The sequence below is a fragment of the Prevotella sp. oral taxon 317 str. F0108 genome, from assembly GCF_000162415.1.
Lineage (GTDB): Bacteria > Bacteroidota > Bacteroidia > Bacteroidales > Bacteroidaceae > Prevotella > Prevotella conceptionensis.
In genome coordinates this window covers 233,577-348,919 of sequence record NZ_GG740072.1, presented here as the reverse complement: position 1 = coordinate 348,919, position 115,343 = coordinate 233,577, and the positions used below count along the sequence as shown (strand labels likewise).

At 46.9% G+C, this 115,343-nt stretch carries 70 protein-coding genes and 1 other RNA gene (1 of these 71 only partly in view); 26 read left to right on the top strand and 45 right to left on the bottom strand.

Going from position 1 to position 115,343, the window contains the following annotated elements; all coding sequences use genetic code 11:
• From HMPREF0670_RS01210 to HMPREF0670_RS01200, 3 genes are all read left to right on the top strand, one after another.
• Window positions 1-725, top strand: the 3' end of a protein-coding gene (locus HMPREF0670_RS01210) for an outer membrane beta-barrel family protein (protein WP_009229337.1). It extends 1,681 nt beyond the left edge of the window; only the last 725 of its 2,406 coding nucleotides appear in the window; the start codon falls outside the window, past its left edge; it ends in the stop codon at window positions 723-725.
• Window positions 726-739: 14 nt separating this feature from the next.
• Window positions 740-3,133, top strand: a complete 2,394-nt coding sequence (locus tag HMPREF0670_RS01205; protein ID WP_009229336.1) for an outer membrane beta-barrel protein — start codon at window positions 740-742, stop codon at window positions 3,131-3,133.
• An 88-nt stretch (window positions 3,134-3,221) separates the two neighbouring features.
• The gene (locus HMPREF0670_RS01200; protein WP_009229335.1) at window positions 3,222-4,076 is read left to right on the top strand and encodes a DUF4846 domain-containing protein; all 855 of its coding nucleotides are present in this window, start codon (window positions 3,222-3,224) and stop codon (window positions 4,074-4,076) included.
• Between the two features lie 1,617 nt (window positions 4,077-5,693).
• On the opposite strand, the gene HMPREF0670_RS01195 is transcribed toward HMPREF0670_RS01200, so the two are convergent.
• Entirely contained in the window at window positions 5,694-6,473 is a 780-nt protein-coding gene (locus tag HMPREF0670_RS01195; protein ID WP_009229334.1) for an ABC transporter permease, read from the bottom strand.
• A gap of 21 nt (window positions 6,474-6,494) precedes the next feature.
• Window positions 6,495-7,133, bottom strand: coding sequence for an ATP-binding cassette domain-containing protein (locus HMPREF0670_RS01190; protein ID WP_009229333.1), 639 nt, complete (start codon window positions 7,131-7,133; stop codon window positions 6,495-6,497).
• A 222-nt stretch (window positions 7,134-7,355) separates the two neighbouring features.
• Here HMPREF0670_RS01190 and HMPREF0670_RS01185 point away from each other — a divergent pair, with 222 nt between their 5' ends.
• Window positions 7,356-8,441, top strand: coding sequence for an agmatine deiminase family protein (locus HMPREF0670_RS01185; RefSeq protein ID WP_009229331.1), 1,086 nt, complete (start codon window positions 7,356-7,358; stop codon window positions 8,439-8,441).
• An 18-nt stretch (window positions 8,442-8,459) separates the two neighbouring features.
• Window positions 8,460-9,341, top strand: coding sequence for a carbon-nitrogen hydrolase (locus HMPREF0670_RS01180; RefSeq protein WP_009229330.1), 882 nt, complete (start codon window positions 8,460-8,462; stop codon window positions 9,339-9,341).
• Window positions 9,342-9,447: 106 nt separating this feature from the next.
• On the opposite strand, the gene HMPREF0670_RS01175 is transcribed toward HMPREF0670_RS01180, so the two are convergent.
• The 9 genes from HMPREF0670_RS01175 to HMPREF0670_RS01135 form a co-directional block, all read right to left on the bottom strand.
• Complete coding sequence (locus HMPREF0670_RS01175) at window positions 9,448-12,219, bottom strand: DEAD/DEAH box helicase (protein ID WP_044077575.1); 2,772 nt, start codon at window positions 12,217-12,219, stop codon at window positions 9,448-9,450.
• A gap of 1,214 nt (window positions 12,220-13,433) precedes the next feature.
• A complete protein-coding gene (locus tag HMPREF0670_RS01170; protein WP_009229328.1) occupies window positions 13,434-14,549 on the bottom strand; it encodes a hypothetical protein in 1,116 nt (371 codons plus the stop codon).
• A 643-nt stretch (window positions 14,550-15,192) separates the two neighbouring features.
• Window positions 15,193-17,289 (bottom strand): galactose-1-epimerase, encoded by a 2,097-nt coding sequence (locus HMPREF0670_RS01165; RefSeq protein WP_009229327.1) that lies wholly within the window; start codon window positions 17,287-17,289, stop codon window positions 15,193-15,195.
• On the bottom strand, window positions 17,286-21,245 hold the full coding sequence (locus tag HMPREF0670_RS01160; protein ID WP_009229326.1) for a two-component regulator propeller domain-containing protein: 3,960 nt from the start codon (window positions 21,243-21,245) through the stop codon (window positions 17,286-17,288). The genes HMPREF0670_RS01165 and HMPREF0670_RS01160 overlap by 4 nt, the downstream gene beginning before the upstream one ends.
• A gap of 54 nt (window positions 21,246-21,299) precedes the next feature.
• Entirely contained in the window at window positions 21,300-23,294 is a 1,995-nt protein-coding gene (locus HMPREF0670_RS01155; RefSeq protein WP_009229325.1) for a hypothetical protein, read from the bottom strand.
• A 182-nt stretch (window positions 23,295-23,476) separates the two neighbouring features.
• A complete protein-coding gene (locus tag HMPREF0670_RS01150; protein ID WP_009229324.1) occupies window positions 23,477-24,967 on the bottom strand; it encodes an IPT/TIG domain-containing protein in 1,491 nt (496 codons plus the stop codon).
• Between the two features lie 51 nt (window positions 24,968-25,018).
• Window positions 25,019-26,155: an endonuclease/exonuclease/phosphatase family protein gene (locus HMPREF0670_RS01145; RefSeq protein WP_044077574.1), complete on the bottom strand. Its 1,137-nt coding sequence runs from the start codon at window positions 26,153-26,155 to the stop codon at window positions 25,019-25,021.
• Between the two features lie 140 nt (window positions 26,156-26,295).
• Window positions 26,296-27,582: a family 43 glycosylhydrolase gene (locus HMPREF0670_RS01140; RefSeq protein ID WP_009229322.1), complete on the bottom strand. Its 1,287-nt coding sequence runs from the start codon at window positions 27,580-27,582 to the stop codon at window positions 26,296-26,298.
• Window positions 27,583-27,753: 171 nt separating this feature from the next.
• Window positions 27,754-30,465: a glutaminase family protein gene (locus HMPREF0670_RS01135; protein ID WP_044077573.1), complete on the bottom strand. Its 2,712-nt coding sequence runs from the start codon at window positions 30,463-30,465 to the stop codon at window positions 27,754-27,756.
• A gap of 342 nt (window positions 30,466-30,807) precedes the next feature.
• Here HMPREF0670_RS01135 and HMPREF0670_RS01130 point away from each other — a divergent pair, with 342 nt between their 5' ends.
• From HMPREF0670_RS01130 to HMPREF0670_RS01110, 5 genes are all read left to right on the top strand, one after another.
• Window positions 30,808-33,567 (top strand): hypothetical protein, encoded by a 2,760-nt coding sequence (locus HMPREF0670_RS01130; RefSeq protein WP_009229320.1) that lies wholly within the window; start codon window positions 30,808-30,810, stop codon window positions 33,565-33,567.
• A gap of 534 nt (window positions 33,568-34,101) precedes the next feature.
• On the top strand, window positions 34,102-35,586 hold the full coding sequence (locus HMPREF0670_RS01125) for an IPT/TIG domain-containing protein (protein ID WP_009229319.1): 1,485 nt from the start codon (window positions 34,102-34,104) through the stop codon (window positions 35,584-35,586).
• Between the two features lie 24 nt (window positions 35,587-35,610).
• Window positions 35,611-38,700 (top strand): SusC/RagA family TonB-linked outer membrane protein, encoded by a 3,090-nt coding sequence (locus tag HMPREF0670_RS01120; protein ID WP_009229318.1) that lies wholly within the window; start codon window positions 35,611-35,613, stop codon window positions 38,698-38,700.
• Between the two features lie 15 nt (window positions 38,701-38,715).
• Window positions 38,716-40,788 (top strand): RagB/SusD family nutrient uptake outer membrane protein, encoded by a 2,073-nt coding sequence (locus HMPREF0670_RS01115; protein ID WP_009229317.1) that lies wholly within the window; start codon window positions 38,716-38,718, stop codon window positions 40,786-40,788.
• A gap of 23 nt (window positions 40,789-40,811) precedes the next feature.
• On the top strand, window positions 40,812-41,834 hold the full coding sequence (locus tag HMPREF0670_RS01110) for a DUF4973 domain-containing protein (RefSeq protein ID WP_044077827.1): 1,023 nt from the start codon (window positions 40,812-40,814) through the stop codon (window positions 41,832-41,834).
• Between the two features lie 1,780 nt (window positions 41,835-43,614).
• Here HMPREF0670_RS01110 and ssrA read toward each other — a convergent pair.
• Window positions 43,615-44,015: a transfer-messenger RNA gene (gene ssrA, locus HMPREF0670_RS15455) on the bottom strand.
• Window positions 44,016-44,222: 207 nt separating this feature from the next.
• Between ssrA and HMPREF0670_RS01105 the strand changes: the two genes are divergently transcribed.
• Window positions 44,223-44,978, top strand: a complete 756-nt coding sequence (locus tag HMPREF0670_RS01105; RefSeq protein ID WP_009229315.1) for a glycosyltransferase family 2 protein — start codon at window positions 44,223-44,225, stop codon at window positions 44,976-44,978.
• Between the two features lie 48 nt (window positions 44,979-45,026).
• Here HMPREF0670_RS01105 and HMPREF0670_RS01100 read toward each other — a convergent pair whose 3' ends face one another.
• The 15 genes from HMPREF0670_RS01100 to HMPREF0670_RS01030 form a co-directional block, all read right to left on the bottom strand.
• The gene (locus tag HMPREF0670_RS01100; RefSeq protein ID WP_009229314.1) at window positions 45,027-46,238 is read right to left on the bottom strand and encodes a glycosyltransferase; all 1,212 of its coding nucleotides are present in this window, start codon (window positions 46,236-46,238) and stop codon (window positions 45,027-45,029) included.
• Window positions 46,235-47,029, bottom strand: coding sequence for a polysaccharide deacetylase family protein (locus tag HMPREF0670_RS01095; protein WP_044077570.1), 795 nt, complete (start codon window positions 47,027-47,029; stop codon window positions 46,235-46,237). Before HMPREF0670_RS01095 ends, HMPREF0670_RS01100 begins: the two co-directional genes overlap by 4 nt.
• A complete protein-coding gene (locus HMPREF0670_RS01090) occupies window positions 47,019-48,134 on the bottom strand; it encodes a glycosyltransferase family 4 protein (RefSeq protein WP_009229312.1) in 1,116 nt (371 codons plus the stop codon). Before HMPREF0670_RS01090 ends, HMPREF0670_RS01095 begins: the two co-directional genes overlap by 11 nt.
• A 253-nt stretch (window positions 48,135-48,387) precedes the next feature.
• Window positions 48,388-49,695: a hypothetical protein gene (locus HMPREF0670_RS01085; protein WP_232213840.1), complete on the bottom strand. Its 1,308-nt coding sequence runs from the start codon at window positions 49,693-49,695 to the stop codon at window positions 48,388-48,390.
• Window positions 49,696-49,715: 20 nt separating this feature from the next.
• A complete protein-coding gene (locus HMPREF0670_RS01080; RefSeq protein WP_044077567.1) occupies window positions 49,716-51,005 on the bottom strand; it encodes an oligosaccharide flippase family protein in 1,290 nt (429 codons plus the stop codon).
• A 37-nt stretch (window positions 51,006-51,042) separates the two neighbouring features.
• Entirely contained in the window at window positions 51,043-51,882 is an 840-nt protein-coding gene (locus HMPREF0670_RS01075; RefSeq protein ID WP_232213839.1) for an AAC(3) family N-acetyltransferase, read from the bottom strand.
• Between the two features lie 74 nt (window positions 51,883-51,956).
• Window positions 51,957-52,994 (bottom strand): chain-length determining protein, encoded by a 1,038-nt coding sequence (locus HMPREF0670_RS01070; RefSeq protein ID WP_009229308.1) that lies wholly within the window; start codon window positions 52,992-52,994, stop codon window positions 51,957-51,959.
• A 19-nt stretch (window positions 52,995-53,013) separates the two neighbouring features.
• The gene (locus HMPREF0670_RS01065; protein ID WP_044077565.1) at window positions 53,014-55,551 is read right to left on the bottom strand and encodes an SLBB domain-containing protein; all 2,538 of its coding nucleotides are present in this window, start codon (window positions 55,549-55,551) and stop codon (window positions 53,014-53,016) included.
• A gap of 388 nt (window positions 55,552-55,939) precedes the next feature.
• Window positions 55,940-56,431 (bottom strand): lipocalin-like domain-containing protein, encoded by a 492-nt coding sequence (locus HMPREF0670_RS01060; RefSeq protein WP_009229305.1) that lies wholly within the window; start codon window positions 56,429-56,431, stop codon window positions 55,940-55,942.
• The gene (locus HMPREF0670_RS01055; RefSeq protein ID WP_232213838.1) at window positions 56,428-57,993 is read right to left on the bottom strand and encodes a capsule assembly Wzi family protein; all 1,566 of its coding nucleotides are present in this window, start codon (window positions 57,991-57,993) and stop codon (window positions 56,428-56,430) included. Before HMPREF0670_RS01055 ends, HMPREF0670_RS01060 begins: the two co-directional genes overlap by 4 nt.
• 1,648 nt (window positions 57,994-59,641) lie before the next feature.
• The gene (locus HMPREF0670_RS01050; protein ID WP_009229303.1) at window positions 59,642-61,915 is read right to left on the bottom strand and encodes a RelA/SpoT family protein; all 2,274 of its coding nucleotides are present in this window, start codon (window positions 61,913-61,915) and stop codon (window positions 59,642-59,644) included.
• A gap of 302 nt (window positions 61,916-62,217) precedes the next feature.
• The gene (locus HMPREF0670_RS01045) at window positions 62,218-63,579 is read right to left on the bottom strand and encodes a lytic transglycosylase domain-containing protein (protein ID WP_044077825.1); all 1,362 of its coding nucleotides are present in this window, start codon (window positions 63,577-63,579) and stop codon (window positions 62,218-62,220) included.
• 61 nt (window positions 63,580-63,640) lie between these two features.
• Window positions 63,641-64,375, bottom strand: a complete 735-nt coding sequence (locus HMPREF0670_RS01040; protein ID WP_009229301.1) for a DUF5683 domain-containing protein — start codon at window positions 64,373-64,375, stop codon at window positions 63,641-63,643.
• Between the two features lie 16 nt (window positions 64,376-64,391).
• Window positions 64,392-65,285 (bottom strand): ParB/RepB/Spo0J family partition protein, encoded by an 894-nt coding sequence (locus HMPREF0670_RS01035; protein WP_009229300.1) that lies wholly within the window; start codon window positions 65,283-65,285, stop codon window positions 64,392-64,394.
• A 252-nt stretch (window positions 65,286-65,537) separates the two neighbouring features.
• Entirely contained in the window at window positions 65,538-66,302 is a 765-nt protein-coding gene (locus HMPREF0670_RS01030) for a ParA family protein (protein ID WP_019188926.1), read from the bottom strand.
• Between the two features lie 302 nt (window positions 66,303-66,604).
• On the opposite strand from HMPREF0670_RS01030, the gene surE reads away from it, so the two are divergent.
• Window positions 66,605-67,381: a 5'/3'-nucleotidase SurE gene (surE, locus tag HMPREF0670_RS01025; protein WP_009229297.1), complete on the top strand. Its 777-nt coding sequence runs from the start codon at window positions 66,605-66,607 to the stop codon at window positions 67,379-67,381.
• A gap of 340 nt (window positions 67,382-67,721) precedes the next feature.
• Complete coding sequence (gene lpxB / locus HMPREF0670_RS01020; protein WP_009229296.1) at window positions 67,722-68,873, top strand: lipid-A-disaccharide synthase; 1,152 nt, start codon at window positions 67,722-67,724, stop codon at window positions 68,871-68,873.
• 304 nt (window positions 68,874-69,177) lie between these two features.
• Here the strand turns inward: lpxB and HMPREF0670_RS01015 are convergent, their stop codons facing one another.
• The 6 genes from HMPREF0670_RS01015 to HMPREF0670_RS00990 all read right to left on the bottom strand — a co-directional run bounded on the left by HMPREF0670_RS01015 (window position 69,178) and on the right by HMPREF0670_RS00990 (window position 77,535).
• A complete protein-coding gene (locus HMPREF0670_RS01015) occupies window positions 69,178-70,512 on the bottom strand; it encodes a permease (protein WP_044077564.1) in 1,335 nt (444 codons plus the stop codon).
• Window positions 70,513-70,688: 176 nt separating this feature from the next.
• Window positions 70,689-72,017 carry a SpoIID/LytB domain-containing protein gene (locus tag HMPREF0670_RS01010; RefSeq protein WP_009229294.1) on the bottom strand — a complete coding sequence of 443 codons (1,329 nt, stop codon included), beginning with the start codon at window positions 72,015-72,017 and terminating at the stop codon, window positions 70,689-70,691.
• A 285-nt stretch (window positions 72,018-72,302) separates the two neighbouring features.
• On the bottom strand, window positions 72,303-73,289 hold the full coding sequence (locus HMPREF0670_RS01005) for a DUF4922 domain-containing protein (RefSeq protein WP_009229293.1): 987 nt from the start codon (window positions 73,287-73,289) through the stop codon (window positions 72,303-72,305).
• Window positions 73,290-73,450: 161 nt separating this feature from the next.
• Complete coding sequence (locus HMPREF0670_RS01000) at window positions 73,451-75,553, bottom strand: outer membrane beta-barrel family protein (protein ID WP_232213837.1); 2,103 nt, start codon at window positions 75,551-75,553, stop codon at window positions 73,451-73,453.
• A 306-nt stretch (window positions 75,554-75,859) separates the two neighbouring features.
• Window positions 75,860-76,432: a sugar transferase gene (locus HMPREF0670_RS00995; RefSeq protein WP_009229291.1), complete on the bottom strand. Its 573-nt coding sequence runs from the start codon at window positions 76,430-76,432 to the stop codon at window positions 75,860-75,862.
• On the bottom strand, window positions 76,429-77,535 hold the full coding sequence (locus tag HMPREF0670_RS00990; protein WP_083786770.1) for a glycosyltransferase family 4 protein: 1,107 nt from the start codon (window positions 77,533-77,535) through the stop codon (window positions 76,429-76,431). The genes HMPREF0670_RS00995 and HMPREF0670_RS00990 overlap by 4 nt, the downstream gene beginning before the upstream one ends.
• A gap of 1,651 nt (window positions 77,536-79,186) precedes the next feature.
• On the opposite strand from HMPREF0670_RS00990, the gene HMPREF0670_RS00975 reads away from it, so the two are divergent.
• The 3 genes from HMPREF0670_RS00975 (at window position 79,187) to HMPREF0670_RS00965 (ending at window position 81,565) form a co-directional block, all read left to right on the top strand.
• Window positions 79,187-79,942 (top strand): hypothetical protein, encoded by a 756-nt coding sequence (locus HMPREF0670_RS00975; protein ID WP_157579518.1) that lies wholly within the window; start codon window positions 79,187-79,189, stop codon window positions 79,940-79,942.
• A gap of 12 nt (window positions 79,943-79,954) precedes the next feature.
• Window positions 79,955-80,710 (top strand): hypothetical protein, encoded by a 756-nt coding sequence (locus tag HMPREF0670_RS00970; RefSeq protein WP_157579561.1) that lies wholly within the window; start codon window positions 79,955-79,957, stop codon window positions 80,708-80,710.
• A gap of 237 nt (window positions 80,711-80,947) precedes the next feature.
• Window positions 80,948-81,565 (top strand): hypothetical protein, encoded by a 618-nt coding sequence (locus HMPREF0670_RS00965; RefSeq protein WP_232213836.1) that lies wholly within the window; start codon window positions 80,948-80,950, stop codon window positions 81,563-81,565.
• A 655-nt stretch (window positions 81,566-82,220) separates the two neighbouring features.
• Here HMPREF0670_RS00965 and HMPREF0670_RS00960 read toward each other — a convergent pair.
• Window positions 82,221-83,705: a flotillin family protein gene (locus tag HMPREF0670_RS00960; RefSeq protein ID WP_009229285.1), complete on the bottom strand. Its 1,485-nt coding sequence runs from the start codon at window positions 83,703-83,705 to the stop codon at window positions 82,221-82,223.
• Window positions 83,706-87,705: 4,000 nt separating this feature from the next.
• Here HMPREF0670_RS00960 and HMPREF0670_RS16115 point away from each other — a divergent pair.
• Together HMPREF0670_RS16115 and cls are read left to right on the top strand one after the other, a co-directional pair.
• Window positions 87,706-87,930 (top strand): hypothetical protein, encoded by a 225-nt coding sequence (locus HMPREF0670_RS16115; protein ID WP_009229283.1) that lies wholly within the window; start codon window positions 87,706-87,708, stop codon window positions 87,928-87,930.
• Between the two features lie 1,169 nt (window positions 87,931-89,099).
• Complete coding sequence (cls, locus tag HMPREF0670_RS00950) at window positions 89,100-90,524, top strand: cardiolipin synthase (RefSeq protein WP_044077822.1); 1,425 nt, start codon at window positions 89,100-89,102, stop codon at window positions 90,522-90,524.
• A 59-nt stretch (window positions 90,525-90,583) separates the two neighbouring features.
• Here cls and HMPREF0670_RS00945 read toward each other — a convergent pair whose 3' ends face one another.
• Window positions 90,584-91,249: a SprT-like domain-containing protein gene (locus HMPREF0670_RS00945; RefSeq protein WP_009229280.1), complete on the bottom strand. Its 666-nt coding sequence runs from the start codon at window positions 91,247-91,249 to the stop codon at window positions 90,584-90,586.
• Window positions 91,250-91,321: 72 nt separating this feature from the next.
• Window positions 91,322-92,416 carry a metallophosphoesterase gene (locus HMPREF0670_RS00940; protein ID WP_009229279.1) on the bottom strand — a complete coding sequence of 365 codons (1,095 nt, stop codon included), beginning with the start codon at window positions 92,414-92,416 and terminating at the stop codon, window positions 91,322-91,324.
• 139 nt (window positions 92,417-92,555) lie between these two features.
• On the opposite strand from HMPREF0670_RS00940, the gene HMPREF0670_RS16930 reads away from it, so the two are divergent.
• From HMPREF0670_RS16930 to HMPREF0670_RS00930, 3 genes are all read left to right on the top strand, one after another.
• Window positions 92,556-92,738 (top strand): calycin-like domain-containing protein, encoded by a 183-nt coding sequence (locus HMPREF0670_RS16930; protein ID WP_009229278.1) that lies wholly within the window; start codon window positions 92,556-92,558, stop codon window positions 92,736-92,738.
• 95 nt (window positions 92,739-92,833) lie between these two features.
• Window positions 92,834-94,042, top strand: coding sequence for a PCMD domain-containing protein (locus HMPREF0670_RS00935; protein ID WP_009229277.1), 1,209 nt, complete (start codon window positions 92,834-92,836; stop codon window positions 94,040-94,042).
• 306 nt (window positions 94,043-94,348) lie between these two features.
• On the top strand, window positions 94,349-95,443 hold the full coding sequence (locus tag HMPREF0670_RS00930; RefSeq protein ID WP_009229276.1) for an SGNH/GDSL hydrolase family protein: 1,095 nt from the start codon (window positions 94,349-94,351) through the stop codon (window positions 95,441-95,443).
• 354 nt (window positions 95,444-95,797) lie between these two features.
• On the opposite strand, the gene dnaG is transcribed toward HMPREF0670_RS00930, so the two are convergent.
• The 5 genes from dnaG to HMPREF0670_RS00905 all read right to left on the bottom strand — a co-directional run bounded on the left by dnaG (window position 95,798) and on the right by HMPREF0670_RS00905 (window position 101,064).
• Window positions 95,798-97,780, bottom strand: a complete 1,983-nt coding sequence (dnaG, locus tag HMPREF0670_RS00925) for a DNA primase (protein WP_009229275.1) — start codon at window positions 97,778-97,780, stop codon at window positions 95,798-95,800.
• 293 nt (window positions 97,781-98,073) lie between these two features.
• Window positions 98,074-98,499: a hypothetical protein gene (locus tag HMPREF0670_RS00920; protein ID WP_009229274.1), complete on the bottom strand. Its 426-nt coding sequence runs from the start codon at window positions 98,497-98,499 to the stop codon at window positions 98,074-98,076.
• Between the two features lie 214 nt (window positions 98,500-98,713).
• Window positions 98,714-99,337 (bottom strand): uridine kinase, encoded by a 624-nt coding sequence (gene udk / locus HMPREF0670_RS00915; RefSeq protein ID WP_009229273.1) that lies wholly within the window; start codon window positions 99,335-99,337, stop codon window positions 98,714-98,716.
• 70 nt (window positions 99,338-99,407) lie between these two features.
• Window positions 99,408-99,983, bottom strand: coding sequence for a uracil-DNA glycosylase family protein (locus HMPREF0670_RS00910; protein WP_009229272.1), 576 nt, complete (start codon window positions 99,981-99,983; stop codon window positions 99,408-99,410).
• 46 nt (window positions 99,984-100,029) lie between these two features.
• Window positions 100,030-101,064, bottom strand: coding sequence for an endonuclease/exonuclease/phosphatase family protein (locus HMPREF0670_RS00905; RefSeq protein ID WP_009229271.1), 1,035 nt, complete (start codon window positions 101,062-101,064; stop codon window positions 100,030-100,032).
• 1,743 nt (window positions 101,065-102,807) lie between these two features.
• On the opposite strand from HMPREF0670_RS00905, the gene HMPREF0670_RS00895 reads away from it, so the two are divergent.
• On the top strand, window positions 102,808-103,419 hold the full coding sequence (locus tag HMPREF0670_RS00895) for a DUF6088 family protein (RefSeq protein ID WP_009229269.1): 612 nt from the start codon (window positions 102,808-102,810) through the stop codon (window positions 103,417-103,419).
• A gap of 99 nt (window positions 103,420-103,518) precedes the next feature.
• Here HMPREF0670_RS00895 and HMPREF0670_RS00890 read toward each other — a convergent pair whose 3' ends face one another.
• Complete coding sequence (locus HMPREF0670_RS00890; protein WP_009229268.1) at window positions 103,519-105,981, bottom strand: outer membrane beta-barrel protein; 2,463 nt, start codon at window positions 105,979-105,981, stop codon at window positions 103,519-103,521.
• Window positions 105,982-106,284: 303 nt separating this feature from the next.
• Here HMPREF0670_RS00890 and dxs point away from each other — a divergent pair, with 303 nt between their 5' ends.
• The 4 genes from dxs to HMPREF0670_RS00870 all read left to right on the top strand — a co-directional run bounded on the left by dxs (window position 106,285) and on the right by HMPREF0670_RS00870 (window position 112,549).
• Window positions 106,285-108,171, top strand: a complete 1,887-nt coding sequence (gene dxs / locus HMPREF0670_RS00885) for a 1-deoxy-D-xylulose-5-phosphate synthase (RefSeq protein WP_009229267.1) — start codon at window positions 106,285-106,287, stop codon at window positions 108,169-108,171.
• Window positions 108,168-109,511, top strand: a complete 1,344-nt coding sequence (gene trkA / locus HMPREF0670_RS00880; RefSeq protein ID WP_009229266.1) for a Trk system potassium transporter TrkA — start codon at window positions 108,168-108,170, stop codon at window positions 109,509-109,511. The genes dxs and trkA overlap by 4 nt, the downstream gene beginning before the upstream one ends.
• A gap of 205 nt (window positions 109,512-109,716) precedes the next feature.
• Entirely contained in the window at window positions 109,717-111,174 is a 1,458-nt protein-coding gene (locus HMPREF0670_RS00875) for a TrkH family potassium uptake protein (protein ID WP_009229265.1), read from the top strand.
• Window positions 111,175-111,586: 412 nt separating this feature from the next.
• Window positions 111,587-112,549, top strand: a complete 963-nt coding sequence (locus tag HMPREF0670_RS00870; RefSeq protein ID WP_009229264.1) for a type I phosphomannose isomerase catalytic subunit — start codon at window positions 111,587-111,589, stop codon at window positions 112,547-112,549.
• A gap of 439 nt (window positions 112,550-112,988) precedes the next feature.
• Here HMPREF0670_RS00870 and HMPREF0670_RS00865 read toward each other — a convergent pair whose 3' ends face one another.
• From HMPREF0670_RS00865 to HMPREF0670_RS00855, 3 genes are all read right to left on the bottom strand, one after another.
• Window positions 112,989-113,444: a hypothetical protein gene (locus tag HMPREF0670_RS00865; protein ID WP_044077560.1), complete on the bottom strand. Its 456-nt coding sequence runs from the start codon at window positions 113,442-113,444 to the stop codon at window positions 112,989-112,991.
• A 246-nt stretch (window positions 113,445-113,690) separates the two neighbouring features.
• Window positions 113,691-114,071 carry a hypothetical protein gene (locus HMPREF0670_RS00860; RefSeq protein WP_232213835.1) on the bottom strand — a complete coding sequence of 127 codons (381 nt, stop codon included), beginning with the start codon at window positions 114,069-114,071 and terminating at the stop codon, window positions 113,691-113,693.
• 81 nt (window positions 114,072-114,152) lie between these two features.
• Window positions 114,153-114,671 (bottom strand): hypothetical protein, encoded by a 519-nt coding sequence (locus HMPREF0670_RS00855; RefSeq protein WP_232213834.1) that lies wholly within the window; start codon window positions 114,669-114,671, stop codon window positions 114,153-114,155.
• Window positions 114,672-115,343 lie beyond the last annotated feature (672 nt).

Sequence of the window (115,343 nt, the reverse complement as noted above, 5' to 3'; positions counted from 1 at the left end):
CTTTCAAGGCTATTGTGTCGCAATACTTAGCGGCTGAGGGCAACCCACAACTGAAAAACACCTACACGCACACACTGGAAACATCGTATTCGCTTTACTCCAACACGCTTTTCCTCTCTTATAGCCTACATTACAAATGGATAAACCACCCTATCATGGCCTTTCCTCGATACGACACTCACCAAAAACAGGTCATCACCCAATATCAAAATATAGCCTTCGCACGTGATTTTGGGTCGAACCTTTACTTTAATTACCGTCCCATACCGTTGATTTCGCTCACTTTCTCTGGAAATATTGATTGGTATAAAAATCAAGAAAACGAACAACTCTGGGACAAAAGCAACATCGCACACAACCTAACGCTGATGTGCGACGTATTTTTGAAGAAGAACTGGACCATTGGTTTGCAGTACGGCAACTATAAAAACCCAGCCGAGATATGGGCAAAAGCGCACGCCTTCTCCATCTCATCGTTAGCAATCAGCAAGTCGTTCTTTAAGGGTTCGCTCAATACAAGGGTAGTAATGAACTCGCCTTTCCAAAAGTACAACGAGCTGTTGGTCGAACAAAACCTCACCCACTTCTCGCGTTCGCAAACCAACTATCTCACGGCTAGGGCTTTCGGCATAGACATAACCTATACCTTTAAAAGCGGAAACCCCAAAGAGCTGAAACGCGATAGCCGCTTAAAGAGTTCTGATCAGAAGACAGGCGTTGAATAATAGCTGCAACTACAATGACCTACACAAATAAGACAGACAACTGCATGTTGAAGAACGCTATGCGTTCGCAGGCACAAGCTTTTCTCTCGCTCCGCAAAAAGCTATGCCTCGTGTTACTGTGCGCCATACAGATGGTTTGTGCCCAAAGTTTCTCCATTAGCGGAAAGATAAGCGACAACACAACACGAAAACCCATAAAGGCAGCGCAAATAACCTTATTAGCAGCCGATGGAGTAAGCGCAAAAGCCGCTATCGCGAGTAACGAAGACGGTAAATTCGCCTTAAACGGCCTCTCTCCTTCCTCCTATCTTCTACGCATAACCAGCGTGGGCTATAAGCCTATGCTGCTAACTATCGTGGAATTGAACAAAGACACAGACCTAGGCGAACTCCTTTTAAAGCCCGACACCGTGCAACTAGGTGAAGTTATGGTGTCGGCCAACCTACAAAAGAATGCCGATAGGTGGGTTTTCTACCCCTCAGACGCAATAAAGCGACAAAGCACCGATGCCTACGACGTGCTGCAACGCATGGCATTACCCGACCTTCAATTCGACTTGATGAACCGAACGCTATCTTCGCAGAAAGGCGGTACACTGCAAATACGCATCAATGGCGTGCCTTCTAAACAGTCAGACCTTGCTGCCCTGCAACCACAAGACATCGCCAGGGTGGAATACATCGACAACCCAGGCATCGTTTACGGCGATGGCGTGGCCGCAGTGTTATTGGTTCACACCAAACGGGGATACGAAGGGATGCAAGGCGGCGTGCAAATCGCCCATGCCTTAACCACAAAACAAGGCAACGCCTACGCCTATTTGAAGATTGTTGGGCAGAAACACCAACTCGCCATCACCATAGACGGGCTTTATAAAAGCGTGGGTGGCGTGTTCAACAACAGCGACAAAACCTTGCGTTACCCTGCCAACGAATTGACACTTAACACCAAAGGCGACGACAAGGCTTACCGCTATCGCAACGGCAGCGTGAAATTGGAGTATAACAAACTGCTAGACACGCGCAACTCTTTCTTCAACATCGTGGCCAATTACGCCACATCGCGCCAGCCCGAAAATGTTTCGCAAAGCCATGCGCAAAGCAACGGCGCGCCTTTCTTCTCAGAAGCGTTGCTCACTAGGGACAGAACGCACAACGCCTCGCTAGACTTTTACCTCGACAAGCAATTCGCTAGCAAAGCAAACCTGCTGGCCAACCTCACGGCAACCTACATCGGCAGCGACTATCGCAGGGCTTACAGCAAGGCATACCATGCCGCTGCACAGCCTGCATTCTCCAATGCCTACGACGTTGACGGCAAACACAAGTCGGTTATCGGCGAGGTTATCTTCAAGCAACCGTTGTCTAAGCAACTCAACCTTACCATCGGCACGCACAATCGCCTATCCAAAACCAACAACACTTACGTTGCAACCAACACAACGACCCCCACTTCGCTGCTCAACTTCAACAACTACGACTACGTAGAACTAAGCGGTATGCTGGGCAAATTGGCCTATTCGGTAGGTGGGGGCTATTCGTTTTACCGCATGAAGAACGACAGTCTTGTGGCGCAATACCACTTCTTTCGACCTTCCCTCACACTATCCTACCCGCTTTCCAAGGCATTTAGGTTACAATATTACCTAGGCATCAATCCCGTTGAGCCCCAACTGGCCATGCTATCAAGTTTTGTTCAAACGCAATCCGAATACGAATTGCGTAAAGGCAACCCACATCTCAAGCCCTATCAGGCCTATATCAACCAGCTTTCGCTTAGCTTTCAGAAGCAGGAAACCATGCTAGGCTTCGTTACCTACCTGCACTACAGCAACCATCCCTTCACAAACAATCCCCCCGTATATGATGCCGCAACCAACATGTTCGTCTATACATCGGCAAATCAGCACAGCTTCACCCACCTGCAAATGCGCCTCTACGCCAGCCAGAGCCTCTTTTCGCAATCCTTGAGACTGTCGGGGTGGCTCACACTTAACCGCTACATCAACAATGGGTTAAGCTTTTTCACCACCTATACAGACGTGATTGGCAGCCTGTCTGCCAGCTACGACCGCCCCAAATGGGGTTTGCAAGCCAGCTTCCGTTCGGCTATCACCACCATGTTCAACCAAACCAAGACGCGAACAGCACCCAACTTGCAGCTAAGTGCCTATTACAACCTCCACCGCTTACGTTGCACCCTCAGCATAAACAATCCCTTCATGTCGACCGCCACCACGGTTTCGACAATGAATAGCGAACTAATCAGTGCCACCACATACAAGTTTGCCAAATATAAAGATAACCTTGTGCAGCTCTCCCTTAGATATAGCTTCAGGAAAGGAAAAGTGCGCAACCTGCAAAAGCAAATGGATAATGCCGACAATGATGCGGGAGTGGTGAAGTAACAACGCTTGCAGCCAAGGCACCAAACCGTCTAGGCACCTGTATTCACCTATTTATATATGTACAAATTCAACAAATATAGATACCAACATGCAAAAGACAAGAACCATAACACTGCTGATACTTACGGCCATAACCGCACTGACGGCTTGCAATGCACAAACCAACAACAAGCCCGTGCAAGCCAAAACAGGGCAAGAAAAACGGCTAGTGGCCAACAATCTAGCAGCGCGCATTCCTGCTCCGCAAGGCTACAAGCGAGTAGAAGTGTCCGAAGGGAGCTTTGCACACTTTCTGCGTAACCTGCCTTTAAAGCCCGCGGGGAGCGATTTGCACTACTATAACGGACAGGTAAAAGAACGAAAATACGCAGGAGTAGTTGTAGATATGGACTTTGGCAAAAACGCTAACGAGCAATGTGCCGACGCCATTATCTTTCTTAGAGCCTCGTATCTATGGAAAACGCGGCAATACGCCAAAATAAACTTCAACTTTACCAACGGCTTTAAGGCCGAATATGCCAAGTGGGCGCAAGGTTATCGCATACGCAACAACAAAGCTTGGGTAAAAACACAGAAGGCCGACTATGGCTACCAATCGTTTAGAAAGTACCTCAACCTCGTGTTTCAGTATGCAGGCACGGCCTCGTTAAGCCAAGAACTCAAGCCCATTGGTCGCTGTTGGGCAGCAGATATTCAGGCTGGCGACGTGATTATCAAGGGCGGTTTTCCTGGACACGCCGAAATTGTGGTTGATGTGGCCGAGAACGAGAAAGGAGAACGCGTGGTATTATTGGCTCAAAGTTTCATGCCTGCACAAGAAATAGAGATTTTTCCCCAATGGTTCAGCCCCTCTTCCAATGGCACATGCCTTGTAACCCCAGCGTGGACATTTTATTCGTCCACCGACAAAACCCTACTTCTCCGCCGTTTCAAGTCCGAATAAAGCAGAACATTAGCTATTTAACCCCAAGCAGGCATCTAGCCAGCAAGCCCAAATGGGCATCCCCCTAGACCTTATCCGTCTGCCTTTCAACCCCCAATCGGTAATTAAAAACCGGCTTTCAACCATTTTCTAATCACCGATTAGGGGGTTAAATCTAGTATTTATTTTTTACAAAACACCTTCTATCTGCCACTCCATTCTAGCAAAAATAAAGGCCCAAAAGCAGGCTTTTTGGTGCTATTTGCAGCCTTGCGCATTTCTTTTTTAGTCCAATTTTAAGAACAACACCTGCATTTAGCACCACTTTGCCTTTCTAGTTGGCTGCCGACTCGCCATTTTTTCACCCCCAACAACCTGCATTTAGGCACTAGAAACCCCCTTTTTGAAGTGCTTTTTGCCCACTTTGAGCCAAGTTTTTAATGGTTCGAAGAGGTTTTGTCTACCTCTTTGATGTGGATATTTATGCAAATCGCCTCGCATTTAGCAGCATTTAACCTTGCATTTAGCACCAAAATGCCTTGCGTTTAGCACCAAAACGCACTGCATTTAGCACCAAAATGCACTTCGTTTAGCACCAAAATGCACTGCATTTAGCACCAAAACGCACCGCATTTAGCAGAAAATAGCCCAAAATCAGATGCAAATTATGGTTTTATGCAATGCAAATTCATATTGTCTGCATTTACAACCAACCCCCTTTAGCATCAAAACAAACTTCCGCGAGAATCGATTTTTTGCGGCAAGGTGGGTGGTTGGTGAACGGCAAGGGCTCCTTTTGTGTTAAAAATCGTGCTGAAAACGTGACAAAAGTTTGAGCAAACTAGATGATAAGTTTACCAACCAACAAGCATTTGGCGTATTAAGCCGGTACGCTTATCTAGTTCCACAAGTATTTCTAGCTGGGCTAGGCTTCTAGTTGTACTAGATTTACAGGTACGTAGCGATAAACACCGCATCCCATGTAGCTGGGCTAGGCTTCTAGTTATACTAGATTTACAGGGCTTTCTAGCCGTCCTGTTTTTCTAGTTGTGCTAGGTCTTCTGGTTATACTAGATTTACCGAGCTTTCTCGCAATCTGAGCTATTTCTAGTTGTACTAGGCTTTCTGGTTATACTGTTAATGCTAGCTTTTCTAGTCTTTGCTAGCCTTTTAAAACACTACAAATACAGCCAACAAGCCCCCTACCCCTGCTACCAAGCACAAAAAAATGGCCGTTGCACGCCTTTCGACGTTGCAACGACCACTTTCGTTAATATTTAAACCTATGAATTTTCTTTTTATACGGGAACGTTTACACGACCGTAATTGTACATTTTGAGCACGTTTACACAGTATTTGTTAAACTTATCGCTCATTACAATTTTCTTAACCATCTTTCTCATAACTTTATTCCTTTCTAATTTAATTATCCTAATGTTTTTGTTCGATGCATCTTCACATCGCGTTATCCTGAATATGTCCTATTAAAGACTTTAAGCGATATTCGCTAAACGTGATGCAAAGTTACGGCCTAAAACTGTGTGCGCAAACAATTATGTAGAAAAATGGCGTTTTAAGGCCGTTTCTTTGACACACATCAACGCGGTTGACCTAGGTCAACCACCTGGCAGCTGCCAATTAGTCAGCCTTTAAAACATCAAGAAGACGGCCGTGCTTGTCGAACGAGAAACGATGGGCCATGTAAAGCGTAACCATGAGCGAGAGCATGGGTGCACAGAAAGTGATGCACGAAATAAGTATCTGATAACGCACCGCTGTATCGGGTGCCGAGCCACCAAGTATCTGGCCAATCATCGTTCCGGGGAAACTAACTAACCCCATCACTGCCATATTGGCAATACAAGGCATGAAAGATTTCTCTATGGCCTGCCTAATAAAGGGCGTCAAAGCCTCCAAACGCGTTGCGCCATTGCCCAAAAGGTAGAAATACAACTGCCGTTCGCGCTGCAAACCATGATAATACGTACTTAACGAAAGCACGTTCACCCCAAGCATGTTGCCTAGCAGTATGCCCACAACGGGTATAAAATAACGTGCATCGAAGGGATTATACAGGCGCAACACCACGAAAAGGGCATACATGCACACCACAAAAGCTCCCACGCCTAAACCTACGGCAATGGGCATAAGCATCAGTCGCATGCGCATACGGGTGCGGTTTACTGCCGTTACCGAGGCCACCAGCACCATCAGCACAAACCAAAGCACGTTGATTAACCAGCTGTTGTAGCTGAAAAGAAACTCTAAGTAAAGCCCAATAAGCGACATCTGCACCACCATACGCACCGTAGAGATGATGGTAGAGCGAATAAGAGGGACTTTGAAATAATGGAAGAAGTAAAGCGGAACAAGCACCAAGAGCAATGTCAAGAGCATTCCGATGATGGATATATTCATTTTATAAAGCCGTGTTTGGGGTTACTGATTGTTTAGTTTAAGCATCAAGGTTTTATCGCATTGCCCTGCAAAGGCCCTATCGTGGCTCACGGCGATGATAGCCGCCCCTCGTTTGGCCAAGCTTTGCAGATAGCCCGCAACAAGCAATGCACTGTCAACATCTAAGGCCGATGTTGGTTCGTCTACCAGCAACACCTTCTTGTCTAACAATCCGGCCATCGAGAGCATAATGCGCTGCCGTTCGCCTCCGCTTACTTCGGCCATCCGCTTATCGTATAAGGTTTCGTCCAATCGCAGTCGCACCCATTGGTCCATCAGCGCCTCCTTAGAAAATCGTTTGTCGCGATTTACCCGTAGCTGGTAAGGCAAAGCCACAAGCTCGGCCACGGTGTTGCAAGGCAGGTTCACTTCTTGTGGCACATAGGCCATCATACTGCGCATATACTCCGCAGAGAGGGGCGTTAGTTCTGTTCCGCCAATGCTAACCGAACCTTCATCAAGGGGCTGAAACCCCAATATACACCGCAACAGCGTTGTTTTTCCGCATCCCGACTCGCCCATCACGCAAAGCATCTCGCCCCCACTAACCACAAACGAAAGGTTGTGGAACAGACTTTTACTCTCTAACGCAAGACTGGCGTCTTTCATTTCTACCGTCATACTATATTATTATATAATGTGTTATGGTGCGAAGGCTAGGCAAAGTGCGCATACACACACAAGGTTATGCGCCGGTATGGCCAGGCACGGTTCGCGCCAAGTATTCTTTAAGTTCAATAAAGTAATGAATTGTCTACAAAAATACAAAGAAAAGTTCACAAACGTGTCGTTTGTTGGCTTTTTACGCTATCTTTGCAATGAAAACGAAGGAGAAAGATAAATATGGCAACATCCAACAACATCGACATAAAGCTTTACTTACCTGCCGAGTGGCACGAGCAAAGCGGCGTGCAGCTTACTTGGCCGCACGCAAAAACCGACTGGGCACCCATTTTGCCCGACATAACCAAGGTGTTTGTGGAGCTTACACGAGCCATTGCCAAACACGAAAAGGTGCTTATCGTGGCTCCCGACACCGATGACGTGAAAGCCACGCTTATGCGAAACTTAGGCTTGGAACGCCTGCGCAACGTGCTGTTTCACCAATGCGAAACCAATGACACGTGGGCCAGAGACCATGCCGCCATAACGCTTACGGGTAACAACACCAACAATGGATTTAAAGTACAGAACACACTGCTGGACTTTAAGTTTAACGGATGGGGCGAGAAGTTTGCTGCCGACAAAGACAACGCCATTACCCAAAGCCTATACCACGAGGGAATGCTTAACGGAACGCTTGAAAGCCACAACGACTTTGTTCTTGAAGGCGGTGCCATAGAAAGCGACGGAAAGGGAACGGTGTTCACAACATCGCAATGCCTGCTGGCCCCGCATCGCAACCAACCTATGACAAAAGACGACATAGAACAACGGCTGAAAGACGCGTTGAGGGCCGAACGCGTGGTGTGGCTTGACCATGGGAACCTTGTTGGCGACGATACAGACGGACATATCGACACCATTGTGCGCACAGCACCCGAAAATACGCTGTTATATGTGGGATGCGACGACAGCCACGACGAGCAATACGAGGATTTTTTGGCCTTAGAACACCAGCTAATGGGCCTGCGCACATCAACAGGCATGCCCTATCGACTGCTGCGCCTGCCCATGCCCGATGCCATTTACGACGAGGGCGAACGTCTGCCTGCCACCTATGCCAACTTCCTCATCATCAACGGAGCCGTTATTTGCCCTACTTACGCACAACCCGAAAAGGACAAACAGGCACTGCAAACCATTGCCCAAGCTTACCCAGACCGCGAGACCATAGGCATAGACGCATGCACCGTTATCAAACAACACGGGTCGTTGCACTGCCTTACCATGCAATTTCCGCAAGGCGTGATTGCCAATAACCCATAAAACCACGACAAAGAAAAAATGCTTAGAACAGGAATAATACAACAACACAACACGGCCGACATACAAGACAACATGAACCGACTGGCCAACGGCATTGCTCGGCTGGCTAAGGAGGGCGCACAACTCATCGTTCTGCAAGAACTGCACAACTCGTTGTACTTCTGCCAAGAAGAACAAGTAGACGTGTTCGACCTTGCCGAGCCCATTCCTGGTCCGTCAACGCAGTTTTTTGGCCAATTGGCCAAGGAGCATGGTGTAGTGATTGTTACCTCGCTGTTCGAGAAAAGAGCACCAGGGCTTTACCATAACACGGCTGTGGTGATGGAAAAAGACGGCAGCGTGGCAGGCATTTATCGTAAGATGCACATCCCCGACGACCCTGCTTACTACGAAAAGTTTTACTTTACGCCGGGCGACTTGGGCTTTGAACCCATCAACACAAGCGTTGGCCGATTGGGCGTGCTGGTTTGTTGGGACCAATGGTATCCCGAAGCGGCCCGACTGATGGCCATGCGCGGAGCCGACTTGCTTATCTACCCCACCGCCATTGGCTATGCTGCCAGCGACGATGAGGCCGAACAGCAACGCCAACGCGAGGCTTGGACAACCATACAGCGCGCACACGCCGTGGCCAACGGACTGCCTGTGGTGGCAGTTAACCGCGTTGGCTTTGAGCCAGACCCTTCGCAACAAACGCCAGGCATCAACTTTTGGGGCAGTTCGTTCGTGGCTGGTCCGCAAGGCGAACTGCTTTTCCGTGCCAACGACACCGAAGAACAGCGCGCCATTGTAGACGTGGACTTGGCTCATAGCGAGCAAGTACGCCGTTGGTGGCCATTTTTCCGCGATCGCCGCATAGACGAATACGGCGGCCTTACGCAGCGTTTCTTGCAGCCATAGCAGCCTGCATTGCAGCAGTCTCGGCCTTTTAGGCTCGTTGGTTTGCCTCTTTAAGGCGCTCATTAGCCTGTTTCTTCTAGGCCGTTAGTTTGTTTCTTTTAGGGCGTTAGTCTGCCTCTTGCGAGTTATTGGCGGCAAGCAGCGAGCCGAAGAAACCCAGCAAAACCTCCACGCTCTTTTTGTCGGGTATGGCTATCTTGATATGTGTCGCTCCCGTTTCGGGGTCTTCTTCCACCAGTTCTTCCACCAGCTGCCTTGTTGCTTCTGGCGACTTAAGCGTGTCTGCAAGCCCTTGGAAGAACGTACGCCCTGCATGTACCAGCTCTTTGGGCGTGGATGGGTTTGCGCTGCGGCTGCCGTGGGCATGAGAGGGCGTGACATTGGCGTTTCCTTTTGCCGCATTCTTGGGTGTGTCTCCGTGTCCGAAGTCCTTGTTCTCGGCCATTTCGCCTTCGTGCTCAACGGCATTGTCCTCATACTCGGCAGCATCGTCTTCTGTTTCATCATCAGTTGGTGTGCCAAAATCAAAATTAGCGACTGCCGTTGTGTTATCGTACTCGCCTTGCGGTGTTTTGCTTTCCCTTGCACGTTCTGCATTGGTGTTTCCGCCCTCGTTGTTGGCAATGGTGTGCGCGCGTGCTTCGCTTTCTTCGTTATTGCGCGTTTCTTCTTCATTTTCGGCCAAATCGTCATCGTCAAACACTTCCATTTCGTTTGTTGCGGAGGCGTTGTCTTCCATCGTTTCATTGCCCACAACCTGCTCTTGCTCGTCGTTGTCAATGGGGCTTTCGCCAGTGTGGGTGTCTGCCGAGCTGCCCATCGTCTTGTTTAGTTCGGCCATCATCTCGTCAAACTTGCCTTGTTGGGCAAAGATGGTGTCCTCTCCGCCATCCAAAACCCCTTCGAAGAGAGAGGATTTGAACTTTAATTTATCCAGCATGTCTTCTTCGAACGTGCCTGCCGACACGAGGTTTATCACCTGTATGTTTCGTTTCTGCCCCAGACGGTAAACACGTGCGATGCGTTGTTCAAGCACGGCAGGGTTCCAAGGCAGGTCTACGTTCACCACGACGGAGGCTGCTTGCAGGTTCAGCCCAGTGCTTCCCGCATCGGTAGAGAGGAAAACGCGGCAGTGGGGTTCGTCCATAAAGTTGTTTACAAGGTCTTTACGCCGTATCGAGGGGATGCCGCCATGCAGATATTCAAAGCCGATGCCCTCCTTTTCCAATTCTTTAGCCACCAGTCTTGTCATTCGTTCCCACTGGCTAAACACCACCAATTTCTCGTCGCCGCTTTCTATAACATTGCGCACGATGTTTATCACCTCGGTTACTTTTGTGTCGAACCGCGTTTTTTGGTCTAATATGTAGGTGCTGTCGCACAGCATACGCATCTGCGAGAGGTATTTCATCAGCTTATTGCGGTCTGTTTCAGACAAGAAGTGCATGTTCTGCCATTTCTTCAACAGCACCGACACATGCCAGCGCGCCTCATCGTGTTGCACCATCTGTTGCTTAGTCATGGGTACGAACAAAAGTTTGTCTTGTCTTTCGGGCATTTGCAAGTTTACGTCGCGTTTGCGCCTCCGTATCAAGAAACGTTTGATGCGCTCGCCCAATTCGTTCAGGTTGCGATAGCCCGCGGTAGCACCTCTCTCATCGAGCATAATGTACCGGTCTTTGAACTTATAATAAGGACTAAGTGCGAATTGGTCTACCAGTTCGGCCACCGAATAGAGTTCTTCCAAGCGGTTTTCCAAAGGCGTACCCGATAGCACCACGGCATATTGGGCGTTCACCTTGCGGGCCGCTTTGGCGATGTGCGTATTCCAATTCTTAAGTCGCTGCACCTCGTCTATCACCAACATGTCTACCTCTATGCTTTTGAGAAGTTTCAGATCGTTGCTTAATGCGTTGTATGATATGATGCGATAGGGCTCTTGACCTTCATATTGTTTGCATCTGGCCAACAAGTCGCCCTCTATAACGTGCACTGTTTCGCCTGTAAACCGTTCTATTTCGCGTTTCCATTGGTATTTCAGCGATGTGGGACACACGATGAGCACATTTCCCACCAGAGCCTTGCGCCTTAACATCTGCGCTGTGGCGATGGCTTGAATGGTTTTGCCCAGTCCCATCTCGTCGGCGATGATGGATTTGCCAGCCTTTAAGGCAAACTTTATGCCCTCAACCTGATAAGGATAGAGGCGGGTGTGCAGCAGAGAGTCGAAATCTTCCTGCCCCAAAGCGTCAACCCATGCCGCCCTTTCAATGTTTTCTCGGCGTTCAACAACATATTGCAGCGCATCGGGGTAACATCTAAACCCGGCATCGAGTTCTCGGGCCTTGGCCAAGAACTCATGGAAATGGGCATAAGCTGCTGGCTTCAACGCTAAATGCTCGTCAAAGTAATCGTTCGCCAACATCTTGAACGCCTCGCTGTTGTCGCAGCCGATGCGTATGCGCACTTGGCGACCTTGCCTGTAATCGATGTATACGGAGGAATAGGGCGGCAACTCCCTGTGCACTTTTCGTCGCCCGCCAAACGTGAGTTTCAATGCTTCTATGTGCTTGCATGTGCCAAGTTGAGACGTGCGGAAATCAAAACACGAGCAATAATTCCACTGGCTGTTTGCCCCGCGGTACACAACTTTATACTGTTGTTCGGTTTTGGGATTGGTCACCATGTACTCTCCGGGCTGCAGCTTGTCGTCTACGGTAGCAACAAGCAGCCGCTCTTCTCTGGCCACTTGCCTTCTTAATGCCACCTGCCAGTCTTCCAAGTTCATACCTTTGGGCATCACTTGGTGGGATATTCTTTTCCTTACCTTTTGTTTACCCTTCTTTTTCTTCTTTCCCTTGTTGATGTTTTCGCTCATTATCAGTTAAACTTTGCTCGTTTTCGAAGAAGTTATCTTGGCTTTATCACTTCAATGTGCACAGTGTGGGGCTTTGTGCCAGATGGCCAAAGCAAATTGGCAAGGCCAAACAACGCTCCCCCTTTTGGAGTATAAAGCACGTAACAAAGGTACAATAATATTTGATAATCTCGCCGCTTTGTGGCCGTAAAGTTTAGGTATGCAGCAGAAGTGCATGGCAGGAAGATACTCTTTACTAGTTGTTTTCAGCCCAAATGGTTGTGTACGTGGTGTCTTCGATGTCGAAACGCAAACAACAAATCGGGGTTATAGTCGCTGTTATGCCTGTTTGTGATTGGAAGATTTCACCGCACATTCTTCACAAACCGTCCCCACAAGGTCAACAACTACCTTTATTTTACAATACTAAGAAGGCCCTGTTTTACGAAACCGATGTAGCAGATGATGCGCAGCACACTGGTAAAGATGGGCTTACACGTTTGTTGATGTAAAATAAATTCACGTGAAACATCGCCGTAAATTCACATTTTTAAGCCTTTTACCTTTCGAAATCTCTACAACTGGTGGGCAGAGAGAGGCTTTACCTAGGCGTGCAACCTGCTCCCTTTGCCTACAACCAGCCGTAATGGCTTACCCAAAGTCGAACATAAGGCGGAAGGAGTGGCAACGATAAATACTAAGGCATGCCCAGTCTTTTCGCCCTAGCCCACATGGTTGATGGCGTAGGGGTTGCAAATGGTTTTCTCAATCACCCTCTTGTGACATATTATAGTCAAAAGTAAATGGATTTGGGAAATAGAATTTGCAGAACGAAGGAGGAGTTCAGGCGAGCTGTGATGAGCTTTCTTGAAAACATCGCGGAATACAAGGAAGCGGTGGATTTACTTCTAACCATCAATTCCCGATTGGTTGATTCAAACCATTTCTTTTTGACTATAAGCCTTCCACTTACACCAGGAAAATGCAAAAACGGGATGCTTTATCACAAAGCATCCCGTTGTCATTAACAACTCTCTTTTCTTTCTTTGTTTCCTGAATAATCTTTACTTTCTAATGCTATACCTGATTTGAGATTCAATCCTTATTCAATCTTTTGCCTATGTTATGGGATGTAGTTGGAGAACAAACCGACATCTAGTCGACTACTAAACATTCCCCGCATCCCCTTAACATGCTGGGCCTATGGCAAAGCCCGCCTAATACCTAATTGTTTTTTATCTTCGTCCCCCGAAGTGTACACCACCAGAGTTGGTGTTCGAGGAGTTTGTATTGTTATGTTGTGGCGTATATGTTGTGCCGCCATTGCTTGCTCCGCCAAACGAACGTCCCGATGTTGAAGGTGTAGAACCACCTTGCGAACGTGTGGAATTAAATGGTGTTACGCTTTGTTGCGTATTGCTGAAAGACGAACCACCTGTGTTTCCACCGAACGAACGTCCCGATGTTGAAGGCTGTGAGCCTTGCGAACGGCTAGGGCTGAACTTGCTGTTGGGCACTTCGGGCGAGCCACTTGCATCAGAGCCGCTGAAATAACGTGCGCCCCCAAAGTTTCCGCTGCCAAAGTTGTCGTCGTAATCGCGGTTTATGCGTGCCGTACTCCGCGTGCTGCTTTGACGCTCGTAACCGTCATTCCAACTTTCGCCATAACCAAAATCGCGCCCCGAACCATAGCGGCTACCTCCCGAACGCCTGGACTGGCTAGGATAATTGTAATTGTACGTGCCATAGTCGCGACCAGAGTAAGATCTTTGCGGTGCGTCGTAGCCATAGCCGTAATTGTCGTAGCTGTTATCGGTAAAGCCGCCAAACCTAAATCCGCGTCCATAGTCGCCACGTTGGAAACCATCGCGCATGCCATAGCTGCGCCCTCCACCGAATTGCCTTCCGCTGTACCTGCTGCTCCCATTATACCAACCACTGTTACCGCGGTAAGTGTTGTAAAATACGGGGCGACCGAAGTAATAATAGTCGCGATAGGGATAGCGAGCGTATATGCGGAACCGCCAATAACCTGTGTCGTAGTAAAGAGGACGGTAGAAGTAATTGGCCTGGCAGTATGCCCTGTATTGCCAATCGTATAGTATATAACCCAAGTCTTGGTTGCGTCTGCGCCAATAGATGCCGTAGAGGTCGTCGTAATGGTCGATGCTAAGCAAGTAATCGAGGTTTATTTCGTAAGCAGCCTCATACTGGTCGTCGGTGAGGTTCAGCTCGTACGCCATCTTATCGGTGAGGAAGAGGGCTTGTTGCCTCGCTTGTTCGAAACTCATCGCCTTAGCCTGATAAGCAAAAGCCAGCAGAGTAAGCAGGGTTATTAATAGCTTCTTCATAATCGTTCTTTTTAAAGATGTTTATAACTCGATTCTAATTTTTTGGAGGCCAGCTCAGTCTTGGTCCTCTGTCTCTCTCTTTGTCTTTGTGGGGTAGCCTATGGCCGCCTCTTTGGGGATAGCCTTTTGGCCTTTATTCCCTTTTTACATTTGCAAAGTTAGCCCAATTATAAGCCCTGCCAAAAGGTTTTTCCCTAAACACGAAAGGAAATCCCCTACTCCAATGGAATAGTGAGTTAGTTTATGAGACGGTGAGGTGGTGAATTATTAAGGTTATGAGTTCATAAGCTTAGGCGCAATGAATAACCTTTTAATGACCATTATTATTCCTTACTCTCTAACAGTAGGCCGAGAAGAAATGTTTACCAGACAGCAATAAATTAAAAACAGCTTGTGATTGTTTATATATCGGTGAAGTTTCATACACCAATAAACAATCACAAGCTGACAAGGGAACGAGTTAATAAATGGGCAAGTTAGCAAGTGGTCCAGCATTCTTATCTAGCCTTTCTAGCTATACTAGTCCTCCTAGGTCCACTAGGCTTTCTAGTTATACTAGACCAACTCGTCCATCAGCAGGCACAGTCATCTTTTCACCCTTTCACCCTTTCACCCTTTCACCCTTTCACCTTTATAAGCCTTTTCACCGCACATAAAACTTGTACACGCAGTGGCTACTATACTTTTTACCAGGTTCGAGCCATGCGCTAGGCCATTCGGGACGGTTAGGACTATCGGGGTAATGCTGTGTTTCTAGGCACACGGCCGAATGCTTGGGATAGCGATAGCCATGCTTACCAGCAAAAGAGGCATCGAGAAAGTTACCCGTGTAAACCTGTATGCCAGGTTCGTTGGTAAACACTTGCAGCATAATTCCCGTTTGAGGACTGTACAACGAGGCCGCCACAGCATGTTCGTCGGGTTGTCCGTTGTGCCAAGTATTCAAGCACCAGTTATGGTCGAACCCACGTGCATTGCGTGTCATGGCAAAGCGTTGGTTGTTGATGTCTTTACTTAACGGCGTAGGCTTGCGGAAATCCATAGGCGTACCAGCAACTTTCAGCATTTGGCCAGTAGGCATATAAGTAGTGTCCGCAGGCGTATAGCGGTCGGCGTTGATGTAAAGCACTTGGTTCTCGCCATGTTGCGAGGGGTTTCCGTTGAGGTTAAAGTACGAGTGGTTGGTCATGTTGATAACCGTTTTCTTATCTGTTGTGGCCTCGTAACTAATATCAATGGCGTTGTCAGCCGTGAGTGTATAACGCACTGTGGCACGAACAGTGCCAGGAAAACCATTGTCGCCATCGGGCGAGACAAGGCTCATTTCCACCGTTGAGTCGTTAAGTTGTTTGCCATCGTACACTTGATATTGCCAACCCGTAAAGCCTCCGTGCAGGCAATGCCCATAATTGTTGCGGGGCAGCTGCAATGTTTTGCCGTCTACAACGATGCGTCCTTGGTTAATTCGGTTGGCGTAACGTCCGATTGCCGCACCAAAATCCGACCCGAAATGCTGATAGTCGGCATATTGGGCTATGTTGTCGTAACCTAAAACCACATCGCGCAGTGTGCCACGCCTATCGGGAACCATGATGGAAACAATACGCGCACCAAAGTTTGTCAGGCAAACCTCCATGCCTTTATGGTTAACCAACGTGTAAAGGCGTGTGCGCTTGCCATTGACATAGGCCTCGAAATCGTTGGGATATAGCCCAGAACGCGTGGCCACACCACGACTACCCTGTTTCACTGTTGGCGCTGTGCTCGTCTTCGAAGACCCGTTTCCCGCTACCAAGGGCCATCCATCGGCCCACTCTATGCGGTCGAGCCACACCACCCGCCCATCATCGGGGTTGGATGCCTTAAAGCCATGATAAAACATATAGTCGTTGCCAGCATCGTCGGTAATCAGTCCTGCGTTGTGCCCAGGGCCAACAACATTGTCGTTCTTACTCAACAACACATCGTAATGGTTATCGAGCAGACGCTGGCCAGCTTTGTCTAAGTAAGGTCCGAAAAGACTCTTAGAGCGGCCAATGGTTACACGGTATGTGCTGCGAGCTCCCTCGCAACAAGTGCCTGCCGACCCGAAGAGGTAATAATACCCCCCACGCCGTCTGATGTAAGTTGCCTCCATAAACGTTCCTGCAACCTTACGTGGCTTAGCACCCTGCTTTACATGCAAGCCATTGGCACTCAACTCTACACCGTAAATGCCATGAAACGAACCGAAGAAAAGGTATTTCTTACCCCCATCTTCGATATAAAAGGGATCGATACAGTTTTGAATGCCAATCTGCTTGCTTGTAAACATGCAGCCGCGGTCGACAAAGGGGCCGGCAGGACTATTGCTCACAGCAACGCCGATACCAGCATCCCATTCCCCACCCCATACCGATTTAGAATAGTATAGATGGTATTTACCGCCAACGCGCTGAATGTCGGGCGCCCAAATACCGCCTTTCGGTAGCCATTTGGGGCGCGAATTGTCGGTAAAGGCCGTGCCCACCAACTTCCAATCCACAAGGTTGGTAGAGCGGTATATGGGCACGTTGCGCGTATCTTCTGTGGCATAAAGATAGTATGTGCCGTCTTCGGCGCGTATCACCGTAGGGTCGGGCGCACTCTTGTCTATCACAGGGTTACCGTAAGTCGACGTCTGTGCCAACGAAAATTGGGCTGACAGCGACAGCCATGCAAGCAATGTCGCCGTAAGAATGGGTTTTACTGAATGTCTCATTGTTCTTTATTAAATTCTTTGGGCAAAATGCCAAACTGTTCGTAAAAACATTTGGTGAAATAACTTGGACTAGAAAAGCCCACATTATAACACACTTCGTTCACTTTCTTATCGCCTGTTTTAAGCATTTCGGCTGCTGCTTTAAGTCTTTCTATACGTATATAGTTGTTGGGCGACTGGTCTAGCGTGCCGCGCACCTTGCGGTTAAGGCTCGTGCGGCTCATGTTCATCTCAGCCGCCAAGAGGTCTACGTTAAAGTCGCTGTTGCCGATATTGCGCATAACAGCCGCCTTTAACCTTTCCAAGAACTCGGCGTCGGCAGGACTGATAGAAGCAGACGATGCCGAAACAAATGGCGAAGTGGCGTACATCTTCTTTATTTCCTCGCGCTGTCGCAACAGGTTTTGCACGGTTTGAGAAAGGAAGTTCATGGAGAACGGTTTCACGATGTAGGCATCGGCACCGCTTTCCATTCCCTCCATCTTACCTCGTTCGGAGGTGACGGCCGTTAATATGATTACGGGAATGTGCGAAAGGTCGACGTTGTACTTAATGCGACGACACAGTTCCATGCCGTCCATAGGTTCCATCATCACGTCTGTAACCACAAGGTTCACGTTGTTACGCTCCATTTGTAGCAAAGCCTCTTCGCCGTCGGTGGCCGTAACGATGTTGTATTCTTTTTCCAAGCACCGCTTTTCGTACTCCAACATCTGCACATTATCCTCTACAAGCAGCAGCGTGTAGGGTTTGGTCTGCGCCTCTTGCGTGGTTGCGAGTTCGGTTTTCGCAGGCGTTATGTCCCCTATTCCATTGCCTCCCAACCTTACGGGCACTTCTTGCACCAAGGGCAAGGTAAGCACAAACACATTCATATCCGCCTCATCGCCCATGCGCAAATGACCATTGTGCAGTTCGGCCAGCGAACGAGCAAGGGCTAAACCAATGCCCGTGCCCGATGTGGAGTGTTCGGCTGTGTCGATATGGAAGAAAGGCTCGAATATCTTTTCACGCAAATCCAAAGGTATGATGTTGCCATCGTTGGCCACGGTGAGGAAAAGTTGTGCATCGTCGGTCTTCAATGTCACCGAGATATACGACAGACAGTACTTCACAGCGTTGTTAATCAGGTTGCTTACAATCTTGGTAAAGCCCTCGTGGTCTACATAGCCATGCAGGTTGTTGCCTTGCAACGATAACGTGGCATTGATGTTTTTCTCGCGCATTGCCGAACGGAAACGGTTATATATGTCGGTAACCAGTTTCGTAAGGTTGCAATATTCGAAGTTGAGGCGTAGACCGTCTTTCTCTGTCTTGCGAAAATCCAGCAGTTGGTTTATTAGGTCGGTAAGCCTTTGCGTATTCTCGTACATGATGTTGAGGTCGTCTCTCACATCGTTGTCTTTCACCTTCTGCGTGCTGAGAATGTTTTCCAACGGGCCTAAAATCAGCGTAAGCGGTGTGCGTATCTCGTGCGCCACGTTGGTAAAGAAGTGTATCTTGCTTTGATACAGTTCTTGTTCTTTGCGCGTTTCGAAGGCCTCCATAGCGTGTCGGCGACGCGTTTCGGCACGGCGGTTCCAATAACGCATCAACAACCAAACCAAAACGGCGAGCAAAACCACATAAAATAGTTTGGCCCAAATGGAGAATAGGAAGAATGGGCGCACATTGATGTCTAGCTTATACTCGCCAGGATAAGCCTTTCCGTTTTGGTCTTTCATGCGCACAATTAGCTGATAAGAGCCAGCAGGCAGGTTGGCGTAGGTCATAAAGAAGTCTGCGCCCATAGGTTGCCAACTCTTGTCGAACCCTTCGAGCTTGTATTCTAACGCGCCCCAATTTTGCCTTGAATAGCTTAGGGGTACAACATGCAACCTAAATGAATTTTGGTTGTAAGCCAACGATAGCTTACGAGTAAACACAATGTTTTGTTCCAAGGGTGTGCCCTTTGTGAAGTTGTCTACGTGTTCGTTGCCTATATATAAATCGGTGGCCACAAGTTGGGGCATACGCTGTTCTTTTTTCAATGCCGACGGTGAAAAGCGCACAATGCCGCTAAGGCTTCCAAAGTAAATTCGCCCACGCTTATCGATGAGCGACGAGTTATAGTTAAACTGGTTGTCGAGCAGCATCGTGCTGTTGTTATAGGTACGTACGTCGCCGCTATGGGGGTCGTAGCGCACGAAACCAGCATAGCTCGAGAGCCAAAGCACGCCGTCGCCATCTTCTTCCATGCGGAAATACGTAGACGTGCTGTTAAGTACACCTTGCTGTAAAGGTTTGAAACGGCGAGTGGAAAAGTTGAACCTGCACACGCCACCGCCCTGCGTTGTCACCCAAATAGTGCCTTCGCTATCTTCGAATATGCTCAGGGCCTTGTTTGAAGTAAGCCCCGATTGGGTTGCTTTAAAGTTTGTCCAGCGGCCATTGTGGCGCAAAAATACGCCATTGGTTTGTGTGGCTAGCCATAGGTTTCCGTGCGAATCGAAACTTACATCGTTGATGAGCACGGGCGGCACGGCTTTATCGTAGACAAAAGATTGGGTGTTGGCGTCGTAGGTACATAGTCCACGTATGGTGCCAAGGTACATTACGCCCTGGGGCGAACGCGCTATACTAAATATGGTGTTGTCGTGGAGCGACCCCAAACGGCCGTCGGCCTTGAACGATTTCACTACTTGGTGGGTGCGCGTATCAATAACTTTTAGGCCCGAGGCAAAGGTACCCACCCACAATTCGTTGCCGTCCACGCAAAGTCCATGCACGTTTGGGAAGGTGTTGCTAGCTGCAATATGGCTAAATGTTTCGCTGTCGGGTTCCATGCAGTTCAGTCCGCCGTCTTCTGTTCCTATCCATATTTTCCCTTGCTTGTCCATAACCATCTCGCGCACGCGCCGCCCATGCAGTCCGTTTCCGCTACCTTGTGGCACAAAACGTTCGAAAACGGGGTGTATGGCAGGCAAGTAATTCAGTCCGCCAAAATAAGAACCAGCCCACAAACCACCCTCGCGGTCTTTGTAGAGGCAATAAAGCGGATTATCGGATATGGAGAAAGGGTCTGTGGGATTATAGGTAAAGTGTTGTATGGCATGGGTATCTAGGTTGTAAACCAGCATGCCTTGCTCGGTTGCCGCCCATATCTCACGATGACTTAGTATGAGGTTACGCACGAAAAGGTCCTTTCCCTCGACACTCGTTACTAGGGGTTCGAAACTGTGGCGTGCAGCATCTATAAGCGAAAGTCCTTGTCGGTCGGTGCCAATGGCGTAGCGCCCGTTGCCCAAGGGCAGTATGGCCGAAACAATGTTTCCTGCAAAGGGCGTTTGCCCATCTTGTGTGCGAAAGGGCGTGAGCGTGCGAAAGGCGTGGTCGGTGGTGTATAGTCCGCCTCCGAAAAGTCCAAGCCACACTGCCCCGTTGTCGCCAATGGCCATGCCTGCAACGTTGGGATACCCCTTCAAGCGGAAGTGTGAAAGGTGGTTGCGACGTAAGTCGTAGCAGAAAACTCCCTGTTCGTTAGCCGTGATGTATATCTTGTCGCCATGACCCTTTATCACGTTCACCATGTTGGTGATGCTCACGCCGTCGGCACTTCGTTTGTCGAAACGGCTGAAAGAGTCGGTCAATGGGCTGTAAATCCACACGCCACAATCTGTTCCCACCCATATTCGGCCGTTCGAGTCTTCGAAAAGCGCGTTGATATAGCTACTGCCTAGACTATGTCCGTCGGGATAACTGTAATACCATTTAAATAAGATGCCATCGTAACGGTTTAGTCCTGATTTCGTACCTATCCACATCAGGCCTGTTCGGTCTTGCAAGATGGCGAGCACGGTACTTTGCGACAGTCCCGACTCCACGCCGATGTGTCTGAACAGGATGTTGCTCCTGCCTGTCATTCCGACAAGCAGAAGCAACGCTACTATCATCAATCTTATTCTCTTCATCTGCATTAGTTTGTTGCGTAAAGGTACGAAATTATTCAAACAAACCGAAAAACGGCTGTATTATTTCAAGAAATCTGTTGTACGATTAGGCGAATATAGTTCCCAAAGGGAGGCAATTGTCCAGCCTGGCGCAAAGATGTCGTTATAAAATCCTTTGCCATTGTGTCCGTAATCCCACGTGGTATGCTGCACCACTTCGGGGTAGAAGCCCTGCTTACCCACGCCGCAAAGGTTGTTAGCAACAGGCAACAGCTGACTAAGCGAAGATGTAATAACATCGTACATGCCCTTAAAACGCTGCTCGCCCGTTTGCTGAGCCAGCCAGCTAAGGATGTGGGGAAGTTCGAAAACAAACACGTCTATATGGTTATTTTCTACCGAAACATTACCCCATCCGCGTGTTTTCAGTCCCAGTTCTCCCGTCATCTGCCCAGGCGCAAAAGGCACATCCCACGTGTAATACCACGAGATGGCGAAGTATGCGGCTTGCTTACACAGCTCGATATAATGCTTTCTCTCCTCGCCCTTGGTAACCATGGCCAGATAATAGGTGGCTGTTACGGCGGCAATGGCGGCCTCCTTGTCTTCGCAATTAGCGTCGAGCGTAGACGAGAAATAGTCGCTTTGCGAGATAATGTTCTTCTCCACATAGCTTACCGTTCGACGAGCGGCTTGCAAATAGTTCTTGTTGCCGAAGTATTTCCAACCCATCACCAATGCAGAGGTAGCCGAAGGAGTGCTACCTCCCGATGCGTCGACGTCCGTTCCATCAGACTTAAACTTGCGAGCGAAGTGACCATCACCTTTTATTAAGGCAACGAAGTTGTCGAGAATGGTACGAATGTGCCGCTCCCACTCTACGTGGCGACGACCGCGCCTTTTCTCGTATTTTAAATAATGCAGTACAGCATACACGGCCTCGCTTTGCTGACGAATGGAATGGATGCTTTCTTTTGGGAAACCATCGCGGAAGTTTACGAAGTCGTGCAGGTAGCCACCTTCCCCAAATCCGTTGCTCAGAAAACTGTCGAAGATGGCTTGTCCCTTGTTAACTAGCTCTTCGTCTTTTGTTTCGACACCGTATTCTATCTCGTTGAAGGCATTAAGCAACACACGTCCGCAAAAGCCTATCTGCATTTCTGTTTCCGGCAGGCAGTCGTTAACCCGAAGTGAGAGCCCCGAATTGTATTTCAATGGGTAGCGGTCTACGAACGAATGGCGGAAGTAATCGCTGAGGGCAGCTTTCACTTCTGCACCCGTGTAGGCACTTTTCAGGGGTTGTGGCTGCATGCGGTCGTAGCAATATTGCCACACTTGCGTAACAAAGCTGCCGAAATCATTAGCTTTATAGCGGTGTATGCGCCAACGCAAGGTTTGCTGTTCACCCTTTTCTAGCTTGGAAAAAGCCGTTACGGGGTCTATGAGCGTTAGTTTGCGGATATATCGTTTGGGAGTTTCCTTATAAGGATAGCCAAACTTTAAGGCCACGGTGTTTGCCTCGCCGTCGAAACCTGCATAACCCACGGATGTGCGCCCAGGAAGTATTATCTCGCCCGTAGTTAGCTGAACTTGTACGTCGCAAGGTGTGTCTAACACGCGCAATACGGATATGCCTTGCCCATCGTGTGGGTTAAAAGCACTAGTTAACGGTGTAGACATACGGTCTTCTCTAAAACACCAATGCTTACTCGTTTTGAAAGAAGGAGCCTCTTGGGGTGAGCGCATGTTGCGATGATACCAGAAACCAGGCATGTAAAACTCTGTCTCGCTAGACGACAAGCCTGTGTTGAGGCTGAGTTCGAGGTGGAAATACACCTTTTCGCGCGCCGAGAGGGTGACAGTCAGCAGTTCGTCGTCGCCGTCTTTCGTAGTAGAAGACACAACGCTTAATGGTCCATCGGTCGTCCAACACTGCCCTTGTTGTTGCAATTGGCGCGTTTCAGACGGATTGCCTGGCGTTTTTAGGCTAAGCGACATCGACAAGCCTTGCGCTTGTAACGGACTAATGTTCGCTACAAACGCCCAACCTAGCAGAATGACTTTTATTCGTTTCATCGTTTTCTCTGTTGTTTTTATGCTGTGAATATCGTCAATAACAGTTGACGTTATCTATCTTCAGGCCATACCGTCTCTCTATGCGAAAGACGCCAAACAAGTAACCTACCGTGGCATCGCCAACCATTTGGCCATGCAACCTAAAAGGCTTGGCGACGCCACGTATGGTTAAAGGTGTGTTTTCAACGGCTTATTGTTCTCACACTCTTATAATAGGTGTCGAAAACATAGAATGTTTCTGTGCGCTCATCATAGGCAATGCCCGTAGGACTTCCAAAGCGTGCCGTCTCTCGTAAGTCGCCATCATCAGGCCCCCAAGTGTTGCCATCGCCCATGGCCGATGTTGCTCCACGCCCTGCAAAGGTGCGAACACGACCTTCGGGTGTGAGGTAACGCACGCAATAGTTATCGTAATCGCAGAAGTAGAAGTCGTAAACGTCTTCCTTGCCCTGTGCCGCGTAGTCTGCATTCTTCACAAATATGCCTTGATAGGGGAAGTTCATTAACGTACCGTCGCCCTTGCCATCGGCCCATCCCTTCACACCTTGCTGCCCCGAAACGAGGTAAGGCTGCTTGAAACGCTTGGTAGCCTCGTCGTAATCCATACGATAGATGCAGTGTTGGTTCAGTGCTATTACGTAAGCGTACTTGCCTGTGGGGTGCATGGTGATGTTAAAGTTCCACCGACTAGCACCAAGGGTGAGCATTTGTTCATAGTTGTTACCCGTGAGATATGGGTCCCAAGGAGTTGTTTCCGAGGCATTGGCATAATATTTGGCCACGTCAAGGCGATAAATCGCATTGTTGCCGTAGCTGTTGAAGTATAGTTCTCCGTTGACAGGGTGCACGGCAACGGTGTTACATTGCTTGTAAGCGGCCAGCACCTCGCACTTAGACTCGTCGGTAAAGCTGCCATCGGCGTTGCGTTTAACAATCCACACACTAGTAGAGCGGTCACCGCTGTCGTCGCGGTCGGTGGCAACCACCATGTCGCCCTTCGCCGTAAAGTCTATTGCACGTAAGCGCTTACCTTCGAAACACTTACTGCCGTGCATCACGGTGGTAACAGTCTTCGCCTTCAAGTCGAAGAGTTGCACACCATAGCCACTATAATCGAAATCTTCGTATGCAACATATAGGTGGTCGTGGTTCTGCGGGTCGAACTTCATAAAGGCGGCTTGCTTGCCGAAAGTGGCCGAACCATCGTCCTTGCCTGTGCCAAACTTGCCGTCTTTCCATCCTGGGTCGCCGTCGCTTATACGGTAGCCTATCAGTGTGCGCACCACCAACGGACTGGCGTATGCAAACTTTGTAGTGGCCTTGGCTGATTGTTGAGCCACCTTCACCTCCACTTCAAACCGTCCCGACTCGGTCCAATAGGGCACAATACAGCCAATACTGTCGGCCTTTACGTACGTTAGCTTAGCTGTCTTTCCGCCAATCGTTACGTTTACCTGTTTAGAGTCGAGTCCGAAGTTTGTGCCATAGATAACCATTTCTTGGCCTTCGCTGCCCTCGGCAGGCGTAAAACGGCTGATGGTTACAGGCACATTGGGGTTGTAATTCGGAGTGTTGTCCTCGTCTTTATCGCCGCAAGCAGCAATATTGCCACACAAAGCGGCTATGAAGAGTGCGTATTTCCAACGCCTCATTGTGGGTTTATTCCTTTTCATATTGTGGTTTCGTCTTAATGTTAACTATGTATTTACAATCTTATGCCGCGCCTATTTCTTCACGCGAACTTTAAGTGTGGTAAGGTTTCCCTTATGATCAGTGGGCCAAGTTCCTGTTGGTTCGATAAAGGTATCTTTCGAATCGTTGGGTCCGCGCTTGCCAAAATAGATGGAACCAGACGGCCCAACGAGTTCGGCTTTCAGCAATTCAACAGGTTGCGACTTGTTATAATACACAAAGTCGATACGGTCGCGCTCGTCGTATTCGGGACAGAAAGACAGCTGACCTATACTGGCATCCTTGTTATCGGCAGGGAATGTGAAACCCGGATGTGTTACGGGGTTGGGGAATTTCTCGCGATAGGTGTCTACGAAACCGGCTTTTCTCAACATTACAGAGCAATCCCAGTTGGCCACTACGCCGTTATGACTGTACAAATCTTTGGTGTTAGCCTGCCAATCAAGGTCGGACGGTTCGTTAAAGTCGCCTCCTAAGACAACGATACGCCCCCTATCCATCTCGCCTTGGGCATCATCCAGAAACATTTCCATCGCCTCGTCGCGCGTGCTCAGTCGGTTGTCTTTCATTATCCGTTCGCTATCGGTAATGGGATTGGGCAGTTTCGACCAATCGGGACCACTGTTATAGCCTCTCGGCAGATAGCAAGCATAGTGCTTATAGTCGAGGTGTGCAGAATAGAAGGTCATCTCTTGACCACGAACTTCCACCGTTACCTTTATCATATAGTTGTCGGTGGGCGTGGGAAGAACCTTGAAACTCTTTATCTCGTACTTCGACAGCACGCCAACAAACGTGCCGTGATTCTTGCCATAATAATTTTTTTGGTGCTTTGTCTTTAACGATTGGCACAGACGATGCGTGTACTCGCCGTCGCCATCAGGGATTTTCTTCAACAAGAGGTCGTTACGCAACTCGCACAACAACACGATATCTGGGTCCACTTGGTTAATAACGTCTACCAATCCATTATAGGCGTTGTTCACTTGCGTTGCTCCAAACCATGTGTTTAGTTGGAAAATTTTCAGGTCTTGATACACTTCCACGGGCTTTGGAGGCTCAGGAGTGGGATTGTTGTCCTCTTTGCTGCACGCTATGGAGCAACAGCCAAACAGCATCATCAATGCTGCATTCAGACAACTGCGTTTAAAAAGATGTTCTCTTTTCATTGTTCTTGGTTTTAATAAATACTATTCTAGGTTTCTAGTTACTCTTAGTCCACACCTTAAATATGATGTTTGGGGTGTGGCATTAGGTTGGTTCTGCTGCACGTCTGGCGTAAGACGTGTGCCTCAATACAGAGACATTTCTACTGAACCTTTACGATTTTCTGATTAACACTGCCGCTATTTCCCCGCACCTTTACCACATATATGCCCACGGGCACATCGTTCAGCCACAAGTCTTGTGCGTTTATGGCTCTGCCTGCTTTTACCTTTTCGCCGCTTATGGCGTAGAGTTCCCAAGTGAAGGCAGAGTTATCGGGGCTTGAAATCTGATAATAATTGTCGCCGCCGCGGGCAATGGTGTAGGTATCTTGTGTGGCATCCACATCAGCAATGCCGCTAAGTTCGCCATCTTTAAAGAAGGGAACCGCCCCTCCTTTCGACGGATGCTTGCCCGCTATATAGGGCCAGCCATCAGCATCCCATAACACCTTATCCACAAAAAGTTTCCTACCTGCATCTATATCCGTCTTATCAAACCCGTGATAAAGCATCCAATAATCGCCGTTATCGTCGATAATCAGTTGCGAGCAATGACCAGGACCAGCCACAAGTTCGTTGCCCGACAGTACACTTTCGTACGAACCGCCCACATCCATTATCTTCTTACCGCGCTTATTGACGTATGGACCACGCAAGTCTTTACTTCTCGACACCACAACTCGGTAGGTGCTGTTGGCTCCTTCGCAACAATTGCCCAGCGAACCTAGGAAGTAATAATAGCCTTTGCGTTTAACAATCATCGTGGCCTCTGTGCCATGATGCATCCAATTGTGGTTCGGACCAATCTGAAACTTCTCTGCCCCAGGCTTTAAAGCCAGTCCATCGGCAGACAGTTCTATGCCCCACACACCGCGAAAGCTACCCCAGAAGAGGTATTTCTTGCCGTCGTCGTCTTGAAAGAAACAAGGGTCGATGCTGTTTTGCACGCCTATTTCGGTGCTGGTAAAGAGTTTTCCCTTGTCAACAAATCCTCCACGAGGCGAAGAAGACGTGGCTACACCGATGCCGCAGTTCCATTCTTTCCCCCATTCGGCCATCGAATAGTAAAGAACGAATTGCCCATTGATATAATTAATGTCGGGTGCCCAAATGTTTCCACCTTTTATAAAGGTGGGACGAGTTGAGCTATTGAAGGCCGAGCCCGCAAATCGCCATCGCGTGGCGAGGTCGCGCGACTTATAAATAGGTACACACAGCCCACCTCCCTCTGTGGCATAAACATAGAATTGGCCATCGGGTGCGCGTACAACGCTTGGGTCGGGCATGTCTTTGTTTAAGACCGGGTTGGTATATTGCCCACGAACAACTGCAGCCAACATCAGCAGATTGACTACAAGGGCTATTCTTTTTATCGCGTCCTTTTTCATAAATAGGGTTTATCAACTTTTAGTTACATTGAAATCTTCGTGAGTTTGTAAGTTCACGGGTTGTCGAGTTTATAAACTCATAAGCTTGTGGATTTGTGAGTTATAGTTATGGGGGTTGAGAACTTAAGCACTCAAAAACTCATCAACTTAAAAACTTAAAGGCTCAGCGGCTCACCTCACCACCACCTTCTTCACCGTCTTGTCCTTGTACCGAACAACGTTTATTCCACGTTTCGGAGTAGATAGTCGCCGTCCGTCTACATCGTATCGTCCCACTTCTTTCTTCGAGGCATCGGGTGTTTGAGGTTCATTCTCAATGTTTGTCGAAAACTTCTTATTCTTCAAGAAGTTGTCCATCAACACCTTCATCCAATGTCCGCCAAGTACAGAGCGACCTTGGAATATCTGATAGTCGCCACTGTTCACCCAATACCAGTCGCTAAACGGCACTCGGTTCTTTGTTTTGTTGGCAAACTCCCACACTAGGTCGGCAATGCGTGCAAAGCCCTCTTGGTTCTCTGCCAAACATGCTGTCCACATCTCCCAGTCTGATTTCGTATATCTTTCGCGATTATCCAAAGGTATGCCGTATGGTTCTGCCTTTGTAAGATAATAGCTATACTCCTTCTGTTTCATTTGTTTGGAGAAGAGGTTAAGTCCCCACATCTTATCCCACACCATATTATACTTCATGCTCCACGTGCCACTGCGGTCGTAAGCCAATCGGTAATGGTCGCCATCGTTAGCCGTTCGTTCCAACGTCGCAGCCATTTGGCGCGCCTTGTCCATATAAGTGCGGTATGTGGCGTTCTCTCCTTGCATCTGTGCCATCAGTGCATATCCGGCAATTCCCATAATGGCCTTTACAGAAAGGTTTACGTTGTGGGCCAGATGTCCTGCAAAGTCATCTGTGCAAAGTTGGTTGGCCGGGTCTTGCCCGTTAGCTACCAAATAGTTTGTCCACATCGTAAGCAAGTCCCAATACTTCTTGGCAAAGTCGGCTTTACCCTCTCTTAGACAGGTCATTGCCGTGAGTATAACCATGTTTCCAGCTTCTTCCACAGGCATGTTCTTGCCAAAATCGCCATTGGCCCCAGGGAAACATGAGGCATATGTCTGCTTGTCGGCAATGGGATAGAAACCCAAATCGTGTGCAGGGAAATGAAATCCCCAGCGCGAGCTGTCGGCGCAATACTTGAAGACGCCCTCTAATGCACCTTTCTCCAACTGCGTGTTATAGGTAAAGAGCAGCGGTGCGGCAGGGTAAGTAACGTCTACCGTGTTGATAAATCCACCCGAACTGTTCTCTTTCGAGAAGTACATCAGGTCGCCATCCTTATCCATAAACAGCTTATGGGCGGCCAACGTTTGTCGATAAGATGCTGCTAAGGTCTCGGCATACTTCTTGTTTCCTGCCGCTAAGGCATCGTCGTATATAATCTTGTCCCATCGGCGCGCACGTTGCATGTACGACTTATAATTATCGCGGAAGTTTTCGAAGGCATCAGTAAGCTGCTGCCCATCTTTCGCCCAATAGGCTTTGTAGCGCGTTCCAAGGAATTGCACGTCTTGAACTTCATCGTAACCTATCATCATATAACTAGAATCGCGCTCCGTCAACCCGAAGTTATGCAAGTAGCCCAACATGGGCATCTCGCTTTCGTTATTGCTCTTGATACGCAGTGCATCACGTTGGGCCAGCGTCCCCTTACTAACGAATTGGCTTTCCACAACATTCTGGTCGGCCATCGTAACGTTTCCGTTCACGTTGGGTATCATCAGATAACCCCAATCAATACAAATGATATCGCCCGTTTTGCCCAACACGTTCTGTTCTACACTTCCCGTTCGCACATAGTCAATGCTGTTCACGTTTTGTATGCGCGAAATGGTGGGTTGAGTGTTCTTCATCACCGCTAGTTCGGGTGTCGTTCCGAAGAATATCTGCACATCATGCTTTCGCTTATCGTTGGCGCGAACCTGATAAGAGATGTAGTTAATGGGTGTAGAAAGCAAGTTCAGGTCGTCGAGAAACATAGGTGCGGTGAAAACCAAACGCAGATCTACGCTGCCGCAACGAAACGTGTAGTAAGTGTTGGTGGCCATAACGTCGCAGTTGGTTTGTACGGCATTACGTATGTTGTTGTGTTTCTCTTTCACGTTGGCAAATAGTCCGATGTCGGCATTGGCTCCTCCTGTGGTGTTATGCACGTGGTATGCGATAACATTGTCGCCAACACGCAAACTTTGTTTTACATTAGCAGGCAACATCAACTCTTCGTTCTGCACCCACGTTTCACCCGTCTCAATTGCCAACACGCCATTTACGTACACCTCACACTTATCGTCGTGCGAGTAAATCAGCCACAAGTCGCGCGCCAAGTCTTCTTTGGTCAGCGTCACATGCCTACGTATATAGATGTCCGAATTGGTGTCCGTCCAAACCGTACGTATGTTAGGATATTCTTTGGGCGTGCCAAACGCCGCCTGTTGTGTTTGCCATTTGCTGTCGTTAAAATCGCGTTGCATCCAGTTCGCAGCTGGTTTTGCATAGCTAACCTTTGCCTTCCACGCGCCCATGTCGGCCATTGGTGCCACGGGTTTCAGTAGTCGGCCCTTCTCCTTTCCCATAAATCGGTAGGTCGTTCCGTCAACGCGCAACAAGCCGTCAATGGCTTTCTGCTGTCCCGTCCAATGGCGTGTGGTGCCGTCGTATAGGTTATCGTAAGGCGACCAAATGGAGAAATAGGGGTCGTTCACTATCAGTGGGACAGACGGCAAGCGAAGGCTAGTGCGCCGATAAGGTTCGAAAAACGAACCGCCCTGCGCCTCTGCCGCCAGCATATTTGCCACACCAACCAAACAAAGTAATAGCTTTTTCATATTGAACAAAATACTATGGTATTGTTTTAAACATTATTTCTGATTGCATTGCAAAATTACTCGTCCCTTTCAGATAAGGGTACGACAATCACCCCAAATAATAACAAAATCGGACCAACAAGCCCCATTGGTTCTTTTTTGCTATACTCTGAACGGATTTTACGCATCGGTACTTAAAATAAAGTCTATCTTTGCAGCGTAAACAATCGGCAACAAATAGTTCAAGTTTCTATATATTATAATATGGTGTAAGCACCCAACCCCATGCAGGGTTGTATCTATATTTGATATATGCCGAAACCTTAACGAACATAGAGTAATTATTTTAACTAAAAACAACTTATGAAAAAGCAAGTACTATCATTAGGTCTAGGATTGTTGAGCGCAACCCTGCTCAACGCCCAAACCACGCCTTGGCCAGGACATGCTGTCGGCAATGGAGGGGAATATTATCTCTATAATGTCGCCACGGGCTTGTGGCTTCAAAACAACAACACCGTGAAAGACGGATGGGCAACGGCCGTTAACGTGGGTACGCGCGGCCTACCCATCACCTTTGAAAAAGCAGGAGCAAAGACGTTTAGGTTGAGTTCCATCTTTTACAAAGGCAACTGCGTATCGAAAAAAATTGGAGATGCAGGCTTGCTTTATTGGGACATGCCCGCCGATAACATTGGGGATTGGGAGCTATCGCCTGCCGACAACATGCAATCCATACACGGATACTGGCTAGAATGCGATGCCTTGGTGCTAGGGGCAGACAATAACCTGCTCACAGTAGATAAGGAGAAGAACAGCGTTTGGCAGCTTGTTACACGAGAAGAACGTATTGCCGATGCAAAGGCGAAGGCCTCTGCCGACCATCCCGTGGACGTAACGTGGCTTATCGGCGCATCCGACCTCGTGACGAAGAACAACCTTTTCAAAATGGATTGTACGGCTGCGCCTAACACCGAGCATTCTACTTATCGCGGCGGATGGGACATTGTGAGGGCAAACACCATCCAAGAGTTCTGGAACACGCAAACATTCGATTTCTATCAAACAATCAGCGGGTTGCCCAACGGCACCTATAAGTTCAGCGTACGCGGATATTACCGAGACGGTTCAAGCGAAACGCGCAACTATGCAATGTACGGATATGGTGCCGACAAGTTTATCAATGGCACCGAACAACTTCGCGCCACCTATTATGCCAACGGCACTTCTGCCCCCATCATGTCTCTTTACGCAGGTGCGAAAAAAGCTCCCGAAGAGGGATTTAATTTCCAAGCCGAACGCGAGAACAAGCAAAATAGCGGGTTATACGTACCCAATACAACCCACGAGGCCAACTGCGCCTTATGGAAAGGCAATTACCAAAACCCCGAAATAACCGTTACCGTTACAGACGGAACACTGAAATTGGGCGTTAAAAAGGAGGCTGGCGTTGTCGACGATTGGTGCGTAATCTCCAACTTCTCTTTAAAATACCTTGGTTCGAAAGTTCTTCAAACCGCAGAAGAGGCACTGAAAGACCTTAAAGCGATACTTGCCACAACAAAAGCGTTTAAAGGTGCCGTTGCCCCTGCATTGAGCAAGCAATACACAGATGCCATTGCAGCAGCCAACAAGACCCTCACCTCTACCGACCCTGTGGCCATTATCGCCGTAACCTCTAACTTACAAAAGGCTTACGATGCCGTTGCTGCCTGCTCAGAGAACTATTCTGCCTTGGTAAAAACGACTGAAATTTGCAAAAACATCAATAAGAACAACGATGCACAGCTTAATGCCGCCACGGTAAAGGCCGAGAAGGTGGCCAAAACCGCCACGACCAATGCCGACATGAAGGCGGCTCTTGTAGACCTGCGCGTGGCTCGTAAGATTGTTGCTGCCGACAAGATGCCCGACATTTACAAGGGTGCCAAAGCCGGTGCAGGCGAATTCTATTTCTACAATGTGGCCTCTCAGAAGTTCCTTATGGGCGGTTCCGATTGGAATACGCATGCTGCCGTAGACGTTCCCGGTTTGCTCTTTACCGTTGCAGCCGAAGGAAACGGTTTCACCATCAATCGCTTTGGTGGTAAAGCAGGCAATTACCTGGGTTATAATGGCTATACCGACATTCCAGACAAAGCTGTTTGGGCGTTCGTTCCCGTCGCAGGCAAGGCCAACGTCTACAACATCGTGAAGGGCGACAACCATGCCCAAGGATTGGCTTTTGCGCCACAATCCAACACCGATGCCGACGAGGCTATGGATAAGGAGTTTTGGAATACCGTTTCTGTTGAGGCTGCCGTGGCCAAGAATGCCAACGCCGAATGGAAACTCGTCACCAAGGCCGAACGTGATGCGCTGCTCGCAACGGCCACCGAGAAACGTCCTGTCGATGCAACTTACCTGCTTACCAACCCTGGTTTTAACCGCCCCGACCTCTTTGAAAAATGGAATAGCGACAAAAAAGGCGACTTTAAGGATGCCAACCTTGGCGTTATCGACCGCGGCAGGCGCACCAACCCCGTGTGCGAAGCATACTACCTAAACTCGTTCGAGGTAAACCAAACTGTAAGCAACTTGCCCGAAGGTTATTATCAGGTAAACATGACAGGCTATTATCGCGATGGCAGCCGAGAGGCCTTGCAACAAAAGGTTGCCAAAGGAACGGCTCCTGCACGCCATGCCATGCTCTATATCGAATATAAAGGCAAGGGCGACGAGGTTGCACTGCCCTCTATCGCAGCGGGAATGAACCAATGCCCAGGCATCGGATGGACCGGTACTGCCGGCGAACAACCCGACGATGTGATGGATGCAGCCGAATATTTTGAATGCGGACTATATAAAGTGTACACCCACATCATTAAGGTTGGTCCCGAAGGCGAACTTACCTTCGGCGTAACCAAAGACAAACAAGTGGACGGCGATTGGGCCGTGTTCGACAACTTCCGCCTTACCTACTTCGGTAAGAAGGTTTCTCAAGACATTATCAACGGCATCGAGAACGTTAAAAACAATGTCGTTGAAGATGGAAAGATTTACAACCTGCAAGGTATGGAAGTGAAACGCCCACTTAAAAGAGGCATTTACATCAGTAATGGAAAGAAATTCATCGTTAAGTAAGATTTAGGTTTAATTGTTTTTAGTGGCCAAGGTTCAAACGCATTTGTGTTTAACCTTGGCCTTTTTCATGCCATCTTACCTGTTGACAACCATAAAGGCCGTTTCTACAAGCCTTTTGTAATGACGCTACCCTTACCCGCAGTCACACTACAACTTGTTGGTAGTCGTGCTAAAGCCACTTTGTAATCACACTACAAAGGCTTAAAAGCACAATCAACGGCTATTTGTTCCTTATAACAATAGATGTCATGCGAGGCTATTTCAAATTGATGTTTTAATCTCGACAAACAAGTACTTGCCACATGCATTGTCTATCAAGCCACATTTACAATTGCACTTCATTTTCTACATCTTTCAATAGAAAAAACAAGCAAATGCCCTGTTTTTTTTATCTTTTGAATGGTTTGTTTTATCTCAACAATTCAATTCTCACTAATTTTGCTGATGGAATTACCACATTAAACATCGGGAAAGTGCCCTTTGGGAGGGCGTAATACCGGGAACTAGAAATAAAAGTTTAAATACAATATATTTATGAAGAAAAATAATCTAAACATCTATGGCCAAAGGTTCGCATGGGGAGCCTTGCTGTTTTTCGTTGCTTGCATGTCGGCATGCCGAAGCGACAATGGAGACGTTTCTTCTGCAGAATACGACCCATCTCGACCTGTCACCGTGACAGACTTCATCCCCAAAGAGGGCGGAGTGGACCAAAAGTTGGTTGTTTACGGCAGCAACTTCGGCAACGACACCGGCAATGTCAAAGTCACCATTGGCGGACAGCGCGCCGTTCTCATCAGTGTTAAGGGCGATTGCCTTTACTGTTTGGTGCCAGCCAAAGCCTATTCGGGCGAGGTGGTGGTCTCTGTTGGCGGAAAAACGGACAACGAACAGAGCGCAACGGCCAGCAGCAAGTTTAACTATGAACGAAAAATGGTTGTGGGAACGCTCAGTGGCGTACGTAACCAATTTGACGACCAAGGTTGGCACGACGGCCCTTTCAACACGGCAACAGGCTATGCCGGCGAAGGATGCCTTACCTTCGACCCCTTAAACCACAACATTCTGTATGCCGTTTACGATGAAAATGCACACGGCATACAAGCGCTTGACATGGAAAAGAAGGAGGTAAAGACCATACTCTCTATGTCTAAGTTCGACAACCACCGACTACGCTCCATCGATTTTTCGAACGACGGGCAATATATGCTCATCTCCACCGACCGCGACGATCGCCAGTTGCAAAGTCCTAGCGTGTGGATTGTTAAACGCAACGCCGATGGGACCTTCACAGACGCATCAAAATCGCAAATCTTAGCTGCCTACAAGCAGTGCAACGGAGCCGCCGTGCATCCCAAAAACGGCGAGCTTTACTTCAACAGTTACGAGCGCGGACAGGTTTTCCGCCTAGACATGAACAACTACTTCAACACCGTTGCAAGCGGCGGAACATGGTATCCCAACTGGACCGACGGCAACTTTAAGGAGCTGTTTACCATTCAAGATGTGAGTTGGGAGTTTAAAATCTTCATCCACCCCACAGGCAAGTACTGCTATATCGTGGTTATAAACAAGCATTACATTCTGCGTTCCGACTATAACGAAACCACCAAGAGCTTTGCCCCACCATACGTTGTGGCCGGACAAGCGCGAAACGACGGATGGGTAGACGGTGTTGGCACCGGTGCACGAGTAAACAGACCCTACCAAGGCTGTTTCGTGAAGAACAAGAAATACGTTGCCGAGAACCGCGACGATGTGTACGATTTCTACTTCTGCGACAACCGTAACCACTGTATACGTTATCTCACTCCCGACGGCATCGTCCGCACATACGCAGGACGCGGTACTTCGTCGCAAGCTGGCGATGGAAACACATGGGGAACGGAAGACGGAGACCTGCGAGAAGTGGCTCGTTTTAACAGTCCTACGGGAATTGCCTACGACGAGAACTCTAACACTTTCTACATCCTAGATACCCAAGGACGAAAGATACGCACCATTTCAATGGAAAAATAGAACTCCAAATAGAGCCATAAGACAATGAAAAAGATATTTATATTATTCTGGATGTTGTGCGGCATTACGCTTAACGCCTTAGCACAAGAACAGCTGGAAATATCGGGAACAGTAACCGACGCCACAGGAGAAGCCCTTATTGGCGTTAGCGTCACCGTGAAAGATGCCAAGGGACTGGGTACCATCACCAACATCGACGGTAAATACACCATCAAGATGCAGCAATACCAAACGCTGGTGTTCTCTTACCTGGGCTACAAACCCGTAAGCGTGCTGGTTAAAGGCGACAGAAGGGTTATCGACGTACAGATGGCCGAGGAGAAACTCAACACCATCGACGAGGTTGTCATCACGGGTCTTGGCGCGCAAAAGAAACTCACCGTTACGGGAGCCATCACCAATGTCGACCTCGGACAAATGAAACAATTCCCCTCATCCAACTTCACCAACGCCTTGGCAGGTAATGTTCCAGGCATCATCGCCATGCAATCGTCGGGTCAGCCGGGTAAAAGCACATCGCGCTTTTGGGTTCGCGGCATCTCAACCTTCGGCGCCAGTTCCGATGCGATGATACTAGTAGACGGTTTCGAACGGTCGAACATCAACGACTTGAACATTGAAGACATCGAGAGTTTCTCGGTTTTGAAAGACGCTTCGGCAACGGCCATCTATGGCTCGAAGGGTGCCAACGGCGTTATTCTCATCACCACCAAACACGGTAAGGAAGGAAAGATAAACATCAACGCCAAAGGCGAGGTAGCGTATAACACCCGTACCATCACCCCGAAGTTTGTTGATGCGCCCACGTATGCCACTCTGCTCAACGAGGCACGTATAACGCGCAACCTCCCTCCGCAGTATCAACCCGAAGAGCTGGCACTAATCAGGTCGGGACTGGACCCCGACTTCTACCCCAACGTAGACTGGTCGAAACTTCTTCTTAAAGATGGTGCAATGAGCTATCGTGCCGACTTGAGTTTGAGTGGCGGTGGAAACACAGCCCGCTACTTCGCATCCCTATCGTATGTAGAAGACCAAGGCATGTACAACACCGACGAGACATTGCGCAACAGGTACAACACCAACGCCAATTTCAAACGCTGGAACTATCGTATGAATGTGGACATAGACGTTACGCCCACAACGGTTATCAAGCTGGGCGTATCGGGCAACCTCAACAAGCGCAACAGTCCAGGTCTTGGCGACCAATATGTATGGGGCGAACTCTTTGGTTTCAACGCCCTAAGTTCTCCCGTCCTCTATTCCAATGGCTATGTTCCGGCCTACGGTCGCCAAAAATATCAAATGAACCCTTGGGTTTCTGCCACACGCACAGGTTACAACCAAGAATGGGACAACAACATACAGACAAACGTAACGGTAGACCAAAAGCTGGATTTCATTACCCGTGGCCTCTCGTTTACAGGTAGGTTCGGATACGACACCTATAATAGCAACCACATATACCATCGCCTTTGGCCAGCCATGTATCGCGCCAACAGCCGCGATTCGCAAGGCAACATCATTTGGGATAAGCTTTTCGAAGAGTCGCCCATGGCCCAAACATCAGGTGGAGAAGGTTCGCGGCGCGAGTTTTTGGAAGCTTTACTACGTTGGAACCGCACCTTCAACAAGCAACACAACTTTGGTGCTACTGCCCGTTTTACGCAAGACGAGCGGATACAGACACAAAATATCGGCACAGACATTAAAAACTCTGTCAGCCAAAAGAACCAAGGCGTTGCAGGGCAGATAACCTATAACTACGCCCTACGCTATTTTGCCGACTTCAACTTCGGCTATAACGGTTCCGAAAACTTTGCCGACCACCATCGCTTTGGTTTCTTCCCTGCCTTCTCCCTAGCATGGAACGTAGCCGAAGAACCTCTCGTAAAGAAGGCATTACCGTGGCTCAACATGTTCAAGCTACGCTACTCGTGGGGTATGGTGGGCAACGACAATGCAGGAAGAAGCCATCGTTTCCCCTACCTTTACACTATCGACTTTACTAAAGAAGGCTACAATTGGGGGTCGAACCTTACCACAGCCACCACCACAGGCATGCACTACACGCAGGTGGCATCGCCAAACGTTACATGGGAGATTGCGCGCAAAACCGATGTTGGCTTTGACTTCGTGGCGTTCGACAACAAGTTCTCGCTCACGATGGACTACTTCTACGAGAAGAGAACGGGCATCTTCATGCAACGCAACTTCTTACCCGACATCACAGGACTTGAAAGTCGCCCTTGGGCAAACGTTGGCGCCGTAAAATCTAGCGGTTTCGATGGCAACTTCCAATACAAGGACCACATCGGTGAGATAAACTGGACGGTGCGCGGAAACATCACTTACAGTAAAAACACCATCCTAGAACGCGACGACGAAAACAACGTTTACGCCTATCAGTACGAAAAAGGCTACCGCATTGGCCAACAAAGGGGGCTTATTGCACAAGGCCTCTTCCGCGATTACGACGACATTCGCAATTCGCCCAAGCAAAGTTGGGGAACCGTACAACCTGGCGACATCAAATATAAAGACGTTAACGGCGACGGCGTTGTGAACGATGGCGACCGCGTGGCCATAGGTGCAACCAGCACCCCTAGCCTCATCTACGGGCTTGGAGCCTCTATTAGCTGGCGCGGTTTCGACTTTAACTTCCACTTCCAAGGAGCTGGCAAATACACGTTCCTCATCAACGGCGGTACGGTTAACGCCTTCAGCAATGGCCGCTGGGGAAATATCCTTAAAGGAATAACCGACAACCGATGGATTTCAGCCGACATTTCGGGCACCAAGGAAACAGAAAATCCCAATGCCCCCTACCCCCGTTTGAGTTACGGCAGCAATAGTAACAACGAGCAGGCATCTACCTTCTGGTTACGCAACGGCCGTTTCTTGCGCCTCAAAAACCTCGACATTGGCTACACAATGCCCAAACCCTGGGTCAACGCCATACACTTGGAGAGCGCACGAATCTACATTTCGGGGCAAAACCTCATCACGTGGTCGGCCTTCGACCTTTGGGATCCCGAACTCGACAGCAGCAGGCGAGGCGAAGAATACCCCATCACTCGTTCGTTTACGGCAGGCATACAAATTAGTTTATAATCACAGACATACAACATGAAACGTAAAAATATTGCCCTGATAACGTTGGCGTTGGGCATCGGAACACTCTTTTCCGCTTGCAACGACTATCTGGACTCCGACAAATACTTTGAAGACCGTACCACGATTGAAAAGGTCTTCACCAGCAGAATACGCTCCCAACAATGGCTTGCCTACGCCTATTCGTTCTTGAAAGACGAGAACGCCGACGTTGTTGGCAAGGAGAAAGAAACCAATTCGTTTACCTTTGCCGACGACATGTACTATGGCGACCGCGACGTTAACTACGACTCTAAGGAGGCTGACGAGCTTTCGTACAACACGTTCATGCAAGGCGAATACGACGAAAACGACTTTAACCAAGGCTGGACAATGTGTTACAAGGGCATTTATCAGGCCTCAGTGTTCATCGCCAACATTTACAGGAACACCGAAATGACCGAAAAAGAACGGCTCGACTTTAAAGGGCAGGCACGTTTTGTGCGCGCTTACTTCTATTGGCTGTTGCTCCGCCGTTACGGTCCTGTGCCAATCATGCCCGACGAAGGCGTTGATTACACCCTTAGTTACGAACAGATAGCCACGCCGCGCAGCTCGTACGAAGAAGTGGCCAACTATATTAGCAGCGAAATGGTGCAAGCTGCCAAGGAAATACAATACACCAGGCGCGACGGCGAAAACATCGCACGCCCCACAAAGGGCGCTTGCCTGGCTACACGTGCCCTGGCATTGGCTTTCGCTGCCAGTCCGTTGGCCAACGGTAACACCGATGCCTACGCCAAGCAGCTGGTAGACGACAAAGGCCGGACATTGCTCAACACCGACTATCAAGAAGAGAAATGGGCGCGCGCCGCCGCTGCCTGCAAAGACGTTATGCAGCTTGGTGTGTACGACCTCTATCACGCCTCGTTCAGCACAACAGATGCAGCTGGCGACCCGGCCACCATCGTACCTGCCGACTCCACTTGCCAATTTGCCCAAAACGACTGGCCAACGGGCTGGAAAAACATTGACCCCTTCAAGTCTTACCGTGTTTTGTTCAACGGAGACGTTGCTCCAGAAGACAATCCCGAACTGATATTCTCGCGTATAGACCAAAATGCCACACGCATAAACCACAGCATGATGTCGTTTGCACGTCATTCCATGCCTCGCGACTTTGGCGGATGGAACACACATGGCCTTACCCAGAAGATGGTAGATGCCTATTATATGAACGACGGAACCGACTGTCCTGGCAAAGACAGCGAGCTGAACGGCGGGAACGGTGCTGAACGTCTCAAAGGATTTACCACCGCACGCGACTATCGCCGCGGAAAATACAAGCCATTGGCCGCCAACGTGTCGTTGCAATATGCCAACCGCGAACCGCGTTTCTACGCCTCGGTGGGCTATAACGGCTCTGTTTGGGAGTATTTGGGCGACCCTGAAAACACCCACCACAACCGCCAAACCTTCTATTATCGCGGTAGTGGCAACGGCTACAACAACTCGCAGTTCTACCTCCGCACGGGTATCAGCGTGAAAAAGTACGTCAATCCCACCGACGTTCCCGACCGCGAAGACTATAAGAACATCAAGAACAGGGCCGAACCCGCCATTCGCTATGCCGACATACTATTGCTCTACGCCGAGGCACTCAACGAGCTTGATGGCACATACACCATCCCATCGTGGGACGAAAGCACCACTTACAACGTTCGCCGCGACATTGCCGAGATACAAAAAGGCATACATCCCATACGCATACGCGGCGGAGTGCCCGACTATTCGACAGACGTCTATGCCAACAAAGACCTCTTGCGCGCCAAAATTAAACGCGAACGCATGATTGAATTCATGGGCGAGGGCAAGCGTTACTTCGACCTGCGCCGCTGGAAAGACGCGCCACGAGAACTGAACCAACGCATTTATGGCTGCAACGTAATGATGGATGCCAACCACGCAGCAGAGTTCCAACAGGTTATCCCCATCAACAACCTGCGCAGCACATTCTCAGACAAGATGTACTTTTGGCCCATCCGCCACAGCGAACTGAAACATAACTCGCGCCTGACACAGAACCCAGGATGGACCTACAACGATTAACCTACCCTTTAAGTGACAAGAAAATGAAAGTAATACATCTTCCGATATATGCGGCGATGCTCGCAAGCGCACTCGCCACGCTTACCGCCTGTAACGACGAATGGAAAGAAGAGCAATACACGCAGTACGTTAGTTTCCGCGCGCCGCTTGGCAAATTGGGCGTTACCAACGTTTATGTGCCTTACAGCAGGCGCAATGCCGACAAAACTTTTGTCGAGGGTAGCGGTCTCTCATCGTATAAGCTACCCGTAATCGTTAGCGGTTCGCTGCAAAACGAAAACAACATCACGGTGCATGTTGCACACGATGGCGACACGCTTAACGTGCTAAACCAAGCCCGTTTCTTAAATCGCACCGAACTGTGGTACACCGACATGAAAGATTATGCCACTGTTCCTGAGACGACGACCATCCCATCGGGCGAGAACGTGGGGCTGCTTAACATAAAATTCAACTTCAACGGCATAGACATGAGCAACAAATGGGTATTGCCGCTTACCATCGTAAACGGCGAAAACTATGGCTACACAGCCCATCCACGTAAGAACTACGCCAAGGCGCTGCTCCGCATCTTCCCCTTTAACGACTATTCGGGCGACTATTCGGGCAGTACGATGAAGATTTTCGTTACAGGCGACGAGGCTAACGCCACCGCTAAATCTATCATTCGCGGATATGTGGTGGACGATAAGACCATCTTTTTCTACGCAGGCGACATAGACGAGAGCCGCACCGACCGTGCCAAGTACAAGGTTTTTGCTCGTTTCAACGGCGAAAAGGAAGGCACGGTAGACTTCTATACCACCAACAACGACCTGAAATTAAAGGTGAACAAGCAGGCCTCGTTTCACATTATCGAGCAAAAAGACGATGTGAAGCCTTATCTCGTGCACCGCTACGTTATCATCAACAACATTAGCTACGATTACGTAGACTACACCTCGGCCCCTGGAACAGAGTTTAATTGGTCTGTTAGCGGCACGCTCACACTAGAACGACAGATAAATACACAAATACCCGACGAGGACCAAGCCATCGAATGGTAACGTTCCTAGTTGCCTAAACACATTAAGGCGTGTCTGATCAACCGCACGCCTCAACACAGGCCCACTCTGTTAAGGCAGGTTCTAAAAATTACCTCCACTGGATTTTTAGGCTTTATCTGTGCAGATTTCTATTACCCATTGATGGAACATAGTGAACTATGCGACTGAAAGGGTAAGAGGAAGATGCCAGATAAAGGCAAAAAGACCGTGAAGAGCGAACTAAAAAAGGAGAAAAGACGTAAGCGTGGAATTTTTAGAACAGGCCGTAAATCTTTCTTAACCTCCCAACTCTCTTAAAAAATAAAATGGTTGATTGTTGTTATAGTAGTAGTCAGAAAGCCATGCTTTATCTCTCAATGGGATGTAAGCATGGCTTTCCCTTTCTCCCCTCCCCTCTCCCCTATTGCCTATAAGCAATGTCTTGCAAGATATATTAGTGGTGGACGAGTGGACAAGTTAACTTGTTAACTGGTCAACCGGTCAACTTTATACTATGTAATATTTTCAGCAAGATTTTTAACATTATGAGTGCCATCTTTGTCCACCAAACGCCTACCTTGTCTCAAAAAATCGATTCTCGCGACGGTTGGTTATGATGTAAAAAGGGGCAGCGAGTGAATGCTGACAAAATGAATGTTTATTACAAAAAGCTGACTTTTGCGCCAGATTTTGGGCTATTTGATGCTAAATGCCGTGCAATATGCCGCTAAACGCAGTGCGTTTTGGTGCTAAATGCAGTGCGTTTTGGTGCTAAATGCAAGGCGTTTTGGTGCTAAATGCAGTGCAATATGCCGCTAAATGCGAGATGAAAAGCATAAAAATGCACTGCTATTGTATAAATAAAACCCTTTAGAGCCATTAAAAACATGGCTGAAAGGGGCAATACAACCGTCAAAAAGTGGGTTTTTAGGGGCTAAAAGTGGGTAATTGGGCTTGGAAAATTTCGAATTGGCAACCAAACTAGAGAGGCAAAATGGTGCAAAATGCAGGTTCTATTCTTAAAAACAGACAAAACAAAAGGCATGAAAGGCTAGAAATAGCGGCTAATTGCTGGTTTGGAAACCATCATTTTCGCTAGAATGGGATGATAACCAGGAGGCGTTTTGTAAAATATGAATACCAATTTTAACAAAAACCAATCACCCAAAAAAAGATTGAACCCAAATGGGTTGTTAGGGCTTGTGCAGATTTTGTGTATTGCGGAGCATATTGTCTGACTTATTCTTGAAGGCATAGCGGGCTACGTTAAGAGAATAAGACAGGCAAAATGCCGACAAGCAAACGAAAGATGAGCAGGAAACGATGCAAACAACCTGAAATAATTGGTAAGCGGCCCAACGAGCGATTGGGATTGAAAAATAGTTGCTAATGCCCAATTAAGGTTTCATCCAAGAAAACTTAGCGGCTAATCAATGGAATTCAGCCATGTGGCCAAGGTTAAAAACATTTAGCGCAACAATAGCTGAACGGCGATAGCGTTTAGGATAACAATGCTCATGCCCACCAACTATCGGCAGAACCATTATTTGCCACCGCTAATTTTCAACAGAGCGGTTTTTAGTAGAATAATATAGTAAATAAAGGCATTACATGAGATTTCAGATCTATATTTGCATATAAGCCTAATTTGAAATTTCTTAGCACCCACCTTAAACGAGCAAACGCCCACCCCATTATGGAGTGAGCGTTTGTTTGACTTTTGTTTTGCTGGGCTGCAATGGGCAAATATGCCGTTTTCACCCAAGCGTTACTTGCGTTTTCCCCCTAAGAAAGGGAAAAGTTGTGGAGCTGGTGGGATTCGAACCCACGTCCAAACAGGGAAACCATACGCTTTCTACACGCTTATTCCAGCCTTCGGTTTTCGTGCATTGGCAAGACCTGGACCACCAACCAATGCCTTATCCCCTAAAATTTCATTCGGCGAGCGGGGCCACGCCAAACTATTTCCGATTTCTCTGCACCGCTATATCAGCTGGCTTCGGAACAACAGCCTCTGAGCGATGTCTCGTTCCATCACCTAGTGACGGAATAAAGCCCAAAACCTACTATACTTCGGTTAGGCAGCGAGAGCGTAATTTCTTTCGCCAATTAAATTGTCGATAACTGGGATTATGGAGCCAGCCACCTACGCTCCACGTGCTTACATACCATTTCATCCCGCTGTCAAATCCAGTCAACCCCGATTTTGTTTGCCCATAATTAGTTTGCATATTTTTGTATACAGCTACTTGTTGGGGCGTGGCGAAATGCCATAAATTAGTTTGCAAATTTACACATTATTATTTATACGTGCAAGTTTTGGGGCTTTTTTCACAACTTTTGTGCATTCACCGTAGCATAATGCAATAAGATGGCTTGTTCTTCGTTTATGCAAATGATTATAAGACTATGAAAGTAACGGTAATTACAGTGGCCTTTAACAGTGCTACAACTATTGCAGACTGTATGCAATCGGTGTTAGACCAAACCCATCCTGACATCGAATACATCGTTGTTGACGGGCAATCGAACGACAACACCATCGACATTATCCGCGAGTTTGAACCAAAGTTTACGAACAGGCTGCGCTGGGTGAGTGAGAAAGACAATGGGATATACGATGCCATGAACAAAGGTCTGCGCATGGCCACGGGCGAGGTGGTGGGTGTTTTGAACTCGGACGATTTCTTTACGACGACAGATGTGGTGGAGCAAGTGGCGCAAGCGTTTTCCGACTCTATGCTAGATGCCGTTTATGGCGACGTGCATTTCGTTCGGGAACCCGACTTAACGCATAGCGTGCGGCATTATTCATCGGCAGGTTTTCGCCCCTGGTGGCTGCGTTTTGGCCTTATGCCCGCCCATCCCTCATTCTATGCGCGTAAGGAGGTGTTTCAGAAAGCAGGCCTATATAAAACCGATTATAAGATTGGTGGCGACTTTGAGATGATGGTTAGGCTTTTTAAACGGTTCAACATTAAGGCAAAATACCTGAACATAGACTTTGTTACGATGCGCACAGGTGGTGCTAGCACCAAGAATATGGGTAGCCGACTGACCCTATTGCGCGAGGACACGCGGGCATGTAGGGAGAACGGTATATACACCCACCCCCTTTTAATTAGCTTGAAGTATTTTTATAAGGTGTTGGAATATAGGTTTTAACGCCTCTCCTTGGTCAATGGGGCAATTATTGTTGCCTTGTTCCACCTATTAGAGTTTGGAATATAGTTCGAGGTATTCGGAAAAGCGTTCTTCCTTATTGAAATGCCGAACAATTCGTTGCCGACAAACATCCTCGAAAGTTGTGGCAGGCTGTTGGCATAGGCGCCCTATCTCGATGGCAGCAGTTTGTATGTCACCTTTTTCTACTGCTAAGCCTGTGCCTGTTGTAATTGTTTCGGGACTTCCACCTGTTTTGTAAGTAACGACTGGTGTTCCACATGCCATTGCCTCAAGGTTGGTTGTGGGGAAGGTGTCTTCCCAAGTTGGGTTGAAATAAACGTTGGCAACAGAATAGAGTGAACAGAGTTCGTGTAGGTTATCAGTGCGGCTAATGCCTACAATGCCTGCTCGGGCCGCTAATTTTTGCTCTTGTTTGTTTAGACCAACAAGAACGATACGGATGGATGGGGGCAAGAGTGATGCGAGTTGAAGAAAGTCGGGCAAACCTTTTCGGTACCAATTGGAGGCAATTCCCAAAACGATGGCGCAATGTTCAGGGATGCCATACTTCTTTTTAATCCAGTTTACTTCCGTCTGCTTGCTAAAAACATTCGTATCAATACCATTATATATAAGGCGAGTGGGCGTATGCTTGAAAAACGACAGCTGTAACTGGCGTTGTAGCCACTGACTTACGGGAACGAGTGTAAGGCGGTTGAGGGAAAGAAAGGCCTCCTTTTTCTGCTCGAAGTTGCGATACGAGCGGTCTAACAGCAAGCTCTTAGGGTATGCGCCTTTTTGGGGGCATACCGCACAATGCGTCTTCCATTTCTCGCATCCAATAAACTCGTAGTGGGCACAATGGCCAGTGAAACTCCAACAGTCGTGTAGAGTCCACACCACGGGGACGTCGTGTAGGCGTAGGTATTGAAAAAGTAGCGGATAATTGAGGTAATAGCCATGTATGTTGTGCAAGTGTACGATGTCGGGGTTGACGTTTCTGACAAATTGCAGTAACGACTTTGTAGCCTTCTGGGACATTAAGCCGTGGTTGTCAAATAGTCGTGAGGCTATCCCATGACGCATTTCATCCCATCTGTTTCCGATATGGAAGAGATTGGATGCGCTGGGATTGGCCCATCTTCCGTATGCGATGTAGCTTTGCCAGCCTTGCTTGATAGCCGCTTGACCTATGCCCTCGGCTATTTTCCCATGCGACCCCCAGTTGGCGGTGATATTAATTTGCAACAGCTTTTTCATTCGTAGGTCTTATTACAACTGACGAAATAGTTAAGATGCTTAATTGGCCAAAAAGGCTCGAAGTGCCTGCGATTGATAACTTTCCCATTAAAAGAGAAGTAATGTTTGTAATCGGATTGTGAGAAGACGTACTTATAAGCATTGCAGGCGATGTCTATCGACCGCTGATTGGCATGCGTAAGCCTTCCATAAGGAAAGGCAAAGTAGTTGCAGGGGTGTAGCAGTTGTTGTTCTATCACTGTTTTGCAGGCTACGATTTGGTGACGGAGCGTGTCTTCATCGTCGGTGTTAATCATATAATGGTCCAAGGTGTGTGCCCCTATAATATGTCCGCGGTTAGCCAATTCCCTTAGATGCGACCAACGCATAGGCTGTTTTCCCTCGGTAAGCACCGTGTGGTTGTTGAAATGCTCAATGTAAGCGTCGTCTCCCTCCACATAATTTGGATTGACAAAGAAGAGAGCATTTACGCCAAACTCTTCCAAAAGAGGAGCGAAAATGTCGTAACACTCCATAAAACCATCGTCGAACGTGAAAGCCACCAGTGGTTTGTCGGGATGTTCTCTGCGCATAATTCTCTCAACGGCATCTTCTATTCGAATGAAAGTTACATTACGCGACAAGTTTTCCAGTAAGTTCCGAAAAGTGTCAGGTTCTTTTTCGGTCGCTATTCTGTGGCCGTTTAAGATGTGGATACCTGGGGCGGGAGTTGCCCAGGCACCAAGAACGTTAAGTATTTCTTCTCGGACAACGCCACGCAGACGTTGGTATAGGGTGGGGTTATGTTTCATTTAGCACTTTTCTAATTACTTCCGTTTGATAATGAATGTTCCATTTACGGTCGATTTCGTCAAAAGCCTTCCGCCTAGTTTGCTCGCGCTTGTCTGCATCTACACATATCCAACATTCTATTTCCTGTTTCAGGCTCTTGGCATTGCCTTGTTCGAAGAATGTTCCCGTTTCGCCTTGACGTATGGCCTCGAACTCCGGCATTTGGTAAGCGAAGTTGTTATGGGTAACAACAGGGCATCCAAACGAAAGCGCATGAATGGCTGTAAGGCCTACATTACCAGGAGAGACGCAGACATGGGCATTGTAGAACAATTGTCCAAGCACCTCGTCGTCATAACAAGGGCCATACATCCAAACGCTATCAGCCACGTTCTTATCTTTGGCATACTGGTCGATATTAACTTGTTCAACATCTTTACCAACGAAAACAATGTTGACTGGGCGGCCTTCTTCCTTAAATGCCGCAGCGCAATCTACAAGCAATTCCAGTCTTTTTAATTTTTGTATTCTTCCACAATAGATAATGGTGGGATTGTCGTTTAGAAAATGTTGGCGGTAGATGTCGCTACAAGTAAGTTGTTCTCGTATGGCACGTTCTTTGTCCGAATCCATCGAATTGGCGATGCAATACATCTTACGCCTTGGTATTCCCTCTTTCTGCATCAGGGCAATGGCGTATTCGCTATAAACCATCAATGCGGAATGCAAGGAGAAAAAGAGCTTTTTTACCTGTCTTTTTATTTTTCCCTCCCTGCCATACCATCCATGCGTCCATGCAATGGTTTTCTTTCGGGTAAGCTTGGCTAACAACAATATTGCCCACGAGGAAAGACAGAAGGGCTCGCCATCAATGATGTAATAACGGTAGGGCTTAAAAAGCAACCTTACCGAACCACGTTGCCAATAGAAGGGACCGAAATAAACGTTTTTCAATGTTTGGCGATAGCCTTCCAGCTTGGTATAATCGAACTTCTTTATTGGTGTTGCTACTTTGTTGCCCAAGTAAAAATGACATGCAAAATTTTTCGCCATCTCACTGAAGATGGGGAAACGGTAGTGTGAACCTATGTTTGTAATAAGACAAAGCGATTTGGAAGTATCCATCTGTTAACTTGTTGTATGCAGAACTTGTTATACGTATAAAGTCACTGTTATCGGTGATTTCATTTAGAGGTTTGTCGGCTGCTCATACTTTGGGGCAATTTCTATAAGGGAGTCTTTCTTAATTGACCCAAGTAGAGAGCTTTTCCTAGACACACTATTGGTAATCAAGCAAATTAACAATATGATGTTGTGGCTAAAACCAACGTTATGTCCAACAGGATAATAAAGAGCATTCGTCATTGTATGGGGTGGATTAAGTGGGTGTTTTGTTCTTGACAAGTGGACTTTCCACCATCAGCAGGATAATGAGCAGAATGAACATTCCACTAGACAACAAGGTTGTGAATATTGACGTGTTAAGCAGAAAGGACAACGTCGGGAGAAAAACAACGAAGAGGTCTTTCAGTTCATACCTAAACGCTATTGCGTTGATAAATTGTAATAACACGAAGAAGAAGACACCTATAATAACAACACCCGACAATCCCCAAGCCGCTATACCATCTGTTAAAAAGAAGTTGGCATTGGCGTTTTGCGTTCCATGTGCAACAACAACACCCAACGGAACGTCATAAGGATAGGCGTTGGTTATGGCGTTTACAATGTTGATGTGTGAATAGTGCGTATAAGGATGCTCACTGAAGAAATGCAAATAGAACTGAGACAGCCAACCCGCCACACAGACAGTTCTTAAAAGCACAATTGCACCAACAACAAAAAGAATCTCGTTATCTTGGGCAAAATAAAGCGCAAATGATATTATTACCGTGGTGACAATTATAAGCGAATGCAGTCTTTGGGATATGGTTTCGTGCTTTAATTGCACGACAAAATAGAGCGCAACCAAAACAAAGGGCATAACGAAGGTTATCTTTTGCATGTCTACCATGAACAAGAGAATGTAGCCGAACAGTATGGCAAGCGCCTTAAGCCATTTTTTCTCTCGCAGATAACAAACCAATAAGAATGGATAGAATGCGCCCGAAAGCCATCCTTGAAGATAAGCGATGAAACCTCCGCCACCGTTTATGGCCTCTGAATTTTGGCTGCGTAAGTCGTATAAGACATCAGATTGCGTGAATATGTTGACAAAATGCATCGACTTCATCCTCGACAATACGAAAATAGCTGTTATAATCAAGGTGATGATTTCAATCCATCGAAAAGATAATGCAGGCCGTAGTTCAAGTGGTTTGAAAAGATTTCGCCAACTATCCATCCCAAAGTAAACAATGAAGAACAAACACATTACGCAAGCGTAAGAATAAAGGCTATAAGCATCTATGCCGTTGGTGACGAATAAAGCGTGTATAAATGGGATGTAAACCAACAGATACAAGAAAATGCAAAAATAAGAAGACATGCTCTTTATGCCCTTATACAGGGTAAAGGGAAGGATTGAGAATGTTATCCACAACGTCTTTGGGAGCGGTTCCATTTCAATATAGTCTAAGCCCATGTAATAAAACAGCTTGAAGACAAAATGCTCGAACATGAAATCATAGGTCAGGATGTATGCCGTTATACATAGCATACGTCCCAACAAACTGTTCGCATTCATTATGTACCCTATCGCCTTTCTCATAACTCCCATGTGCGAAATATGAAAAACAGAAGTGCAAGGATACAAAGAGGAAGACTCTTAATGAAGTCTGACAAACTAAGATGTACAAGTCCTAACACCTTCCTAAACAGGAGCGTCTTTACCGTTGCGCATCCTACGGAATAAGAAATCAGTATGGTTGCAAAACCATATCTGTAATTGCAGGCAAACAGGATACAGCCAATACCGACAATGAAATACAACAGTTCGTAGCGTAAAAGTATGTGCTGCTTATTTATTCTCCTAAAAAGGGGTATGAGCGGTTGCGTAAGGATTGTAGACATGGCCCAAAGCGAAAGGCATATCGACATGCTACCTGCCTCGTGCCACTTGTCACCTAAGAACCACACAATGAGTTTGTCGCCACCTAGACAGATAAAAAGGGTAGGAATGACAGACAACATGAGCGTGGCATTAACTACCTTCTTAGTAACTTGTTTTATTTTGTCCTCGTCTTCAGTGTCACAAATCTCTTGATAATACACTTTGCCTACTGCCGACCCGACAAACGACATTGGTAAGAGTAACAGTTGAAGTATGATGGAATAGCATCCGATGACGCTTTGGCTGAAAAAGGCGGATAGGATTAACAATGGTAAGTTGAATGCAGCAAACGACAATGCGCTTGCTGGGGCATCATACAAAGGGAAACTTTTGTTCTCGAGAGCGCACCTACTCATCGAAGAAAACGAAATGGGCCTTGCTCCAGACATCTTAATTTTCATCAGGACAAAAGCGACGAGGAATAAGGCTGTTATTGCCTGGGCAAGAACCGTACCTAACAGCAGTCCGTTGGCAACAGTTAGGCCGACAGCTCCAAACACAATACGGAAAAGCCCTTGTGAACCACCCTGGATAATGTGGTTAACGGACAATATGGTGTACTGTTCGTGTCGGTTAATTACATTATAGCATACTGTATATAGAATAAAAAAGAACAAGTATACCATTAACAACGTGAACGAGGGAAAACTATTGAAAAAGGAAATGTCTAACGACTTCCCTAATACAAACGTTGCACCAATCAATAACGTGGTTGAACAGCCAAGCAAAAGACATAGGGCAACAATGTTCTTTTCTTCTCGACGGTCTATCTTAACTATGGCATTCTCATATCCTAAGAATATAAGAACGGTTACAATCGATATGAACGAAGAAAACACTCCCCACTCACCGAAATCTTCTTTCTCGTATAAACGCGAAAGAATAGGCGTCACCAAGAATGGTAATATGTACATGATGATATTACCAAACGAGAGCTTTAGCATGTTGCCAAAAGCTTTGTTCTTCCGTATGTCGTTTAACTTACTGTTCAAAATTGTACTTTGAAGGTGATGGCACATAATATATGGTGACGCCTCTACGTCCCAATTCAAGCATTTTCTGCAAGCAGGGTGCTGAATGGAACACCTTAATACTCAAGTTAGAGAGCCTTGTGTGCTGATAACAGTCAGCGGAAAATCTCTTAATTATTCTTCCTTCCCTAGACCTCCGCTCCAAATTTCCCTCTAAGCAGGTGTATTCTTTCACTTCTCCAGAGGACGTAAGGTAGCGGTAAGTTTTCTCTTCGGTGAAAAACTGCGCCCAATAAGGATGTTCTTTATACAGTATGGCCTCAACACAGTGTACGAATGTACCAATATAAAACTTTGGAAGACCGATGGAGAACACTAGTGCGTTGAGCTTTGTCATTCTATACCACGGCGAAAGCTCATCCCAACAGTTAGTGCTCTTATGGTGGTCTTTAGTGAGCCATTCAGCATATTGTCCCCATGCACATACCGAATGCTGCACATTGATGCTGCGAACGACGCCAGGGAATGTTCTAAATGTTTCTGCCAAATAACCAGCCTTAGTTGGAGCTGTCGCTTTGTCGAAGATATAATTGGCATCTTTCTGAAGAAGAGGGTCGGGAAATGCAGGCATGAGGAGTGTGCCTTCTTGAGTTAGCACTTTCATAACGGCAGTTATCAGTTCTTCAGCTGTGCCCTTATAGTTATAAAACTCCATCATTGAGGCGTGTATGCAAACAACACTCCCTTTCTTCATTCCTAACCGTTGCATCTCTCTTACGATGTCATTAGCCGTGTAGGTTTTGTGGTATACCAGCTTCCCTATTTCCTTATGCGTCTTCTTTTTCAGCAAAGAGAAGTCCTTGATGCCAGTTATACCCTTAACAAATAAGCCTAATCGAGTTATTATGGAAACCCCCATACTAATCAATTAAATAGTTTGCCAAGTTCTTTTCGCAATAACCAAAGCGATTGCACTACGAAAACCAACAGCATTATTGTCAGGACAAAGAACATACGCTTGGGACCTGCTGGTTTAAGAGGAACTGTAGCACCTTTTAATATGGTGAAAGCAGGTGTCTTCTCTTGAACTTTTGCTTTTGCCGATTGGAGCTGCGTAGCTAGCGTAGTATATGTGTTAAACTTAAGTTGCATGTCGTTCTCCAAGTCTTCTCGCTTTGCCCGGAAACTCTCCAATATCAAATCTGTGTTTGCGTCCGAATAGCTAGTATATAGCTTACGCGACTTTTCATAAGCCTGTTTAGCCTCCTGCACCAATTTTTTGTAGTACTCCATGTCATTGCGCGCCTTAGTTGTTCGATACTCTGTGATGAATGCTTGAAGTTTATTCCTAACAGAATCTGCAAGGGTTTTACAGATTAGGGGGTCTTGCGCTTGTGTCGTTATCGTAATAACCCCATTCTTCGAGTCCACACTTAGTTTTACAGCATGGCGTATTTGTTCCATTACAACACTTTGTTCTTTTGTTAAGTTGTAAGGGTTAACAGCTGTTTTCGGCAACACCTCTTCTTTCTTTTTCAAGAAAAAAAGAGCATCTTCCCACCATGTTTGCTTTTGCCTATTAGCGAGATAGTCGTAATAGGAGGTGTAGATAGACTTGTCTGACGTTTGAACAGGAATAGTGAATAGGTTCGAAACAAACTTGTTGTCTTCCAACAACGAAGGGTAAAGCAATGGGGTGATGGCGTCTTTTGACTGTATATCCGAAAGGTCTATTCCCAACGATGACGCAATGCTTCCCAATGCTCCCCCTTTGCCAGGCGTTTCTATTTCAGGTGCAAGCTTTGTATCCGTTTCGTAATAGCGAGGATAGCCGATAATATACAGGCAAGAAAGGATAAAGGTTATTGACAAGACTTTTGTGTAGCTTATCCTTTTAATCCATATCTTTCTGAACAACGAACGTAGGTCCACTACGTTCTTGTCGTTTTCCACGTTTTCCATATCGTCTATATGTGTATTGTTACTTCATCAAATTCGCAATCGTGGCTATCAGCGTGGCAAGGCCGGCCATCGTTGTTCCTACCGAGAGCCATTGGGTAAGTGCCTTGCCATTGTTTTCGGGCTTGGTGGGCACCACAATCTCGCAACCAGGAAGTATTTTCGCGTTATGCCCAACGCGCGCCACGGTTCCATTCATATATATAATATAGGTGTTGCTCTTCTTAGAACGGTTTCCAAAGCCACCTGCTTGATTGATGTACCATGCTGGGCGCCGGCCTTTCTCGTAAGCCACCGTATTGGGATACATCACGTTACCACTAATCTTCACCGTTCCGTTGTATTCGGGCACGATAAGCTTATCGCCTTCGCGCAACACGAGGTCGGCGTCGCCACCTGGTTCGGCCAATGCCTTTTCTAGTTCGATACCCACATAATAGGTGTCGCCAAGGTCTAAGCGTTTCTTTTCCACCGAGTCTTTCTTGCCACTTTGCATCTCGGCCAAGCGCAAAACGGTTTCCATGCGTAGCCGTTCATCGGGCGTGATGCGGCGTTCTAGTCGCGCACCGCGAACATAAGCCAAGTCGGTTACGCCGCCAGCCCGCTTAATGGCATCGCTAAGACGTTCGTTCTTGCTCGTAAGCGTATAGGTTCCTGCGAACATCACCTGGCCTTGCACGGCGATATTCTTCTGTACATTGTAGCCGGGGCTCTTTCGTACATACACCTCGTCGAAGGGTTGCAGCGTAAATCCTGTTTCTCCGTCTACCACAAACCCGTCTTTAAGGGCAAAGGTATAGGTACGCGAGATGACCGAGTCGGTACTCAGAGCCTTAGGGTTGACGATGCGCCGAGCCACATCCACCTTAGTAGTAGATGCCGACTCTCTCAGTCCGCCCGCTTGCAGCACCAAGTCTTCTAGTGTTTCGTTGGCGGCATACTTGTATATGCCAGGATACATCACCTCGCCATGTATGGTTACGGTTTGTTGTTGCATCATCTCGCCCTTTGTGGGAACGAACAGCACGTCGTTCTTTTGCAGGGGAATGTCGGCCACCTTGCCGCTCATAATTCCTTCAATGTCAACGGGTATCACCTCCAAAGTGCGGTCGGGACGCATGCGATGCATCACGGCGCGTGCCGTAAAAGCCTCTTCGGTAATGCCTTCGGCGTGTTCTATCAGCGTGCGAACGCTGTTGATGGAACCGCCAACCTGGTACATACCAGGGCGGAACACTGCCCCTTTCACTTCGGCCATATTTGAAAAGCGCGGCAAAATGGAATCAACGCTAACCGAATCTTCATCGGCTAAGTGGAAAGTGTTGAGGTCGAACTCGTCTATGTTAAACACCGAATACTCGCGTCCTGTCTTTCTCACCAGCCTAACCGTCTTGGTGTAGGCATCGCCCGTAAAGCCGCCAGCGTATTTCAGCAACGTACCCACACTCTCATTACGTTTCATTTCATAATACATGGGGCGTTTCACCTTACCCGTAATGTTCACCAAGCAGTCGTATGCGCCAACCACAACCACGTCGTTGTCGGCCAATCGCACGTTACCCGTTAGCTTGCCATTCAATATATAGTCGTAGATGTCTACCACCGTAACAAGCTTGTTTTGCCGATACACCTTGATGTTACGCAGCGTTCCTAAGTCGTTTATGCCGCCAGCCATGTATAAGGCATGAAAAACCGACGCGAAAGCTGATAGCGTATAGGTGCCAGGCTGTTTCACTTCGCCCATCACGTTCACCATAATGGTGCGCGTTTGACCCACAGTTAAGCGAACACGCGAACTGCTATAACGCGAACCTAGCGTAGAACGCAGGCGTGCGTTGGCTTCGGCCACGGTAAGTCCGCTCACCTGTACAGGCCCGAAACCTTCGATAATCACGTCGCCATCGGGCGAGATAGTTGTCTGTTCCGACTTCTGCGATGCGCCATAGATGTCAATATTAACTGCATCGCCAGGCCCCAGCCGATAATTTTGGGGTGTGGCGATATTCATGTTGGGTTCAAACGACAGGTCTTTGCGGTTAAAGATGTCACGTCCGAACACTTTTTTAGGCATCTTGCCCACGTATATTTTCAGTTTCTCTCGTTCCCGTTGTGTGGCCGAGTCGGGCAAAAAATCGTCCAACTCTTGTTGCATCAGCCTATGGTCAGCAGTGTTCCGTTGTTTTGTTGGCAAGTCGCCTTCTTCTTGCTGTGCACCCCTCACCATCATGTTGTTCTTCACGTTCTTCTCGTCTTTCTTGTTTTCGCCGTTGTTCTTCCGCATACGGCCGTCTTCAAGCTTGCTTTCCTTGTCGGTGCTGTTGCTCACTTGCCCTAGGCCCTTATCTTTGGCCACACGTTCGTATGCTTTTTTAACGCGCCTTATTTGCTGAATGTCTACGCCACGCTGCATCAGCTTGGTTACTATTTGGGTCTGCGAGGTACCTGCCTCGTGCTCTTTAAGTACAAACTGCATCACTTGCGAGTCGGTCATAGACGATTGTGCCCTTAGCCCAAGCGAGCAAAGGGTCATCAGCAGCACAAGTAAAAGACTTCTTTTCATTTCCCGTTTTTATATTTACTTCATAAGCAAGTGGTCGTGCCTTTTCGTCACACATATATAATGTGTGCCCCTATTTTCGGCTGCCACTGCAACGTATTTTTTGTTTGTCCTAATTGTAAAAGCCCTTTGGCTTGTTTCTCTTATGTCGGCCTGCCATTATTATTAATGATGCAAAGCCTTTATTTAAACTCCTTGTGGGGTGTTTTATTGCATGCCCCACCTATAAAAAATGTTTGCTTGGCGTTCCTTACTCCTTTCAGATAACCGTCAAGGCACTTGCCTTCTACTTTTCGCAGACCATGCAAAGATACAAATAAAAAGTTGCTTTCCTACTCCTTAACCTGCATTTTTGCATTTGCCCCAGCACCAATGTGCATAGGCCATGAGCCTAAAACTTAACGAAATGCAACCTACATTTGCGCGAACTTAAAACTATCCGCGAACTGGTTAGGTCATCAATCTTGAAATGTTCGTTAAGGCTGTTTACGCCATAATGCAGCAGAATTTCCGTGTTCTCCAATGGTTTGTCACCATTCTCGCGGTCGTAAAGATAGGGTTGCGAAAGCATTAAGCTGTCGCCCTGCCTTTCAAAGCGCAGCAAACATTTACTTATTTTCCCGTCTACGTCTCTCAGTTCAAGCAATTTATGTTGAAAGGCCCAAAACAGGCGCTTACCCTGCATCGTATTTACGCCGCCCGTACCAATGCTGTCTATCTGTTGCAAACGCCAATAGCCGTCTAATTTCTTGTTGCGCGAAGTCTCTAGCTCGCAACTGCCAAGCAGGGCCAGCACCATCAATGCCATACCAACAAATTGCAACAAGCCCATAGGCCTGCGTATCTTCGCATTCTGTGTCATGTTGTTTGTCTTACCTTTCATTTAAACAGCCCTTTCTTAGCCACTGTAAGTTGTACGCCCCACTTATTACCCAATATCCGCCCCATGTCTGCACCCACTGCGGCAGCCACATTCCAGTCGTTGCGCAGTTCGTACTTGCCTTCCAGCATCAAGCTAACGTTATGCTCTTTCTTCTCGAAGGGGTCGGAGTAAGTGCCAAGCCCATTTTGATAAGTGGCAAGGAAACGATAGCTCAGTTCGTCGGTGGGTTTTCCGCCGATGCCAAGATGCCAAGCTACAAAACGGTTGTTGGCCACATTGATGTTGCCATTGGTGTTATAAATGGGCGAACGATAAAGCGGATTACCCATTACCTGCCCCCAATGCTGCCAGCCCGTATAGATATAGTGGTTGTAATAGTTGTCTTGCCCGCCCAAGTGGTCGGCAATGGTGTTGGTGTGGTCGTGGTAGATAGGGCCGCTTTGGTATTTGGTGTAAAGGTATTCAAGCACCACATCTGTAATCCATCGTCCGTATTTAAAGTTCAGTTCCGCCCCAAGCATCCAATCTTTAAGGTCGTAAACAAAAAAGCGGCGTTTCTTTTTCTGCAACCATTCATCGCCCGTACCATATCCGTCGTAGTCTAGTTGCAACATCGACGAATGGTCTTCGAAATACTTGTCGGCATAAACAGAAAACCGCCAGGTGTCTGCATCGTAGTTCACACGCGCCAACCATGCGCCTAGTTGGTTGCCTTCGGCGTTTTGGTAAGTTGTTTCACCAACATCGGCACCACCTGGCAAGAAAGCCTTTACAAACGATTTAAGATTCGTCCTACCACGAATAACCTTCATCGTTCCATCGTCTAGCGGTTCATAAGACGTGCCACCAAAGGTGGATGCCATTTCCAAACCCAACTCTAACGACAGAGGCGTGAACCGTTCGGGGTTGCCAATCATAATATAGCCTGCCTTACTGTGGTAAAGCACATTCTCGGTATATAGGTGCTGTTGACCTGTAAAACGTTTCTGCCAATTGTCGTCGGTTGTCTTTCCGTATGCCGCGTGGCCTTTAAGGTGCAACCATCCATTGCCAAAAGGCAGTGTCCAATAATCGGGTAAAGCCAAACGCACCTGCGGAACGGGGCGCGCATTGATGCCAAGCAACTGCGAACCACTGCTTAAAGCATTGTTTTTCAATTCCATGTTGTGGCGTTTGCTGCCGATGGTGAGCGTGGCATGCAGCCAACGGGCCTGCACAAAGGCTTGGTCTACCACTATTCTGCTAGTGAAACCTTGCGTTAGTGCCACATTCAGCCCATAACCTACCCCCCATCTGCGAACAGAGTCGGTGGTTAGCGGGCGTTCGATACCAGCCAGCAAATATCCGTTAGTCTTTTCCAGCGAACTTAGTCCGTGTTTGTTGGCGTTTAGCCAAAGGGGTGTTTGTCCACTCGATTGCGTGGCTTGCACCTCAACGCTATACCCCAACCCCTTGCCAAGCTTTATCTTTCCGTGTTCGTTTGCTTCGCGCCATGTCTGTGCCTGTGCAGTGAATGCAGGCACCATACATGCCCAAAGTAAAGCGGTAAAATAATGTTTCATACTCTCTAAACAACGCAAGACGTTTAATATTATTTTATATCTCTTGCATTTTCTTACTTTATTTGTTTTTTTAGATGCCGTAGTCGCCTTGATTTTTAACCCAAATCGGTTGTTGGCCTGTGCAGACCTTGTTTGATTGTTGAGCGTATTGCCTGTTTTATTCTTGAAGGCGTAGCGGGCTACGTCGAGAGAATAAGGCAGGCAAGATGCCTACAAACAAACGAAAGATGAACAGGAAACGTTGGAAACAACCTAAAATAATTGCTGAGCGTCCTGACGGCCGATTGGCGTACAATCAAAAATAGATTTTAGAAAAGATTGAAAGGCTGTATGCTATTGCCGAAGTCGTCTTGACGTTTACTACTTCTACAACTTGAGAGGAGTTTGTTTTCTTTGTGCTTTAAAACTGAAACAAACTCCCCATTCATGTACGAAGTACCTGGATAAAGGTACGATAAAACCTGAAATACTGCCCCATTTGTCTGTGGCAAAACATGGTTATATTTCAGAAGGTAACCTGACGGAAGTTGTTCCATACACTCTCTACAAGTTGAAAACCGCTTGTCGAAAGCAGGTTACTTCTGCGTTTACATGATGCTGTATGTAAGTGGCATGCCCTGCAACCGCTCGCGCTAGCCGTCGCAAGCGTACATGTTTTCGGTGCCGTTGCTCACTCGCACGAGTTTACGGCATAATGAATTTTGTCTAGTTTCGACAACAAATTTAACACTGTGAGTACCCTTTTTGTTCACCAATCGCTCGCCTTGCCGCAAAAAATCGATTCTCGCGAAGGTTGATTTTGACGCAAAAAGGGGGTAGCCTATGAATGCTGCAAAATGAATTTTTATTTAAAAAGACGGCCATTTGCACCAGATTTTGGACTATTTGCCGCTAAATGCACTGCATTTTGGTGCTAAACACACTGCGTTTTGGTGCTAAATGCACTGCATTTTGGTGCAAAATGCACTGCAAAACGGTGCTAAATGCAAGGTAAAATGGTGCTAAACGCAAGGTAAAATGGGTCTAAACACAAGACGAAAAGCATAAATATCCACAGCAATGGTATAAACAAAACCTTTTAGAACCACTAGAAACATGGCCGAAAAGGGCAAAATGTTCATTAAAAAGTGGGATTTTAGGAGCTAAATGCCTGTAATTGGGTGCAAAAAACAATGAGCTGGCAGCCAATCTAGAAAGGCCAAATGGTGCAAAATGCAGGTTTTTGCCTAAAAATAGACAAAACAAAAGGGGTGAAAAACTAGAAATAGGGGCAATTTACCTACTTTTGGGACTATATTTTCGCTAGAACGGAGCGAAAACTAGGGCGACGTTGTAAAATAAAAGATAATAATTTAAGCTTTTGAGTTAATGAGTTTTTGAGTTTTTTGAGTGTTTGAGTTGATTAGTGGTTGGGTTGATTAGTTTGGCATCACAGAGCGAACAAAATCCTCTTGATTTATAGAAACATTAAAAGTCAAGACGACTTCATTGATTAGCGTGTACGCTTGAATAGATACAAACAAAAAATCGCCAACCGCTGAGATATTGTGCAGTAGTTGGCGAGATGTCTGTCGTCAGACTTATGTTGCTTTAATCTGACTTAAATCTGAAATATCAATGGGAACACTTATGTATGAAGTGTTTTTGTTTATAGAATACGTTGCACTTCGTGAATGCCGTCAATGTCTTTCAGCTTGTCTATAATCTGTTGTGTTTCGTTCCTGTCGTGAACACGCAGCTCGATGGTTCCGTCGAACACGCCTTCGTCGCCCGAAATAACAAGCTTGCGCATGTCGATGTTCAGTTGGCTGGAAATAACTTCGGCCACATCGCGCAGCAAGCCATGACGGTCGATACCGCGAATTTCTATTGTCGCCTCGAAGAACATCTTGCCGTGCATGTCCCATTTGGCATCGAGAATGCGGTTGCCATAGCTTGATTTGAGACGATTGGCAACGGGGCAAGCGCGCTTATGAATTTCGATGCGACCCTTATTATCGATGTAACCCAAGATGTCGTCGCCAGGAATGGGGTGGCAACAGGAGGGAAAGATGTAACGCTCTACCGATGTTTCGGTGATGATGCAGGGCAGTTTCTTGTTGAAGTCCTTGCCAACCACAAGCAGGTCTTGCTCGTCTTTCTCCGTTTTATTGCGCCGTTTCTCGCGTCCCATGAAGGGCATACGTTTCAACCAGCTAAAACTAACGTTGCTTTTCTTCTTACCAAGAATTTCATCTAGGTCTTTTTCGCCCAAGATAACTGTTCTGTCGCCCAAGTGTTGCAGCAGTTCCTCTGGCTTTTGCAGTTCGTGCAGTTCGCAAAGTTTGTCTAGTATAGGCGTTGTTTGCTCTAAGTTATGCTTGGCAAGCCATTCTTTCAGGATGTTTTCTCCCTGCTTTTGCAGTTCGCGGTTGGCCCGTCTAAGTATGGCTTGTATCTTTCCGCGCGCCTTGGCAGTAGAAACGAAGTTAATCCACGATGGGTCCACGTGTTGCGATTTGGATGTTAATATTTCCACCTGGTCGCCACTTTGCAGGCGATGACTAAGCGGAACGAGCCGATGGTTAACCTTTGCACCGATGCAATGGCTGCCAAGGAAAGTGTGCAACTGAAAGGCGAAGTCGAGTGCGGTGCATCCCGCGGGCAACATCTTTATTTCTCCTTTCGGCGTAAACACGAAAATCTCGGATGCAAAGAGGTTCAGTTTTATGGCATCGAGAAAGTCCATAGCGTCGGGTTGCGGGTCGTCTAATATCTCCTTGATGGTTCGCAGCCAGTCGTTCAGTTCGCCTTCGTCTTCTGTTATCTCTTCTCCCTCCTTATATTTCCAGTGTGCAGCAAAGCCTTGTTCGGCTATTTCGTCCATGCGGTTGCTCCTTATCTGCACCTCAATCCAACGTCCTTGCTTGCTCATCAGTGTTACGTGCAGGGCTTGGTAGCCGTTTGCCTTGGGGTGGTTGAGCCAATCGCGCAGTCTGTCGGGGTGAGATTTGTATAGCTGACTTATCTTTACGTAGATGTTGAAACTCTCGTTTATTTCCTCGTCCTTGTTTTTGGGTGTGAAGATGATGCGTACAGCCAGTATGTCGTAAATCTCTTCGAAGGCCACATGCTTGCTTTGCATCTTGTTCCAAATGGAGTAAGGACTTTTGATGCGCGCTTTTATCTCATATTGTATGCCCATTTGGTCGAGAGCTTGCCGTATGGGGTCGGTAAACTGCTGGAAAAGAATTTCGCGTTGCTCTTGTGTCGATGCTAGTTTAGCCTCGATAGAGGCGTATTCTTCGGGATGTTCGAACTTGAAACTGAGGTTTTCCAGTTCGGTTTTTATCTTGTTCAGGCCGAGTCTGTTGGCCAAGGGGGCATAGATATAAAGGGTTTCGCCCGCTATCTTGTATTGTTTGTTGGGTGCTTGGCTTTCCAAAGTGCGCATGTTGTGCAGGCGGTCGCATATCTTGATGAGTATCACGCGTATGTCGTCGCTCATGGTTAACAGCAACTTCTTGAAGTTTTCGGCTTGTGCCGAGGCTCTATCACCGAATATTCCACCTGAGATTTTAGTCAGCCCGTCAACGATTTGGGCAATCTTCGAGCCGAAAATGTTCTCAATGTCTTCAACTGTATAGTCGGTGTCTTCTACCACATCGTGCAGCAGTGCGGCACAGATACTGGTAGAACCAAGTCCCATTTCCTCGCAGGCTATTTGTGCCACAGCTATTGGGTGCATGATGTAAGGCTCGCCCGAGAGCCTTCGCACACCCTTGTGGGCCTCTCTTGCGAAGTTGAAAGCTTTGGTGATAATCTCCTCTTTCTTGCGGTGCGGCGAGGCCATGTAGGTTTCGAGCAAGTGCTTGAAAGCATTGTTCACCAACTGTTCTTCTGCTTGTTCTCTTTCTTTGTCTCTCGTAATTTGGTCGGTCATATCGCTGCAAGTTATGAAAATGAGCCAGTATGTGTTGTGCGTTTGTGTTGAAAATTGGGTGGATGGGCTTAACGCAGATGTTAGGAGTTGTGGTTTGCCCACTTTGTTGTTATCCCAAATTTTCGTGCGCTTTGTTGTTGGGGTGTTCCCATTGTCGTTTTGTTACCTTCTTAGGAGAAAGTCGAAAGGAGTTCAGTCAGACCTGTTGCATAGCGAAGCCATGTTTTCCAGGCATCGGTTGTTTATCTGACAGAACTCCTTCCTTTATATAAATATTGTGTAGCTAATGCGTTGTTACGCTATTACTTCACTCTGAGTTTCTTTCCAGCTCTGATGTTCGTGCCGCTGATTTTGTTCAGTTTCTTCAGCTGTTTTACGGTGGTGTTGTTGCGTTTGGCAATTTCAGAGAGTGTGTCTCCGTCTTTAATCATGATGCTCTTGCCGCCGCCATCACCGCGTTCGCGTTTCTCGCGTTTCTCGCGTTTACGTCTTTCCTTTTTCGATTCGTGGTTTCTGCTACTGCTTTTGCTGCTGCGCGGGGGCGAATAGGATGCAGGAGCCTCGGCCACTTCCACTTCACGCCTTCTAGTTAGCAAGTCGTCGCTGTTGTAGGCAAATATATCTTCTTGCTTGTCGATAAACTTGTTAACCATACTAGCAGGCAAACGGAGCGTGGCAGGCGCAGAAGCACCGCAAACGATGTCTTTGCGATATTGGGGATTAAGGGTTTTGAGCTCTGCCAAGTCGATACCCAGTACACCCGCCAGTTGGTTAAAGTGTATGTCGCGATGAACAACTACCGTATCTGTCTTTACAGGCAAGGTTGCCGTCATGGGGCAGATGTTGTGTTCGCAGTAGTAGTTCATGATGTAGTTGGCAGCGATGAAGGCCGGCACATATCCCCTCGTCTCTCGTGGCAGGTAAGGATAGATTTTCCAATAATCCTTTTCGCCTTTGGCGCGGTGTATGGCTTTGTTGATGTTTTCGGGGCCTGCGTTGTATGCGGCGATAACAAGGTTCCAGTCGCCGAAGATGCGGTATAGGTCGCTAAGGTAGTGTGCGGCGGCGTACGACGACTTGGCGATGTCGCTGCGCTCGTCGATAAGCGAGTTAACTGTTAGTCCGTAATGCTTTCCCGTGTTCAGCATAAATTGCCACAGGCCCGTGGCACCAACCCTAGAAACGGCCTTGGGGTTAAGCGCAGATTCGATAACGGGTAGGTATTTCAGTTCGAGCGGCAGGCCGTAAGCTTCGAGTGCCTCTTCGAAAATGGGCATGTAGAAGTTGCTTGCGCCCACAACGTAGCTTACCGAACGGCGCAACTTTCCGCTATAACGGTCGATGAACTTCTGTACCACGTCGTTATAGGGCATCTCAATGATGGAAGGTATTCGGCTAAGTCTTTCAATGAACACCTCTTTTGGGAAACTGGGATTAACGTTAGGCATGTTGCAATCGGTAGCAGGCCTAAGGTATTTCTCCGCATTGTATTGTTTGAGCAGACTGTCTAGTTCGTAGGTCATGCCCTCTGGCAAGTCTATTACTTCGTTTTTGCCATTCGCTGTTGTCACCGTGATTTCCTTATCATCGTTGTTGTGCTGTGCCAATGCGGGCATCGCGCAGCTCAACATCATGGTGGCTAACAGAAAATTAAATCTTTTCATGCTGTATTTCATTGTTCTTATTATTCAATCTGTACGCACGTGCGTTACTCTATAGCTTATGTTAGAATGTTAGACTGCAATGCAGACCGATGGCCGATGGTTTGAAAGACGTGCCAGCCAAAGGAGTGTTCATTACGGCAGGCTCGACGCGGAGGGTGAGATCGTCGGATATGTCGAACTCAGACAGCGACGCGTCTACGTATGCATCGACGATGGAAAGGGCGTAAACGCCCAGTAGGCAGAAGAAACTAAGGTCGCGCCAACGGCGGTAGCGGTCTTTACGACTTTTGAAGATGCTTTGATATTGCTCCTTGTTTTGGTCGGTTATTCTTGTACCTAAGTGCAAAAACTGGTTGTAGCTTTGCGTGGTAGGGTCGGTGTCCATAATGTCTTGGTAGGCTTTTGAGTAGTCGCGAAACATCATGTTGTTCCATTGCATGGCGTAAATGCAACCCACGAAACCGCCATACACCAATGGTAGTTTCCAGTATTTGCGGTTATATATTTGTCCTGCGCCTGGCAGAACGATGGCCAACCACATCGCGCGTTTGGGATTAGGCCGCCATGTATCCCAGTCACGTTTCTCCTTTTTCTTTTGTAGTGTCGGCGTAAGGGCTGTTCTCAGGCTGTCTTTTTCTTGCGTCAACACCTCATCAGTAATAGTTGTTGCGAGCGTGTCGCCCAGTGATTGGGTTTTCTTCGAGTTGTCGAAATGTCCTTGTGCAATGGATGCAACGCTGCCAAAGGGCGACAGCAAAGCCATCGTCATTAACAGTTTGGAAATCTTCGCACTCATTTTTATCACCTTTTGCTTATTGTTCTTTTAGCTTATCAAACGCTGCCATGATGCGCGCCAGCTCTTCTTCGTTGGCGAAAGGGATGCTAATTTTCCCTTTGCCTTTGGGCGAACAGGTCATCTGAACCTTGGTGTCGAGGAAGTCGGAGAGCCTTTGTCTTATCCTGGTAACCTCTTCGGGCATCGCTGCTTTGGTGGCAATGGTTTTCTTTCCGCTTTGGATGTCTTCGCCATTCTTTAGCTTTTGGGCCAACTCTTCCACCTTTCTAACCGAGTAGCCGTGCTTTTGTATCTCGCGAAAGAGTTTTATTTGTAGCGACGGACTGTCTATGGCCAGCAATGCGCGGGCATGTCCCATGTCTATTTCTTTCTTTTGCAGGGCCATTTGCACCTGTGCGGGGAGTTTAAGCAGGCGTAGATAGTTGGTGATTGCCGTGCGACTTTTGCCCACGCGCTCTGAAACTCGCTCCTGTGTCATACCTTCTGCCGAAAGCAAGTGCTCGTAGGCCAATGCAATTTCGATAGCGTTAAGGTCTTCGCGTTGGATGTTTTCAACCAACGCCAGCTCCATAATGCTCTCGTCCTTGATGGTACGGATATAGGCAGGTATGGCTTGCAAACCTGCCAGTTGCGATGCACGCCAACGCCTTTCGCCTGCGATGATTTGGAATTTGTTGTCCTCAACCTGTCGTAGCGTGATGGGTTGGATGATGCCAATCTCGTTAATGCTGTTGGCGAGTTCTTGCAAAGCATCCTCGTCAAACTCTCGTCGGGGCTGATTGGGGTTGGGTTCAATCTGCTCTAACGGAATTTCGTTGATGGTGGAGCTGCCTTGCGGACGCACGCTCTCTGTGGAGATAAGCGCATCGAGTCCTCTGCCTAAGGCGTTAAATTTCTTATGTACTGCCATTTAGAAATGTTCGTTTATGAGTTACACGTTGACAGGCCGACGAGTTTCAGCAGGATGTAAACTGCTTGTCATAGCCCGTCAGGCTCTCAGCTGTGTTCTGATAGTTGTTGGCGGCATGTTTGCCTTTTGCATAAGCCCTTTGGGGCAGCTAGCGTGGGCATGCCACGTCCCAATGTCTTTTTGCGCAGCATTTGGTGTGTCGGCCGCGCCAAGTTGTTGCCTTTGCAGCATGGATAAGGGACTTGTGGCGGTTTAGTTTCCCTTTTCCATAATCTCCTTGGCCAGTGCCAAGTGGTTTTTGCTGCCTGTCGACTCAGCGTCGTAGAGAATAACGGGCAAGCCGTGACTTGGACTTTCGCTCAGTTTCACATTGCGTTGTATCACCGTTTTGAACACCAATTCTTGGAAATGTCGCTTTACCTCATCGTAGATTTGGTTGGCCAAGCGCAAGCGGCTGTCGTACATCGTGAGCAAGAAACCCTCAATTTCCAACTTCGGATTCAGCTTGCTCTTGATGATTTTGATGGTGTTGAGCAACTTGCTGATACCTTCTAGCGCGAAGTATTCGCACTGAACGGGGATGATAACCGAGTCGGCCGCGGTGAGGGCGTTCACGGTAATGAGACCTAACGATGGCGAACAGTCGATGAGAATGTAGTCATAATCCCCCTTGATGCCGTCGAGCAGTGTTTTAAATACGCGTTCACGGTTTTCGATGTTGAGCAGTTCTATCTCTGCACCTACAAGGTTGATATGGCTAGGGATGATGTCAAGACCGTCGATGTCGGTGGTGTAGATTGCATCGCGTATGTCAGCATGGTCTATAATGCATTCGTAGAGCGAGCATTCCACGTCGTTTAGGTCCACTCCAAGTCCGCTTGAAGAGTTAGCCTGCGGGTCGGCATCTACCACCAGCACGCTTTTTTCTAGTGTAGCCAACGAGGCAGCGAGATTAATTGTTGTGGTTGTCTTCCCCACGCCACCCTTTTGATTGGCTAATGCAATAATTTTTCCCATAACCTTTTTTTTCCTGGTTGTTTTTAATAGAATGCAAAGATACATATTTTACATGAAAAAGCACTATATTAAAGCTTTTTTCGTACTTTTGCATGTAAATATTCAAGCTTACTTGCCATTATAAGCGTAAGTAAATGCATTTGCATGTAATGGTCAAGGGATGGTTGTTTGCTTTTCTAAAAAGGCAAACGGCCGCTCGTAAAACTGATGTTGAGCTTGACAAATGGGCGTGCCATTGCGCATTCGAAACGGGCTTTGGCAGATGCTTGGATAACAGACAGGTAACGAAAATAAGGAGAAAGATGGAAGTAAAGAAACCGCTTATATTAGTATCTAACGACGATGGCTATCATGCCAAGGGCTTACGTTCGTTGGTGGCCATGCTTACCGACTTTGCCGACGTGGTTGTTTGTGCTCCCGATGCTGGTCGTTCGGGGTTTGCAGGTGCCTTCTCGGTGGCCAAACCCTTACTGCTTAAAAGGCGAAAGGATGTGGCGGGAGCGCCAGTGTGGTCGAGTAATGGAACGCCTGTCGACTGTGTGAAACTTGCTTTCAGTGAGTTATTTGCCGAACGGCAACCCGATCTCATTCTGTCGGGCATCAATCATGGCGACAATGCCGCCGTGAATGTTCACTATTCGGGAACGATGGGTGTAGTTATTGAGGGATGCTTAAAGGGTTTTCCTTCGGTAGGTTTTTCGCTTGCCGACCCTGATGAGGATGCCAACTTTGAGCCTTTGCGCCCCTATGTGCGTGATATTGTGAGCCGTGTGCTTGCCGAAGGCTTGCCCAAAGAGGTGTGCCTGAACGTGAATTTCCCACGCGCGCAGACGTTTAAAGGGGTGAAGGTGTGTCGAATGAACAGGGGTACGTGGGTGAACGAGTGCGAGAAACGAACTCACCCTCATGGTTACGACTACTTTTGGATGGCTGGACATTTCCAAAGCGATGAGCCTGAGGCGCAAGATACCGACCATTGGGCTTTGAAAAATGGCTATGTGGCCATCGTTCCCACGCGTATTGACGTTACTTGCTACGACTCGTTACAGCGGATGAAGGCATGGGAAGAGGTGTTGTAAGTAGTAAGTTGTAAGTGATAAGTAGTAAGTGGTGAGTAGTAAGGAGTAAGTAGTAAGGAGTAAGTAGTAAGGAGTAAGTAGTAAAGTAGTAAGGAGTAAAAGAGTTAACAAGTGGGTAAGCATTTGGTTTAGTAAGCTGGTTAGGCTAGCCTTCTTATCAATTCTTTCTAGTTTTCCTAGATTTCTTCGGTTCACTAAGCTTTCTTGTACTCCTAGAAACACAACTCTTTCTAGTTATACTAGCCCAACTCGTTCATCAGAAGGCGCAGCCATTTTTTCACCTTTTCACTTTTTCATTTTTTCACCTTTTCACCCTTTCACTCTTTCACCTTTCTAAGTTATGCGTTATTATTTAATTGTAGGCGAGGCCTCTGGCGACCTTCATGCCTCGCACCTTATGCGTTCGTTACAAGCGGTAGACTCTGCAGCCGAGTTCCGTTTCTTTGGCGGCGACCTCATGACTGCCGTTGGTGGAACGCGTGTAAAGCATTTTAAAGAATTGGCATACATGGGCTTTATCCCCGTGTTGCTTCATCTGCGCACCATCTTCCGCAACATGGCATTCTGCAAAAAGGACATTGTGGAGTGGGCACCTGATGTGGTTATACTTGTGGATTACCCTGGTTTTAACCTCAATATCGCCACGTTTGTGAAGTCGAAAACACGCATACCCGTGTATTATTACATTTCGCCTAAGATTTGGGCGTGGAAAGAATACCGCATAAAAAACATTAAACGAGATGTGGACGAGCTTTTCTCCATCTTGCCTTTCGAGGTAGATTTCTTTGAGAAAAAGCACCATTACCCCATCCATTACGTGGGAAACCCAACGGCCGATGAGGTTCGCAGTTTTCTTTCCACTTATAACGAAGGTTTCGAACAGTTTTGTAAGGCAAACGCATTGCAGGCCGATAAGCCCATATTGGCACTTTTGGCAGGGAGCAGGCGGCAGGAGATAAAAGACAATTTACCGGCTATGATGCAGGTGGCGGCACGTTTTCCGCAATATCAAGCTGTGTTGGCTGGTGCGCCTTCCATTGCGGATGAGTATTACGAAGGTTTCATTCGTGGGTCGCAAGTGCGATTGGTGAAGAACCAAACCTATCCGCTGCTGGCGCATTCAACAGCCGCTTTGGTAACAAGCGGTACGGCAACGCTCGAAACAGCCTTATTTAATGTGCCGCAGGTGGTGTGTTATAAAACGCCTGTGCCACGCCTCATCCGTTTTGCTTTCAACCATATTATCAAGGTGGAATACATTTCGCTGGTAAATCTTATTATGAATAAGGAGGTGGTTAGCGAACTGTTTGCCGACCGCTTTACCATTGACAACATTGCCCATTGCCTGCAAACGCTATTGCCTGGCGGTGAGGCCCGACAAGAAATGCTTAACAACTATGTCCTTTTGCAAAAGGTGTTGGGCGATGATGTGGCACCCGACAACGCTGCCAAGCTTATGTATGGTATGTTGAAAGGTGTTGGTGCGAAATAGGAATTGGTGTTGTTGGGTGGCTCGTAAGTGTTTTATGGTGAGGATTATACGCTGTTAGTGCTTTTGAAAAAAGCCCTAACCAATATATTTAAGGCTTACTTATGGAGCGGGCTTAGTCTGTGTCCGCTTTGCTACAAGCCCTTTGTAGTGACACTACAAAGGGCTTGTAGCACGACTACAAAAGGCTTGTAGCACGACTACAAAAGGCTTGTAGCACGACTACAAAAGGCTTGTAGTGCGACTACAAAAGCCTTGTAGCGACAGTACAAAAGCCTTTGTACAGGCTCTAACTACCGATTTGAGTTTAAGAGAAGTCTATGTTTTTGTTGTTTTCTACGTCATCATTGCCTTTGTTTAGCAGCATGGGCCTTATCCAAACGCATCCCGCTAGCGAGATAACGCCGCAGGCGAGTGCTATTAAGAAGAGGTTGTTGTAGCCAAGCCACTCTTGCAACGCACCCGAAAACATGCTGGGAACCATTTGGGCCAGTGCCATAACGGATGTAAGGAAGATGTAAACGGTATGGTTTCCCAAAGCTTTGCTGATGGACTTCAAAGTCGTCCAATAGGTAACTAAGGCCAAACCTAAGCCCGTTTGTCCGATAAAGATGCAAAGGTTAATAACGCCTAGGCTCGTAGGCTGTGTTTCGCTAAGCAAAACATATAGTGCATTGGGCAGTAAGATGACCGCAGATAAGGGCAAAACGATGGTTCGTAAGCCTTTTGTGGCAATGATAGCCTTGCCCAACAAGCTGCCGACGATAAGTCCTACAACGCCCACTGTGCCGTAAGTAAGGCCAAATTCTTGTGGCGACAATCCCAATCCGCCATTGTGGTTGGAGTCGACAAGAAAGAGCATTGCTACTTTCGATGTGAGCGTTTCGGGCAATAAAAAACAGAACGTGAAACAAAAAACGGCTGCAAGTTGTTGCCGGGGGTGTTGGGCGAAGAACGAAAAGATGTCTTTCTTCACCTCTCGCCAACGTTCTGCAAATTGTTCGCGCCGCTGTTGCCGCCTTAAAAGGTGGAGGCACTCGTTGTAAGGACTAGGCAACGCCGTGCGGTGCCATAGCCATGAAAGAATGAAAAGGCCTGCAACGGAATAGAAAATAAGGCTCCACGATAGGCTGATGCTATTGCGATAGAGCAGTTGTAGGTTGCCTGCCACCATCACCAAGAAACCTTGAACGAAGATAAAGGCCAGCAAACGGAATGTGTTTGGCATGCTAGAAAGGCCCGAACGCGTGCTGCCCATAACCGTGTCGTGGTAAAACACGTCGGCTTCTGTCTCGTGAACGGCTAAGGCGAAGGCCAATAGCCCTAGAAAAGCGAACGTGCCTTGCAGCCAATGGGCGGTGGGAATGGTGAAGGCAACACCACCCAAGGCAACGCCAAGCATCAGTTGCATGGCCACAATCCACCAACGAGGGGTGCGAATGAGACCTAAGAACGGCGACCACAGCGGGCGTAACAGCCACGGCAGAAACAACAACCCCGTGTAGAGGGTTATCTCTGCGTTGCTCAATCCCAATTGCTTGTAGAGCAAAAGCGCAAGTGTGGCGATGGCGGCTTGTGCCGTTCCTGTGCCGAAGTATATTGACGGCACCCATCTCCACGGTGTTTCTTTGCTAGTGGTCATGTTAGTTTATGAGTTTATAAGCTCGTGAGGTTATGAGTTCGTGAGTTGTTGAGTTTATAAGTTGTTTAGTCTGCGAGTTTTATTGTGAACAACATTGAGCTCTACAACTCAATACTTCACGAACTCAACAACTCAGCAACGCACAACCTCAACAACTCATAGCCTTAAACAACTATCTACTTATAGAGGCGTTTATGTTCGGCTCCTGGATAGTAATGCGCCAAAATCTCATGGTAGGCGTACCCTTTTTCGCCCATCACGGCCGCCCCAATTTGGCACAAGCCCACGCCATGTCCCCATCCTGCGCCCGTAAAGACGAAACGAAGTGGAACTCCTTCGGCATCACGTTCGGCCACGTCTACCACGAATGCCGAACTATAAAGGTGGCTTTCGCTAAGTGCGCGACGTATTTCCAGTTCCTTGCCAAGCGTTAGTGTGCGCTTTGTTCCAACGATTTTCAAGCGCGACAAACGCCCACTCTTACCCCTTTCGATGGGTTCGAAGGCCGTAATCAGGCCAAAATCAATGCCCAACTTCTTTTTTAGCAGTTCGCCAACCTGCGCTTGTGTATATTCCAAACGCCAGCGATAGAAGTCCTTTGTGGTTTGGTCGAAGTCGTTAAGCACCTGCGAGAGTATGCGTGTGTCGTGCGTATTGCAGAAGGCATCGGGGGTAGAGCGTATCCAAGCCTCGCTGTTGGTTTCGTTGGTTAGGTCTAAGTCTACGGCGGGATTAGGCAAGTCGCGCACCACTTTAAGGTAAGGCTTGTCTTCGTCTTCCCAGCAATAGCGGTATTCTTCTACCATTCCGCCGCAGCATTTGCTAAAACGAGCATCGCAAATTCCCTCTTCTGACAGCAACACTTGTCCGCGTGTGGCCTGTACAGCCTCTGCAACATGCTTGCTTGTAGCCTTAGTTATGCCTTGGTAGCGTTGGCAATGGTCGTCGGCACACACGTCGAAGAGGGTGTGATCTTCGCGGTCGTACCATTTCACAATCTCGTTTTCGTTCATTACAAAGGCTGCTGGACCTGTTGTTGCAGTTTTCTTATCTCGGTTTTGTATCTGTGCCAATAGCCAACTGCGCGATATAACGGCGTGGGCTTTCAGTAATTCGGGGCTTGATGTGGCACTCATCTCACTAGAAATTACGCTTTCTAGGTAGTCTTCTACCGACAATTGGTTGATGGCTACAATCTTGTTGCCGTCTATCACAAAGCGCAGTGCGCCCTTAAAGGTTTGCGTTTGTTGCTGCTCCCAATGAAAATTAACACCGATGGTGACGTTGTGGAGCGAGAAATTGGCCTCGGCAGAGATTGGTTCGAAGGTAAGCTGGTCGTATTCTTGTCCGTTCCAAACAATGCGACCTTTGTTCAGGCAAACCGTTTGCTGGCCTTGTGCTTCGCTGTTGTTAACCTGATATGGCGTGTTTAGCACGAAAACGATTTCCGTACCATTCATAATGCCCACCGATACTTGGGGCGTTGCGTTGTATTCTGGGTTCATAAGTTGTTATTTAAAGGTGAAAGGTTTTTTAAAGGTGAAAGAGTGAAAAAGTGAAAAGGTGAAAAGATGGCTGCGCCTATTAACTTGTTGTCTCGTTAACTTGTCAACTAGTAATAGTAAAAAGAACTATCAGCTTGTTATCTCGTTCTCTTATCAATTCGTCAACTTGTTAGCTTGTTCACTTGTTAGCTCGTTCACTTGTTAACTAGTCCACTTGTTAACTCGTTAATTTACGAACAAATAAGCTTAAAGCCTCACAGACATTTGGCTTAACTCCATAACTCCTTAACTCCTCATTATTTTCCGTTTCACGTCTTCGAAAGTTGTCGTTGGCATGCCCACCTCTTTATATAGAGATTCAAGTAGGGGCGTGTTTAGGCGTTCGAAGTCTTCCTTTCGGGGCGTAATAACCAGTCCTGCCATGTCTAACGCCCCCGGACTGATGAGCATTTGCGCATCTCCTTCGGCCGAATAGCAGGCAGGGCGGTGCTTGTCTCGTGGTATCACCACAGTGATATACGTTTCGCCTTCGCGCCATTTCAAGATGTTAAACATCGGTTCGGTTTCGTCTTCGCGTTGCGGTAAAGCCTTATAAAGGGTTTCAAAGAGCGTAACGTCGGCCTTGGCATCGCGCCCCACGATGGTAAATGCAGGGCAAGCATAGTTGTTGATAGCCGCTAGTTCAGAGCCGTCGGGTGTGGATAGCAGTGTTTGGCGATTATTGTAAAGCTGTTCCCAGTTGTCGCGCAAGGGCAAATGGGTGCCTGTTCCTGCTTGCAGGTGCATGTGGTCGGGTGCAGATGCGCCGCATTTCGGCCCATTATAAAACACGATAAGGTGTTCGAAACATTCAAGTATTCGGCGCATTTTGCCATAGTGTTCGCAAATAAGTTGCGGTTGGTGAACTTTTGCGGGTATGGTGAAATGCAATGGCAGGATGGGGAAAGGGTTAACCAACAACTCGAAGTCGTTGTCGATGGGTATTTGCGTTTGAACCGCTGGCCTATTTTTTTCGCATAGAAAGCAGGGACGTTGTGCCAGCGCGGCTTTATCAATCTTTGCGCCCGTGGAAACAAGGCGCGCAGGGTTGCATTGCACGTAAAATGGCATGCCTGCGCATGTTACGGCTTTGAGCAATACGCCTTTCAAGTCGTTGAAACGCTGTTGAGCGTCGGGCCACACTTGCAATTGTTCTTCAAAAAAGCGATTCAATATGTCTTGGCCTTGCACTTCTGTGGCTTTGGTTGTGCCTTGGCCGTCTTTAATTTCCATATCGCAAATAGAGGTTTAGTTATTATTGATGCAAACTTACAAAAAATATACGTAATAAAAGCAAGTTGATGGAAGATTAATGGTTTTGAGAAACAGAGACAATGAAAAGAAATGGAGAGGCTGGCAATGGATGTCTTTCTTTCGTTTCACTCAAAAACGGCCTAATAACTTCTGTTAGACTCTGTCTCTTTGTTATCCTTATATACGTCTCTCACGCTCTTTCCGCCGAATAGGTAAGTTATTTTGAGCGATACGTTGCGTACATGCGCGTTGGTTTCCATATATTCCTCGTAAGCGGAATAATGTTTTGTGGCTCGAGTAATGTTTTGTAAGAAGGGGTCGCTTGCAGAGAGGTTTAATTGGAGACGGCCGTTAATAAGTTGCCAACGCAGGCTTGCGTTGAGTAAGCTAAGGGCTTTATACCTAACTAAATCTTCGTCGTGGGGAAACATGTGGAGATATTGTATGGTGAAAAGCAACGTGTGTTGACTGTTGAAAGCGACGTCGCTAGTTCCTTCTAGTTTTCCACTCCAACTCGTGGAGTTGGAAGGGTGACTGTCGTCAATGCTAGATTGAGACTTGGCATAAAACAATTCACCACCCACTTTCACGTTCCACCATGCAGTAAAGTTCTTTTGATAGCTGGCATATACACCATATTTTCGATAGTCGATGTAGTTTTGGGGAGTTGTGTATTGTGAGTTGTCTGGGGTAAATCGTGTCACATAGCCTACGCCGTCTTTCAACTGGTAGGCATAAGCAACGGCATACAGTCCTTTATGGCTAAAAGAAAGTTCGGCATTGTGAGTGATACTTGCCGACAAATAGGCGTTACCCGATACGTAATCGGTAGTTGTGGTGTAATATCTAAATGGGTTAAGGTCGCTAAATCGTGGTCGGTTAATCCCCATGGAATAAGCAGCGGATAGGGAATAGCCTGTTTCCGCCCTATAACTTAGGTTGAGTGTGGGGAAAAGACGGTTGTAAGATTGCTTGTTATGCTCGGCTACATTCCTTCCCGTAAGGTGGGTGTGCTCAAATCTAAGACCAGCTTGAACATACCATTTGGGACTAAGATCTTTCGAAAGGCTTACGTAAGCGGCGTTTGTTTTCTCTGTATAACGGAAGTTATTGTTTTGTCCTAGTAGCTTAGTCCACACACCACCTGTAAGGGTTTCTGTGCTTATGGCAGATGTGTTGCTAATAGACGTATAGGCTGCACCTATTTCCATGTTGACGGCATTGAAAGGGAGTGTAGCGTCTAGCTTGACAGCGTGTATCTTGTAGTTGTTGTTTCCTGAATTGTTCATCATCGATGACGATGTGCCTTCGGTGGTGCTAATGTGCGAGGTGGACTTGGTTGCCTTGTTAAAGTAGTTGTATGTTAGGCTCAACAGTTTGCCTTTGTTGTCTAAATTCCAATCGGCATACCCTGTTAGGGTCGTGGCATTAATGGGGTTGGATGGTGAATGGGCATGCGAACGAAAGTTAAGTCCGCGGTCGATTGTTAGGTCTTGTAATTCGTTTTTCAGTCGTTCTGTGCCAAGGTTAAGCATAAGGCCTGTTTCAATTGTAGCGGTTGGCTTGTATTTCAGCAAGGCGTTAAGGTTAAAAAGCTTGTTGGTGAAATCGTTTCTACGTTGCGACAGCTTAATGTGGTCGGCAAAAGTGTACTCTCTAATGATGTCGTTGATACCCTTGTTTCGGTTGGAATTAAGGTCTATGGAGTAGTCCACGCGTTTTGTTGCTTGCCTAATGCCGCCTCCAAAATAGCTATTGAGGCTTTCTTTGACGATGAGATTGGCGTCCACGTTGCCACTTACACCAAGTGTTTCATCACGTTTTGTCTTGATGGCGATATAACACACGTTGTCGGCAGCAGGATATTTGGCAGGAGCTAGGGTGAAAAGTTCTATTCGTTCGATGTTGTCTGCACGCAGGGATTTTAGTTTCATCAAGGTTTCGCTTTCGGAAGTTTCCAGCAATCGCCCGTCAATGATGTATCGAACGTTGGCTTTACCTGCAACGTTTACTGCTTCGTTTACGACAGACACACGCGGAAGACGACGCATTACTTCCACTCCGTTTAGCCCTTTTGCATATGGGTCGTTCTTAGTATAATAAACTATGCGGTCGGGCTTATGGTCAATCACTGTTTTTTCAGCAATGACTATAACCTCGTTCAGGTCGAGTCTTCTCCAGTAGTCAGAACTGTCTATGGCTGTTGTGTCATTTTTTGAGGGTAACGAACTTTGTTGTTCCACCTGAGCATAAGATGAAAGACATGAAAGTGTTATCAATGTTAAGGATATGAACTTTTGCATATGCCATGTTAGAATGTTATGTAATTGCAAAGTTACGATTTTTCTTATTTGTTGGCAAAATAAAGTGGAGTTTTGCCGCGAGAAGTTCTTTTAACAAAGAAGACGGGGTGGGGAATGTGTTGGTTACGAACTGGCGCGCTACTTGTTTGAAATAAGTTTGTGGCTACAAGGCCGACGAAGGCTGGTAGACGAAACCAAGAATTGCTGATAGATAGAACTGATGAGGGCTCGTAAGAGAGAGGGAAACTAAAACTTCTTGCCGCCTGCAATCTTAAAGAACGTGCAGGCTAAAATGCGCGTGTCCATCCACCAAGAGCGGTTTTGCAGATAGTACAGGTCGAGTTCCAGGCGTTTAAGCATCTTTTCGATGCTGTCGGCATAACCGTTATATAGCGTAGCATACGACGTTACACCTGGGCGTAAGGCGTAAAGTTGTTCGTAGCGAGCATCTTTTGCCATAATCTGTTCGATGTAAAAGCTGCGTTCGGGACGTGGCCCAATGAAAGACATATCGCCCTTAAACACGTTCCAAAGCTGTGGCAACTCGTCAAGGTGATGCTCGCGAAGAAACTTACCCACACGTGTAAGTCGGTCGTCGCCGTCTACTTCCAGTACCATAGGGCCGTTTTCTTCGGCATCCATGCGCATCGTTCTGAACTTATAAATAAAGAAAGGCATTCCTTTACGCCCGATACGCTCTTGCGTATAGATAACAGGTAGGCCATCATCTAGTCTTATAGCGATGGCACAAAGCAAGATAAGCGGTGAGAAAATCACGAGGCAAAGAGCCGAAACGATGAGGTCGAACAGTCTTTTCATGCTGCAATCTTCAATTCTTTTCGTTCTACCTTACGAGTAAGCAAAAGCTGAAAGAGGGTGAAAGTGGCCACATCTATCAGTACGATGCCCGTTATCGAGACTAGGGGGAAGAGCAACATGTTCATAGCGACATAAGCAATGGCAAGCCCAAGAATAAAAATTAGGGCTTGATGCTGGGTCATTCCCAAGCGCATTAGCTTATGGTGAATGTGGTTTTTGTCGGCAGAGAACAAGGGTTGACGGGTGCGGAGCCTATGCAAAACAACCCGTACCACATCGAAAACCGGCACAACAAGCAGGCTGTAAGCCAGTACAAAGCGTTCGGGAGATGCTGCCATGAGCGGTGGATTGTGCATGGCCGACTTCACAAACAGGAAACCGAGGATGAAACCTAGCGTAAGACTGCCCGAATCGCCCATGAAAATCTTACGGTTTTGTTCGGCTTTACCCCAGATGTTAAAGCGCAGGTAGGGTATCAGGATGCCGATAGCCGAGGCCACAATGACGGCGTATGGAATGAGTTGCGCATTGCCGAAGACAAACAGAAAGCCCAAAAGGGCCAGAATAGACAAGCCGGCTGCCAACCCATCGATACCATCAATAAGGTTCATGGCGTTGTCTATAAACACGATGATGAATACGGTGAGGGGAAATCCCAGCCAATAAGGCACTTCGTGTATGCCCATAAAGCCATAAAGGTTGTTTACGTAAAGACCACAAAGGGGCAGTGCGCAAGCCGTAATCACTTGCACAGTAAACTTCACGTGTGCGTTAAGCCCAATGAGATCGTCTACAACGCCAGTGGCATAAACCAGCAACAAGCTGGCCAAGAAGGCCATGCTCCATAGGCTTACTTGTATCTTTGGTTCGGTAAAGCCAACGCTCATCACGCCAACAGCTACTATTATCGACAAGGTTATGGCAGGAACGAATGCCAAACCGCCTAGTCGGGGCACCAATGTCTTGTGCACTTTTCGTTGGTTAGGTATGTCGTAGATGTTCTTCTCCTTGCAGAAATTCAGTATTCCAGGGATGAAAACGAACCCAAAACACACGCTTAGTAGAAAAGCAATGATTATTGGCAATGCCTCATTCATCATCATAGTTGTTAGTCTTTTATATAGTAACAAACTCTGTTTGTGCGATTATATTGCATGTGAAAGCAAATTTAAAGCGTTAATTTTATATTATTTTACAGGATTGGGGCGCGTGCCCATGCGGTGGTACATAGTGGATTATGATGTAGTAGACTTGTTGGGAAGGTGGCCACATGATGTAGGTTTGGCTTAATTGTAATTATTGCTGTCCGCTAAACTTAAAATCGGCTCGGTTTCTCTATCCGCAATGCCCATCAACAAGCGTTGCGGAATTCATTTTCGAAAGGTAAGCTCCCTTTTCAGACTATCATTCATCCCAAAAGCTCTTCCGTGTAAGTGCTCTTTTACTGGCACAAGGATTAAATTCAACAAAGTCATGCAATGGCTCTGAATAACATCCATAAGATTGTAAAACATTTGTACCAAAATTTAACATTATGAGTGCCCTCGCCGTAAAATTTCCAGGCATTGGGCGGATTTTCGCGCGTATTTTTAAAGTTTGTAACCAATTGACCCATTGATGTTTACGAGAAATAAAGCACAAAAACATACTTTTTAGCACGTATTAGGGAGGCTAAACGACATGAAACGCTCAACCAAACGCCACCAAGCAGTTTTTCATTCCAATTGGTCAAAATGCCTAAAATAACGCTTAAAATAGTGTTTTTGGTGGGTTTTGGCTACATTTTGCAGTATTTTACCTTGCGTTTCGTTGCATTTTGCCTTGCGTTTTGGTGCATATTGCAGTGCGTTTTGGTGCAAAATGCAATGCGTTTTGCTGCAAAATGCAATGCGTTTTGCTGCAAAATACGTTGCAACAACTAGCGATTAACCTCCATTTTCTAGTAGTTGCGGATGCAAATTTGGGAGTATTATTCTTCAAAGAGAAATGCAAAAGCATAGTAAATGGCCAAAAACGGAAGGGAAAAGCACTCAAAAAATGCCGAAATTTTATCGTTTGGGCGTATTTTATATGGTTTTTAGCGGTTGTTTTCTTCTAGAATGGTTCGGCCGAAGAACGTGGTTTGTAAAATGTATTTACCGTATTAACAAATCGCAATTAGGCGTTTTACAAGATAAGAACAACAGCTATGCGCCGGCACAAGCGATAAGGCTAAACAGGATGGGCGCAATGATGCGAACAATTTTAAGCCTCTACTGACGTAATGATATAGGGCTACGAGGCGCGTATGGCGTTCACGTTTCACCCAGTTGCGCCTTTAACCCCAATCGGCTGTACGCCATATCGCGCTTATGAAGACCAGAGAGGGGCCAGCTTTTGGTGGGAGGTGAAACCATTTTTCTATTTGTCGACAACCTGAACACCACATTTGCTGTTTCAAACCTTTTAGCGAGACAACAATAATTTGTAATACAAATAACATTTAAACATACGCTGTTGGCAAACCGTATGAAAACATGCTAAGCAGCATTAACACACAGCGTATTGGACAATCATTATACCGTGATGACAAAAAGAATGTAGATTTGAAACGTAAAAAACAAAGAAATATATTATCTTTGCATGGAAGGGGGACGTTAAGTGCATCGTACGTATAGCACTAAGAGCCGTATTTTCTGTCACTATAAGGCGTAATTACAAGTGGCCTTTACCCTCTCCACCGCGTTTGAAATAACCAATTACCTAACCCCAGTTATGCAACGAACGTTCTACCTATTATTTGTTGTGGCCTTGATGATGGGCTGCAAGCAAGCGAAAAACGAAAGAGGGAAAGACACGGTGCCAACAAAAGACAACGTGCAAGCAAGTGTGAAACCCGCGGCTGTGGCTCAAACAGACTTGAAAACCAACCCTTTGGCATTTATTCCCGAAGGGTATGATTTGTTTTCTCGGTACGAAGGCGACCTTAATAAGGACGGTAAGCCCGACGTGGTGCTGATGATAAAGGGAACCGATAAAAGTAAATGGGTGGATGATGAATACCGTGGTCGGCTCGATCGCAATCGCCGTGGACTTATCATCCTTTTTAAACGCGATGGCGGATACGAGTTGATAGCCGAGAACGACGAATGTTTCTCTTCCGAAAACGAGGATGGAGGCGTTTATTACGCACCCGAATTACGTTTGGAGATAAACAAAAACAGACTGATAATAAGTTACCTGCATGGCCGATATGGGTATTGGAGCTATATCTTTAGATACCAAAATAACGACTTCGAACTGATAGGTTATGATGGTTATTCTAGTAGAGGGCCTGTTACTCTTAGGATTCTCGAAGTCAACTATTCTACGCGTACTTGTGTATATAAAGAGAATATTAACGCAGATGACGATGAGGCGGAAGAGGAATTTAAGGTGAAAACAATCAAATTTAAACGGAAAAACCTCATCAAATTATCGGAGATAACCGACTTCGACGAACTTGATTTAGGTTTGCCAGACGATGAATAGCAGGTGCATATGATGTTAAGGATTTTTTATTTGATGTTTGCCGTTGCCCTGATAACGGGCTGCAAGCAAGCGAAAAACGAAAGTGGGAAAGACACGGTGCCGACAAAAGACACCGTGCAAGCAAGTGTGAAACCCGTGGCTGTGGCTCAAATGGAGCTGAAAGCAGATCCCGAGGAATTTATTCCCGATGGGTATGTATTGTTTTCAGGATGCGAAGGCGATCTTAATAAGGACGGCAAGCCGGACGTGGTGCTGATGATAAAGGGAACCGAGGAAAGCAAATGGGTTGATCATGAATACTGCGGTCGGCTCGATCGCAATCGCCGCGGACTTATCATCCTTTTTAAACGCGATGGCGGATACGAGTTGATAGCCGAGAACGACGAGTGTTTTTCTTCCGAAAACGAGGATGGAGGTGTGTATTACGCACCCGAATTAGACTTCTATATCAAGAATAACACCCTGATATTGCATTATGCCCATGGGCGTTATGGCTATTGGAAATACATTTTTAGATACCAAAATAACGATTTCGAACTCATTGGTTATTTTGGTAGTTACGATCGCGGGCCAGTTGTTCTTTATATCACGGATGTTAATTTCTCTACACGCACCTGTGTATATAAAGAGAATATTAACGCAGATGATGATGAGGCGGAAGAGAAATTTAAGGTGAAAACTATCAAGTTTAAGCGGAAAAACCTCATCAAATTATCGGAGATAACCGACTTCGACGAACTTGATTTGGATTTACCAAAGGATGATTGACACTCTATTATTATGTTAAGGAAATATCATTTATTGCTAGTTGTGGTCTTTACAATGGGCTGCAAGCAAGCGAAAAGCGAAAGTTTTCGTAAGTCAAATGAACAATGTCGAGTTTGCTCGAACATTGGCATGGCGAGAAAACACACTTTTCGAGGAACGAGAAAAGAAAGTTTAAAGGTCACAACGTCCAAACAAGGCCTCGTGCAAAACAGCGTGAGGCTTGCCACAGCACCCAAAATGGAGTTGAAAACAGATCCTAAGGCGTTTGTTCCCAAAGGATATTCGCTTTTTCAACAATACAAGGGCGACCTTAATAAAGACGGTAAGCCCGACGTGGTGCTGATGATAAAGGGAACTGAAAAGAGTAAATGGGTAGATGACGAATGTCGCGGACGGCTCGATCGCAATCGCCGCGGACTTATCATTCTCTTTAAACGTAAGAATGGTTACGAGCAGATATTAAGGAACGACACTTGTTTTTCTTCCGAAAACGAGGACGGAGGAATTGCTGATGCACCCGAACTTGAGTTGTATATCATAAAAAACACATTACACATTTATTTTGCTCATGGTAGATATGGGTGTTGGAACTATATTTTTAGATACCAAAACAACGATTTTGAGTTGATTGGTTATAACCATAATCGTTGCATTAGGTACGTTACTTATTATAACTTAGACATCAACTTCTCTACACGCACAAGGGTATACGAAGAAAATCTCAACGTCGATGACAATGAAAAGGAGGAGCATTATAAGGTGACTAAGAGCAAAATAAAACGTAGAAAGCTTATCAAGCTGTCTGAAATAGCTGACATTGATAAGCTGAATTGGGGCGATTTTTCCAACGAATAATGCGTATTCGCTATGAAAAAGGTCCTTTTATTTGTTGCTAACCACACGTTTGATAACGAGTTGCAAACAAACGAAAAACGAATGTAGAAAGACGCTGTGTTTGCAGGAAACACAGTGTAGTTAAGCTTAGGTTTAGCAGATACGTTCTTTGGTTTGTAGACAAGTTAACAAGTTGAGGAGTGGACAAGGAATATTCCATTCTCGCGTTGTTTCATTGGGCTTTATGAAAACGCTCTTTTGTGAGTGGACAATTTTACCTGGCTCTTACAAAAGAACGTTTTTGTTTAACTCCAATCGGTTCATTAGACCGCTTATCAATGGTTTTAGGCTGTTTCCGTCGCTTCCTGTTTATCATTTGTTCGCTTGTCGGCATATTGTCTGTCTTATTCTCTCGACGTAGCTCGCTACGCCTGCAAGAATAAGACAGACAATACGCTCAACAAGCAAAAAAATCTGCACAGGCTCAACAACCAATTTGGGTTAAATGGTGAATGAGCTCCGAGTTAGGCAAACAGCTTTGTCTACTCGGCAACTTGTTAACACGCCTATTCGTCAACTTGTTAACACGCCTATTCGTCAACTTGTTAACACGCCTATTCGTCAACTTGTTAACTCGTCTACTAGCCAAAGACCATGAAGGAGAATGTGGCAAGGGCTAATCTTTCAAGCCGTCTACCACTTCTTGTGCCTCGCCATTGAGGTTGATGTTCCTCGTAGTCTTGGCTTGTATCGAACCAGCCTTCATGATGTCGGCCATGTCTACGCCAGTTGCCGACTTCAATACGTCGAACGCTTGCTTGATGGCCACAGGCACGTTGCCACTCATGGCGCTGATGCCATTGCCGTCGCCGCTGTAAATGTTAACGTCTTTGATGGCACTGATGGGCTTGGCCACATTCTCTACAATCTGCGGCAACACTTCAATCATCATCTGGGCAACGGCAGCATTGTTATATTTCTTATAGGCTTCGGCCTTCTTGTCCATCGCTTGTGCCTCGGCCTCACCCTTCTTCAATATGGCATAAGCCTCGGCCTCGCCTTTGGCCTTGATACCTTGTGCCTCTTGTTCCAGCTTATAGCGCGTGGCATCCGATGCAGCGTTTTGTGCCATAGCCTGCTGTTCGGCCTCGTAGCGTTGTGCCTCGGCTATACGTTTGCGTTGTTCCAAGTCGGCCTCTGCATTCTTCTGCACTTGATATTTCTCCGCATCTGCACGCTTTTCCACTTCGGCAGACAGCTCGTTTTGACGGATAACGATTTGTTCTTGCGAAAGAATTTGTTGGCGTTTGGTCTTTTCAATCTCAGCCTCAACCGTCTTAATGTTGATGGTTTTCTGTTGTTCTTGCTGTTGGATGGAGTATGCGGCATCGGCATCAGCCTGCGCAGTGTCGGCCTGTCTTTTCAGTTCGGCACGTTTCAAGGCCAAGTCGTTGTTCTTCATCGCAATGGCCGTGTCGGCATCCACACGTGCATCGTTGGCGTCTTTGTCGGCATGGGCCACTTGTATCTTCACGTCGCGTTCGGCGATAGCGCGGTTAATTGATGCGTCTTTCTTAATCTTGGCGGTATTGTCGGCACCCAAATCGTGTATCAGACCTTCCTTATCGGTAACGTTCTGTATGTTACACGAAATGATTTCGATACCTAATTTGGCCATGTCGTGTTGTGCTTTCTGCATCACCTGGTCTGAAAAGCCATCGCGATCGGTATTTAGCGAGCGCAGGTCTAGCGTACCGATAATCTCACGCATGTTACCTTGCAGCGAGTCTTGCAGCTGTTCGGCAATCATCATGGGTGTCATGTTGAGGAAGTTTTTGGCAGCCAAGCGTGTACCTTCTGCGTTTGGCGTCACTCTAATTTTGGCCACCGCATCGACATCAACGTTGATAAAGTCGGTTGTTGGCACACTCTCTTCTGTTTTAATGTCCACCGTTATCTGTCCTAGGTACACGCGGTCGAGTCGTTCGAAGAATGGAATGCGGAAACCTCCGGAACCAATAAGCACACGTGGTTCGCGGCTAAGACCCGATATGATGTAAGCATACGAGGGCGGAGCCTTGACATAGGATGCAAAAAAGAAGAGTACTAAAATAACAGCGGCAATGCCGATGATTACGTAAAGTGAGAATTGTTCGGGCATGGTAATGCGGTTTTAGTTATATGAATTCGTTATTTAGCTAGACCAAGGGCATGATGTTTTCTTTTATTTGGCATCTATGCGACAAGGTAAAGACTATATCGGCTTTTTATACCGACACTGCAAATTTAGTTGATATTTTCTAAAAAAGCAACAAAAGACAGATTTTTTTTCTGCATTTTAACGCTGCGCACTGATTGAAGAATGGGGAATAAGGCACGCCCATGCATTCTCCTTTGTAATTCTGCCCCCTTCAAACAGCATCTACCTATTCTCCATTAGAGGAACTCATACGTTCTCCTTTATTTTTTTACTCCTTCAAGCGTCTTCTTTGATTCTTACCATTCTCGTCATTATCTTTTCGTAAACTTGCTTAGGATTGATAGGATGCTGCGCTGCAACTGCTCGCGCAGAAAGTAGTTATAGTCAAACAGAATTGCTTTTGGAAAATGGTTGTTGGCTGAATGCAAGGCGTGCGTAGCATAGCACCAATAAACCTTTATGTAGAGGAAAAGGATGACTTTTGTTTGTTTACGATGCAGCTATGGTTCTACAAAGCCAATTCTGTTTGACTATAAGTGTACGTGTTTTCCATGCCGTTTCCTACGCGCATGTATTATATGGTATAGTCATTTCGTCCATTTTTAACAGGGAATTAAACATAATGAGCTCCCTTCCCGTCCACCAGCCGCCCACCCTGTCGCAGAAAATCAATACTTGCGAAGGTTGGTTTTGATGCAAAAGGAGGTAGTGGGTGAATGCTGCCGAACGCAGTCTACAATGTTAAAATTCGTGCGGAGAGAGGACAAAACCAAAGTAAACAAGCTGACAAGTTAGCCGCCAAGTCATCCCTTTGACTTTTTAGTTGACAAGTTTGTGAGTTGACCAGTCGATGGACACAGCCATTTTCCACACTTGTCAGTTGGCAAGGCAAGGAGCAGACTAGTTAACAGGCAGGGAAGTTGATGGGAGAACAAATAAATAGGCGCAGCATTCTTTCAACATGAATAGTTAACGAGTTAATGAGTTAACGAGGTGACATTGTCTTAACAGCCCCTGCATTTTTCACCACCTTTAGCTGAAAGTTAACAAGTTAAGAGACGATAAGTTAATAGGAGCAACCATCTCTTTTTAACTTTTCGACCTTTCACCTTTTCATCCGTTCACCCTTCTACCTTTCGCCTTTTCACCCTTTCACTCTTTCACCCTTTTACCTTTTTACCTTTTAAACCCTTCACCTTTTACCCTTTAACCTTCTCTCCTTTTCACTTTTCATCCTTTCACCTTTTAAAGGCATTAGCCATCTTTCCACCCTTTCACCTTTTTATCTTTTCACCTTCTCTCCCTTTAGATAATATTCTTCACTGCCACACGAAACAGATCTATCCCAATAACCTGCTTGGTTTGAACAAAACTCTGTTGCTTTTTATGTAAGATGAAAGAATTCCCTGCATTCACTCTATGCCAAGGCTACATATAAGGTAAAAGACCGCTGGGACATCTCGTCGCAGCGGTCTTCTGTGTTCTCGTGGTTATTTGGATTATGTATGTGTTTCCTGCCCGCACCTTAGAGAGTTTAAATGTAGGTACAGCTTAACCAAACATGTCCCGCTGGACAGTTGAAGATGCGAACAGTCAATAAAGACAACGGTCCAAAAACGCATTCAATTAGGACCAGTCTTCTTAATAAAATCAGTTTTCTTAAATCATTCTTTGTTACCATCACAGACTTTCACAAGCCCAATTCCCATTTTACACAAATGGTTTTTCCCTTGGGGTAAGGGGCTTGTGCCCCTTCCCCTATATGCTTTCAGTTTCCGCATACACTGCCTAAGGCAGGTTTCTTGGTTAGCCCATGTCGTTGCAAATCCTAATGCTTTTGGCAGGAAGAGGCTTAGAGAACAATCAGAGGTTTTTATTTATTGCTCATCATAACCTTCTGATCCCCTTAATGCACATTGTTAGTGGCACTGCCCACTTCCCTTCATTACCACACGGCATGATGCGCTCCATCCGATCATCAATCGTTTCAACGTCGGGTTAATTTATACGCCCAAACATTTCTTCTAATCTTTTTCATATTCTTCTTCCATCAAGGTACGCCTGGTTGATTGCCAACAAGCCTACGAACAAGCGGTCTAAACAACTTCACCATACAGCACAGCTCTGACGGCCCATACTTCTATCAGCGTTTTTTGTTCATTAAGAGGGCAACAACTATCACACTCCTGCTAAAATAGCACGAGGATGTTGTTTTTACTTTGCAGCGTGCTGTAAACAATTAAGCCTACACACCAATGGTGCTACCCCACTAACGTGGCCTTTTCCCCCATTAACTTTATACTTCCTGCATAGCAACAAGTTAGCATCAGCCATATTCAGGCCTTGCACAAGGGGGGGGGTGTTCAACACGCCTTCCGACACAAATGGACGTTCAATCACATTCGTCATCGTGCAATTGGTCTAATGAAAGGAATTTGTACCACTTTATCTTCTTCTCTTTTCTTTTGTCTACTTTCCTTATCAAAACGTCAATTTATCTATTCTTCGCCCGCATTTAAAATTACGAGTTCCAACTAGATTGTTTCATACGACCATTTGCCTTCCTTAATTCATATAAGAGCTTTTATGTTTTCATGATCACCAAAACATTATGTTTTCATGTCCTACCGGTCAAATTCAAAGGCATTGTATTGCCTATGAACACTCACACAATCATGTCCTCATGTATAGAAAATTTATGCTCTATATTTTCGATTTCCATTCCCCTACGCCTAGGAGCAACCGAATAGCGTTTAGTAAAAGAACGATTGTAGATAAGCATTTATCAACTCTCAATTCAAAACTAACGTACCGCAAAGTTAGGCATTAATCTTTAACGATGCAAGGATTTTGTAAATAAAATTCACAAAGATGCCATATAACATAAAACAAAATGGGCACATTTCTTTTTACAAACATTTTACTTCTTAAAGAGAAGAAACATGGACGAGCTAAAAGCTGCTCGCCCATGCCTAAGGGCAGTAGGCATTCCTCTCAACGGGTGCCTACATTGAGTGGAAAATATGTATCTTTTTCCTCCACCCTTCACTCTTGTCTTCCGTCGTTGCCTACCGCGCCTTTTTTCTTCATCTTTTCCCTTATCCAATCTTCTCACCCACGAAAGGGCGGTCTTACGCTTGCTTGGCGTGCCCTTTCGGTGTTCCATACGACACTTGTGTTCCCACTCCATCAACGCCTCTTCAATTATTACCCTTCACATTAGGACACAGGTTCCTACCAGATCGGGCAAACTTAGCCGAGTGGTTGCATGCGTCGTTATCTCAGTCAACATCTAATCACAAAAGATAATTGTTCTACTTTTCTTGGTATTCGTCACTTATCACCCACTGGCAAAGTTCTAAGCGCATTTCCTACGTTTAGCCAGTCTGCCATTGCCGACTGATGCCTATGCTTGTGGTTTCCTCGCATCAACAAAGAACGTCACCTTATATATAATGTGTGGTTCAAAGTTCAACAAGCCTTTCATGGTTCACGTCTATCATCCATGTTTTCGTCCATTGCAGTTGGGGAATGCACTTTGTTGCCTGTCCATCGGCCTCGCAGCACCCACTTGTGTCAATGTAAAAAACACATCTCTCTTACAAAAAGGTGGTTCACGTTATTGCAAACAAGTTGCAAATCCAAACCTCTCTAATTGCTTACAGTTTCTTATCGCTTACAAAGATAGGCATTTAGCAAAAGATAAAGAAACAAAACCATGATTTTTTTATTACAAAACAAAAAGAAGTTAGAGCAATATCAAATAAGGAACAATGCCTGTTACAAAGCGAATACTTGACAGACGTTTTGAAGCCACAAACCAAATAAGAGCTACAAAAAAACAAAAGACATTAATGGTTTCAAAGCAACACTTCTTGGAGCCGTCTTGAACTTTAATACTTCTACAATTTGAGAGGAGTTTATGTCTTTGTGCTGTTAAACCAAGACAAACACCACGCTCATGTACGAAGTTCCGGACAAAGACACGACAAAATCCGAGAGTCGGTTCCGTTTGTTGGTGGCAAAATGTGGCAATGCCTCAAAAGGCGATCAGGCGGCAGTTATTCAAAGCAGTCTCCACAAGGTTAAAAACCGCTTGTCAATGGCAGATGTCTTCTGCGTTTGCATGATGCCGTTTCCGTTGGTCGTGAGCAGCTTGCCCTACAACCGCTCGCGCTGGCGGTAGTAAGCGTACGTGCTTTCTGTGCCTTTATCCCTACGCGTGTATATGGCACAATTGTTCTTTGTCTAGTTTTTAGTAAGAAATTTAACATTATGAGCATCCTTTTCGTCCACGAAGCTCCCACCTTACCACAAAAAATCGATTCTCGCGAAGGTTTGTTTTGATGTAAAATGGGGTTAGCCTGTGAATGCGGCAAAATGAATTTTTATTTAATGGAACAGCTATTTGCACCTGTTTTGGGGCTATTTGCAGCAAAATACACTGCGTTTTGGTGCTAAATGCAGTGAATATGCCGCTAAACGCAGTGCGTTTTGGTGCTAAATGCAGTGCGTTTTGGTGCTAAATGCAAGGTAAAATGCTGCTAAATGCCGTGCAAAATGTGGTTAAATGCGAAACGAAACGCATAAATATCCGCTGCAATGGTATAAATAAAACCCTTTCGAACCATGAAACACATGTACGAAAAGCCCGAAATGGTCGTTAAAAAGTGGGATTTTATGGTCTAAAAGCAGGTAATCGGGCTTGAAGAATTATGAGTTGGCAACCAAACTAGAAAGGCTAAATGGTGCAAAACGCAGGTTTCTTTCTCAAATACAGACAAGATGGAAGGTGTAAAAAGCCCAAAACAGTAGTTATTTACCTACTTTTCGGCCTACATTTTCGCTAGAACGAAGTGAACATTAGAACAATATCGTAAAATAAAACTAATTATTTTAAGTTTTTGAATGGGTTAATTTGTGAGGCTTTTGTTGATGAGATGGCGGATTCGGGAGTTGTTGGGTTTCGTAAGTTTATAAGCCAGTGAGTTGACTTGTCCCGCACCCCTCAATTTAAAGAAATATTTAAAGTCGAGACGACTTCCTTTAAACAAATGTTTAAATCATCCCAGAAGCCTGTATTTGTGAGCCGTTTATTTTGTAGTTATAAAAACAATGCGTATTTTTGTGCATAACGTAAGGAGGGAAAGCGGTACGAACCAAACAGAGTGAAACAGCTCTCCCACTGTAAAACAGAACGAGGAAAGTGGTACGAACCAAACGGAGTGAAACAGCTCTCCCACTATAAAACAGAACGAGGAAACGGGCCGAACTAGGACTAGTTTCGCTATTTTGTCTCGTTCCAGACAGCAAAACAAAAGCCCTACAACAGCAAGAGTAGCAACAAGTATGCCTATGCAATATCTCCACACGGCCATAATCGCACTTTATATCATCGTCACCATCGGCGTGATGGTGCGAGTTCTGATGGACCATAGGCAGCCTGCCAAGACTATGGCGTGGCTTCTTGTGCTTACTTTCGTACCTGTGGTGGGCATCGTTTTCTACTTTTTCTTCGGACAAAACACGCGCAAGGAGCGCCTCATCAGCCAAAGGAGCATGGACAGGCTCACCAAACGCAGCATGCTGGAATACGTTGAACAGGGCGAACTGCAACTGCCCGACGCCCACAAAGAACTAATCAACCTCTTCACCAACCTCAGCCTGGCCCTGCCCTACAAGGATAACGAGGTGGAGATATTCACCACAGGGCATGATTTCTTCCTCGACTTGCTTGCCGAGATAGGCCAAGCGCGCCACCATATACACCTAGGCACATACATTATTGAAGACGATGCACTGGGCCGACTGGTTGCCGACGCCCTCATCGACAAGGCCAAGCAAGGTGTAGAGGTGCGTCTGATATACGATGATGTGGGCTGTTGGAGCGTTGGCAACAGCTTTTTCGACCACTTGGCGCGGGGTGGCGTACAGGTGCAGTCGTTCATGCCCGTGCGTTTTCCCATGTTCACCAGCAAGATGAACTACCGCAACCACCGCAAACTCTGCATTATCGACGGCCGAACGGGCTACATCGGTGGCATGAACGTGGCCTTGCGATACGTGAAAGGCACGCGCAAGCAAGAATGGCGCGACACACATCTGCGCCTTCGGGGCGGCGCCGTGTATGGCATTCAGCGCGCTTTCCTGGTGGATTGGTACTTTATGGCGCGCACACTTATCACCGACAAGGTGTATTATCCCATGCTTTCGCCCCAAATCAGCAACAATTGCATCGCGCAAGTGGTAACAAGCAGCCCCGTTTCGCCTTGGCCCGACATCATGCAAGGCTACATGCGCATATTGTTAGAGGCCAAGAAATACGTTTATATGGAGTCGCCTTACTTCTTGCCCACCGAGCCTATACTCTTCGCCATGCGAACGGCAAGGCAGGCAGGAGTGGACATTCGACTAATGCTCCCTGCCCGAACCGACTCTAAAATCATTGAGTGGGCGGGCCGCTCGTATGTGCAAGCAGCCTTAGAGGCAGGAGTTATGATTTGCTTTTACTGCGCCGGCTTTAACCACAGCAAGCTGCTGGTGTGCGACGACAGCCTTTGCACCTGCGGTTCTACCAATGTAGACTTCCGAAGTTTCGAGAACAACTTCGAGGCCAATGTGTTTTTCTACGACAAGGAGATGGCCTTGAAGATGAAAGAAGTGTTCTTAACCGACGAGGCCGAGTGCATCGTGCTGGACAGTCCCGACATTTTTGCGCACCGTCCTTTCCTTGCCCGACTATGGGAATCGCTCATCCGACTGCTTTCCCCATTGCTCTAAATTGGGCAATTGAAATCCGCAGGCCCCTCATAACCTCGCGCTACAAGTGCCGACACCTTTTATTCGGGAAGAACCAAAGGTTGCATCTTTTTCAGCATTTCGTCGAAAAAGTCGGGCGCAACAGGCACGCCACGCAACGTCCTAACCTTTGGATAGCCGTTGAAATAAACGTCTTTTGAAACATACCAACCATAGTTTTCCACCTCTCTAACGCGCTTAACTTGCCCGTCTAGCTTACGAAAGTTACTCGGCGATACTACCGAAAACATCTTTTTACCCGAAGACAGCGACAGTGCTAGCACCAGATATTCGCGCTGCGGAACATACTCTTGCGCCACCTGCAAGGCCTTTCCCCTTTCAGAAACCTTCATGTTCCAGCCGTATTCACTGTTTAGCCTGTTCATCATCGCCTTAAAAACATCGCCATGTGGAGCCGTATCTTGAATATTGTTGTACGCTATATAATAATGTATCATCTCGTGCAGCAACACGTTTTTAAAGCCTTTCTCGTCTTGTTCGAACAGTATGCTCACATGTATAGCGTAGTCAAAGGTTTCCACTCGCCCCAACCCCGCCCGTCTTTTACAGTGCATCGAGCCCAATTGCGTTCTCGAACGCGACAGCATTAAACGCGGTTCGGGCAATTTTCCCCCGAAATAATCGCGGTTAAACTCGCCGAACCATGCTTTAAGATGTGCCTGTGTCAGTTTAAAGTTGCTTTTCATCTGTGCTTAAAATCCTCGTGCCCCAGCCCCCTTCTAATCCGTCGTGTTCGCCACATTTACGTATTTCTCAGCCTAAAAGCTTTGCGATATTGTGGTCACCACATATTCACTGCGTGTGCCAATCCTAAACTTTCCGCCCCAGATGCCAATGCCGCTAGTTACATAATAGTGCGTATTACCCTTTGTCAACGGCCCGTATGCGTCTTCGTATATGGCATCTTCAATCCACGATATGGGCCAAACCTGCCCATAATGGGTGTGTCCGCTAAGCTGAAAGTCTACACCTGCCCGTTGCGCCTCTTCCAAATGGTAGGGCTGATGGTCTAGCAGAATGGTGTATTTGGAGGGGTCTACCTTGCCCATCAGTGTTTTAAGCGACGCCCTCCGCCCATTGGTTCGGTCGTCGCGCCCAACAAGATTGAGGTCCATCACCTGCACAACGCTGTCGCGCAACAGGTTGATGTTGGCATCTCGATAGAACTTTTCGGCGTTAGCGTCACCACTATAATACTCGTGGTTACCCAAACAAGCGTATATTGGCACCTTTATTCGGCGGAATTCTTCGGCTACATGCTCTTCCAACAGCGGCCGCACGCTGATGTCGATGATGTCGCCGGCGATGAGCACAAGGTCTGGTCGCTCGGCGTTGATCAAGTCCACCCAACGCGCGAACTCCGCCCTACGATTGTGATAGCCTAGGTGCAGGTCGCTAATCATCACCACTTTAAGCGGCTTGTCCAAGTGTTTGGAAGTGTTTAGATGCAGCTCTTGTCGTTCCTTATTGTTATAATGGATGTTGCCATACACAAAAACGGCCAACAATATACCCAATACGGTAAGTGTCCCGGACAAGCTGTTATACAAGAATTGCTTGGGAATGAGATGAGCGAGCCGCCCTAAATCGAGCAAAAGAAAAAGCAGCACGGCATAGAGCAGCACGAAAACCGACGACGTCCCTAATTCGTATATGGCCGTGGCGAGGGTCATTGGCATCTTATCTAGTCCTGCACCAAAGCCCACAAGAAGCGAGATGAAACCCAATGAGAGTAACACCAACAGGATGATTTTCAGCCAATTGTTCAGCGGAACAATGTTCCAAACGTGCCAAAACACATAGACATGTCCCACAATAGGGATAAGCAAAAACAATAACATTCCAAGTTTCATACTGCGAAGTTACGTAAAATATGCCACATTAAACATTTATTCTTGTTTAAAGAATATGTCATATCAAAAAAAATCATTAGCTTTGCAACTTGTTTAATAGGGTGTACTTCATCGCGTTCACCATAATATCAGTAATAGTATGAAAAGATTTTTTACAGCATTATTCGTTGTCTTAGGTACAGTTACTACATTTGCCAAAACCTATACAGGCAAACTCGTGGTATACATCAACGGCAACATTGCCGACAATAGTACGGCAACAATCAATGTAGACCAACAAGGAGATGGCACCTATAAACTCTCTTTGGCTAACTTTCCATAAACCTTGAAGGCCAAAAACAAGGTGTAGGCACCATTAACATCCCCGCCACGCCTTTCATCCAAGGTTCAACAAAACTTCTTCAAGCTAATACTAAAGTGAAAATAGAAGAAGGAAGTACCACTGGCCCATGGATTGGCCCTGTACTGGGAGAGGTTCCTATTAACCTACTTGCCCAAGAAAAAGGTGACAAACTAAATGCAAATATCGGCATCGACTTTCAAGGAATGACCATTAAGGTTGTCTTTGGCGAGGGCTATCAAGTGCCTAATAGCGACTTCGAGAACTTCGGAGCCAGTAAAGAACCAAACCGCTGGCATTCGTTCCAAAGTGTTATTACAGAGGGTTGGTTTACTAGTCTAGCGAAAGGACAACAAACAAAAGAATCTACGGACGTACGTCCTGGTTCATTAGGAAAGAAGAGTCTCTGCGTGTATTCACGCTCCATAATAGGAGTTACGGCTAATGGAACAGTCACAACGGGCAGACTTAAAGCAGGCTCCACCACTGCAACAGATACGAGAAACAACTCCTTCCTCGACCTCGCCAACAAGGATAAAGACGGCAATGGCGACCCATTCTACACCGAATTAAGTGGTCGTCCTGACAGTCTTACGCTTTGGGTGAAGTTCAAACAAGGCAAACCTTCTGCCGACCATCCGTACGCAACAGCCAAGGCAGTGATTACCGACGGCACCTATTATCAGCTGCCGGAAGAGAAAGGTAAGACCTACAAAAAGATGGCAGAGGCCATTAACAACGAGATTGCCGACACCAAAGGCGAATGGAAACGTTTGTCCATCCCCTTCAGCTACGTTAATAACAGCATCGACCCGAAAGCCATTCTCGTTACGCTTTCTACAAACGCCGATGCAGGCAAGGGCAGCGGAAGCGATGAATTATACGTAGACGACCTCGAATTGGTGTACAACTTTGGCGTTGAAGGCATTAGCATCAAGGGTCAAGCACTTGCAAACTTCGCAGAAAACACCACCGAATACACCCATATTGTAGGCAACGCAACGGCCGACGACATTACGGTGAAGACCAAGGGACAAGGCATGCTGGTAGCAAAAACCGTAGAAAACGGAAAAGCCACCGTGCTGGTTGCCAGCAACGACCTAAGCAAATATCGCCTTTACACCATCAACGTAACCACAGGCATTGACAATTTGCCCAGCGTTGAGGGCAACAAACAAGTGGAAATATACACCCTCGACGGCGTTCGCGTAAACAACACCAACCGCAAGGGCGTGTATATCATCAAAGATGCGCAAGGCAAAACACGCAAGGTAGTGAAACAATAAGCCTCGAGAAAAGCATGGCGAAGGGGCTTTCTGCGCGCAAAACGTCAGCCTAGCCCACTCGCCCACCCCATAAAGGGTGCTTTCCTACACAAAACGACATTGCCTGCGGTTGCCAAACAGCCACAGGCAATGTTTGTTTTAGCCCCTCTCGGTAGACATTTTCAATTAAGGCAAAGCGGCCTAGCCGTTTTACCATTCATCATTACAACGTAAACAAAGACCTAACTCACCAACATGAACCCCATCTGCAACATCCACACACCTTACTATATAGGTGCAACAAACACGGCCACTTCAACACGGCACATGCTTAAATCCATATTCGCTGCCCTCACTATCCTATTCGCCGCACTTGTTCCAACCACTGCGCAGGCAGCCAACGACACGCAAATTAAAGCCACCAGCCCCGAAGTGCAATACATCGGACGCGTGGAACACAACGCCACAGCAGGCACCGTGCGCTACGATTGGGTGGGAACTTACCTGCGAACAGGCTTTACAGGTACAGAGATTGCCGTCTTAATCTCAGACGAAGGCGAAAGCTATCACAACGTTTTCGTTGATGGCAAGTGGATAAAGAAGATTAGGGTAAAGGGCAACACGCCCCAACGCATGGTGTTGGCCAACGGCTTGAAGAGCGGAAAGCACCAACTGGTGCTGCAAAAATGCACCGAAGGCGAATACGGATGCACCACGGTGCACGCCTTGCTCTTGTCTAAGGGCGGTTCGTTGCATGCCGTACCCGTCCCCAAGCGGCTTATCGAAGTGATTGGCGACTCGTACACCTGCGGTTATGGCACAGAAAGCAACAAGGCTACCGACCCCTTTAAACTGGAAACAGAAAACTGCGACAAGGCCTATGCCTGCCTATTGGCCCGCTATTTCGGGGCCGACTATGTGCTGGCAGCCCATTCTGGCCGCGGCATGGTGCGCAATTGGGGCGACACGGTGCAGATTTCGAAAGGCAACATGTCGCAACGCTACCTACAACTCTTCGACCATTACGCCACCACCCCTTACGATTTCAAGGCCTATCGTCCCCAATTGGTGCTGATAAACCTTGGCACAAACGACTATTCCACCGTCATTACACCCTCTGTTGAGCAATATGTGGGCGCATACGTTAAGCTTATCGAGCTTGTTCGCAAACACTATGGGCCAGTACCCGTTATCTGCATTCGTCCCCATTCGGCAGGCGCGTACCTCTCTGCAAGCTTTAAGGTGCTGCAACAACGGCTGTCTGCGCACAAGGATGTGCATTTTGCCGAGTTCATGCCAGGCATTATTACCGTAGATAAAGACCTTGGCGCAAGCTACCACCCCAACTATTCGGGGCAACAAAAGCTCTGTATGACACTCGTTCCCTTGGTGTCGGCGGTGATGGGATGGGAAATAAACTAAAGAAAAAGAGGGAATAAACCAAAGATAAAGAGAAAATAAACCAAAGGTAAAGAGAAAACCTATCACTACAAGCAACGTGTAGTGGTGCTACAAGCACTTTGTAGGCAGGCTACAAGCATTTTGTACTGGCAGTACAAGCCGCTTGTAGCCTGCCTACAAAAAGCTTGTACAGCACCCAAAACAAAGCCTACTGCCGAACAAAGGCCTTACAACACGCAGGCAAAGGCATGGTTGGATATTGCCCCAAACGCACCAAAACAAAGAAGTTTAGGCACTTCAAACGCCTAAACTCCATCATCATATCACACAGAAGCTTCAATATTCAGCGACTTACGCCCCCCAAGCCTCGCCTTTTTAAACCAAAATTTCGCTGCCCAATCGCCGTGCCAACTCGTTGCGAATTGTCTGCATGTCCTTAAATTCGGCCATTAGTTGCATCAGTTTTTCAGGATCGCTAGCCGCTTGTGCAATCTCCGTTTGCAGTGTTTTTAGGCGATGCTCCACATAATCAAGGCGGAAATCGAGCAGCAAATGCACCGTTCGTTGGCGCAGTTCGTCCTCTTTCTCCTTTTCTTTCAGCCGTTTCTCTTCCTCGTCTAGCGGATGGGTGGGTTCGGGTTGTTTCAGTTTTAGGTACTGATACGGGTCCATGCACAGTTCGGTTGCCAGCTTGCTCAGCTCAATATCTTCGTGATGCACAAAGTAAGGCTCTGCCTTAAAGTCGGGATACACGCTCCTTTCGGCCGCCTCTTGCAGTATTCTGTTAAATAGCGGATGTTGAAACGCCAACTCGTCTTGCATGAAATCATATTGAATAAACTGCGCCACGGTGAGGTTAAGCAAGTTTCCATCCTCATCTTCCACGTTGCGCAGCACAATCCGTTCGCCGTACTTCACCACTTGTTCCACCAACATACGCTCCACCTTCGCCGCCTGTTGCAGCGGTGTAACCGTCTGAATGGTGGGTCGAGGCGTTGTTTCCATACTCTCCTGAACCGCACGCGATGTTTCCGTAGACCGCCTTTCGCGGCTCTCGCGTATGTATCTGTTCATGCTGTTGATGAGCGTTGTTTCGGCCACACCTAGTCGTTGGGCGCAATCGTGCAAGTAAGTGTCGCGCAAAATCTGGTTGGGAATAACCGAAACGCTCTGCACAATAGACGAGATAGCCTCCGAACGGCGAGCAGGATCGGTTACGCCATCAAGCAAAACCCGCGTTTTAAACTGTATGAAGTCGGTCTGATTGTCGGCAATATACTTCCTAAACTCCTCGGCATTGTGCTTTCTGGCAAAGCTGTCGGGGTCGTCGCCATCGGGGAAAAGCAACACTTTTACGTTCATACCCTCGGCCAACAGCATGTCCGTTCCACGCAAGGCGGCGTGTATGCCCGCCGCATCGCCATCGTAAAGCAGCACGATGTTCGAGGTAAAGCGGTGTAAGGTGTGTATCTGATGTATGCTAAGGGCTGTACCAGAGTTAGCCACCACGTTCTCAACGCCACACTGGTGCATCGAAACAACATCGGTATAGCCCTCCACCATGTACACGCAATCTTCTTTGGCAATGGCTTTCTTGCCCTGAAAAATGCCATATAGTTCGTGGTCTTTATGGTAAATGTCCGAGTCGGGCGAGTTAACATACTTCTGTTGTACGCCTTTTGTGCGCGAGTCTAGCAGTCTTCCGCCAAAACCAACCACCTTTCCACTAACGCCAAACCACGGAAAAATAACACGCCCGGCAAAGCGATCGACATACCGTCCGTCGTCTGTACGATAGCAAAGCCCCGTCTTTACCAAGAATTCCACGTTATATCCCTTGTCTATTGCCGTGCGCGCCAATAGCTCTCTGTCGTTAAGGTCGAACCCCAAGCGAAACTTTCGCACGATGTCGTCTCTGAAACCACGGCTCCTAAAATACTGCATGCCGATGGCAAGTCCATCCACATTGTTGTGTAACGTGTCTTCAAAGTGTTTCGCGGCCCACTCGTTAACGATGAACATGCTCTCGCGTTCGTTCTGTTCGCGCCGTTCGTCGTCACTCAGTTCGCGTTCCTTTATCTCGATATGATACTTGTTGGCCAGCCACCGCAATGCCTCTGGATAGGTCATTTGCTCGTGTTCCATGATAAAGCTCACGGGGGTGCCCCCCTTTCCACAACCAAAGCAATGGCAAATGCCACGCGCAGGCGACACCATAAACGATGGTGTGCGCTCGTTATGAAACGGGCACAACCCCTTATAATTCGCCCCAGCCTTGCGCAGGGTTACGAACTCGGAAACCACATCCACGATGTTGGCTGCCTCTTGTATCTTCTCTATGGTTGCTCTGTCTATCATGTCTTGTTTCAACTGGATGCAAACGGCTTCAATAGAAACTGCCTTAACCAACTGCGAAGTTATAAAAAAAGATTGAAACAAACAAGGGAGCAACCCGTAAAGAGCAGGCGGAAGAAAGGATGATTGGTGGGAACGGCTATGGGTTGTATCACTAATTATCAGCAATACAAGCCATTCAACTACTAGATTTAAAGCCAACAAAGCTAATTTCCAGAACCAGCATTACACGAAAACAGGGCGAGGAATACTCCTCACCCTGCCTTATTACTTCTTAAACAAGAATCTAATGGAGCTTATCTCCAACCTCCAACAAACTCAACTTTTTGGTTCAGCTTGGATATTTTGTCTTGAATCTTTTCCATTTTCTTTTCTAGTTTCTCCACCTTCTTCTGCTCCTTGGCCAGTTTCTTGTTCATCTTGGTTACTTCTTTAAGCGTTTTTGCCCTAGCCTTGGCTGCCTTGGCGGTAGCCTCGGCATCACGAATACTCAACCCAGTAACCACACTTGCATTAGCCTCTGCATTGACATCGGCTGCCTTCTTTCTTAGTTCGGCTAGCGAAGCTATTGCCTTTTCGTATTGCAATTGGGTGTTGGTAAGCTGCGTTTGCAACTTCAAAGCTTTCTGTTGGGTTTTCAATTCACTAAATTCTTGACTACTTGCGCAGCCTGTTATCCCAATAGAAAGCATCATGATAGACGCTAGTACAATCTTCTTCATTGCTAAAACTGATTTTCTAAATTAATATTCTTTTCTCTAATTATATTGCAAAGATAGCATAAAAGCAATTACTTTGCAATAGTTTCATACAAAAAAACTAGGCGTTTAGCAATTTTTATTGATTTATCGCAAGCAAAATGAGATTTTACAGGTGCAAAAGACGACAAGTTGATAGGCTAATAAGTTGACAAGTTAACGGGCTGTTTGTGGGGACTTACTCCACAGGAACAAGCCCCTCGATATAGCTACACAAGATGTTGATACCCTTCTCGTTTTCGCCGCCTTGCGGTATAATCAAGTCGGCATAGCGTTTGGTGGGCTCGATAAACTGCTCGTGCATGGGTTTGAGCACCTCCAAATACCGTTCCACCACCATCGAAACCGTTCGGCCACGGTCGATGGTATCGCGCTGAATGTTACGTATCAACCGCTCGTCGGGGTCGGCATCAACAAACACCTTCAAGTCCATGATGTCGCGTAGGCGTTTGTTCAGCAAGGTCATGATGCCCTCGATGATGATAACGGGCTTAGGTTCAACGTGCACCGTTTCCTTTAAGCGGTTACAAAGCAGGTACGAATATGTGGGTTGTTCGATAGCAACCCCACTGCGAAGGTCGTTAACATGCTTGGTCAACAGTTTCCAGTCGAATGCGTCGGGGTGGTCGAAGTTAATGGCATGCCGTTCTTCTTCGGTCATGTCCGACGTGTCGTTGTAATACGAATCGAGTGGAACCACCGCCACATAATGGGGTGGCAACGCCTCTGCTATTTTCTTCACCACCGTTGTTTTGCCCGAACCTGTTCCGCCAGCAATACCTATTATCGTTGTCTTTTGCATCGTGTTATACTTTTATTGAGTGGATATTGTTGTCCTGTTTACAATTTTCTTCACGTCTATAAGCCCATTACTACAAGGTCTCTTCAAACATCGCCTTGTACCACTCGGTTTTCTTCTCCACTTTAAGCGGATAGGCACGCGAAGAGCTTGGCATGCGGTAGAGCCGCATTTCGCGACCGTCGGGCTGAAAGACAAACGGCACATACGTCCCAACCTTGGGCTGTTCGGCAATGCCGAAGTGCGCCCTAAGCACATCGGCAGCCAGCTGTCCCGTAACTACCACATTCTTACAAGCGGGCACTTGCAGCAAAAGTTCGTCGAGGTTGGTGGGTTCTATCACCTCAAGGTCTTTGTCGGCGGCTGTCCCCGTGGTGCGGTTCACAGCCGTTGCCGTATCGTATATGCCCACGCCCTTTGCTGTAAGGAAGGCTTTCAGCTCGTCTAGCTTAAACGTTTTGTTGGCCTCGTCCACGAAGTGTTGCTTATCTTCGAAGAACGCCAAGCCAAAGATGCGCCACATGTCGTTGGTGAAGTTGGGATAAAAGAAGTTCATACACCACCGCTTTTGCGAAGGCGGGAAACTGCCCAGCATCAACAGCTTGCATCCTTTGGGCAAGAAAGGTTTAAAAGGGTGTCGTTCTACCATTGTTGTTTAACGCAACATTTTAACGCGATAAAGGTTTGTCTGCCTGCTATTCTTTCTCTTTTACCAGATAAACCACAACGGGAAGGTGGTCGCTAAAACCATCGAGCCACACGCCACCGGCCGTTGTTCGCTTAGGCGTTCCCTTATACTTGCCCTCCGTTTGGAAGAGGTAATCGCGTTTAAATATTTGGTTTTTCCAATATTTTAGTGCAGTAAAGTCTTTCGAGCCATTGGCGTTGAGCAGATTTTTAGAGAGCAATATCTGGTCGAACAAGTTCCACGAGCCCTGAAATTGCAACGTACCCACCCCCTCTTTGGTCAGCACATTGTACCAAGGGTTATACATATCGCCCTGGCCCACCTCGCTCATGTTGGCCTTTCCATGCAGGCCTTGGCTGATGCTTTTGTCCATCGGGTCGTCGTTCATGTCGCCCATCACCAACACTTTGCAATCTTTATCCTCGCGTTGAACGGAGTCGCGAATGGCCAAAATCTGCCTTGCACCCTGCTCGCGATAGAAAGAATCGCTAAACCTACTGGGCAAATGGCATACCACCACTGTTACATGTTCGCCTGCCAGCGTGCCGCTCACCGTTAAAAAACCACGCGTATAGAAGGCACTATCCTTCTCTAAGCTTTGCACATAGGGCACAAGCTTAACGTTGCGCACCGCGAAAAGTGCAGGATTGTATAGCAATGCGCAGTCGATGCCGCGGCGGTCGGGACCTTCTATGTGGCAAAACTTATATCCACGAGCCGCCAATTCGGGTTGCGCAGTGAGGTCGGTCAGCACTTTTGCGTTCTCCACCTCGGCCAATCCGATAACGGCGCACCCCACGCCAGGCAGCACATCGGTACCCATATCGGCCAAAGCGCGTGCCATGTTGTGCAGTTTGTGGGTGTATTTCATGCCATTCCATTTGTACGAGCCACTTGGCAGAAACTCGTAATCGCGCTTGCCTTCGTCGTGGCAAGTGTCAAACAGGTTTTCTTGGTTGTAAAATCCTGCGGCGTAAACCTCGAATTTCTTTTGTGCTGCTGCCGATAATACGACCACAAGCAGGGCCGACAAGGCAAGCATCCGTCTAAAATAGCTCATGTTTTTGCGTATTGTTGTTCGTTTTCTTGTTCTTCAAAAGTGCGTTTTTGCCTTTCCGCTTCGCCAAGCACTCCGTGTAGGCGATTTCCAAATTCTCGCCAGGGGCAATGCTCCAAGCCAGCTTGGCGTTGCCCATCAGGTCCGCCAAAAACGTTCTTGAATTACTGTCTTTTCTGCTTTCGCCCGCCATTTATGCCAACAACTGTTATCATCGGCAACTTCGGCCATAGCTAAGCAGTATGCAAATATCGTCATTTTATTTTGAAAACGAAAGCCATTGCCCCATTTTTTTGGCTTTTGTAAGCTACAAAGAGTTAAGGCATGTTCTAAAAATTCCCCGCAAAGGTTCAATCGTTGTTCCTTGTATTGCTCTTCACTGTCTTTTTGCTTTTATCTGGCATCTTTTGCTTTCTCTTTCAGAAAGCATAGTGCACCATGCTCCTTCAAGAAGTAAACAAAACCTGCTCAGCTAAAAGCTAAAAATACAGCAAAGGTAATTTTAGAACCTGCCTCTATCAAGAGCCTGCAAATCTACTGGGTATTTGCATAACAAACCAAATTAGCTTGCCATTCATCGGCGGATAAACGCATTAACAGCCCAACTAGCACATTAGCAAACTCGCAAACTTGTCAATTTAAGAAGGTCGAAAAAAGGGCGACACCTATCAGCTTGCCCGACTGCAACTAGCCAACTGGAAAGTTCATTATCTGGTCAAATGGAAAATTCATTAACTGGCCAACTGGGACATTCGCCAACCTATCAAATCGTCAATCCTCAAAAAGAATGTCCGTTTTTCGGTACAAATTTTAACATTATGAGTGCCCTTTTTGGCCACCAACCGCGCACCTTGTCCCAAATAATCGATTCTCGCGAAGGTTAGTTTTGATGCAAAAAAGGGCTACTATGCGAATGCGGTAAAATGAATTTATATTTAAAAGAACCGCCATTTGTACCAGTTTTGGGCCTATTTACAGCAAAACACTGTGCAATATGCCGCAAAACGCACTGCATTTTGGTGCAAAACGCAAGCTATTTTGGTGCAAAACGCAAGGCGTTTTGGTGCTAAATGCAAGGTATTTTGCCGCTAAATGCAGTGCGATTTGCTGCTAAATGCGAGATGATAAGCATAAAAATCCGCCTTGATGGTATAAATATAACGTCTTAGAATCATGAAACACATGCCTCGAAAGGGCAAAATAGCCGTCAAAAAGTGGAGTTTTAGGGGCAAAAAGCATGTATTCGGGCGTAAATAATCATGGGTTGGCAAGCAAACTAGAAAGGCAAAATGGTGCAAAATGCAGGTCCTATGCCTTAAAATGGACAAAACAAAAGACATGCAAGGTTAAAAATAGTAGCTATTTACCTACTTTCTGACCAATATTTTCGCTAGAACGGAGCGAAAATTAGAACAACTTTGTAAAATAAATAATAAGAATTTAAGTTTTGAGTTTTTAAGTTGATGAGTTGATAAGCTTATGAGTTGATGAGGTTGTAAGCTTGTAAGTTGGTGAGTTGATGTATTCGGGAGTTGTTGGGTTTTCGTGAGATGATAAGCCAGTGAGTTGATAGGCCGTAAGTTTTGAGCTCAATTTAAGATTAAAGATTGGCAGATTCTTGATTTGTTGAACCTGACTTGATGAAACAAAAACATACCAACATCATTACTATTTGGATATAATTGACTATCTTTGCATTTGAAAAATCTGCAAAATTTCAAAGGTCGTATGAACAAGGATAGCTATATTGAAGAGAGTAAAACTTTAAAATCGAGAATTAAAGCATTGCCTGTCGATAGCGTGCTGTTCCGTTCTGACTACCCAGAGTATCATTCTGAGTTTGTAGGAAGCACGTTGGCAGAGCTGACTGAAAGCGGAGTACTATTCAAAATGGCACAAGGCATCTATGTAAAGCCCAGAAAGAGCAGGTTTGGTTTGGTATTTCCATCTATTGAGAAAATTGTTCAGGCTATTGCTATGCGAGACAATGCAGAGGTGCTACCATCAGGAACTACCGCTTTAAATGCGTTGGGACTTTCTACTCAGGTTCCAATGAACTATTCTTATCTAACATCAGGGAGTGAAAGAACGATTAAACTAGCCAATCGCCAAGTAGTGCTAAAACGTGGCGTGCCAAAGAATTTCTGCTACAAGACACGGCTGATTGCCTTATTAACACAGGCACTTCGAGCCTTAAAGCAAGAAAACATAGGAGATTCTGAAATACAAATCATCCGTGAACTCATTGCCAAAGAAACTGATAAGGAGAGTTTGGCCAAAGATGTAGATGCAATGCCAGGCTGGATGAAGAGAATTATTAAACCAATGCTTAACAATTAAACAAATAAAATACCATGAAAGAGTTGCAGAAACGCGTGCGTGCCCTATCCGATTAAAAGCGTTCATGCCTTAACGGAACAAGTTGCAGGCTCTAACCATCTATGAATTACCCTCCTTCTTCTTAAAGTTAAGCTGGTAGCTAAACGACAGTAGCACGTAGCTTTTAATTACGGGACGATAGCTTTCGTTAAATCCTGTGGCCGATGCTGTGCGTTCGAGACTTTGCCGACGATTAAGAATGTCGTTCCAACTAAGGGTTAAGGTGGCCTGCTTACTACGAAGGAAACTCCAAGCCAACGACATGTTCCACAGCCATTGGTCGGCATCGCTGCTGGTCATCGTACCCCGATGCAGGTAACAAGAGGCATCGGTAGAGAGTTCGAGGTCGAAAGGCAAGTCGGCCATAGCGTTAACGCTTAGCGAGAAATCATGGTTTTTGGTGCGCGTTTGTGTCTGAATGTTGTGCGAAAAGCGTGGTTGCCAGTGTGCGCTAAACGTTATGTCGCCCCATTTTGGCACAAATCCGCATAGCAAGAGTACCTCTCCTTCACGCATTTTGGTAACGCTTTTCGTCACTTCGGCCTCGCTTTCATCTCCGTTGAGCGACACTTCGCGCCGCAAACCCAATGCCATGCTAAGCCCCAAGTTCCATAAACCCAGCTGTTTGTTCCATCCCAAGTTGGCGTTAAAGCTGTTGTTGCCGTTGATGTTTACTTGCCGATAGTGGCGCGCCCCCGACTGGCGGTCGAGCCGCATCTCTTCGGTAAAGTCGTTAAGCGTGTTTTGGAAGTTGGCACTTAGCGAAAGTCCCCATCGTTCGTGTTCCCATTCTAGGTCGAACATGCTGTTGAACGCGGGTTTAAGGTTGGGGTTTCCTTCGCGAATAGCCAAGGGGTCGGTGGTGTTTCTGAAAGCGAGCAACATCTCTGCACTGGGTTGCGAGGTGTAGCCCGAATATTCCAGGCGCACACTCATGCCCTTTCCACGCCACCGCACATGCGCCATCGGCTTGAAGTCGGCGTGTCGTAAGGTGGTATCGCGCTCTTCGCCGTGGTATCGTTGATGAAACCGCTTGCGCTGTGGCAGCAAAGTAAGGCCGCCATTGGCACTAAGATGCTCGCTATCGTAGTTGAATGTCAGTCGAAACTCTTGCCCAAGAGACGTCAGTTTGCTTTCGTTACTAAGGCTATCTACCCATTGTCCGCTGTTCCTAGCCTGGTCGTAGGTGTCTTGCTTACGGTAATTCTTGGCCGCAACAATGCCCCAACCCGCCTGCAAGCGCACCTTTTTGCCCAACGGCTGGGTAAGCAGTGCGGTAAAGGATGTTTGCCTTGACTGCGTGGGCGATAGCTGTTGCAACTCTCTAAGTTGCAAAGAGTCGGTTCCCAGCTTGTTTTTCAATTGCCGATAATGCGTTCTGCTGTGTGAATTGTTGGTGCTTTGGGCATTGTTGGCATCCATTCGGCCCATAATACTCAATGCCGTACCCCCTTCGGCAAAGGCATGAGTGAAGTCGGCCGAGGCACTAAAGCTGTTGGAATGGCCGCGCGAAAAACTCTCTTCGTTACCCAACGTTATGGTGTCTATGCGCGCCCGCTTGTCGAACAGCTGCGTTTCTTGCGCACTTTGGCTCTTGTTGCCGTACAGACTAGCAGAAAAATTCACGTTGAGTTGGCTGCGCTTAGACATTTCGTAAGTAGAAAAGAACCACAGCGAGCCACTGGTGTTGCGCCCCTTCGTGCTACTTGTCGAGGCATCGGCTCGTGTTCCTGTGGTAAGATACTCCTCACTGTAACTGGAACCAAACATTTCTTGATGGAAATCGTAAAGCGATGCACTGGCGTTAAGCTTCAATTGCTTGCCAAAATGCTTGTTTCCGTCGATGGATACCGAGTTGGTGTAATTGCCGTTGCCGGCTGTGGTGTTCTCCAAGTTGCTGCTTGCCACGCCAAACGACAAGCTTTCGCCGTTAGACCGCAACCAATTAAGCAGCGCACTGTCGTTACGTCGCCCCTGCGTGCCATGTTCGGCCTTAACGTTTGTGGTAAGGGCACCGTTAAATTCGTCCTTAGTCTGAATGTCGAGCGTTAGCTCTTGCAATCCGTCGGTAATGCCCGTGGCCTTTTCGAGGGTAGAAAGCAAGTCGTATATTTTAAGTTGCGACACCGCCTCGGCAGGCAAAGCGGCCAAGGCTCGTGCGATGTTGTTTCCCATGAAGGTAGAGCCGTTGAGGTTAATCTTAACAAGCGGCTTGCCATTATAGGTTAGTCGGCCTGTCACTCGGTCGTAGCGCATGCCCGGAACCTTGCGTAACAGATACTCCAAGCTACCGCCTCGCTTGGTGTGTAGCCCGCCCACGTTGATAAGCGTGGTGTCGTTGCGCATCTGAATAAGCTTTCGGCGAGCCACCACAACCACCTCGCCAAGGTCTTTTCCTTGGCGTAACGTGTCGGGGTCGCTTACCAAATGGCGCGGTTCCGACGATGTGGTGGCGCGTGTTGGCAAAGAGGAAACGGCCAATAAGCCAACCGCTATATATATAAGGAGTAGCCTTATGCGCATCTAACTGTTTTCTGTTTTCGGCCATGAGGCCTGCAAGCAAGCCAAATGCAAAGGTAGTCTACACTTTCGGGCTGTGCAACAAAAAGGCTTATTATTTTACATCCGCACCGCTACTAAGACTTATTTTAATGACATCAGCCAGCTTACAACACCTGCATACCAACCGTTGCAAGCCGCGCAACAGGCAAGACAAACACGAAAGCAGCATTAAAACGCTACCCTGGCAGGCGAATAATGAACGCGGCGTTATCGAAATTCGATTAAAAGCCGTACCTTTGTGCCGTAATTGAACAAGAATTTATTGTGGGAGAAAACAGTTTCGAGCTATTAGATAAGATTAGGTACCCAGAGGACTTGCGCAAACTAGATGTTGAACAGCTGCCTCAACTGTGCCAAGAGCTACGCCAAGAGATTATAGAAGAGGTGTCGGTGAACCCCGGACACTTTGCTTCGAGTCTGGGCGTGGTAGAGCTTACCGTTGCTCTGCACTACGTTTACGACACGCCCGAAGACCGAATTGTATGGGACGTAGGCCATCAGGCATACGGCCACAAGCTGCTAACGGGCAGGCGCGAGCAGTTTTTCACCAATCGTAAGCTGGGCGGCATTCGCCCTTTTCCCACACCAATGGAAAGCCCTTACGACACGTTTACCTGCGGACATGCCTCAAACTCTATCTCGGCTGCATTGGGAATGGCCGTGGCTGCCAAGCTAGGCGGCGACCAACAACGCCACGTTGTGGCCGTGATTGGCGACGGAGCGATGAGTGGCGGATTGGCTTTCGAAGGCATTAACAACGTGTCGTCTACGGACAACGACTTGCTCATCGTGCTCAACGACAACGACATGAGCATCGACCGAGCCGTTGGAGGCATGGAGAAATACCTGCTGAACCTCGACACCAACGAAACATACAACCGCCTACGCTTTAAGGCTGCACAATGGTTGCACGCCAAAGGATGGCTGGACGACGACCGCAAGAAGGGCATTCTGCGACTGAACAACGCCTTGAAGTCGGCGCTGAGCCACCAACAGAACATCTTTGAGGGCATGAACATACGCTACTTCGGCCCATTCGACGGCCACGACGTGAAAGAAGTGGTGCGAAAGCTACGCCAACTCAAACTGATGCGCGGCCCAAAGCTACTACATCTGCACACCACCAAAGGCAAAGGCTACAAGCCAGCCGAAGAATCGGCCACCATTTGGCATGCCCCTGGCAAGTTCGACCCTGCAACAGGTGAACGACTGGTATGCAACAACACGGGCGAACCGCCGCGTTACCAAGACGTTTTCGGCGAGACTCTGGTTGAATTGGCACAAGTCAACCCCAAGATTGTGGGTGTTACGCCAGCCATGCCCACAGGATGTTCGCTAAACATCATGATGAAGGCCATGCCCAACCGCGCTTTCGACGTGGGCATTGCCGAAGGACACGCCGTAACTTTCTCTGCCGGCATGGCCAAAGATGGGCTTATGCCATTCTGCAACATATACAGTTCGTTCTCGCAACGCGCCTACGACAACATCATTCACGATGCGGCGTTGCTCAATTTGCCTGTGGTGCTGTGCCTAGACCGCGCAGGACTGGTTGGCGAAGACGGCCCAACGCACCACGGAGTGTTTGACATTGCCGCGCTGCGTGCCGTTCCCAACCTGACGATAGCCTCGCCAATGGACGAACACGAACTGCGCAACCTGATGTACACGGCCCAATTACCGAACAAGGGAACGTTCGTTATACGTTATCCGCGCGGCAATGGCGTATGCCCCGACTGGCGTTCGCCCTTCGAAGAGATAACCGTTGGCACGGGCCGATGCCTTAGAGCGGGTACGGATGTGGCCGTAATAACGCTAGGCCCGATTGGAAACGATGTGGCTAAACTACTCGACGAGATGCAGGGAACAAAGCAAGTGGCCCACTACGACCTGCGCTTTGTAAAACCATTAGACGAAAACTTGCTGCAAGACATTGGCCGCAAGTTCAACAAGATTATAACCATTGAAGACGGTGTACGCAACGGCGGCATGGGTTCGGCCGTGCTGGAATGGATGTCCGACCACAGTTTCCGCCCCCAAATAGTGCGCATGGGCTTGCCCGATGCCTTCGTAGAACACGGTTCGGTGGCACAACTACGCAAACTGGTAGGCCTTGACGCCGACTCAATAAGAAAGGAGATAGAAGCATGAAAATCGTTATAGCCGGTGCTTGCGACATAGGAATTTACCTGGCTACACTGCTATCGCACAGCCACGAGAACATCACGCTCATCGATGAGGACGAAGAACGGCTTGGCAGAATGGACGCCGAGGCCGACCTGATGATGTTGCAAGCATCGCCCAGCAGCGTAAAAACACTTAAAGAGGCGAACGCCGGCGACGCCGACTTGTTTATCGCCGTTACCGCCGACCAACATCTGAACCTCAACATCTGCATGATTGCTAAGGCTCTGGGGGCAAAAAAGACGGTGGCCAAGATAGACGATGTGGAACTGACTGAACCAGGAGTGGCCGAACTTTTCGAGCGTTTGGGCGTTAGTTCGCTCATCGTTCCCGAAACGTTGGCGGCTACCGACATCATCAACGGTCTGAAAATGTCGTGGGTGCGCCAACGTTGGGACGTGCACAATGGCGCGCTTGTGATGCTGGGCATCAAGTTGCGCGAGGGCTGCGAAATTCTTAACCAACCCTTAAAACAACTCTGTGGCCCCGACGACCCTTACCACGTGGTGGCCATTAAGCGCGGTTACGAAACCATCATACCAGGCGGTAACGACGAATTGAAACTATACGACCTGGCCTACTTCATGACAACGCGCCAATATATTCCCTACATTCGCAAGATTGTAGGCAAAGAACACTACGTAGACGTAAAGAACGTGTTCTTCATGGGCGGAGGAAACACCTGCGTGATGGCGGTGAAAAACATCCCCAGCTACATGGAAGCCAAGATAATAGAGAAAGACGAGCAGCGCTGTGAGGAACTGAACGACCTGCTTGAAGAAGACAAGGCACTGGTGATACACGGCGACGGACGCGACATACAGCTGCTTAACGAAGAGGGCATTATGAACACCCAAGCCTTCGTGGCACTAACAAGCAACACCGAAACAAACATCCTGGCATGCCTTACGGCTAAACGACTGGGCGTGCGCAAAACCGTGGCTATGGTAGAAAACATGGACTATGTGAGCATGGCCGATAGTCTTGACATCGGTACCATCGTGAATAAGAAAGACATTGCCGCAAGCCACATCTACCAAATGATGCTCGATGCCGACGTAAGCAACGTGCGTTTTCTCACAATGGCCAATGCCGACGTGGCCGAATTTACCGCCCAACAGGGTTCGAAAGTAACGAAAAAGCGCGTGTTCGAGTTGGGTTTGCCAAGGGGAGTAACCATTGGCGGATTGGTTCGCAAAGGCGTTGGCATCCTCGTTTCGGGTGGAACTCAGATTGAGGCCGGCGACAGTGTAATGGTGTTTTGCCATAACACCAACATGCAACAGCTAGGAAAGTTCTTTAATTAGCCATCGGTACACGAACTTTAAGTTCGGGAAATGAAGATAAGCGGAGCCCTTGATGTTCCATATCTTCGCAACCTTCCCTGCCGATTAAACATCCAAGCTTGCATTCTCGTCAACTTTCAAACTTGTTAACTCACGAGCTGGTGAACTAGCAAACTTTTGAAGTTGCAACCTCGTAAACATGTCAACTTGTGAACTTGTCAACTGAATGATTAACTATCGCACCATATATAAAATTATCGGCTCGTTGCTTTTCATCGAAGCAGCACTGATGTTGTCGTGCTTGGCAATGGCCATTTATTATGCGGAAGACGACGTAATGGCCTTCCTCGTGTCTATCATCGCCACCTTATTCTTTGGTTTCGTGTTCCGTTTTATGGGCCGCAACTCCAACAACACGATGGGTCGTCGCGACGCTTGCTTGGTGGTGAGCCTCTCGTGGGCCATCTTCAGCGCCATCGGCACCATGCCTTTCATGATAGGCGGCTACCTACACAGTTTCACCGACGCCTATTTCGAAACCATGTCGGGGTTCACAACCACAGGCGCAACCATCATCGACGATGTCGAGGCCCTACCGCACGGCATCATATTTTGGCGCTCGCTAACACAGTGGATTGGGGGATTGGGCATCGTGTTCTTTACCATCGCCCTGCTGCCATCGCTCGTTGGCGGTTCGGTAAAGGTGTTTTCGGCCGAAGCCACTGGCCCGATAAAAAGCAAACTACACCCCAAACTAAGCACAAGCGCCAAGGCCATCTGGGCTGTTTACCTCACCATTTCCATCGCTTGCACCCTTTGTTACAAGTTCTTGGGCATGGGCTGGTTCGACAGTGTGAACTATTCAATGACCTCTTTGGCCACGGGAGGGTTCTCAACCCACAATTCCAGCGTAGAGTTTTTCCACTCGCCTGCCATCGAATACGCCGTAACCTTCTTCTGTTTCTTCTCGGGTGTGAACTTCACCCTACTCTATTTCACGGCCACGAAGTTAAAGATACGCCAGCTTTTCCGCAATTCCGAGTTCAAACTCTACCTTTGGTTGGTACTGGGTTTCACGGCTTTCATCATGGTTGAACTAATCATACGCAACCACTACGAGTTGGAAAAAGCCTTCCGCGCGGCCATCTTCCAAGTGGTATCGTTCATCACCACCACAGGACTTTTCAGCGACGATGCCGCCCGTTGGCCACATGTAACATGGGTGGTATTGGCCATGTGCATGTTCATAGGAGCCTGTTCAGGCAGTACTAGCGGCGGTTTCAAGTGCATTCGTGGCGTAATGTTGCTCAAAGTAATACGCAACGAGTTCAAGCAACTGCTTCACCCCAACGCCGTTTTGCCGTTGAAGATAGACGGAGTAAACGTCTCTACCCAAAAGCGCGTAACGTTATTGGCCTTCCTCACCGTAACATTGGTGATGTGTTTGTTCTGTGCTTTCTCCATGATTGCAGCCGGAATAGACAACACCAACGCCATAACCATCACACTAAGTGCGCTAAGCAACGTTGGACCAACGTTGGGAATAGAGATTGGCCCAACCATGTCGTGGGCACAACTGCCCGACTTTGCCAAGTGGCTGTGCTCAGTACTGATGCTCATGGGACGCTTGGAGATATTCACCGTATTGGTTATCTTCACCCCCGCATTTTGGAACGACAGATAGTTTTGAGGAGTTAAGCAGTTACGAAGTTAAGGAGTTAAGCCAATACTCCTGCCGCTCATGTGCCAACACAACATGAAGAATGAAAATTGTTTATGGCTACTCTTAACAACATAAAGCCACATCTGACCCAAAACAAAGGGTAATGGCATGCACTTAACTCCATAACTCATCGACTTACAAAACTCTATAACTCACAAATTCAAACATAAACGCACAGAAATAAAGGGCAAAGGATACAAAGGAGAAAGGAACAAAGGAGACAACAACAAAGGAGAAAGAAACAAAGATATTGGCTTAACTCCATAAATAACAAAGGAGAAAGAAACAAAGGTACTGGCTTAACTCCTTAACTCCATAACTCCTTAACTCCTCTATCCCTAGGGCTCATAAACTAAAAAACTCATATACTCACATGCAACCATTAAAGTTTAAACCACTATTAAAGCAAACCATTTGGGGCGGAAACAAAATCGTTCCCTTCAAGCATCTCGACTCTAACCTGCAAAACGTGGGCGAGAGTTGGGAAATATCGGGCGTGCCAGGCGACGAAACCATCGTGGCAAATGGCGAATACGAAGGCAAAAGCCTTAACGAAGTGTTGAAAGAACTGCAAGGAAAGTTGGTGGGCGAAAAGAACTATGCACGCTTTGGAAACGAGTTTCCACTGCTCATCAAGTTCATCGACGCCAACGACGACCTCTCTATTCAGGTGCACCCCACCGACGAATTAGCACAGAAACACGGTAAGAGTCGTGGAAAAACAGAGATGTGGTACGTGATGGAGTCAGACCCCAAGGCCTATCTCAACTGTGGAATGAAAACCGCCATCACACCTCAACAATACAAGGAGATGGTGGCCAACAACACCATCTGCGATGCCATCTGCAACTATAACGTGAAACGCGGCGACAGTTTCTTCATCCCCGCAGGTCGTATTCACAGCATCGGCAAGGGCTGTTTCATCCTCGAAATACAGCAAACATCCGACGTAACCTACCGCATCTACGACTTCAACCGCAAGGATAAGGACGGGAACACGCGCGAATTGCACACCGAAGAGGCCGCCGAATGTATCAACTACACGGTGGAAGAGAACTATCGCACAAACTATGTGCCTGCAAAGAACGTGGGCGTGAACCTCGCCACCTGTCCTTTCTTCACCACCAACCTCTACGATTTGGACCAGCCGATGACCATCGACCTATCGCAACTCGACAGTTTCGTTATCCTCATCTGCACTGGCGGTAAAGGAACAGTTACCGACAACGAGGGAAACACCGTGGAAATGCAGACGGGCGACTCGATTCTTGTTCCGGCTACCACACAAAACGTGAAGGTGGAAGGCGTTATCGAGCTGGTACAAACCTACGTTTAAGGCAGGTTCTAAAAATAACATCCACTGTATTTTTAGACTTTATCTGTCAGACTACTCTTACTTCTTGATGGGCGATAATGGACTATGCCACTGAAAAAGTAAGGGAAAGATGACAGATAAGGTCTAAAAGACAGTGAAGAGCAAACGTAAAAAGGAGAAAAGACATAAACGTGGAATTTATAGAACATGCCTTAAACCCAAATCAGTCGTTAGAGCTTGTACGGATTTTGTTTGATTGTTGAGCATATTGCCTGGTCTTATTCTGAAGGCGTAGCGGGCTACGCCGAGAGAATAAGACAGGCAAGATGCCGACAAACCAACGAAGGATGGACAGGAAACGATGGAAACTACCTTCATAAATACACCGATAGACACCATTTTCTCCATACGCTTGTTATTAATACCATGTTAGTGAATTTGATTTTTCTTTTCTCAGGATTCATTTCTTTCCGTGTGTTATTAGAAACACCTGATTATCTGGTTTTCTGCTAATAATAATTCTATTGATTAGACGCTTGAATTGATTAGACAACTCATATAGTTTCCCTCTGTATAAAGCGAAGAAGGCACTAAAGTACAAATCCTCCGTTTGGTTGTCATCATACAGGAAGATAATTTTTCCTCGTGTGTCAGGAACTGTTTTGTATGAGGTAAATTCTTGCAATTCATTCACGGCCTGCATGAGTTCCTTGATCTTTTTTGTGCCAACAATGCTAACTGTATCACAAATACCTCTTAATGCTCCCTTATCAAAGTATGAAGGGGTGATTCTGAAAATTGTAGTCATATAAATATCTGTAAATACGATTTGTAAACTTTTTACGTCCTTAGCATAACCCATAAACATGCCACTCAGCAGCAAGACTATCATCAGCGTTCTATTTCTTATTGACATAATGTTTTTAGTTGTAATGCAAGCTTGTATCGCAAATAAAGTATTGGGAAAGATGAAAATTAGCTTTGTCTTCGTTGCCTTAATCGGGCTTACTTTTAATGTTCTACCCAAAACGAAATAGTATTGGCTATAATATCATGAAACAAAGGATACGTGTTTTCTTAAATCTACTTTCCACAATGATGCCAGGATTATTATAAAAAAGCGCAATCATTCCTATCAACATTCAGGGACTAAACAAATTTATCAAGTATCAGGAATGTACACTCTAAGATACTTGCCCGTATAACAGTAATACCTATGCTTAACGATTACCGTGTTATATACATGTCTTTTATCCCCACCTTCCTTATCTATTACTACTTTCTTTCCAACATATATTTCTCTCCTTTTGATTATATAAACATAATCCATCATCAAACTATCCTTTTCCACTTCCGAAGACGTAAATAACAAAAGGCCCTCACTTTTATAAATTCCTACATTTTGGAGCGTTCCCTTTCTATACTCTTCATACAAGAAAGGCATGTAATACATCCCTCTCCACTTCATTCTCTCGTCAGAGTAATGATAATCAGAAGAAACAAGCCTATAACTTATCACTCGAAAGTTCTCAAGCCTTTTCATAGCAGAGCCTTTTGCACAAATAAGACTCATCAAAAGCACTAAATAATATAAGTTCATATACTAAAAGATTACTATTATTACCTATCTAAAACCATCGCTATTACCATCATACTCCAACATTCTTTCAAAAATCATTCGCAGGTCTTCAACAAACTTTAACCCCAACCGTTGGTCGCATTTTAATAATTCAGGAAAAAAATGGTATTCATTTTTTCCTTGTTTTAAAATTCTTATCACATACTCATTCTTTGTTACACAACCACAGCGGCTCCAATCAGGTTTCTCTAACCTACTCAGGTTTATTACTGTTAGATAATGCAGCAAGTTTACTATTGCCTGGTCGTTAACTTTCCTTCTTTTCTTATGCGTTAAATCATCAACAGACAATAACAAACTATCATTGGCATAATAATAAACACGATCATGTTCCAACGATATGGCTGTAATTGAATTATAACACAACTCGCCATACGTAATTCTATAAACATAGATGTTCGCATTCGCATCTATTACCCAATCTTTTCTTACATACTGCTGATAGCAAGAGGTTAGAAACACCCCCATAGCCAACATGGTAAAACAGAATTTCTTGTTAATCATTTTGTTATATTTCCTCCTTTCCCTTTCAAACTTGCTGCGCCATTGGCAGCAATCGCCGTTCCGTTCGTATTGCAAACCTAGATTACCACTACTCAAACGCACAAAATATTTGACAAAGGTACAAGAAAAGTTAAAACTATCCTACATTTACCAGCTACAAAATGCAATTATATTTTGAAGGTGAAAGAGTGAAAGGGTGAAAAGGGTGAAAGGGTGAAAAGGCGAAAAGGTGAAAAGGTGAAAAGGTGAAATGATGGCTGCGCCTATTAACTTGTTATCTCGTTAGCTTGTCAACTCGTTAACTTGTTATCTCGTTAACTTGTTAACTCGTCAACTTGTTAACTTGTCATCTTGTTATCTCGTTAACCTGTTATCTCATTAACTTGTCAACTAATATTGGTGAAAAATGGCTGTTTCTATTAACTTGTACAATCGTAAACTAGTTTTCTCGTTCATCTGCAAAATCACGTTTTTGTCTACTTGCCTACTCGTCAACCTATAAACTCATGCTTTGTTAACTCGCCAACTTGTCAACTCGTCAACCAGCTAACTCGCCAATCATTGTAACCTTTTCAGTAAGAATTTTAACATTATGAGTGCCTTCGTAATCCACCAACCGCTCACCCGACCGCAAAAAATCGATTCTCGCGAAGGTTGGTTTTGATGCAAGAA

Bases quoted from the DNA above. Each gene is read 5' to 3' on its own strand.
- HMPREF0670_RS01205 (WP_009229336.1), top strand. From the start codon at position 740: ATGACCTACACAAATAAGACAGACAACTGCATGTTGAAGAACGCTATG.
- HMPREF0670_RS01200 (WP_009229335.1), top strand. From the start codon at position 3,222: ATGCAAAAGACAAGAACCATAACACTGCTGATACTTACGGCCATAACC.
- HMPREF0670_RS01195 (WP_009229334.1), bottom strand. From the start codon at position 6,473: ATGAATATATCCATCATCGGAATGCTCTTGACATTGCTCTTGGTGCTT.
- HMPREF0670_RS01190 (WP_009229333.1), bottom strand. From the start codon at position 7,133: ATGACGGTAGAAATGAAAGACGCCAGTCTTGCGTTAGAGAGTAAAAGT.
- HMPREF0670_RS01185 (WP_009229331.1), top strand. From the start codon at position 7,356: ATGGCAACATCCAACAACATCGACATAAAGCTTTACTTACCTGCCGAG.
- HMPREF0670_RS01180 (WP_009229330.1), top strand. From the start codon at position 8,460: ATGCTTAGAACAGGAATAATACAACAACACAACACGGCCGACATACAA.
- HMPREF0670_RS01175 (WP_044077575.1), bottom strand. From the start codon at position 12,219: ATGAGCGAAAACATCAACAAGGGAAAGAAGAAAAAGAAGGGTAAACAA.
- HMPREF0670_RS01170 (WP_009229328.1), bottom strand. From the start codon at position 14,549: ATGAAGAAGCTATTAATAACCCTGCTTACTCTGCTGGCTTTTGCTTAT.
- HMPREF0670_RS01165 (WP_009229327.1), bottom strand. From the start codon at position 17,289: ATGAGACATTCAGTAAAACCCATTCTTACGGCGACATTGCTTGCATGG.
- HMPREF0670_RS01160 (WP_009229326.1), bottom strand. From the start codon at position 21,245: ATGCAGATGAAGAGAATAAGATTGATGATAGTAGCGTTGCTTCTGCTT.
- HMPREF0670_RS01155 (WP_009229325.1), bottom strand. From the start codon at position 23,294: ATGAAACGAATAAAAGTCATTCTGCTAGGTTGGGCGTTTGTAGCGAAC.
- HMPREF0670_RS01150 (WP_009229324.1), bottom strand. From the start codon at position 24,967: ATGAAAAGGAATAAACCCACAATGAGGCGTTGGAAATACGCACTCTTC.
- HMPREF0670_RS01145 (WP_044077574.1), bottom strand. From the start codon at position 26,155: ATGAAAAGAGAACATCTTTTTAAACGCAGTTGTCTGAATGCAGCATTG.
- HMPREF0670_RS01140 (WP_009229322.1), bottom strand. From the start codon at position 27,582: ATGAAAAAGGACGCGATAAAAAGAATAGCCCTTGTAGTCAATCTGCTG.
- HMPREF0670_RS01135 (WP_044077573.1), bottom strand. From the start codon at position 30,465: ATGAAAAAGCTATTACTTTGTTTGGTTGGTGTGGCAAATATGCTGGCG.
- HMPREF0670_RS01130 (WP_009229320.1), top strand. From the start codon at position 30,808: ATGAAAAAGCAAGTACTATCATTAGGTCTAGGATTGTTGAGCGCAACC.
- HMPREF0670_RS01125 (WP_009229319.1), top strand. From the start codon at position 34,102: ATGAAGAAAAATAATCTAAACATCTATGGCCAAAGGTTCGCATGGGGA.
- HMPREF0670_RS01120 (WP_009229318.1), top strand. From the start codon at position 35,611: ATGAAAAAGATATTTATATTATTCTGGATGTTGTGCGGCATTACGCTT.
- HMPREF0670_RS01115 (WP_009229317.1), top strand. From the start codon at position 38,716: ATGAAACGTAAAAATATTGCCCTGATAACGTTGGCGTTGGGCATCGGA.
- HMPREF0670_RS01110 (WP_044077827.1), top strand. From the start codon at position 40,812: ATGAAAGTAATACATCTTCCGATATATGCGGCGATGCTCGCAAGCGCA.
- HMPREF0670_RS01105 (WP_009229315.1), top strand. From the start codon at position 44,223: ATGAAAGTAACGGTAATTACAGTGGCCTTTAACAGTGCTACAACTATT.
- HMPREF0670_RS01100 (WP_009229314.1), bottom strand. From the start codon at position 46,238: ATGAAAAAGCTGTTGCAAATTAATATCACCGCCAACTGGGGGTCGCAT.
- HMPREF0670_RS01095 (WP_044077570.1), bottom strand. From the start codon at position 47,029: ATGAAACATAACCCCACCCTATACCAACGTCTGCGTGGCGTTGTCCGA.
- HMPREF0670_RS01090 (WP_009229312.1), bottom strand. From the start codon at position 48,134: ATGGATACTTCCAAATCGCTTTGTCTTATTACAAACATAGGTTCACAC.
- HMPREF0670_RS01085 (WP_232213840.1), bottom strand. From the start codon at position 49,695: ATGAATGCGAACAGTTTGTTGGGACGTATGCTATGTATAACGGCATAC.
- HMPREF0670_RS01080 (WP_044077567.1), bottom strand. From the start codon at position 51,005: ATGCTAAAGCTCTCGTTTGGTAATATCATCATGTACATATTACCATTC.
- HMPREF0670_RS01070 (WP_009229308.1), bottom strand. From the start codon at position 52,994: ATGGAAAACGTGGAAAACGACAAGAACGTAGTGGACCTACGTTCGTTG.
- HMPREF0670_RS01065 (WP_044077565.1), bottom strand. From the start codon at position 55,551: ATGAAAAGAAGTCTTTTACTTGTGCTGCTGATGACCCTTTGCTCGCTT.
- HMPREF0670_RS01060 (WP_009229305.1), bottom strand. From the start codon at position 56,431: ATGAAAGGTAAGACAAACAACATGACACAGAATGCGAAGATACGCAGG.
- HMPREF0670_RS01055 (WP_232213838.1), bottom strand. From the start codon at position 57,993: ATGAAACATTATTTTACCGCTTTACTTTGGGCATGTATGGTGCCTGCA.
- HMPREF0670_RS01050 (WP_009229303.1), bottom strand. From the start codon at position 61,915: ATGACCGACCAAATTACGAGAGACAAAGAAAGAGAACAAGCAGAAGAA.
- HMPREF0670_RS01045 (WP_044077825.1), bottom strand. From the start codon at position 63,579: ATGAAAAGATTTAATTTTCTGTTAGCCACCATGATGTTGAGCTGCGCG.
- HMPREF0670_RS01040 (WP_009229301.1), bottom strand. From the start codon at position 64,375: ATGAGTGCGAAGATTTCCAAACTGTTAATGACGATGGCTTTGCTGTCG.
- HMPREF0670_RS01035 (WP_009229300.1), bottom strand. From the start codon at position 65,285: ATGGCAGTACATAAGAAATTTAACGCCTTAGGCAGAGGACTCGATGCG.
- HMPREF0670_RS01030 (WP_019188926.1), bottom strand. From the start codon at position 66,302: ATGGGAAAAATTATTGCATTAGCCAATCAAAAGGGTGGCGTGGGGAAG.
- surE (WP_009229297.1), top strand. From the start codon at position 66,605: ATGGAAGTAAAGAAACCGCTTATATTAGTATCTAACGACGATGGCTAT.
- lpxB (WP_009229296.1), top strand. From the start codon at position 67,722: ATGCGTTATTATTTAATTGTAGGCGAGGCCTCTGGCGACCTTCATGCC.
- HMPREF0670_RS01015 (WP_044077564.1), bottom strand. From the start codon at position 70,512: ATGACCACTAGCAAAGAAACACCGTGGAGATGGGTGCCGTCAATATAC.
- HMPREF0670_RS01010 (WP_009229294.1), bottom strand. From the start codon at position 72,017: ATGAACCCAGAATACAACGCAACGCCCCAAGTATCGGTGGGCATTATG.
- HMPREF0670_RS01005 (WP_009229293.1), bottom strand. From the start codon at position 73,289: ATGGAAATTAAAGACGGCCAAGGCACAACCAAAGCCACAGAAGTGCAA.
- HMPREF0670_RS00995 (WP_009229291.1), bottom strand. From the start codon at position 76,432: ATGAAAAGACTGTTCGACCTCATCGTTTCGGCTCTTTGCCTCGTGATT.
- HMPREF0670_RS00990 (WP_083786770.1), bottom strand. From the start codon at position 77,535: ATGATGATGAATGAGGCATTGCCAATAATCATTGCTTTTCTACTAAGC.
- HMPREF0670_RS00975 (WP_157579518.1), top strand. From the start codon at position 79,187: ATGCAACGAACGTTCTACCTATTATTTGTTGTGGCCTTGATGATGGGC.
- HMPREF0670_RS00970 (WP_157579561.1), top strand. From the start codon at position 79,955: ATGTTAAGGATTTTTTATTTGATGTTTGCCGTTGCCCTGATAACGGGC.
- HMPREF0670_RS00965 (WP_232213836.1), top strand. From the start codon at position 80,948: ATGGAGTTGAAAACAGATCCTAAGGCGTTTGTTCCCAAAGGATATTCG.
- HMPREF0670_RS00960 (WP_009229285.1), bottom strand. From the start codon at position 83,705: ATGCCCGAACAATTCTCACTTTACGTAATCATCGGCATTGCCGCTGTT.
- HMPREF0670_RS16115 (WP_009229283.1), top strand. From the start codon at position 87,706: ATGTACGAAGTTCCGGACAAAGACACGACAAAATCCGAGAGTCGGTTC.
- cls (WP_044077822.1), top strand. From the start codon at position 89,100: ATGCAATATCTCCACACGGCCATAATCGCACTTTATATCATCGTCACC.
- HMPREF0670_RS00945 (WP_009229280.1), bottom strand. From the start codon at position 91,249: ATGAAAAGCAACTTTAAACTGACACAGGCACATCTTAAAGCATGGTTC.
- HMPREF0670_RS00940 (WP_009229279.1), bottom strand. From the start codon at position 92,416: ATGAAACTTGGAATGTTATTGTTTTTGCTTATCCCTATTGTGGGACAT.
- HMPREF0670_RS16930 (WP_009229278.1), top strand. From the start codon at position 92,556: ATGAAAAGATTTTTTACAGCATTATTCGTTGTCTTAGGTACAGTTACT.
- HMPREF0670_RS00930 (WP_009229276.1), top strand. From the start codon at position 94,349: ATGCTTAAATCCATATTCGCTGCCCTCACTATCCTATTCGCCGCACTT.
- dnaG (WP_009229275.1), bottom strand. From the start codon at position 97,780: ATGATAGACAGAGCAACCATAGAGAAGATACAAGAGGCAGCCAACATC.
- HMPREF0670_RS00920 (WP_009229274.1), bottom strand. From the start codon at position 98,499: ATGAAGAAGATTGTACTAGCGTCTATCATGATGCTTTCTATTGGGATA.
- udk (WP_009229273.1), bottom strand. From the start codon at position 99,337: ATGCAAAAGACAACGATAATAGGTATTGCTGGCGGAACAGGTTCGGGC.
- HMPREF0670_RS00910 (WP_009229272.1), bottom strand. From the start codon at position 99,983: ATGGTAGAACGACACCCTTTTAAACCTTTCTTGCCCAAAGGATGCAAG.
- HMPREF0670_RS00905 (WP_009229271.1), bottom strand. From the start codon at position 101,064: ATGCTTGCCTTGTCGGCCCTGCTTGTGGTCGTATTATCGGCAGCAGCA.
- HMPREF0670_RS00895 (WP_009229269.1), top strand. From the start codon at position 102,808: ATGAACAAGGATAGCTATATTGAAGAGAGTAAAACTTTAAAATCGAGA.
- HMPREF0670_RS00890 (WP_009229268.1), bottom strand. From the start codon at position 105,981: ATGCGCATAAGGCTACTCCTTATATATATAGCGGTTGGCTTATTGGCC.
- trkA (WP_009229266.1), top strand. From the start codon at position 108,168: ATGAAAATCGTTATAGCCGGTGCTTGCGACATAGGAATTTACCTGGCT.
- HMPREF0670_RS00875 (WP_009229265.1), top strand. From the start codon at position 109,717: ATGATTAACTATCGCACCATATATAAAATTATCGGCTCGTTGCTTTTC.
- HMPREF0670_RS00870 (WP_009229264.1), top strand. From the start codon at position 111,587: ATGCAACCATTAAAGTTTAAACCACTATTAAAGCAAACCATTTGGGGC.
- HMPREF0670_RS00865 (WP_044077560.1), bottom strand. From the start codon at position 113,444: ATGTCAATAAGAAATAGAACGCTGATGATAGTCTTGCTGCTGAGTGGC.
- HMPREF0670_RS00860 (WP_232213835.1), bottom strand. From the start codon at position 114,071: ATGAAAAGGCTTGAGAACTTTCGAGTGATAAGTTATAGGCTTGTTTCT.
- HMPREF0670_RS00855 (WP_232213834.1), bottom strand. From the start codon at position 114,671: ATGATTAACAAGAAATTCTGTTTTACCATGTTGGCTATGGGGGTGTTT.